Genomic DNA, 114,646 nt, shown 5'->3' with positions numbered 1-114,646 from the left:
GTCCGGCTCGAGCGCCCGGCGCAGTCCCGCGACGTAGGCCTGCAGGGTGCCCGTCACGCCCGGGGGCGGGGCATCGGGCCAGAGCAGGTCGACGATGGCGTCGACCGACACCGGACGCCCGTGGTTCATCGCCAGCGCAGCGACGAGGGCACGCTGCTTGCGCGTGCCCAGGTCCACCGGCTCGTCCCCGACCTGCGCCTGCGCGGCGCCGAGGACACCCACTCTCACGCGGCGTGATCGTACGCGCGGCCCCCACGCGCGAACAGGGCTTTTCGACGCAGGCCGGGGGTCCGGGTGCGGTATGCCGGAAGCGCCCGGAATCGTCTGCCGCACCGTCCGTGGGCGGGGTCCGACGAGGACGCGGAGCGGGCGGTGCGCCGCGGGCCCCCCGGTCCGCGGCACACCGCCCCCTCGGTGCCCCCCGGCACCTCCTTGGGGTGACCGGTCAGTCGGTCACGTGCCCGTTCTCGACGAGCCGCGGGATGCGGTGGTTGCCCACGAAGACACCCCTGGGGTCGACTGCCGTGCGGATCGCCTTGAGCTGCAGCCACGCCCGCTCGTCGTAGGCGGTGCGCGCGTCGACCGGGCTCTCCGCGAAGTTGAGGTAGCTGCGGCCGTTGGCCCAGGGCTGCACCGACGCCATGAGCGCGGCGGCGTCGACCTCGCCCTGCACCGCCATCTCCGGCGTCGCGGCCACGGCGACGCCGAAGGCGAGGAACTGCCCGTCGAGCCGCTTCAGCGCGCCGCCCTGCTCGTCCACGCGACCCAGGGCGCCACCGAGCTGGCGCAGCTCGGCCGCGAGCAGCGAGGACGTCGAGCCCGGGCCCACCTCGGCCAGGAACGCGTCGACGCCGGCATCGGGCAGCGAGCCGAGCATGGTCGCGTCGGAGACACCGGGGGTCGGGCCCTCGGGGTCCATGTGCAGCCGCACCAGGGACCGTGCCGGCACCCGGCCGAACGTGTCGATCTCCGGTCGCAGGTCGCGCAGCCCGGCGATGAGCTCGGCACCCCGCTCGTCACTGCCGAGGACGGCGCCGTTGACCATGACGATGGAGCGACCGCGCAGCATCTCGGGGATCTCCGGGATGGGCGGCAGGTTGAGGACCCGGAACGAGGTGGTGACCTCGTCGGGGGCTTCGGGCGCCCACTGCGCCCACCGGCGCAGCACGGGCTCGGCCTGCTCGCGATCCCAGATGAGCATGCCGGCATGCGCCGACTCGATGGGGAAGAGCCGGAACTCCAGGGCCGTCACGACGCCGAGGCTGCCGCCGCCGCCGCGCAGGGCCCAGAACAGCTCGGTGTTGCGGTTGGCGTCGGCGCGGACCAGCTCACCGTCGGCCGTGACCAGCTCGACGGCGGTGAGGCTGTTGGTCGCCAGGCCGAGCCGGCGGGCGTACCAGCCGATGCCACCACCGAGGGAGTAGCCGGCGACGCCCACGTCGGGGCTGCTGCCGTGCAGGGCGGCCAGGCCGGCGTCGGCGGCCGGCTCGGTGACGTGCTCCCACAGCGCGCCACCCTCGACCCGCGCGACCCGGCGGGCGGGGTCGATGCTCACCCCGGTCATGGCCGAGGTGCGCAGGAGGACGACGTCCGAGAGGCCCTGCGCGGCGAGGGGGCCGGCGTTGTGGCCGGTGCCCTGGGGCGCGACCCGCAGCCCGGCGGCAGCGGCGGCGCGGACGACCCGCTGCACGCCGGCGACGTCCTTCGGGTGGGCGACCGCGGCAGGGCGCTGGTCGACGGCGACGTTCCACGGCATCCGTGCGGCGTGGTAGCCGGGGTCGCCGGGCAGCTGCACCTCCGCGTCGCGCAGGCCCCGGAGGGACTCGGCGCGCAGGTCCGAGGTGGTGAGCTCGATGGTCATGGGTGACTCCTTGTTCCGCGTTCTTGGTGTGTGCGGAACAGGTTGCGCCCGCGCGCTTGGGCCGGACTTGGGACCGACTTGGGGTGGCCCTGCGAGCCGGCCCGGAGGGGTCCAGCCGCCGGCCGGGCGGCCACGCCGGAGCCCTGGCCTCCCGGGTGCCCTCGTGCAGCGAGCCCCCGGCCGTGATGGCCGGGGGCTCGTGTGTGGCGCGGCTCAGACGCGCGTCGGGAGGGCGGTGACCCGCGGTGGCACGGGGGCCTCCTGCACGCGCCGGCGCAGGTCGGCGACCGCCCGCTCGAGCATCCCGATGAGGTGGTCGGCCGGGGAGTCGATGCATGCCACCGCGATGCCCTCGACGGCATACGCCACGATGTGCGGCGCGGTCTGCCGGCGGAAGATGCGCTCCCGCACGCGGGCGTCGCGTGCGTAGCGGACCGCCCAGGCATGGGCGTCGGGGGCGGCGGCGAACGCCGCCTCGCACCGGGCGTGCAGGTCGGGGTGCTCCTCGGGCAGCAGGTCGAGCATCCGCTCGGCGGTCAACAGCCCCACCGCCAGGACGTTCTGCCGCGTCGCCGAGACGAGCGGAAGCGCGGTCGCTGCGGCGTGGACGGCCAGGGAGACGTCGATGGCCAGGTCCTCGCCGACCAGGCCCACGACGTCCGGCACGAGGGTGGCGATGCGCCGGCGCTCCTCGTCGGACAGCGCGTCGTTCACCAGCCGGGCCATGGAGGCCAGGAGGGGATGGGTGCAGCGGGGGTGGTCGCTCCACTTCTCACCGGCGAGGAACGACGCCATCTCCATGAAGCACGCGCCCTTGCGAGGGGTGCGGTGCTTGCCGGCGGACAGCACGGGGACGAGGTCGGGTGTGTTCGAGACAGGCGACATGGTGGCTCCCAGGAACCGGGTCGGCGGGCCCTCCCCACGGTCCCTCGTCCACTATGCGCCGCGACCGCGGCGAGCGCTAGCCCGCTCGCACCGCGAACCTGATCGCACCCCGGCTCGATCGCCCCGACTCCTCCACGACCCACGACCGCAGGCAAACGGAGCCTGCCGCACCCGTGAGGTCGGCCCGGTGATGGAGAGCGTCCGCCCGCCGGCGGCCGATGCCCTCGGAACCGCGGCGAACCACCATGGGAGCTGCCGGGAAGGACCCAGGGGACGGGTCGGGCGTCCGGCTCCGTTCGACAGCAGCGCAGAAGGGAACCGGGGGCATGACCGTCATCGACCGCCTCTACACCAACGCCTGGTACGTCACCCACGCGGCGCCGGAGAAGCGGGAACAGCTGGCGGCCGACGTGACCCGCTGCTGGATGGCGGCGGAGGCCGCGGTCGAGGACGCGAACCGCGCTCGCACCGTGTCGGGCATCTCCCCGGCCCGGTCGGCCCTGGCCCTCTCCCTGGGCAACTCGGCCCAGGCGGAGTACCAGCGGGCCAAGTCCCGCGCCACGGAGGCGTCGCGGTGCACCGACATCATCGCCGGGCACGCGTTCTCGATCAGGCGGTCCGGCGAGCGGGGGGGTCCCGTGCTCATCGAGATCGCCTCGTGCACGCTGCCCCGCACAGTCACCCTCAGCCAGCCCCAGCGCGGTGGCGAGTGGACGGCCACCATGGTGGACCCGCAGTCGCGCCACGCGGAGCGGTTCACCACCCTGCTGGGCACGGACCCCTGGGACGCCATGCACCGCGCCTGCGACTGGATCACCAGCGGCCAGCTCTGAGGCGAGGTCCTAGCCTGTCGGCATGACGCTGACCGAGACGGACCTGGACCACCTGCACCGCTGCGTCGAGCTCGCGGCCGAGGCGCTCGAGGCGGGCGACGAGCCCTTCGGCTCGGTGCTGGTCGCCGGCGGCGAGCGGCTCGCCGAGGACCGCAACCGCGAGACGACGCTCGCCGACCCGACCCGCCACCCCGAGCTGGAGCTGGCCCGGAGGGCGGCCGAGCTGCTGACGCCGCAGCAGCGCGCCGCGGCGAGCGTCTACACCTCTGGAGAGCACTGCGCCATGTGCGCCGCCGCGACGGGCTGGGTCGGCATCGGTCGGGTCGTGTATGCCGTGTCGACCGAGCAGTACCTCGCCTGGCTGGCGGAGTGGGGCGCCGACCCGGCACCGGTGACCGCGCTCCCGGTCAACGCCGTGGCGCCTCGGGTGCTCGTCGAGGGACCGGCCGAGGAGCTCACCGCCACCGTGCGCGAGCTGCACCGGCGGTCACAGGCGGGCCGGCGCGGCATACCCCTGGACTCACTGGCCTGAAGGTCAGGCCTCGGGGACGTTGGCGCGCAGCTCCTCGAGCCAGGCGCGGGCGGTGACGTCGGACGGCATCCGCCAGTCGCCCCGGGGGGAGAGCGAGCCGCCGGCGACGACCTTGGGCCCGTTGGGCAGGGCCGACCGCTTGAACTGGTTGGCGAAGAAGCGGGTCAGGAAGGCCTCCTCCCAGCGCCGGATCGTGGCCAGGTCGTAGGCGACCTGCCGGTCCTGCGGGTAGCCGGCCGGCCACTCGCCGGCCTCGGCGTCGGCCCACGCGTGCAGCGCGAGGAACGCGATCTTGCTCGGCCGGTAGCCCCAGCGGAGCACGTGGTAGAGCGTGAAATCGTTGAGCGCGTACGGCCCGACGGCGTCCTCGGTGGACTGCATCGCCTCGCCCTCGGCGACCGGCACGAGCTCGGGGCTGATCTCCTGGTCGACGATCGTGGTGAGCGTGTCGTTGACCTCGCCCTCGAACTGGCCGCTGGCGACGACCCAGCGGATGAGGTGCTGGATGAGCGTCTTGGGGATGCCGGCGTTGACGCCGTAGTGCGACATCTGGTCCCCGACGCCGTAGGTGCACCAGCCGAGCGCGAGCTCGGACAGGTCGCCGGTGCCGAGGACGATGCCGCCGCGCTGGTTCGCCGCACGGAAGAGGTAGTCGGTGCGCAGGCCGGCCTGGACGTTCTCGAACGTGACGTCGTAGACCTCCTCGCCGTCGCCGGCGGGGTGGCCGAGCCCCTTGAGCATCTGGGTCGCGGCCGGTCGGATGTCCAGCTCCTCCCAGGTGATGCCGAGGCTCTCCATGAGGTGGATCGCGTTCTCCTTGGTGGCCTTGCTCGTCGCGAAGCCGGGGAGGGTGAAGCCGAGGACGTCGGTGCGCGGCCGGCCGAGGCGGTCCATCGCCTTGGCGGCGACGATGAGCGCGTGGGTGGAGTCGAGGCCGCCGCTGACGCCGATGACGACCTTCGGCTGCCAGGTGTCGGTGCCGATCGCGCGCAGCCGCTGCTCGAGGCCCGAGACCTGGATGTTGTACGCCTCGTAGCAGTCCTGCGCGAGCCGCGCCTCGTCGTCGGGGACGAACGGGAAGCGGTCGACCTTGCGCCGCAGGCCGATGTCGCCGCGCGGCGGGTCGAGGGTGAACTCGACTGCCCGGAACAGCTCGCCGTCCTCCTCGCCGATCCACTCGGTGCGCCGGTTGTCCTCGAACGTGCCCTGGCGGAGCCGCTCCTGCCGGATGCCGTCGAGGTCGACGTCCACGACGGTAGCCTGCGCGGTCTCGGGGAACCGCTCGGTCTGGCCGAGCAGGCGCCCCAGCTCGTAGGCCATCGTCATGCCGTCCCACGACAGGTCGGTCGTGGACTCGCCCCGGCTGGCCGCGGCATACAGGTAGGCGGCGCTGCACCGGGCGCTCGCGGAGCGCGCGTGGAGGTGGCGGTCCTCGGCCCGGCCCACCGTGATGGGGGACGCGGAGAGGTTGAGCAGCACACTGGCACCGGCGAGCGCAGCCTTGGCACTGGGCGGCACCGGGACCCACATGTCCTCGCAGACCTCGGCGTGCACCGCGAGGTCGGGCAGGTCGGCGGCCCGGAAGACGAGGTCGACGCCGAAGGGGATGTCGCCGTCCTCGTCCGCGCCCGGCCAGTGCGGGCGGGTGAGGACCGTGCCGCGGATGCCGGCCCCCGAGGCGAACCACCGCGCCTCGTAGAACTCGCGGTAGGTGGGCAGGTGCGCCTTGGGCGCGACGCCAAGGACGTAGCCGCCCTGGATCACGACGGCGCAGTTGTAGAGCCGGCTGCCGCTGCGCAGCGGCGCGCCGACGACGACGAGCGGCCGCAAACCCTTGGTGCTGTTGGCGATACTGACGATCGCACGGTCGACCGCGTCGAGCAGGACGTCCTGCAGGAAGAGGTCGTCGATCGAGTAGCCCGACAGGCTCAGCTCGGGGAACAGCGTCACGGCGACACCGTCGTCGTGGTGGTGACGCACCTGCTCGAGGATCGCCTCGGCGTTGCGCGCCGGGTCGGCGGCGTGGACCGGGAGCGTGCACGCCGCGACCCGGGCGAAGCCGTGGCGGTAGGCCGAGCGGAAGTCCTGGCTGGAGGCTCCGGAGTCCATGCCCCGAGTCTGTCAGAGCGGCGGGCGCCGAGCCGCTGCACCCGATCCCGCCCCACCGGACGGGCCCCCTCGCTACGGTGGCGGGCAGCCGAACACCGGGAGGGGCAGTGGGCTTCAAGACAGCGCTGTACGCCGTGGGGCCGGGAACGCCGCGCGAGGACCTGCGTGCGCATCCCGAGGGTGGACCCGCGGCGGCGCGCGCCGCCGCGGCCCGGTGGTTCCCCGACGACGAGGTGACCCCGCTGGGGGCGAGCACGCTCGCCGACGGCGGCTACCCGGGGAGCGAGGAGGAGCTGTACGTCGCGACGTTCGGTCCGACCACCGTCCTCGGTGGGATGGTTCCCCCAAAGCAGGTGGACCGGCTCGGCCGGGCGGCGGCCGACGCCGCGTTGATGACCTGGCAGCTGATGATCCACAGCGTCGTCGACCTGTGCCAGTTCGAGGTGCACCGGGCCGACGGCACGGTGCTGCGCTCGTTCGAGGCGTACTCGGACAAGGAGCTCGACGACTCGGTGGCCGATGCCGTGGGCGAGCCGCTGCCGTTCGAGGTGCCCTACTGGGCGGGCGAGCACCGCGAGGAGGACTCGCCGTTCCTGTTCCACCCGCTCGAGCTCGGGGACGCCGCCATCGCGTGGATGTTCGGCACTGTCGGGGAGAGCGCGCCGCCGGACAGGGTGCAGGCCGAGCTGGGGGAGCTCGCCGACCCATTCGACCTGCCGATGCACGGCTTCCGACTGCGTCCGGCCCGCAAGGGCCTCCTGCGCCGCCCCCGCGGCTGAGCTGTGCCTCGCGGCGGCCTTGCAGAGGGCTGAGCGTCGTCCGCAGTGCGCCCTACAGGACGTAGTGTGCGATCAGCTTGTTGAGGTAGGCGACGTCCGTGTTGCCCTTGAACTCGAACTTGACCCGCCCGAGGCCGGAAAACCAGAGCTCAAGCTCAGCGTCGAGGTCGAAGGTGCCAGCGGTCTCGAGCGAGAACGCCTGCACCTTCGCGAAGGGCAGGCTCGTGTAGTCCTTCTTCTTCCCGCTGATCCCCTGCACGTTGACCGCGATGATGCGCTTGCTCGTGAAGACGACGTAGTCGCGGATGCCCTTGAACGCCAGGTAGCCCTGCTCGCCCTCGATCAGCAGAGGGTCGATCTGGCCGGCAACCTGCGAGTAGTCGATCTTGCCCAGCTTGATGTAGCTGGCGTTCATTTCGATCCGTTCGGATGACGAGACGCCCGGGGAACATCTGCCGCGGATGCCGACTTGGCACTGGGGAGGGTTGTCGCCCGGTCACGAACCGCGAGCGGTGGCCCCTACCCCCCACGAAGGAGTTGATGACGTGCAGCAGCGTGTGCTCGGAGACCTGAAGGTCAGCGCGATCGGGCTCGGCGGGATGCCGATGTCGATCGAGGGCCGGCCCGACCGTGAGCGGTCCGTCGCCACCATCCATGCCGCCCTCGACGCCGGTGTCACCCTGATCGACACCGCGGACGCGTACCACCGCGACGCCGGTGAGGTCGGCCACAACGAGTCCCTCATCGCCGAGGGCCTGCGGTCCTGGGGCGGTGACACCTCGTCCGTGGTCGTGGCCACCAAGGGCGGCCACCTGCGCCCCGGTGACGGGTCGTGGACGGTGAACGGCGACCCGGCCTACCTCAAGCAGGCGGCCCGCGACTCGGCGAAGCGGCTGGGTGTCGAGGCCATCGGCCTCTACCAGTTCCACCGCCCGGACCCCAAGGTGCCGTATGCCGAGTCCGTCGGCGCGCTCGCGGAGCTGCTCGACGAGGGCGTGATCGCCCGCGCCGGCATCTCCAACGCGACCGTGGCGCAGATCGACGAGGCGAACGAGGTCCTCGGCGGCCGGCTGGTGTCGGTGCAGAACCAGTTCTCCCCGAAGTTCCTCTCCAGCCGCGGCGAGCTCGACCACTGCGCCGAGCTCGGGATCGCGTTCCTGCCATGGAGCCCGCTCGGCGGGATCTCCAACGCCGCCGAGCTCGGGTCACGGCACTCCGCCTTCGCCGACGTCGCACAGGCCCACGACGTGAGCCCGCAACAGGTGGCGCTCGCGTGGGAGCTGTCGCTCTCCGAGGTCGTCCTGCCGATCCCCGGGGCGTCCCGCCCGACCTCCATCCAGGACTCCGTGAAGGCGGCCGACCTCGTGCTCGGCGCCGACGAGCTCGAGCGCCTCAACGCCGCGGGCTGACCCGCCCCGCCTCGGTCCAGGGTGCCCGTGCCGCGGCCGGACCGAACACATTCGCGGCAGCTGCGTCACTGATCGGCCTGGCCGATCAGTGACGCAGCACGGCGAGAACGTCCCGGGCCGTCCGGAAGGGGCACCCGTCACGACGTGGCGGGGTGTCCCAGCCGGGCGGCCTGTCGCGTGAGGTGGTCGCGCTCCGCGGCGTTGCCCGCGGCCCGTGCCGCCGCGGCATACAGGTCGCGGGCCCGCTCGAGGTCCCCGGCCCGTTCGTGCAGATGGGCCGCGACCGCGTCGTGGCGCGGCACGTCGCGGGGCACGGCGGCCAGGGCGCGCAGCCCCGCCAGGGGGCCATCCGCCTCGCCCACCGCCACGGCCCGGTTGAGCGCGACGACGGGGCTGTCGGTGAGCGCGGCGAGCTCGTCGTACCACTCGAGCACCTGGGTCCAGTCGGTCTCCTCCGCGGTGCGGGCGTCGGCGTGCAGGGCCGCGATGGCGGCCTGGGCCTGGTACTCGCCGAGCCGGTCGCGGGCGAGCGCGGCCTGCAGGACGGCGACCCCCTCGCCGATGAGCGCGGTGTCCCAGAGCGTGCGGTCCTGCTCGGCGAGCGGGACGAGCGCGCCGTCGCCGCTGAACCGGGCTGGCCGACGCGCATGGTGCAGCAGCATGAGCGCCAGGAGGCCGGCGACCTCGGGCTCGTCGGAGATGGTCGCGAGCTGGCGGGTGAGCCGGATCGCCTCGGCCGCGAGGTCGACCTCCCCGGAGTACCCCTCGTTGAAGACGAGGTAGAGCACCGTGAGCACCGAGCGCAGGTCGCCGGGCGTGCGCAGCCGCTCCCCGTCGACCGTGCGCTTGGCGCGGCTGATCCGCTGGGCCATCGTCGCCTCCGGGACGAGGTACGCCTCGGCGACCTGGCGCGTCGTCAGGCCGCCGACGGCGCGCAGGGTGAGGGCGACGGCCGAGGACGGTGTGAGGGACGGGTGGCAGCACAGGAAGTACAGGAGCAGGGTGTCGTCGGCCTGCTCGGTCGGGCCGGGCGGCGGCTCGTCCAGCTCGCGCTCCTCCCGCCGGCGGCGGGCGCTCTCGGAGCGCTGGAGGTCGACGAGCTTGCGCTGTGCCACGGTGACGAGCCACGCCTTGGGGTCGCGGGGCAGCCCGTCAGCCGGCCAGCGCCGGTACGCCTCGACCAGCGCCTCCTGCACGGCGTCCTCGGCCGCCGCGAGGTTGCCCCCGCGGCGGACGAGGATGCCGAGCACCTGCGGCCCGAGGAGGCGCAGCCGTTCCTCGGCCCCGGCTTCGACCTCGGGGTCCGGGGCCGGTGCCGGGCCCATCGAGGGGTCCGCCCTCACTCGACCGTCGTGGGCCGGTGCTCGAGGAAGGGACGGACCTCGATCCACTCCCGGATCGGCGACCCGCCGGGCCCCGGCGCGGCCGAGAGGAAGGCCGCAGCCTCGTGGGCCCGCTCCTGGGAGTCGACGTCGATGATCATCCAGCCGGCGATCAGGTCCTTGGTCTCGGCGAAGGGCCCGTCGGTCACCGGGGGCCTGCCCTCCCCGTCGAACCGCACGAAGGTGCCCTCGGGCGACAGGGCCTGCCCGTCGACGAACTCGCCGCGCTCGCGCAGGGTGTCGGCCACGTGGTCCATGAACGCGATGTGGTCGTGCACCTCCTGGGGGGTCCACGTGTCCATGGGCGGGAGCTGCCCGTTGCCGGTCTGCTCGTGCGAGCTGCGGTAGTGCTTGAGCAGCAGGTACTTGGCCATGTCTGGCTGTCTCCTTCGGTCGGGGCGGCCGAGCGGCCGCCGTCAGCCCTGGGACGGAGCGGCCTTCGGCTTCTCGACATCGCGGGACAGGTGTGCGTCGAGCCACCCCACGATCTCGTCCATCACCTCGTCACGGTTGGTCTCGTTGAGGACCTCGTGCCGGGCCTCCGGCCAGAACCGCGTCGTCACGTCCTGCACCCCGAGCCGGGTGAGCTGGTCCGCCACCTGCTGGACGCCCTTGGTGTTCCCGCCCACGGGGTCGAGCGTCCCGGAGACGAGGTGCACGGGCAGGTCGGACGGGATCCGCGCGACGTCCTCGTCACGGTTGACGCGGGCCAGGCCGCCGAGCAGGTCCGCGTAGAACCCCGCGGTGAAGACGGCCCCGCAGCGGATGTCCTCGATGTACTTGTCGACCTCGGCCTCGTCCCGCGACAGCCAGTCGAAGGGCGTGCGGTTCGGCTTGAAGGCGGCGTTGTACTGCCCGAAGGTCAGGGTGTTCATCAGGCCGCTGCGGTGCCGCCGGCCGCGGATGCGGGCCTGGACGGTCGCGATCCGGCGACCGACGGCGCCGAGCAGCCCGGGGTCACCGGCCGTCCCGACCAGCACCAGCCCGTCGAGCTCGGCGCCGTTGCGGATGGCGTACGCCCGGGCCAGGAACGACCCCATGCTGTGGCTCACGAGGAAGAACGGCAGGTCGCCCTGCTCCTCGCGCGCCCGGCGGCCGAGCAGGTGCAGGTCGGCCACCACGGTGTCGAAGCCGTCGCGGTCGGCGAAGTAGCCCTCGTCCTCAGGGGTGCGGGCCGTCCCGCCGTGGCCGCGGTGGTCGCCGGCGTACACGGCATACCCGGCAGCGGTGAGGCGCTCGGCGAACCGGACGTACCGGTCGGAGTGCTCGGCCATGCCGTGGGCGAGCTGGACGACCGCCTTGGGCGGTCCGTCGGGGAGCCACCGGTTCACGTGCACCCGGGTGCCGTCGGGGGTCTCCAGGGAGAAGGTGCTGGCCTGCATGGCCCGACCCTAGTGCGGCACCGGCTCCGGCGTCCCGGGGTCGTCCACCCGGACCGTGCCCGGCACCAGGACCCGGGCGTCGACACCGAAGGTGAGGAGCCCGGCGCTCCGCTCGAGGTGCCGCAGCACGGGGGCGTCCCGGCGGCCGGTCCGGGGGTCCGTGTCGACGACGGCGCACCGGTCGATGCGCCCCACGACCTCCACCACCGCCGTGCCGAGACGCAGGCGGGTGCCCGGCGCGGGGTCGTCGGGCGCCTCCAGGGTGACCGTCGCCCGGAACCGCTCGTCGAGGGCGTCGGGCACCGGGGCGCCCACGGCCGCCAGGCGCGCGGCCAGGCGGTCGAGCGCCCCCGTGGTCACCACCGAGACCGGCGCGCCCCAGACGACCGCGCCCGGCCCGGTGGCGACCAGGGTCGCAGGGCACTGGAGGTATGCCGTGAGCGCGGCGTCGTGCGACCCGTCCAGCGGGTGCAGCGTGGCCGGGCGACCCCAGTAGTCACCGGCCACGGGCGGGCGCCCGGCCCCACCCGGCTCCGCCGGCCCGTCGAGGACCGTGCCGTCGGGCAGCCGCAGCCGGAGGAGGCCGTCCTGCGCCTCCGCCTCGACCCTGGCCAGCGACGGGTGGTCGACGGTGCGCAGGACGCGGCCCGTCGCGGGGTCCGCGACGGCATACCGGCGGTCACCCTCGACCCCAGCGGCAGTGAGCACCACTGCCGGGCGGCCGAGGTGCCGCGTGCCCTTCACGCGGGCATAACCCAGTCGACGGACGCGCACCGGAACAGCCTCGCACGCGCCCGGCCACGGGGGTCCGGTCGCCCCGGCTCCTGCGGCTCGGCACAGCAGTCGTTGAGCCGATCCTCAGGTGGCGCCCAGCCTCGGCGCAGCCCGGACCTGCACGATGAGCTCGTGGCGTGGACCGACCGTGCACCGGCTCTCGACCGCCCGCGGCTGTCGCGGCTCCCGCGACTCCCGGCTCGCGGCGTCGGGGCCCTGCTGGTCGTGGTCGTCGCCCTGGCCACGGCGCTGGCGCTCGCCCGGCTGGACGACCAGCCGCTCTGGTACGACGAGGTCGCCTCGGCGTGGGCGTCGTCCCTCAGCTGGGTCCGGCTCGACGCCCTGCTCGGCGTGACCGACGCGAACATCGGCCCCTACTACGCCGTCCTGCACCTGTGGCGCGATGTGACCGGGGCCGCCGACTGGACGCTGCGGCTGCCGAGCGTCCTGGGCTTCGTGGCGACCGTGGTGCTCACGGCCCGGCTCGGACGCCGCTGGCTGGGCACCGGTGCCGGCCTCCTGGCCGCGCTGCTCGTCGGGGTCCACCCGTTCGCGGTCGCGTACGCCCGCGACGCCCGCCCCTACGCCCTGGTCACCGCGACGGTGCTCGCCTCGACCCTGCTCCTGACCCGACTGCACGACCTGCTCGGCGTCCGCGGGGTCGTCGAGCGGTCGGTGTACCGCCGGACCGCCGCGCTCTACGTGCTGGCCTCGACGGTGTCCATCGCGCTCCACCTGTATGCCGTGCTCGTCCTCGGTCTCGTCGCGCTCGCCCACGTCCCCCCGGCCGGTCCCGGGCGCCGGCGCTGGCTGCTGCTCCAGGCGCCGGTGGGGCTGGTGACGCTCGCGGTGCTCGCGGTGTCGCTGCACCAGCGGGGGCAGCTCGCCTGGGTGCCGCCGGTGACGGTGTCCTCCGTGCTCGGGGGTGCCTCGCTCCTGGCCGGTGGGCCCGTCCTGCTGGTCGCCACGGTCGTCGCGGCGGTGGTGCTGGTCCGCTCGAGGTCCGGCGGTCCCCGCGTGACCCGGCTGCTCGTGGCGGTGCTCACCATCCCTCTGGCCGTGCTCGTGGCGGCGAGCGTGGCCGCGCCCACCTTCGTCCCCCGGTACCTCGAGCCGGTCGTGCCGTTCCAGTGCCTGGTCCTGGCCGGCGCCGTCCTGGCCCTGCGGCGCCCCGTCCTGCGGGTCCTGGCGGCAGGGGCAGTGGTGGTCGCACTGCTCGTGGGCACGGCTTCGGTCGTCGCGGCCGCGTACCAGCACGAGGACTACCGGCTCGCCAGCCACGAGCTGCTCGCCCGCGCGCGCCCGGGTGACGGCGCCGTCTGGGCCGACACCTCGGTGCGGCTGGGCATGGGCTACTACCTGCGCCAGGAGTCCGCGCGCACCGCCGGCCGAACGCCGGTCCCTGCCGACGTGCTCGCCATCCCCGGTGGGCACCTCGCCGGGTTCCGGGTGCCCCAGGCGACGGGCGCGGCAGCCGCGCGGGCCGAGGACCGCTACCGCCGGGTCTGGGTGGTGTCGTATGCCGGGCGGCCGCTCCCGTCGCTCGACGGGCGCTTCCGGTGCGAACCGGGCTCGCCCCACGGCGGGCTGGTCGTGCGGCTGTGCGTCAACACCGGCACCACCGCCTGACGCGGTTCGCGGGGCCGGTCAGTCCTGGTGGCGCCGGCGCGACTGCGCCGCGCGGTCGGCGACGTCCGACGCGGACACCGGGCGGCTGCCCGCGGACCAGTCCTGGGGGTCCGCGGCATACATGAGCCCGTAGGCCGCCGTGTCGGGCTGGGTGCGCCAGCCCTCCGACAGGGGGCCCAGGTCGACGGTGTCGTAGCCGAGCTCGTCCAGCAGCCGGGTCACGGTGGCCTTGGCGTCGCGGTCGTCGCCGGCGACCGCCAGGGCGCTGCGGTCGGGCGACCCGGCCGGCCGGCCCAGGGTCGCGAGGTGCTCGAAGTAGATGTTGTTGAAGGCCTTGACCACGTGCGAGCCCGGCAGGTGCGCCTGGAGCAGCTCGGAGGAGGTGGCCGACTCGTCGTCGAGCTCGGGGAAGTCCCCGTCCCGCTGGGGGTAGTAGTTCATCGTGTCGACCACGAGCTTGCCGCGCAGCGGCTCGACCGGGACGTCGCGGTAGGCGCGCAACGGGATGGTCACGACGACCACGTCCCCGGCCGCAGCGGCGTCCTCCGCGGTCGCGGCACGCGCACCGGGTCCGAGGTCGGCGACGAGGTCCGACAGCGTGTCCGCACCCCGGCTGTTGCTCATCACCACCTCGTGGCCGGCGGCCAGCGCGAGCCGGGCCACGGTGCTGCCGATGTGTCCACTGCCTATGAAGCCCCAGGTGGTCATGCGCGGTGCAACTCCGGCTCGGCTGCCGGCATTCCGTGCACCCCGGCATTCCGTGCACCCCGGCATTCCGTGCACCCCGGCATCCGGGCCGCCGGGTACCACGGGGGCGACCAAGAGCCCTTCGCTTGAGGGTGACCAAAGGCCCTTCGGGCGGGCATGGGCCGGCCCGAGGCTGGAGCCAGCAGGAGGGACCCGGGAGGAGCCACCACCATGAGCACGATCGAGCGAAGGGTCCGCCCGCCGGCCGACCACGACGAGCCGAGCCGCCACCTGGTCACGTGGTCCTGGCTGGTGCTCCTCGCCCTGCCCCTGTCGTTCGCCGCCGGGTTCGTCGCGGCCTACCTGCCGTACGCGTTCACCGACTGGCAGGAAACCGACCCGACGCCGCTGTGGTTCGCGCTGCTGGTGGCCGTGCTGGGCATCGGCGTCACCTGGCTCCCGGTGGGGGTGTCCCTGGTCCTGGCCCGCCGTGCCCTGTTCGCCGGACGGACGGGCGCCTGGGTGCCGCTGCTGGTCGACGTCGTCCTGACGCTTGCCGCGGCCTCGTGGATCGTCATCAGCGTCTGACACCCCCCTGACCCGGGCGGGTGGTCGGCGGGCGGCGGGCGGTCGGGTGGTCAGCGTCCGGAGGCCCGCCGGCATACGCAATCGGTCCTAGTCCGAGGGGCCGTTGACCGCTGCGAGGTAGGCGCGGAGACTCCGATCGGTGCTGTGCTGAGGTGACCTGCGCACAACGGTGCGCCCGAGGAGATGAGCGGCATGCGGCGACGGCTCGTGGTGTTCCTGGCAGTCCTGGCGGCGATGCTCTTCGCGGCCGGTCCCGGATTCGCGGCAGGGAACGGGTCGCCGCCGCACAAGGACACAGGGGAGGAGAGCCAGGCGGCCGCCGACGCCGCCGACTGGTTCATGTCCCAGCGCCTCGCGCCGAACGGCGCCGTCTCCTCGGACGCCTACGCGGCCGGCGCCGCACAGGCGGCCTCGCTGCCCTCCGTGGGGGGTGCGTGGACCGAGCGGACCGCCCGACCGGGTACCGACGGCAACGACTTCACCGACTCGCCGCAGTACGTCGACCCCACGAGTGGCTCCAGCAACTCGGGTGCCGGGGCGCGCTGGGTGGCGGGGCGCATGACGGCGCTGGCTGCCGCTCCCGACGGCGCGCTGTATGCCGGGGCGGCGGACGGTGGTGTGTGGCGGTCCACCGACGGGGGCCAGCACTGGAACCCCGTCACCGACACCCAGCCGACCCTTTCGGTGGGGGCGCTGGCGGTGAGCGGCTCCGCGAGCCGCTACACGGTGTACGTCGGCACGGGTGAGGCCAACACCAGCCAGGACAGCTACGCGGGCGTGGGCGTGCTCGCCTCGGACGACCACGGCGCCAGCTGGCACCGCGTGGGTGGTCCCGAGCTCAACGGAGCCCTCATCTTCCGCCTGGCCCAGGACGGGACCACCCTCTTCGCCGCCACCTCGCACGGCCTCTACCGCATCGACACGGCCACGGCCGGCGCGACGTGGACCGCGGTCCTCCAGCCCGCAGGGCCGCCCACTGCCAGCGCGAACTTCAACCTCGTCGTCGGCAACATGATCAGCGACGTCGCCGTCCGCCCGGGGACCAGTGGTCGCCAGGTGCTGGCCGTGGCGGGCTGGCGCGGTGGCGCGCCGACCAACGGCCTGTACGTCTCGGGCGACGGGGGCGCGCACTTCACCTCCCTGCCCAACCCGCAGGGCTGGGTGACGCCCAAGGCCGAGGGCCGGACCACCCTGGCCTACTCCGCCGCGGGCGACCGCGCCTACGCGATCGTCCAGAGCCCCTACCTGCTCAACGTGGGCACCAACAGCAAGACGTTGCTCCAGGGCGTCTACGAGTCCGCCAACGGCGACCCGAACGGCCCCTGGACCAAGGTGGCGACCTCGAGCAAGCTGGCGTCGAGCGGGTCGGCCCAGACCATCTCCCGGATCGGCAAGGGCTACGGGCCCGGCGTCCAGGCCTGGTACAACCAGTTCCTGGCCGTTGACCCGGCGAACAAGAACCACGTCTACGTAGGTCTCGAGGAGGTGTACGAGACCCGTGACGCCGGCGCGGGGTGGACCACGGTAGGGCCGTACTGGAACTTCGGCTTCAGCTGCTTCTCGTACACGCCGTTCGAGGGGACCTGCAACCACGACCAGTCGCACTCCGACCAGCACGCTGCCGTCATCGCGGACGGCAAGCTCTACGTCGGCAACGACGGCGGCGTCTACGCGCGCTCCCTGACCGACCACGCCGTGGGGGACTGGGCCAACCTCAACGCCCACCTGGACGTCCTGCAGTACTACGGGGCCCAGGGCAGCGGTGACTCGACGATCTACGGCGGCATGCAGGACAACGGCAGCAACAAGGTCTTCCCCACCACCGGCACGGTGCTCGACGACCGCGGCCAGCCGATCGACGTCAGCTCCGTGCAGGTCTTCGGCGGCGACGGCGGGTACACCCTCGTCGATCCCGCCGACTCCAGGAACGTGATCACCGAGTACACGGACCTGACTGCCCTGAAGTCGACGGACGGCGGTGCCAACTGGCACGTCATCACACCGTCCGACCCCGACCCACGCTTCATCGCACCGATCGAGATGGACCACGCCGACCCCAGCCACCTGGTGGCCGGGGGGGCGTACGTGTGGAGCTCGCAGGCCGGAGTCGCCGGCACCACCGCCAACACCGGCGCGGCGACGGACTGGAAGAGCATCTTCGACGTCCGGACGGCCCTGGGCGGGAACGCCGCGTCCCAGGTCACGGCGCTCGACGCCGTCACCGTGGGTGGGGCGCACTACGTCGCCGCCGCCTGGTGCGGCCCCTGCAACCCGAGCCTGCCGGGTGGGACGGGTTTCCGGTCGGGCGTCGTGGTGCTCACCGACAGCGGGGGGAGCTGGCACGCCACCGCGCAGGAGTGCACCGGCAGCTCCGCCTGCCCTGCCGCGGGCCTCCCCAACCGCTACGTCACCGGTATCGCGATCGACCCGGCCAGCCCGACCTCCGCCTACCTGTCCCTGTCCGGTTACTCCCGGCACTGGATCATCGGGCCCGACGACCCCGGGGTCGGACACGTCTACCGGACGACCAACGGCGGTTCGACCTGGGCGGACGTCTCCGGCACCCTGCCGGACCTGCCGGCCAACGACGTCGCCCTCAACCGCGGGGCACTCCTGGCCGCCACCGACATCGGCGTCTACACCTCCAGCGACGGTGGCACCACGTGGGACCGGCTCGGCACCAACCTGCCCAACGTCGTGGTCAGCCAGGTCCTCGTAGACCCGAACGGGACCCTTGTCGCCGCCACCCACGGCCGCGGGATCTGGACGATCACAGCACCGGTGGGCTGACGCGAATAGCGGCTCTGCGCAAGAGGGAGCCGTCGCGGCTCGTTCCTCGCCGGTCCTCCCAGAATCCCGCCGTGTCACCAGGTGAACGAAGAAGGCCCCGACGAAAAATGTCGGGACCTTCTTCGTTCAGTGCGCAAGGGGGGACGTTCCGGCGCAGGGGTGGGGGTTTCCCCTGCAGTCGCACCTTCTTCAGAATGCCTTCCGACCGAGTTCACCGACGACGCGAGCCCGCGCCTGCACGTCCGGTCGACATCCGTGCGCTCATGGCGACAGTCGGCGCCATCCACGGTGACCCTGTCAGCTCAGCAGGCGGCGCTTGGTGAATGCCGCGAATGAACCCAACAGCGTGCCTGCCATGAACAACCCGAGCGGCTGGTAGTAGCGCTCCCCGAGCAGAAGGAACACGATGATTCCGAGCAGCTGTGCACCGACCGCGTAGGACGCGACCGTCCGCCCCTGAGTGGCCTGGGCGTAGCTGAGCAGCGCTGCGACGATGAACGCGGCGACGCCGATGAGCACGATCATTGGGTTCCCCTCTCGCGTACTGTGACGATACGTGCCGCGCTCACTGGCAGTAGCCGCCAGAGTAGTAGTACGGGACCGCCGCGCCAGGAACGAACGTGGTGTTCGTTCCTGTGATGGCCACGCACTTCCCCAGGACGACGGCCCCGGCGGCAACGGCAGTCAGGACACCGGTCACGAGGTTGAGTCCAGGGATGGAGCTCGTCACGAGCCTCGCAAGACCTCCTCCAGCCGCGAGACGACCCGTTTCCGACTTGTTGAAGTACACCGTCTTCTTCGTGTACATCCACGAGTACGTCACCTTCGGGTCCGCAGCGATCGGGAAGACAGCCCCCGCGGTGTCGACGGTCTGCACAAGGTCGCTGCCCTCCACGCTGTAGCTCGTCGGGAGGCTCACGCCCCTGCTGTCCTTTGCCCAGGGCGCATCGAGAACCGCGACGTTGCCAGCAGAGTCGGTCAACACGACGGCACCGGGCGTACCGCCACCCTCAGGAGAAATGGCCACGTCGACACCGGACGGAAGCCCAAACCTCGCCTCCGTCTGACCGGTCTGGAGCACGGCAATCATCGAGTCTGACGTTGTGAACGTCCGGTTGGCTGGCGCTGTGATGGTCGCACCGTTCACGTCGGTGGCAGCATCCGAGGCAACGGGCGCGACGTCGACCCCGGCAACCCTCTCGACGAATGCCTCGTCCCTCATCGCCGGCGTGATGGACGGGCCAACTGGTTCAGCGCCAGCCGCTCCCGCCGTCAGGCCAATGATCGTGGCCGCAACCCCCGGCTGCCAGGAATGGGTAGATCCTCTTCATTCTGTTCCCCCCGATAATCCCCGACCCGTGAACCGAGCCCGGGCGTAGAACAGAACGTAGGGCCCCTATCGGTCATACCGGACCGCGTTGAGGCGCCCTTGACGAGCGCATGACCGGCAACGGCGCATTCTTGACCTCGGCCTTACTGAAGCCGCCTTGTCAGACCGTAGGTCTTGAGGTCGCGGCTTGGTCCGCTGCCGCCCAGTCTTCGGGTCGAGGGCTGCGGGCAGCCGCGGGCGATACCCGGCTGACAACCGCCGCGACATTGCTTCGGTCCTCGACGGGCAACAGGACTCGACGCGTGCAAACCGCCCCCGCACGGGTCAGTGCCCCCACCCAGGGACGGGTAGGGGCACTGCGGTCAGTCACGGGTTGTACCAGTTGATGTCGCCTAGCTCGTCGGCGGCGCTAGCCGGGGTCGGCTCGTCCGCCTCCATCAGGACCGGGCGAAGGCCATCGTCATAGTCGGGTGCCAGCTTGTCGACCAGGCGGTCGTGCCCCGGGCCGGCCTGACCGATCTCCCAGGCCTCAGCCGCGAGCTCGTCGACCTGCGCCAGCAGCAGCTCACGCAGCTCGGCCAAGCTGGACGCCCCCGCTCCGTGGGGGAATCCAACTCCGCCAGGCTGCCCTGTGGGGCGGGCCGGCATCGGGGACCCGAAAGGCGGGGACCCGTGCCTGTGGCACCGATCCCGGCCTCTGGTTCTGGGGCTTTCCCCAGCTCTGTGTGCGCAAGGGGGGAACCGTCTTTCGGTCGCTGAGCGACCTTTCTCCTCCCAATCCCGCCATCCGTCCAGACGCGAGAACGATGGGCCCCAGGAGACGACGATGGGCCCCGACCGAGAGGTCGGGGCCCATCGTTCTCGCGTGCGCAAGGGGGGATTTGAACCCCCACGCCCATAAGGACACTGCCACCTGAAGACAGCGCGTCTGCCGTTCCGCCACTTGCGCGTGGACCGCCCTATTGTGGGGTACGCGCCCACCGATCGCCAAACCGGGTCGACACGGGTCGCTTCGTCCCGCCCGGCGACGCGGCTGCACCCACGGGACCCGGTTACGATCGTGTGCCGGACACACGGAAGGAGAGCGAGCGGTGGGACTGTTCGACCGCGTCGAGCGACGCCTCGAGCGCGCCGTCAACGGTGCCTTCGCGCGAGCCTTCAAGTCCGAGGTGCAGCCGGTCGAGATCGCGAGCGCCATCCGCCGCGCCATGGACGACCGCGCCGCCATCCTCGGCCCGGGGCGCACCATCGTCCCCAACCTCTACACCGTCGAGCTGTCCGACACCGACTACGACCGCCTCGGCGGCTATGACGAGGAGCTCGAGAACGAGCTCATCGCGGCCGCCCAGGAGCACGCCGAGTCCCAGCGCTACCAGCCGGGCGGCCCCATCCAGGTCGCCTTCTCCAGCGCCAACGACCTCGAGACCGGCGTCTTCCGGCTGCGGACCTCCACCGCCCGGCGACCCGGCGCCGCTCCGAGCCGCGCGCCGGCGGCATCGCCCGCACCGGCACCCGCCCCGGCACCCGTGCCGCCGCCGGTGTCGGCCCCGGACGCCGACGGTCTCGAGGCCACCCAACGGCAGGCGCCGGTCCAGCCGGCGGCACCGCGGCGCACCAACCCGGCCGACCGCCCGTGGCTCGACGTCGACGGCGAGCGGTACCCGCTCATGGGGGCCATCACGGTGCTCGGCCGCGACGACAGCGCCGACATCATCCTCGACGACCCCGGCATCTCCCGGCGCCACAGCGAGATCCGGGTGACCCACGACGGTCCGCACCTGGTCGCGAGCATCCGCGACCTCGGCTCGACCAACGGGACGTTCGTCAACAGCGAGAGGATCAGCAGCCAGCGCCTGTCCGACGGGGACCGGATCACGGTGGGCCGCACCTCTGTCGTCTACCGCGCCGGTCGGCGGTGATGTCCCCGCATGAGTGAGCTCACCCTGACGATCATCCGCCTCGGCCTGCTCGTCCTCCTGTGGGTCTTCGTGTTCAGCGTGGTGGGCGTGCTGCGCGGCGACCTGTACGGCACCCGCGTCGTCAGCCGCACGCCGCGCCGGTCGGCCCGCCCCGCCCGCGGTGCGACCCCACCCGCCCGGGAGCAGCCGCGGCCGGCCAAGCGGCAGCCGCACTCCTCGAGCCCGCGCACGCTCGTCGTCACCCAGGGTTCCCTCACCGGGACCTCGCTACCGCTGCGCGAGGCCGGCACCGTCATCGGCCGCAGCCCAGAGTGCGCGCTCGTCCTCGACGACGACTTCGCCAGCGGCCGGCACGCCCGCGTGTACCAGCGTGACGGTGCCTGGTTCGTCGAGGACCTCGGGTCGACCAACGGGACCTGGCTGGGCGCCCAGCGGCTCACCGAGCCCGTCCGGGTCGACGCCGGCACCAGCCTGCGCATCGGCAAGACCGTCCTCGAGCTGCGGCGTTAGGCAGCGACCAGATGCCCTTCGCGTTCAACTACGCTGCCCGCTCCGACGTCGGGATGGTGCGGTCGGAGAACCAGGACTCCGGGTATGCCGGGTCCCGGCTGCTCGCCATGGCCGACGGCATGGGCGGGCACGCGGGCGGGGACATCGCCTCGTCCGTGGTCATCGGCGCGCTGGTCGACCTCGACGACGAGGCGCACGGGTCCGCGGAGGCGGGCAAGGCCCTGCTCGAGCGGATCGAGTCGGCCAACGCCGAGCTCGCCGACATGGTCCGCCAGGACCCGAGCCTGCACGGCATGGGCACGACCCTCATCGCCATCCTCCGCTCGCGCAACAAGCTGGTCCTCGCCCATATCGGCGACTCGCGTGCCTTCCTCGTCCGCGACGGTGAGGTCACCCAGATCACCAAGGACCACTCGTTCGTCCAGAGCCTCGTCGACGAGGGCCGGATCACCGCGGACGAGGCGATCGGCCACCCCCAGCGGTCGCTGGTCACCCGGGTGCTCACCGGCGCCCCGGACGACGAGCCCGACATCGCCGTCCGCGAGGCCCGGATCGGTGACCGCTACCTCATCGCGTCCGACGGCCTCACGGACTACGTCGCCGCCGACACCGTCGCCGAGGTGCTCACCGCCGGCGACTCCCCGGGCCGCACGGCCGACCGCCTCGTCGAGCTCGCCCTCAAGGCCGGTGCCCCCGACAACGTCACCATCGTCATCGGCGACGTCCTCGACGCCGCGCGCACCCAGGACACCCCGACCCAGCCGCAGATCGTCGGCGCCGCGGCGGCGCGCAGCGGCCACACCGGCACCCGTCCCATCCCGCTGACCCCCGCGGGCAAGGCCGCCGCGCTCGCCCGCGAGGCGGCCGGCGACGACGGGGACGACGGCGTGGCGCTGGCCGAGGAGGGTCCGGCCGGCCCCGGGCGCTGGGTGCGCCGCCTGGCCCTGCTGGTCGTGGCGCTGGTCGTGATCGGCGGAGGCGCCTACGCCGCGTACGCCTGGACCCAGCGGCAGTGGTTCGTGGGGGCCAACGACGGTCGCGTAGCGGTCTTCCAGGGAGTCTCGCAGGACATCGGGCCGATCTCCCTGTCCCACGTCGAGCAGCAGACCGACGTCCAGGTCTCGGACCTGCCCGACTTCTACCGCAACAAGGTCCAGTCCACCGTCTCCACCGACAACCTCCCCGCTGCCGAGGACCTGGTCAGCGAGCTGCGCCTCGAGGCGTCGCGGTGCGCCGTGGCCCGCGCCACCGGCGGCGGGTGCGACGGCAGCTCGACCGCGCCGACCACCCCGAGCCCCACGACGTCGACCACGACGGCCCCGACCACGACGACCGGCGCCACGAGCAGCCCGTCGACGCGCGCGACACCATGACGACCGTCTCGAGCCACCCCCCGCGCACCCGCCGCAACGTCGAGCTGGTGCTGCTGCTGCTCGCCGTCGGCATCGTCGTCCTGGCCTACGTCAACGTCTCGCTCGCGGTGAGCGGAAGTGTCCCGCCCGGCCTGACCACCCAGGTGGCCGGGCTCCTCGTGCTGGCCGTCGGGTTCCACCTGCTGCTGCGCTGGAAGGCCGCCTACGCCGACCCGCTCCTGTTGCCCATCGTCACCCTGCTCAACGGGCTCGGCCTCGTGATGATCCACCGGCTCGACCTGGCCCACGGCCGCAGCCTCGGCGAGGGCCTGGCCCTCAAGCAGCTGACCTGGAGCGCGCTGTCGGTCGCCATCGCCGCGGGCGTCATCTGGTTCCTGCGCGACCACCGGGTGCTGCGGCGGTACACCTTCACCGCTGCGGTCGCGGCGTTCGTACTGCTCATCCTGCCGCTCGTGCCGGGCATCGGGCGGTCGGTCTACGGCTCGCGCATCTGGATCGGCCTGGGGCCGTTCACCTTCCAGCCCGGTGAGGTGGCCAAGATCCTGCTGGCCGTCTTCTTCGCCGGCTACCTCGTGCAGACGCGCGACGCGCTGTCGCTGGCGGGGCGCAAGGTCCTCGGGCTCACCCTGCCGCGTGGCAGGGACCTGGGGCCGATCCTCCTGGCGTGGGTCCTGTCGCTCGGCGTGCTCGTCTTCGAGACCGACCTGGGTTCCTCGCTGCTGCTGTTCGGGCTCTTCGTGGCGATGCTCTACGTCGCGACCGAGCGGATCTCGTGGATCGCCATCGGCCTGACGCTCTTCTGCGCCGGCGCCTACGTCGCCTACCTCATCTTCGGCCACGTGCAGGAGCGGGTGCAGCTGTGGCTCGACCCGTTCGCCCCCGGCCAGTCCGACCAAGTGGCCAAGGGGCTCATGGGCATGGCGGCGGGCGGCCTGCTCGGCACCGGCCTGGGCCGCGGGCGCCCCGACCTCACCTACTTCGCCGAGTCCGACTTCATCGTCCCCAGCTTCGGGGAGGAGCTCGGGCTGATCGGCGTCTTCGCCCTGCTGGTCTGCTACGTCCTCATCGTCGAGCGGGGCATGCGCACGGCACTGGGGGTCCGGGACGGCTTCGGCAAGCTGCTCGCCGCGGGCCTGTCCTTCTCGGTGGCCCTGCAGTGCTTCGTGGTCGTCGGCGGCGTCACCCGGGTGATCCCGCTCACCGGCCTGACCATGCCGTTCCTGTCCTACGGTGGCTCCTCCCTGCTCGCCAACTGGTCCCTCGTCGCGCTGCTGCTGCGGATCAGCGACCGCGCCCGCCGGCCGGTGGCCGAGGGGCCCGAGGGGCCCAGCGCGGCCGCCGAGGCACGCACCGAAGTGGTGCCGGTCCGGTGAACGCCCCCATCCGCCGCCTGTCGACCGTCGTCGCGCTGCTGTTCGCCGCGCTGCTCGTGTCCACGACGCTCATCCAGTTCGTGCAGGCCAAGTCGCTCAACGACCGTCCCGACAACCGCCGCACCCTGCTGTCCACGTACGCCCGCGAGCGCGGCCAGATCCTCGTGGACGGCACCCCGATCGCCAAGTCGGTGCCCGCCGACGACGAGCTCAAGTGGTTGCGGACCTACCCCAAGAAGGACCTCTACGCCCACGTCACGGGCTACTACTCGTTCACGTACGGCGCCGGGGGCGGCATCGAGGGCGCCGAGAACTCCCTCCTGTCGGGCTCGTCCGACAAGCTCTTCTACCGGCGCGTGTCGGACATCCTCACCGGCAAGGAGCAGACCGGCGCCAGCCTCGAGCTCACCCTGAACGCCAAGGCGCAGGCTGCCGCCGACAAGGCGCTGGGCAACCAGCGCGGGGCGGTCGTGGCCCTCAACCCCAGCACCGGCGAGGTGCTCGCCCTCGTCAGCCACCCGTCCTACGACCCCTCCGTGCTGAGCAGCCACGACACGGCCAAGGTCGTCGCCGCCTGGAAGAAGCTCAACGCCGACAGCTCCCAGCCCATGGTCGACCGGGCCATCGGCGGCAACCTCTACCCGCCGGGCTCGACCTTCAAGGTGGTGACGACCGCGGCGGCCCTGGAGTCGGGCAAGTTCACCGAGGAGAGCCAGATCCCCGGCCCGGCGTCCCTCGACCTGCCGCAGACCACGGTCAACCTGCCGACCGACGACGGCCAACCCTGCGGGCCGAACGGCAAGACCTCGCTCACCCACGCCCTCGAGATCTCGTGCAACACGGCATACGGCTGGCTGGGCATGCAGCTCGGCGCCGACGCGTTCCGGTCGCAGGCGGCCAAGTTCGGCATCGGCGACCGCATCTCGATCCCCATGCCCGTGACCCCCAGCAGCGTCCCGGCCCAGCTCAACGAGCCGCAGCTGGCCCAGGCCGCGATCGGTCAGTACGACGTCCGCGTCACACCGCTGCAGATGGCCATGGTCGCCGCGGCGATTGCCAACAAGGGCATCGTGATGAAGCCGTACCTCGTCTCCAAGGTCACCTCCTCCGACCTCGAGACCATCGACGAGGCCCAGCCGGAGCAGCTGTCCCAGGCCGTCTCGGCCAACACCGCTGCCGCCCTGACCCGCATGATGGAGACCGTCGTGAAGTCGGGCACGGGCACCGCCGCCCAGATCAGCGGTGTCGAGGTCGCCGGCAAGACGGGCACCGCGCAGCACGCCAAGGGCGAGGCCCCGCACGCGTGGTTCATCTCCTTCGCGCCCGCCCAGGACCCCAAGGTCGCGGTGGCGGTCGTGGTCGAGGACGGCGGCAACGCCGGCAACGAGGCCTACGGCGGCCGGGTCGCGGCCCCCATCGCCAAGGCGGTCATGGAAGCGGTGCTGGGCCGATGAGCTTCGACACCGGGCAGGTCCTGGCCGACCGCTACCGCCTCGTCGAGCGCATCGCCGCCGGGGGGATGGGCGAGGTCTGGCGCGCCCACGACGCCACCCTCGACCGGGACGTCGCGGTCAAGGTGCTGCGGCCGGACGGCTCGGACAACGAGGCCTTCGTCGAGCGGTTCCACGCCGAGGCGCGCCACAGCGGCGGCCTGAGCCACCCCAACATCGGCACGGTCCACGACTTCGGCGACGACGAGGGCACGGCGTACCTCGTGATGGAGCTGCTCGAGGGTGAGCCGCTGTCGACGATCATCAGGGACCGCGCGCCGATGCCGCAGGACGAGGTGCGCGACATCCTGGTGCAGACCGCCCGCGCGCTCGACGCCGCGCACCAGGCCGGCGTCGTCCACCGGGACGTCAAGCCCGCGAACATCGTCGTCAACGCCGACGGGTACGCCAAGCTCACCGACTTCGGCATCGCCCGAGCGCTCAACGAGGCGCCGATGACCCAGACGGGCGAGGTGCTCGGCACCCCGCACTACCTCTCCCCCGAACAGGCCCAGGGGGAGCCGGCCGGCCCGCTGAGCGACGTGTACGCCCTCGCGGTCGTCGGGTACGAGATGCTCACGGGCCGCCGCCCGTTCTCCGGCGACACCATGGTCACGACCGCACTGGCCCACGTCAGCCAGCCCGCACCCCAGCTCTCCGACGAGATCCACGACCCGCTGCGGACCACGGTGATGGCGGCCCTGGCGAAGAACCCCACCCAGCGGCCGGCGAGCGCGGCCGCCTTCGCCGAGGCGCTCTCGCTGCCCGAGGGCGAGGTCCCCGAGCACCTCCTGCCCGGCGCGCGCTCGGCGGTGACCCCGGTGGTCGCCGGTGTCCCCAACCTCGGGCCGGACCAGGCGCTGCCCACGTCGGTGCTCGTGACGACGCCGGCCCAGGCGGCCCTGCGCGTCACGGAGAGCACGGTCGAGCACGACACCCGCCGGCCGGCCTGGCTGCTTCCGCTGACCGGCCTGGTCGCGGTCGTGGTGGTGCTGCTCGTCGTGGTCGCACTGGGGAGCCGCGCCGGTGGGAGCCCCACGCCGGGCCCGTCCGGCCCGGGCACGCCGTCGAGCACCTCGGTCCCGTCCGCGACGACGACGGCGCGCCCCCGCCCGACGACGAGCAGTGCGCGACCCGCCGCCAGCACACCGCAGCCCGCTGGGGGCCACTCGCAGGGCAAGGGTCACGGCAAGGGAGAGAAGAAGAAGTGATCGCACGACAGGTCCTGGGGGGCCGCTACGAGGTCGGTGAGCTGCTCGGCCGTGGTGGCATGGCCGAGGTGCACCTCGGGCACGACACGAGGCTCGGTCGCCCGGTCGCCATCAAGATGCTGCGCTCGGACCTGGCGCGCGACAGCTCCTTTCTCGTCCGCTTCCGCCGCGAGGCGCAGTCCGCGGCCGGCCTCAACCACGCCTCGATCGTCGCGGTGTACGACTCCGGCGAGGACACCGTCACCGAGTCGGGTGGCGCCACCCGGCCCGCGCCGTACATCGTCATGGAGTACGTCGAGGGCCAGACCCTGCGCCAGCTCCTCGAGGAGCGCTCACCGCTCGACCCTGCCGAGGCCGCCCGCATCACCGAGGGCGTGCTCGACGCCCTCGCCTACAGCCACCGCATGGGGATCGTCCACCGCGACATCAAGCCGGCCAACGTGATGATCGGGCGGCACGGCGAGATCAAGGTGATGGACTTCGGCATCGCCCGGGCCATCGCGGACTCCAACGCGACGATGACCCAGACCCAGGCCGTCATCGGCACCGCGCAGTACCTCTCGCCGGAGCAGGCCCAGGGCAGGCACGTCGACGCCCGCTCCGACCTGTACTCCACCGGCTGCCTGCTGTTCGAGCTGCTCACCGGCCGGCCGCCGTTCCAGGCCGAGTCCCCGGTCGCCATCGCCTACCAGCACGTGGAGCAGGCGCCGCTGCGCCCGTCGGCGCTCAACCCCGACGTGCCGCCGGCCCTCGACGCCGTGGTCCTGCACGCGCTGGCCAAGGACCGCGAGGCCCGCTACCAGGACGCGACCGCGTTCCGGGCCGACCTGCAGGCCGCGCGGCTGGGCCGACCCATCAGCGACGGTGCGCGGGGCACCGCGTCGCTCGCCAGCGCCCCCGCGACGGTGGCCCTGGCGCCGCTGACCGGCGCGGCCACCACGGTCATCCCGACCGAGCCCGGGTATGCCGGGACGCCGGCCGCCGAGCGCGGCAACACCGCGTCGCTGCCGGCCATCGGGCACGACCCGGACGAGGAGCCGCGCAGGCGGCGCGGCTTCGCCTACGTGCTGCTGCTGCTCGCCGTGGTCGGCGCGCTCGCGCTGCTCGTGCTCGCCGGCAAGTCGCTGCTCAACCGGGCCCCTGACACCACCGCGACGGTGACGGTGCCCGGCGTCGTGAACCTGCCCGTGGAGACGGCCGAGGCCAGGATCCGGGCCGCGGGCCTGGTGCCCGAGCGGATGGACGTCGCCAGCCCCAAGGACGTCGGCACCGTCGTCGACCAGAACCCCGGCGACGGCGAGAAGGCACCGAAGGGCAGCCAGGTGCAGCTGAGCGTCTCCAAGGGCCCGGACACCGTCCAGGTGCCCGACCTCAAGGGATACGCGGCGGACGAGGCCCGCACCACGCTGGCCAACCTCGACCTCAAGGTGGCCTCGCAGACCAAGTCCGTCGACGACTCCGGGGTGGACAAGGGCAAGGTCGTGGAGACCTCTCCCGGCGCGGGCACCACCGTGGCCGCGGGGAGCGAGGTCGTGCTGACCCTCTCCTCGGGCAAGGTGACCGTGCCGGACGTCGTCGGCCGCACCCGCAACGACGCCTCGGACGCCCTGAGCGAGAAGGGCCTCAACATCAAGACGGTGTTCAAGGAGAGCACCGAGCCCGAGAACACGGTCATCGCGCAGAGCATCAAGGACGGCACCAAGGTCGACGACGGGACGACGATCACCATCACGGTCGCCCAGGCGCCCACCCCCACCCCGACCACGACGGCCACCACGCCGACGGCTCCGCCGACGACCACCGAGACCCCGACGCCCACCCTGCCGACGCTGCCCACCACGCCGCCGCCCTCCTGAGGCGGTCAGTCGCCGGCGGCGACGACCCGCGCCACGCCCTCCGCGTCGCGCACGAGCGGGCTGAGCCCGGTCGACCGCTCGACGGCGTCGGCGAGCCCGCACCGGGCCAGCCAGTTCCCGAGGATCCGGTGACCACCCTCGGTGAGGACGCTCTCGGGGTGGAACTGCACGCCGTGCAGCGGCAGGTCCCGGTGCCGGGCGGCCATGATGATCCCGGACTCGGTGTGCCCGTTCGGCACCAGCACCTCCGGCACCGTGCCGGGCTCGATGGTCAGGGAGTGGTACCTGGTGGCGGTGAACGGTGAGGGCAGCCCCTCCAGCACCCCCGTCCCGTCGTGGAGGACCCTGGAGGTCTTGCCGTGGAGCAGCTCGGGGGCGCGAGCGACCGTGGCCCCCAGGACGACGCCCAGTGCCTGGTGGCCGAGGCAGACGCCGAGCATCGGCTGCGCCCGCTCGGCGCAGGCCTCGATCATCGCCATCGACACCCCCGCCTTCTCCGGCGTCCCGGGGCCCGGCGAGACCAGGACGCCGTCGAACTCGGCGCCTGCCGCCGGGCTGATGGCGTCGTTGCGCACCACCTCGCACTGCGCCCCCAGCTGCTGCAGGTAGCCCACGATGGTGAAGACGAAGGAGTCGTAGTTGTCGACCACCAGCACGCGCGTCACGACGCCACCACCCTCGAGACCGTGGCGAGGGCTGCCGCCGGCCCGCGGTCCACGGTGTTGTCGTTGAAGGGCATCGACGGCGCGATCCGGGGGAAGAGCCACAGGAAGCAGAACGCCACCACCGCGGCGAGGAGGACCAGGGCGAGCAGGACCCGCACCACGAGGGGGCCGGGCAGGGCGCGCCAGATCGCGGCATACAGCACGGGTCAGTCTCCCTTCGGGGCGGCGAGGGTGCCCGTGGGCAGTCCCTGGGACCGCGGGTAGGTCTGGTCGAGCTGCGCGAACACGACGTACCGCTCGGCCGCGCTGTACTTCGGGTGGCAGGCGGTCAGGGTCATCCAGCGCCCGGTCGGGGTGGCCCCCGGCTTGTCGGGCACGGGCGCGATCACGCGGACGGCGGTGGGCGCCACGATCTCGTGCCGCCGCACGACGTACACGCTGTAGGCCTGCTTCGTCTCGACGACGATGCGGTCACCGGCGCGCAGCCGGTCGATGTCGTGGAACGGGCGGCCGTAGGTGGTGCGGTGGCCGGCGACGGCGAAGTTGCCCATGGCGCCCGGCTGCGCCGTGCCCGTGTAGTGGCCGACCCCCTGCTGCAGGATGTCCTGGCTCGTGCCCTCCAGCACGGGTCGCGCGTAGTCGGCGCCGAGCCGCGGGATGCGCAGGATCGCGAACGCCTTGCCGAACGGGACCGCCGACGGCGTCTCGCCGGCCGAACCGCCGGTGCGTGCGCCCGCGAAGTCGCGGGAGAGCGCGTGGACGGTGCCGTCCTGGACCCGGTTCGCCGTGACGTCGGTCCACCACAGCTGCCACGCGACGAAGAGCAGCAGGAGCGCGCCGGCGGTCACGAGCAGGTCCCCGACCACGCCGAGCGACCAGCGCAGCGCCTTCACGTGCCGGCCTTGGCGTACTGCAGGTTGATCGACCCCGCGTACGCCGGGAAGGTCTGCTCGGGCCGGGTCTGGACGTCGTAGCCGAGCCCGACGGCACCGACGTACTGCTGGTAGATCTGGACCTCCGGGCTGGCGCGCAGCGCGGCCCGCAGCGCCATGGGGTCGCCCATGGCGGTGACGACGTAGGGCGGGGAGTAGACCCGGCCCTGGAGGATGAGGGTGTTGCCCACGCACCGCACGGCGCTGGTCGAGACGACCCGCTGGTCCATGAGCATCATCGCCTCGGCGCCGCCCTGCCACAGCGCGTTGACCACCGCCTGGACGTCCTGCTGGTGCACGACGTAGTCGTCGAGGGTGAACCCGTCGGGCAGGGTGTCGGGCACGTTCTTGGCGTCGGTCAGGGCGACCCGGACCACCGGCCCGGTCACGGCCTCCGTCCCGGCGGCGAGCTGGAGCCGGTCGGCCTGCCGGCTGAGCTGGGTGACCCGCAGGTCCCCGGGGGCCTGCTGGGCGGACAGGCGGTCGACCTCCGCACGCAGGGACCCCACCTGCTCGGCCTCGCGCGCGTTGCTGCGGCCGTGCTCGCGGATCACCGCCGGCAGGTCCGAGGCGGAGGAGCGCAGGTCGGTGCCCTTGGCGGTCGTCGCGCTGGTCGCGAAGAGGATGCCGGCACCCAGTGCGACCAGGGGGACGAGCGCCGACCAGGGCGTCGGGCGGCGCGTCAGCCACGTCAGCTTCTGGTCGGGCATGGCACTACGCTATGCCACACGTCACGGCGGTCCGAACGCCGCTCGAACTCGCAAGGAGTGAACCCGTGCCGGAGTCCAAGGGCCGCGAGAAGCGCGCCTACACCCCGCCCAGCAAGCCGGCGAAGCCCAAGGTCGGCAACCCGGCATGGTTCGTCCCCGTGATGCTGACGCTGATGGTCGTCGGCCTGCTCTGGATCGTCGTCTTCTACATCACCTCGCAGCGCTTCCCGGTCGAGTCGCTCGGCCGCTGGAACCTCGGCATCGGCTTCGGCCTCATGCTCGTCGGCTTCGGGATGACGACCCGCTGGCGCTGACCCCCGGTCTGTCCACAGGCCGCCGGTTGTCCACAGGGTTGTTCACAGCTGGGGACAGAATGACAGGCGTGTAATACGGCGCTGGTAGGAGCGGCTCGTCCCGCACCCGGCCGAGGACGAAGAGCCCGAACCGGGACGTATGCGGCGCTCGGCCGAGTCCGGGGCGGGTTCAGCCGCCGAGCAGCTGCGCGAGGTCCGGCGTCACCGCGTACTTGACCACCGCCAGCACGACCAGCAGCGCCAGCACCCCGGCCAGCGCGGGCCACTGCCACCGCCGGCTCTCCCGGCCGTTGAGGCCGACGAGCACCCCGGCACAGGCGGCCCCGGTGAGCAGCCCGCCGAGGTGCGCCTGCCAGGCAATGCCGGGCACGACGAACCCGATCACGGCGTTGATGCCGATGGTCGCCCAGATCCCGCCGTTGGACAGGCCCAGCTTGCGGTTGACCACGACGAGGGCGCCGAAGAGGCCGAAGACGGCACCCGAGGCACCGACCGCGAGGGTGAACCAGTTGGTGCCGCCGACCAGCTGCCCGCCGACGATCTGCGGGGGGCTGCTCAGCAGCAGGTAGCACACCCCGCCACCGATGGCCGAGACGAGGTACACCGCGGCATACCGCACCCCGCCGAGCAGCCGCTCGAGGTACTGCGCGCCGACCACCCACAGGGCGAGCATGTTGAACAGGATGTGGGTGATCTGGCTGGGGCTGTGCGCGAAGGCGGAGGTGAGGAACCGCCACGGCTCGCTGCGCCCGAGGGCCGGCACGAACCCGATGTCGCGGGTCAGCCCGGGCACGGCGAGCTGCAGGACGTAGACGAGCACGCACAGCCCGATGATCGCGTAGGACACCACGGGGGCACCGTGCGGCCGACCGCCGAGGACCGTCCGGGTCGACCGCACCGTCCTGGCCTGCTCGCGCACGCAGTCGACGCACTGCACGCCCACGGCCGCCGGGCGCTGGCACTCGGGGCACACCGGGCGCTGGCACCGCTGGCAGCGCACGTACGAGACCCGGTCGGGGTGGCGCGGACAGACCGGCGGCGCCTCCTGTTGGGGGGAGGCGCCGTGGGGCGGGGGCTGGGTCATGCGTGACCTTCCGGGTCGGGGTGCACCGGCCGGCTCTGGGTCGGGGACACCGGGACCGGTCGGGGCGGCTCAGTCGTTGACGACGACCTGTTCGATGACAACGTCCTCGACCGGCTTGTCGTTCGCGCCGGTGCGCACGGTGGCGATCTTGTCGACCACCTCGCGGCTGGGACCGTCGGCCACCTCGCCGAAGATCGTGTGCTTGCCCTGCAGCCAGGTGGTCGGGCCGACGGTGATGAAGAACTGCGAGCCGTTGGTGCCCTTGCCCATGCGCTTGCCGGCGTTGGCCATCGCGAGCATGTAGGGCTTCGTGAAGTCCTTGTCGGGGCTGATCTCGTCGTCGAAGGTGTAGCCCGGCCCACCGGTGCCCTGGCCGAGGGGGCAGCCGCCCTGGATCATGAAGCCCGGGATGATGCGGTGGAAGACCAGCCCGTCGTAGAACGGCGTGGGGTTGGAGCGGCCCGCGTCGTCGCGGTACTCCTGCTCGCCCTTGGCCAGGCCGACGAAGTTGCGCACCGTCTTCGGCGCGTGGTCGGGGAAGAGGGTGACCTTGATGTCCCCATGGTTGGTCTTGAGGGTGACGTCCATGGTCGCCATCCTGTCACGGCCCCCGGGGCCCGGCCGAGCGAGGCCGCCGGGAGCCGGCGTGCGCCGCCGGCCACGGGGCCCCGGCGAGGGGTCCGTGGCCGGCGGCGGGCTTGCCGACCAGCCGAAACACGGCAGGATGGACGGCGAGACCAATGTCCGCGACAGCCCACGGGAGGCATGGTGTTCCGCACCAGGACGAAGACCGAACAGGCCAGCGAGGCCGTGCAGCAGACGGCCCAGAACGCCGCGGACTACGCGGGCGCGCTGAAGGAGCGCGTGGTTCCGGCCGCCGAGGTCGCGCGTGAGGCGGCCTCCTCGGCCAAGGACTGGGCGGGTCCGCACGTGGAGGCCGCCCGCGACTGGGCCAAGCCCAAGGTGGACCACGGCATCGAGGTGGCGGCCCCGAAGCTGCAGGAGGCCGTGGAGAGCCTGGCCCCCAAGGTGGACAGCGCCCGCGACACCATCGTCGACTCCCTCCTGCCCAAGGTCGCCGAGGCGATCGCCGCCGTCGCCGCGGCCTCGGCGGCGGCCAAGGAGTCCGCGCGCGACGCCGCCGGTGACGCAGCCGAGCGCTCGTCCGCGGCGTACTCCGTCCTCACGGGCGACGCGGTTGCCAAGCCGCGGCGGCGCAAGGGCAGGGTCCTCATCGTCCTCGGCGTCATCGCCGCTGCGGCGGCGGCGTTCGCCGCCTTCCGCAAGTCGGCGCCCCGCGAGGACCCCTGGGCCACGCCGCTGGACGACCCGTACACCGCGCCCTCGGCAGGGCGCAGCTCGTCGGTGAGCACCGGCACCGAGAAGGTCTCCAGCCTCGCCGACGCGGCGAAGGACAAGGCCTCCTCGGCCGCGGACGCCGTGAAGGACAAGGCCTCCGACGCCAAGGACAAGGCCGCCGACGCCGCCTCGAGCGCCAAGGACAAGGCCTCCGGGACGGCCAACCGGACCAAGGGGGCTGCCCAGGGCGCCGCGGAGACCGCCCAGGACGCCGCCGAGGACGCCAAGGGCCCGGACACCTCGGCCTGAGCGCCACCCGCACCACCTCTCAAGCGGGGGTCGCGGGACGACATCGTGGGACGCCCGTCCCCGGTTGCGTCCGGCGGCCCCCGTCGTGACGTAGCGTGGGGTGACATGTGGGGCGTCGTGGCCGGACCGTTCCTCGCCGCGGCGGGACTGCTCGTGGTGGCCGGGGTGCCCAAGGTGCTGGACCCGCTGCCCCTCGTGCGTGCGGTGCGCTCGGTCGGCCTGCCCGTCCACCGTCACCTCGTCCGCGGCTTCGCGGCCACGGAGGTGCTCGTCGGTCTCTGGGCCCTGCTCGCACCCGGCCGGTATGCCGCCGGGCTGGTGGCCGCGGCCTACCTCGTGTTCACCGCGTTCGTCGTCCGGGTCCTGACCCGCGGTGGGGTGCTCGGCTCCTGCGGCTGCTTCGGAACGCCGGACACGCCCGCCACCCGCACCCACGCGGCCCTGACCGGCGCCGCGTTCCTGGTCGCAGCCCTCGTCGCGGCGGCGCCACCCCGCACCCCCTGGGCCGGCGTCGAGGCCCCCACCCTCGCGACCGCCGGCCTCGCCGTCGTCATCGCCTTCCTCGCCTGGCAGGTGATGGTCGTCCTCCCGACGACGACACCCGCCGCCGTCCGCAGCACCACGAAGGGCTGATCCCCATGCTCGCCGCCGTCGTCGCCGAAGGCGTCGCCATCGTCCTGCTCGGCCTGCTCGTCCTGGGCCTGCTGCGCAGCCACGCCCTCATCCTCAAGGCCCTGCACGAGCTCGGCGCGGGTCTGGAGCTCGAGAAGGACGCCGGCACCGGGGTCACCCGCGCCACCAGCGGCGGCGCGCCCGGCCCCGTGCCGGTCGAGCTCGAGAGCGGGGTCGTCCCCGCCACCCGGCACGACTCCGCGCGGGGCCACGACGTGGCCGGCACCGGGCTGGACCGCGCCGAGCGGCGGCACGACGTGACCGCCCCCGGCACCCGGACACTGCTGGCGTTCCTCACCAGCGGGTGCAGCGTGTGCCAGACCTTCTGGGAGGAGTTCCAGCAGGAGGTCGACGTCCCCGGCGACGGGTCGCTCGTGGTCGTCGCCAAGGGTCCGGAGGAGGAGTCGGTCAGCGGCCTCAAGGCCCTCGCCGGCCGCCTCGACGTGGTCCAGTCGAGCCGGGCCTGGGTCGACTACGACATCCCCGGCTCGCCCTACTTCGTCTACGTCGAGGGTGGCACCGTCACCGGTGAGGGCTCGGCCACCACGTGGGCCCAGGTGCGCGACCTCATGGCGCAGGGCGTCACGGACGCCGACGAGGCCCGGGTCGCGGCGGGGCGCACCGGTCCGGGGCCGGTGGGCTCCGCGCCGTCCCTCGACGACGGGGGACGCGACAGCCTGACGCGCATCGACGCAGAGCTGCAGGCGTCCGGCATCACGCCCGGTCACCCCAGCCTGTTCACGTCCCCGGACCCCGAGCCCGTCGACGCGACCGGGCACGCGCACCACCACTCGCACGACCACTCGCACGACCACTCGCACGACCACTCGCACGACCACGACGCCTGACCGCCGTGGACGCGACGACCCTCTCCCTCGTCCTCGGGGTCCCGATGGCGGTCGTCGCCGCCGTCCGGGCCACGTGGTCCCCTTGAGGCGAGTCGATGCTCTCGAGCATCAGCCCGCTCGGGGAGCGGGCACGCAGCTCACGCTGGTGGCTGACCACCACGGCATACCTCCTCGGGTCGCTGGCCGGCGGCCTGGCCCTCGGCGCCCTCGCCGCTGCCCTGGGGGCGCTCGTCCCCGTTGGGGTGCGCTCGTCCTCCTGGGTCCTCGGCCTCGCCGCCGCCCTGCTGCTCGTGGGGCTCGTCCTCGACCTGCGGGGAGCCGCGGCGCTGCCGTCGTGGCGCCGGCAGGTCGACGTCGCCTGGCTCGACGAGTACCGCGGCTGGGTGATGGGGCTGGGGTTCGGTGCGCAGCTCGGGTTCGGCCTGGTCACGATCGTCACGAGCGCCACGACGTATGCCGCGGTGCTGCTGGCGGTGCTCTCCGGCGACCTGCGCGTGGGGCTGCTCGTCGGCGGGGTCTTCGGACTCGTCCGCGCCCTCCCGTCGCTGCTCATGGTCCGCGTGCACCACCGCGAGTCGCTGCACCGGGTCTTCGAAAGGGTCGAACGCTGGGCAAAACCGGCACGCATCGTGGCTACAGTGACGTTGGGCGGTGCGGCGGCGGTGCTGCTGGCCACCTCGATCGGGAGTGGGTGAGGCATGGCTGACCGCTACGGCCTGCGGGCCGATGCGCCGCGGGGGTGGCACGTCGAGGTGACCCGCCGCCCGGGCGCCGAGCCGCTCGCTCCCGGCGCGCGCCTGGCCGCCGGTGCGGAGCAGGACGTGACCCGCCCGGTGCTGCACGCCTGCACCCGACCCCTGCCCGCCGTGCGCGAGGATTTCGGCACCGGCGTCGTGGACCTGCTGGGGCCGGACGACGTGTTCGTCGCGCTCGTCGACTACGGCTCCGAGGTCGCCGACCAGGGGCTGTTCGAGAAGCAGGGACTGCCCCGGCTCGCGCCGTCGCAGTTCGCCCCCAACCGGCTCCAGCGACCGCTGCCGGGGATGAGTGCCTCGCAGCACTTCTTCAGCTCCGGCGGCCGGGGGTTCTGCCTGTTCACCGTGCTCGGCAGCCACGCGCGCAGGATGGCCTCGGTCCGGCGGGCGGCCACCCTCGTCGAGAGCCTGCGCATCACCGACCGCGAGACCCTTCTCCGGCAGGGAGGCCGGCCGTGAGCACCCTCGAGGACCTGACCAGCGGACCGGGCCCCGGCGGCATGGCCGGCGTCGTGAGCCGGCTGGCCCAGCGCCTGCGTCCCGTCTCACGCCGAGGCGTCCTGCTCGGGGCGACCGTCGCCGCCACGGCCCTGGCCACCAGGCCCAAGGAGTACGCGCTGCGGCCCGTCGCGGCATACGCCACCATCTGCGGGCCCGGGAACACCGCCTCGAGCGGCTGGACGGTCTTCTGCGCCACGGTGAACAAGGGGGTGAACACCTGCCCGCCCGGCAGCTTCGCGGCGGGGTGGTGGAAGGCCGCCGACTCCTCGTGGTGCGGCGGGGGGTACCGCTACATCGTCGACTGCAACGCCTCCTGCTCGAAGTGCACGACCGGGTGCAGCGACGGCATCTGCGACAGCCGGTGCTGGTCCTGCTCGTGCGGCACCGGGTCGACCGCCACCTGCGATCAGCGCCGGGTCTGCTGCAACGCGTTCCGGTACGGCCAGTGCAACACCCAGGTGAAGTGCTCCGGCGGCGTGCACTGCCGCGTCGTCAGCTGCGTCGCGCCGTACACGTGGGCGGCCTGCACGACCACCTCGCTGAGCGACAACCGCACGGCGGAGCACAGCTCGCCGCTGCTGCCCCAGTGGGGGGCGATCTCGGCGAAGTACAAGGCGATGGGCGAGCAGCGGTCCTTCCTCAAGGCCTCCACAGGACCGGAAAAGGCCATCGGGGACGGCCGGGGCCGCTACGTCTCCTACCAGGGAGGGTGGATCGTGTGGTCCAGCGCGACCGGCGCCCGGGCGATGAACAGCTGGACCTGGGCCAGCTGGGGTGTGGAACGCCCGGCGCTGGGCTACCCCGTCAGCGACCTCACCTTCGGGCTGAGGGACGGGGGGTGGATCCAGCTCTTCCAGTACGGTGCCGTCACCGACAGCCTCTCCACGGCCAAGCAGTCGGTGACGTCCGTGCGGTGGACGCTCTGGCGCGAGAACGGCCGCGAGAGCGGGCTCCTGGGCTACCCGACCAGCGGTCTTGTCTACGGCCTCGGCGGTTACTACTGGATCCAGACCTTCCAGGGTGGCGCCATCACGGACAGTCGGGAGACGGCGACCCAGGTCGTCGCGGGTGTCATGTGGACGGCATGGCAGGCAGCCGGCCGCGAGACGGGCGTCCTCGGGTACCCCTCGAGTGCTCGGGTCGCGACCAGCAGGGGCGCCTACCAGAAGTTCACGAAGGGCGAGTTGTGGGCGCTCGGCAGTGGGGCTGCCCGGCGCGTGTACGGCGCGGTGCTCACCCAGTGGCAGGCAGCCGGTGGCGCGAGCGGGCCGTACGGGTATCCCGTGACTGACACGACCTCCACGGCCGGTGGCGGCCTGACCTGCACCTTCGAGGGCGGGACCATCACGGCCTGACGCGACAACGCCCGGGAGTGGCCGGGCACCAGTGACCCGCCGTCAGCGCGGCGCGGTCTCGGCTCGCACCGTCAGCGGGGGAGCCGGGCCAGCGCCGCGGCGACCGTGGGGTCGTCCTGCTCGGGGACGCACCGCAGGTCGACGAGGCAGCGGCCGCGCTCGACCCGCGCCAGCACCGGCGGGTCCTGGGCGCGCAGGGCGGCCGCCGCCGACTCCGGCAGCGACACCGCCCACCCGGGCAGCTCCCGGCCCGGGGCGCCGCCCCCACCGACGACTCCCACACTGGGGACGACCGACGCCTCGAGCTGCTCGGGCAGCCGCGCGGCGAGGGCGGTGCACCGCCGGTGCAGGCTGGCCTCATCGGCCTCGAGGTGGTCCCACACCGGGGTGCGCGGTCCGCGCACGGTCGCCTCGAGTGCCGCCAGGGTCGTCTTGTCGGCCCGCACGGCGCGGGCCAGCGGGTGCCGTCGCAGGCGTTCGACCACCTCGGCCCGGCCCAGGATGATCCCCGCCTGGGGGCCACCGAGCAGCTTGTCCCCGGAGCAGGTGACGACGGACGCCCCCGCCCGCAGGGCTGCGGCGGCGTCCGGCTCGGCCGGGAGCAGGGGGGCCGGCGCCAGCAGGCCGCTGCCGATGTCGTGGACGACCGGGACCCCGAGGGTCGCGAGCTCCTCGACGGGGACCGACGAGGTGAAGCCCTCGACCCGGAAGTTGCTGGGGTGCACCTTGAGGACGCACCCGGTGCGCGGCCCAAGCGCCGCCGCGTAGTCGCCGAGGGTGGTGCGGTTGGTCGTCCCCACCTCGCGCAGCCGCCCGCCGGTGCTCTCCACCAGGTCGGGCAGGCGGAACCCGTCGCCGATCTCGACCATCTCGCCGCGGCTCACGAGGACCTCGCCGCCCGCACCGGCCAGGGCCGTGGTGGCCAGCACGAGGGCAGCCGCACCGTTGGTGACGACCAGGGCCGCCTCCGCCCCGGGCACGGCGGCGAGGAGGGCCTCGATCGCCCCACGCCCGCGGCGTGAGCGCCGCCCCGAGGCGAGGTCGAGCTCGACGTCGACGTACCCCGCTGCGGCGACCATGGCCTCGACCGCCGCCGCGGAGAGGGGGGCGCGGCCCAGGTTGGTGTGCACGACCACGCCGGTGGCGTTGACCACGGGGACGAGCGACGTGGCGCGGCGGGGGAGCGCGGCCCTTGCCGTCGCCGCGACCTGCGAAGGGTCGATGGCGCCCTCGCGGGCGAGCTGTTGCGCCGAGCGCACGGCATCCAGGACACGGTCGCGGCCCAGTCGTGAGACCGCCTGCGCGAGCTGCGGATCGGCCAGCACGGTGTCGGTCCGCGGAACCCGACGGCGACTGTCCTCGGGGTCCGGCTGCGGCATGCCTGCGAGGCTAGCGCAGGGGATCCGGGCGAGCCCTTGTGAGTGAGTGCGCGAGCGCGCAGGCTGGACGCCATGGCGACATACGACGTGCACGTGGGGGACGGCCGGGTGGTTCGCGACTTCCGGGCACAGATCAGCGCGGCGAGCCCGTCCGAGGCGGTGCTGGCCGCGCGCCGGGCGATGCCCGCACCCGCCTGGCACGGGGTGGTGACCGTGTACCGGCACCGCCGCCTGCGTGGCCGGGCGCTGGTCGGCACGTATGCCGCCGGCGGGCCGGGCGACGACGGAACCGCCGGGGTGCGCGAGCCCCGCCGCCCGCTCCCGGGACCCCCCGGTATCGCGCACGCGGCCGACCTGCCAGCTCCGCGGGCCGACTGAAGACACCGCCTGCGCGCGGGCAGCCCACCGCTCGCGGTCCGCGTCGAGGACCACCGCCGTCCCGACCCCATCCGGCTGCTTCTCGGTGGATGCCCGCTCCTCCTTCTGACGGGTTGCGGCCGGCCCGCAGTGGGTCAGGATGGGGTCGATGGCGACGTCGCGGTGGAGGCTCTGGGGCGCGCGGGTCGCGGTGGTGCTGGCCCTCGTGACGGTGGGTGCCGCCTTCAGCCGGCTGTGGAGCTTCGCCACCACCGACAACCCGGCGGTCATCGAGAACCCGGACATCACCGCGGTCGCGTCCGTGGCGTGCGCGCAGATGCGGGAGTCGGCGGCCGCAGCGGCCGTCGGACCGGCCGCGACCCTGCGGCAACGCGTCGGTGCCGTCAACGCCCAGGACGACGCAGTGCTCGAGCTGGTCGCCCGGATGCGCGGGCTCGGCGAGGTCCGCCTCGCGGCGGACGTGCCGGCGCCGGAGTGGGTGCAGGACTGGGAGCGGCTCGTGGCGGCGCGGGACGCCTACGCCCGGCAGCTCGCCTCGGGGAAACCGGCCACGCTGGCGTTGCCGAAGGTCGACGGCCGGCCGCTGGTCGACCGGCTCAACGACGTCGGCCTCAACTGCCGGGTTCCCCGGGTGCTGCTCGGTCCCTGACGGGCGGCTGGGACCTTCGCCCCTGCCGCAGGTGCCGGGCCACGGTCACGCTGGTGGGGCAAGGAGGTGGACCCCATGACCACCCACCACCCCAGACGCACGCACGACCCCCGCACCGCGATTCACCGGCCCCGGATCCAGGCGCTGACCTCGCTGTGGATGCTCGCCGTGTTCGCGGCCTGGACGGTGCTCTTCATCGCCTTCACGGGCCCCATCGCCCAGCTCTTCGGCTTCGAGACTGCCAGCGGCGAGATGCCGTACGTCGAGGGCTGGCTCGGATGGACGACGATGACCTTGCTCTGGGCGGCACCCCTGATCGCCGGGGTCGCCCTGGCCTGGCACTCCCTGCACCGTGACCCGGCCCAGCGCCCGGCGCGGGTCGCCCTGTCGGTGAACGGCGTGCTGCTGGTGGCCCTCGTCGTGCCGTCCCTGCTCGACCGGATCCTCCACCTGCGATGACGTCCCGCCGGGCAGGGCGCACCTGGCGGCGACGCGATGAAGGCCCCTCCCGACAACGGCGGGAGGGGCCTCGTGAACTGTGGTGGAGCCAAGGGGACTCGAACCCCTAACCCCCTGCTTGCAAAGCAGGTGCGCTACCAATTGCGCCATGGCCCCCGAGCGGATCCGGCGGCCTGGTGGCCGCGGAACCGCGCTACCTCGGGGAGTCGGTCGCCTCGGCCCAGAGGTCCTTCTCGGCCTGCTGGTCCTTGAGCTTCTTCTGGATCGCCGCGGCGCCGATGGCGGTCGCGACCAGGAGCAGGAGCTTCTTCACGGACTCCGCCTTCCCTCACCGAGGAACCGCGGGGATCGGGATTGGTGGGCCTAACAGGACTTGAACCTGTGGCCTCTTCCTTATCAGGGAAGCGCTCTAACCGTCTGAGCTATAGGCCCGTGAGCCCAATCTCCGCCGCGCCACGGGAGGTGGCGCGAGGCACGAGGTTACCCCACGCCCGCGGCCACTTCCAAAACGGCCCCGCCCGGCGTACGCCCCGCCTCAGGACCCGTGGCCAGCCCGCCCCGGCCGACGCCGCCCCGCACAAAACAACGGTTGCTCGGCATACCTCGGGTTGGTGTCCCGCGGGATGTCGAGCAACCGTTGTCTTGCGGGGAGAGCCTCAGTCGTCGGTGAGGGTCAGCTGGATGCCGCCGACCAGCGAGGAGCAGACGTTGTAGAGGAACGCGCCCAGCGTCGACAGGGCGGTGAGCAGGATGACGTCGATGACACCGATGACGATCGACAGCGACAGCACCCGCCCGAACCCGAGGAAGTCCATGATGTTGAACGGGTTCTGGCTGTCCGAGAAGACCGTGCCCACGAGCCGGTTGATCTCGGAGAACACGCCCATGCCGGACAGGATCATCCACAGCACGGCGACCATGACGACGCCGGCGATGCCGAGTGCGACCGAGATGAGGAACGACATCTTCATCGCCGACCACGGGTCGATCCGGCTGACCGTGAGCTTCACCCGCCGCTGGCGCACACCGGGGACGCCGCCCACCGGGCGGGCCTGGGGGCTACCGGGCTGGGAGATCGGCCGGGTCGCGGTCGACGTGCCCGGACCGGTCGAACCGCCCGCACCCTGGCCCGTCGACTGACCGCCCTGGCCCAGGGCCGACCTGCTCGTCTGGCCTGCCGTGCTCACGCGCTACCTCCGGTGCCCTCGGTGTCGGACCCGTCCGCGGCGTCAGCCCCGGGCGCGACCTCGTCATTCGACTCCGACGGTACGGCATCGGTGGCCCGGGAGTCGCCTTCACCACTCGAGGGCTGGACAGCCGGGGCGGCTGCGCCGGCCCCCCCGCCACCGTCCGCAGACACCTCTCCCTCGGTCACCACGTCCTCGGGCGCCGTCTCCGGCGCGTCGGTCACGGCCACGACGGCGTCGCCCTTGCCGGGTCGGGCGAAGATCACGCCCTGGGTGTTGCGCCCACGGCGGGCCACTGGCGCCACCGGCATACGCACCACGTTGCCCTTGGCGAACACCACCATGACGTCGTCGCTCTCGTGCACCGTGAGCGCGCCCACGAGGTCGCCGTTGCGCTCGGTGATCTTGGCGACGGCGACGCCGAGGCCACCGCGGCCCTTGACGTTCCAGTCCGAGGACGGGGAGCGCTTGGCCATGCCGTTCTCGAAGACCACGAACACGTCCGGGTCCTCGCCGTCGCGGATCACGCTCATCGACAGCAGCGAGTCGTCGCCCCGGAACCGCATGCCGGTCACGCCGCTCGTGGCCCGGCCCATCGGCCGCAGCTGGTCGTCGGCCGCGTGGAACCGCACCGACTGCGCGTGCCGCGACACGAGCAGCAGGTCGTCCTCGGCGCTGAGCAGGTCGACCCCGATCAGCTCGTCGCCATCGCGGAGGTTGACCGCGATGAGGCCACCGGAGCGGGGTGAGTCGTAGTCCGCGAGCCGGGTCTTCTTGACCAGGCCGTTCTTGGTGGCCAGCACGAGGTACGGCGACTGGGTGTAGTCGCGCAGGTCGAGCACCTGGGCGATCTGCTCGTCCGGCTGCAGCGCCAGCAGGTTCGCGACGTGCTGGCCCTTGGCGTCCCGGCCGGCGTCGGGCAGCTCGTACGCCTTGACCCGGTAGACCCGGCCGAGGTTGGTGAAGAAGAGCAGCCAGTGGTGCGAGGACGTCGTGAAGAAGTGCTCCACCAGGTCGTCGCCGCGCAGCGCGGCACCGCGGACGCCGCGGCCGCCGCGGCCCTGGGAGCGGTACGCGTCGACCCGGGTGCGCTTGGCGTAGCCGCCACGGGTGATCGTGACGACCACGTCCTCCTCGGGGATGAGGTCCTCCATCGACATGTCGCCGTCGAAGAGGTCGATCGTGGTGCGCCGGTCGTCGCCGTACTTGTCGACGATCTGGCCGAGCTCCTCGGAGACGATGGACCGCTGGCGCGTCGGCGTGGCGAGGATGTCCTGGTAGTCGAGGATCATCCGCTCGAGCTCGTCGTGCTGGTCGATGATCTTCTGGCGCTCCAGGGCCGCCAGGCGCCGCAGCTGCATGTCGAGGATCGCCCGGGCCTGGACCTCGTCGATCTCCAGCAGCTCGATGAGGCCGTCGCGGGCCTCCTCCACGGTGGGGGAGCGGCGGATGAGGGCGATGACCTCGTCGAGCGCGTCGAGCGCCTTGAGCAGGCCCCGCAAGATGTGGATCTCGGCCTCGGCCTTGCGCAGCCGGAAGGTCGTGCGCCGCTGGATGACCTCGATCTGGTGGTCAACCCAGTGCCGGATGAACGCGTCCAGTGGCAGGGTGCGCGGCACCCCGTCGACCAGGGCGAGCATGTTGGCGCCGAAGTTGGTCTGCAGCTGGGTGTGCTTGTACAGGTTGTTGAGGACGACCTTGGCGACCGCGTCGCGCTTGAGCACGATCACCAGGCGCTGGCCGGTGCGGCCCGAGGTCTCGTCGCGCAGGTCGGCGATGCCGGCGAGCTTGCCGTCCTTGATGAGCTCGGCGATCTTCTGCGCGAGGGTGTCGGGGTTGACCTGGTACGGCAGCTCGGTGACGACCAGGCACTGCCGGCCCTGGATCTCCTCGACCTCGACGACCGACCGCATGATGATCGAGCCGCGGCCCGTCCGGTAGGCGTCCTCGATGCCGCGGCGGCCCATGATGAGCGCGCCGGTCGGGAAGTCCGGGCCCTGGATGATCGTCAGCAGCCGCTCGAGCAGCTCCTCGCGCGGCATGTCCGGGTTGTCGAGGTAGACCTGCGCCCCGGCTGCGACCTCGCGCAGGTTGTGCGGCGGGATCTGCGTGGCCATGCCGACGGCGATGCCGGCCGAGCCGTTGACGAGCAGGTTGGGGAACCGGCTCGGCAGGACCGTCGGCTCCTGGGTCTTGCCGTCGTAGTTCGGCTGGAAGTCGACGGTGTCCTCGTGGATGTCACGGACCATCTCCATGGCGATCTGCGCCATCCGGCACTCGGTGTACCGCGGGGCGGCGGCACCGTCGTTGCCGCGGCTGCCGAAGTTGCCCTGGCCGTCGACGAGCGGGTACCGCAGCGACCAGTCCTGGACGAGCCGGACGAGGGCGTCGTAGATCGCGCTGTCGCCGTGCGGGTGGTACTGACCCATGACGTCACCGACGACGCGGCTGCACTTGTTGTAGCCGCGGTCGGGCCGGTAGCCGCCGTCGTACATGGCGTACAGCACGCGGCGGTGCACCGGCTTGAGCCCGTCCCGCACGTCGGGGAGCGCGCGGCTGACGATGACGCTCATCGCGTACTCGATGTAGCTGCGCTGCATCTCCGTGTTGAGGTCGATCGGCTCGGTCCGATCGCCCGGGGTGATGGTGGGCGGCTGCTCAGTCATGGATTCCCTTGTCCTTCAATGCCATTCGAGGAAGCTTCGTCGGTATGCCGGGCGGCTGGTTCCACGTGAAACCCGCCGGCCCGGCGGCATACCGGCCCTAGATGTCGAGGAAGCGCACGTCGCGGGCGTTGCGCTGGATGAAGCCGCGGCGGGACTCGACGTCCTCGCCCATGAGGATCGCGAAGATCTCGTCGGCCGCGGCCGCGTCGTCGAGCGTCACCTGGAGCAGGACCCGGTGGTCGGGGTCCATCGTGGTGTCCCACAGCTCGTGGTAGTTCATCTCGCCGAGGCCCTTGTACCGCTGCACGCCGTTGTCCTTGGGCAGGCGCCACCCGCGCGACTGTCCCTCGAGGATCATCGCGTCGCGCTCGCGGTCGCTGTACGCGAACTCGTGCTCGTGGTTGCTCCACTTGAGCCGGTACAGCGGCGGCTGGGCCAGGTAGACGTACCCGGCCTCGATGAGCGGGCGCATGAACCGGAACAGCAGGGTCAGCAGCAAGGTCCGGATGTGCATGCCGTCGACGTCGGCGTCGGCCATCAGGATGATCTTGTGGTACCGCGCCTTGGACAGGTCGAAGTCCTCGCCGATGCCGGTGCCGAAGCCCGAGATGAGCGCCTGGACCTCGTTGTTGGCGAGCACCTTGTCGATGCGGGCCTTCTCGACGTTGAGGATCTTTCCGCGGATCGGGAGGATCGCCTGGGTGTGCGGGTTGCGCCCCTGCACCGCCGAGCCGCCGGCCGAGTCGCCCTCGACGATGAAGACCTCGGAGATCGAGGGGTCCTTGCTCTGGCAGTCCTTGAGCTTGCCGGGCAGGCCGCCGGACTCCAGCAGTCCCTTGCGCCGGGTCGCCTCGCGCGCCTTGCGGGCGGCCATCCGCGCGGCCGCGGCCTGGATCGACTTGCGGACGATGTCCTTGCCCTCGTTGGGGTGCGCCTCGAGCCAGTGGCCGAACTCGTCGGTCATGGCCCGCTGCACGAAGCCCTTGACCTCGGAGTTGCCGAGCTTGGTCTTGGTCTGGCCCTCGAACTGCGGCTCGCCGAGCTTGACCGAGATGACCGCCGTGAGGCCCTCGCGGACGTCGTCGCCGGTGAGGTTGTCGTCCTTGTCCTTGAGCAGGTTCTGCTTGCGCGCGAAGTCGTTGATGAGCTTGGTCATCGCCGCGCGGAAGCCCTCCTCGTGGGTGCCGCCCTCGTGGGTGTTGATGGTGTTGGCGTAGGTGTGGACCGACTCGGAGTAGGCGGTCGTCCACTGCATCGCCAGCTCGAGGCTGAGCTGCCGCTCGGTGTCCTCGGATTCGATCGAGATGATCTCGGCGTTGACCGGCTCGGCCTTCTTCGAGCCCACGAGGTGGGTGACGTAGTCGACCAGGCCGTTGTCGTAACGGTAGGAGATCTGGCGCGGCTTCTTCTCGACCTCGTCGACGACGTCGGAGCCCTCCTCGCCGCCGGTGTCGGGCTCGCGCTCGTCGACCAGGTTGATGGTCAGGCCCTTGTTGAGGAAGGCCATCTGCTGGAACCGCGCCCGGATGGTCTCGAAGTCGTAGGTCGTCGACTCGAAGATGCCACCGTCGGCCCAGAACGTGATGGTCGTCCCGGTCTCGTCGGACTCCTCCATCTGCTGCAGGGGTGCGACCGCCTCGCCGTGGTCGAACGAGACCCGGAAGACGTGGCCGAGCTGGCGCACCTCGGCGTCGAGGCGGGTCGAGAGCGCGTTGACCACGGAGGAGCCGACGCCGTGCAGGCCGCCGGACACCTTGTAGCCCCCGCCACCGAACTTGCCGCCCGCGTGCAGCTGGGTGAGCACGAGCTCGACGGTGGACATGCCGTACTGGTCGTTCATGCCCGTGGGGATGCCGCGACCGTTGTCCGCGACCCGCACACCACCGTCGGCGAGCAGCGTGACGTCGATCGTGTCGGCGTAGCCGGCCAGCGCCTCGTCCACGGCGTTGTCGACGATCTCCCAGACGAGGTGGTGCAGGCCCCGCTCGCCGGTCGAGCCGATGTACATGCCCGGGCGCTTGCGGACCGCCTCGAGCCCCTCGAGCACCTGGATCGCGCTGGCGTCGTAGTCCGACCCGGGCTCGACGCCGGCGAGCTGGGCCTCCACGTGCGCGCGGGCGGCCTCGGCCTCGGCGGCCGTGAGGTGCTCGGTCTGGTCGGGGGCATTCTGGTAAGGGCGGTCGTTCTGGTCGGGCGCGGGCACGGTGCTCCTCTGTGCTTGCGGCACGACGGACGGACCGGCTCCCGGACGGCGTCGTACCCTGCTCATGGAACGCGACCAGGCTGGAGACCAGCTGGTCGCGGAACTGTCCTCCAGTCTACCTGTCGCGGGGGACAGAAGGTGCCTCAGGAGGCCCGGGAACACGCATCAGGGCGAAAAAAACCGCGGTTCACGGGTCGGGGGTCACCACCCGGCCCCCCAGTGGGCCACACGCGCGATTTCCCGATCCGGGTCCCGGGCCTCCACCGAACGGGTGGTCCCGTCCCGTTCCCCCCTTTTCACGCACCCGCTCCGGCTAGCGTGCCGAGCGTGGGGGACGGACGCCAGGAGGCCTGGACGCGACGGTCCACTGCGCGCCGTGAAGGGTCCTGGCCCGGCCCTCCGGCGGCCGGGCTGCGCACGCCGGGACCCACGGCTGGGACCCTGCCCGCCCGCCTCGGGGCCGGACTCGGAGCGATCGCCCTGGTGCTGTCCCTCGTCGGCTGCGGGGGCAGCCTGACCGGCTCGCCCGGCACGGTCACCGCCCTGCCACCGGACCCGCATGCCATCACGCCCACGGCGACCGTCACGCCGGGTGCCCCGGACCCGGCCCCCACGCCGAGCACCGAGGCGGACCCGCCGTCGGCCTGGAAGGGCGCCGCCCTGACCGCCGAGGAGCAGCCGGTCGAGGACGGTGACCTGGGCATCGCGTTCGGGGTGCCCCGCACGTTCACCGAGCTCGATGCCGGGAACCTCGCCAACTCCCAGGGCAGCCTGGAGGAGCGGCGCCGGCTTGCCGGCCGGCTCGGGCTGTCCCTCGAGGACTACACCCAGATGCTGCAGGCGCGGATGGGTCGGGTGTTCACCGCCTTCGTCGCCGACCCCGGTGACCCCGTGTCCCTGGTCCTGGCTCGCACCCCGGGTCGGGCGCTGCCACCCGACGCGACGCTGCGCGCCGGCGTGTCCACCGGTCTGGCCGGACCGGTGGACCGGCTCACGCACGTCCGCACCCAGGCCGGCCCCGCGGTACGGCTGACCTTCCACCTCGACGGGACCCGGCGGGTCTACGGGGTCGCGGTCGCGCTCGTGGTCGGCGACCAGGTCGTCACCTTCTCCTCCCTGGGCACGTCGAAGGCCAGGGTCGAGGCCTTCGTCGACCGGGTCGCGGCCACGCTGTGGGCCACCCGCACGCACGGGGTGGTCTGACGCCCGGCCCCGGTCAGGCGTCGAGGGTCCGGCGCAGGAGGTCGCGCACCGACTCGGGCAGGTCGTGCTCAGGGAGGTCGAGCTCGTCGGCCTCGGGCGGGCAGGCCACGTGGTAGGTGTACGCGTCCGGGACGACGCGGCCGCGCCGGGCGGCCAGCGACCGCAACCCGTCCCCGGCGAGCAGCCCGCGCCACTCCCGCGCGTCGTCGTCGGGGAGGTCGCTCAGCGTGACCGTGCGCCGGCGGTGCTGACCGGCGAGGCCGCCGCTGCGCCGCACCTGGACCGCCACGGCACCGGCGGCGGGCTGCCCCTCTCGACCTTGGCCCGCCGTCCCGACCCCGGAAGGGCGGCCGGGCTGCTGCCCGCTCCCGCCGTCGCGGGTGAGGACCCCCACCTGCACCCAGGCGTCCCGCACCGCCGCGGCCTCGGGTGAGTCCGCGGCATACCGCGCCCGGGCGGCGGCCACGGTGAGCCCAGCGAAGGTGGCGAAGTCGCAGTCCGCGGCGAGGGTGCCCCCGGTGAGGACGTCGTACCAGACCTGGCCCGCGCCCTCCCAGGCGTTGCCACCGATCGCGGTGGCGGCGAGGTAGAAGGCGTGGTTGGGGATGCCGGAGTTGAGGTGCACCCCGCCGTTGTCGTCGGTGGTGCGCACGTAGCCGGACATGTCGGCGGGCTGCGGGTCCTTGCCGAGCTGGGGGTCGTCGTAGGCGGTGCCCGGCGCCTTCATCGAGCGCAGGGCGACTCCCTTGACCTGGGGGGTGAACAGGCCCTTGCCGATGAGCCAGTCGGCCTCGGCCGCGCTCTGCCCCTCAGCCCGCTGCCGCACGAGCGACCCGAAGACGTCCGAGATGCTCTCGTTGAGCGCCCCCGACTGTCCCTGGTACGTCAGGCCCGCGGTGAGCTCGGTGACGCCGTGCGTGAGCTCGTGCCCGATGACGTCGACCGCGACGGTGAACCGGGTGAACACCCGGCCGTCGCCGTCGCCGAAGACCATCTGCGTGCCGTCCCAGAACGCGTTGTCGTAGTCCTGGCCGTAGTGGACCGACGCCAGCAACGGCAGGCCCCTGTCGTCGAGGGAGTCACGGCCGTACTGCTCGCGGTACAGCCGCCACGTCGCGCCGAGCCCGTCATAGGCCTCGTCCGCAGCGGCGTCACCGCTCGCGGGGTCGCCCTCGCCCCGCACCGTGGACCCGGGCAGCGTCTCCGACCCGTGGGCGTCGCTCACCACCCGCTGGGGGTGGGTGCCGTCGTCCGGCGGCACCGTCGGGGTCCGGGGTGCCGCGGCCGTCCGACCGGCCCCCGCCCGACCGGCGCCACGGCGGGCCCGCCACTCGCCGTCACGGGTGAGGGTCCGGCTGGCGCAGTCGGCGACGTCGCCGGACCCCTGGGCCGACAGCGCCTCGAGCAGGTAGGGCGGGACGATCGCGCAGCGCGGCGACTCGGACATCTCGGGCATGACCCCATGGTGCTCCCGGACGCCGACAGCGGCGACCGGACGCCCCGCGGCATACCGTCACTGCATGGTCGAGTCCGTCGCGGTCCTGTCCGACGTCCACGGTGCGCTCCCCGTGCTCGAGGCGGTCCTCGCCGAGCCGGACGTCGCGGGCGCCGACCTCGTCGTCGTGTGCGGCGACCACGCGGCGGGCCCCATGCCGGTCGAGACACTGGACGCCCTCACCGCGCTGGGGGAACGGGTCGTCCTCGTGCGCGGCAACGCCGACCGTGAGCTCGTCGAGGTCGCACGCGGTGGCACGAGCGAGCACCCCGAGTCGCAGTGGGCCGGGGCCCAGCTGCGGCCCGACCAGGTGGACCTGCTGGCCGGGCTCCCGCACCCGGTGACCGTCGAGGTCGACGGGTTCGGGCCGGTGCTCGCCTGCCACGGCTCGCCCCGGGACGACGACGAGGTCGTGCTCGTCGACACGCGGCTCGAGCGCTGGGCCGCGGCGTTCGCGGAGCTGCCCCCCGAGGTGCGCACCGTCCTGTGCGGCCACACCCACATGCCGTTCGCGCGCCTGGTCGACCGGCGCTGGGTGGTCAACCCCGGGAGCATCGGTATGCCGTACGGCCGGCCCGGCGGGGCCTGGGCGCTCCTGCGCGGGGCCCAGGTCTCGCTGCGGCACACCGAGGTGGACCTCGACGCCGTGTGCGAGCGGATCGTGGCCGAGTCGGGGTACGAGGACCGCCGGGCGTGGGTGGAGGAGTACGTCCGCGGGCGGAACTCCGACGCCGACGCGCTCACGGTCTTCGCCCCGCGCGACGGCCGTTCCAGCCCGGCCTGACTCCCGCGGCTCGGCTGATGCGTCACGCCGAGCGGCGAGCCGGTGCGTCAACCGGTGCGTCAAAGGGGGGAGACGCGGGGGCAACCGAGGGTGGACACTCGCAATCGGACAATGGTGCAGGGGTCCACGCGCAGAGGTGCCGACTCGTCGAGGGAGGCCGCCGTTGACGACACCTGCCGGCCCGCCGCACCTGGCCGACGAGCTCCGCGAGACGCGGGAGCAGCTCGCCGCCACGAGCGAGATCCTGACCATGCTCGCCGACACCACGACGTCCTCCGAGGACGTCTTCGGGACCATCGTCGAACGGGCTCGTGCGCTGTGCCGCGCTGACGTGGCCCAGATCCACCTCGTCCACGACAGCAAGTTCGTCCTGACCCGGTCCTTCGGCGCCTCCCCCGAGTACCGCGACTACGCGGCCCGGCGGCCGGTACCCCGCGACCGGACCTCGCTCATCGGCCGGGTCAGCCTGGACCGCACCACCCTGCAGATCGCCGACGTCCTGGCGGACCCCGACTACGACCGGCCGGTCTTCCAGCGGCTCGGGCGCATCCGCACCATCATGGGCGCGCCGATGGTGGTGCGCGACCAGGTGGTGGGCGTGCTGTCGGTGTGGCGGACGACCGTCGACCCGTTCGACGACCGGGCCGGAGCGGTGCTCACGAGCTTCGCCACCCAGGGGGCCATGGCGATCCGCACCGTCGAGCTGCTGCGCTCGCTCGAGGCCAGGTCCGCCGAGCTGGGCCGGCGGGTCGACCAACTCGAGGCCCTCGCCGAGGTGGGCGAGGCGGTCAGCTCCAGCCTGGACGCCGACGAGGTCCTCGGCACGATCGTGACCACCGCGGTCCAGCTATCCGGCACCGACGGCGGCTCGCTCATGGAGTTCGACGAGGACTCGCGCCTCTTCCGCGTCCGGACGGCCATCGGCACGCCCGAGGAGGTCGTCGAGGCGCTGCGCGACAGCCGGATCCACATCGACGAGACGCTCGTGGGGCGCGCCTGCCTGGCGCGGACGCCGACGCAGGTCCCCGACCTCGACGCCGTGGAGCGGGACCTTCACCTCGAGGTCCTGTATGCCGCCGGCTGGCGCTCGCTGCTGGCGATCCCCCTGCTGCGGGCCGACCGGGTGGTGGGGGCCCTGGTCGTGCGGCGGCGGCGGGCCGGGGCCTTCGGTGAAGAGACCTGCGAGGTCCTGGAGGCCTTCGCCAGCCAGTCGGCGATCGCCCTGACCAACGCGCGGCTGTACCAGGAGCTCGAGCAGCAGAGTGCCGCGCTGGCCGAGGCCAGCCGGCACAAGTCGGAGTTCCTGGCGAGCATGTCGCACGAGCTGCGCACCCCGCTCAACGCCGTCATCGGCTTCTCCGAGGTGCTGCTCGAGCGGATGTTCGGTGACCTCAACGAGCGCCAGGAGGACTACCTGCGCGACATCCTCGGGTCCGGGCGGCACCTGCTCGCCCTGCTCAACGACGTGCTGGACCTCAGCAAGGTCGAGGCGGGGCAGATGGAGCTCGACCGGACGGACTTCGAGGTCGAGCCGGCCATCGGCTACGTCCTGGCCATGATCCGCGAGCGCGCCTCCGACCACCGGATCACCGTGCGCACCGAGGTGTCCGACGACGTGGGGACCGTGCGGGCGGACGAGCTGCGGTTCAAGCAGGTCCTGCTCAACCTGCTCAGCAACGCCATCAAGTTCACGCCGGACGGCGGGCACGTGGCCGTGACCGCGCGGGTCGTGGGCGGTGAGCTCGAGATGACGGTCGCCGACACCGGGATCGGCATCGCCGTGCAGGACCAGCAGCGGATCTTCGACTCCTTCCAGCAGGGCGCCCGCGCCGCCCGAAGGGTCGAGGGCACGGGTCTCGGGCTCACCCTGACCAAGCGGATCGTCGAGCTGCACGGCGGGCGCATGTGGCTGACCAGCGAGCTCGGCCACGGGAGCACCTTCGGCTTCTCGCTGCCGTTGCACGAGGCGGCACCCGCCCAAGCCACCGACGGCACCACGCTCGCCGCCCGGGACGGCAGGCCGGTGGCGGTGGTCATCGAGGACGACCCGAGCTCGGCGGAGCTGCTGTCCCTGCACCTCGGGACGGCCGGCCTGCACCCGGTGACCCGCGGCAGCGGCCCGGAGGGCCTGGAGGCGGTGCGGGCGCTGCGCCCCGACGTGGTGATCCTCGACATCCGGCTGCCCGGGATGGACGGCTGGGACGTGCTAACCGCCATCAAGGGCGACCCCGCCACCGCCGACGTCCCGGTCGTCGTGGTGTCGGTCCTGCCCGACCGTGGTCGCGGCATCGCCCTGGGGGCGTCGGACTACCTCGTGAAACCGGTCGCGCGGGAGGACCTCATCGCGACCCTCGGACGCCTGCTGCAGCCCGCCGACGACGGGTCCGCCTCCGGGCGGGTGGCCGTGCACGTCGACGACGACCCCACCGCCCTCGAGCTGGTCCGCCAGGCGCTGCAGCCTGCCGGCTGGACCGTGCACGCCTGCCAGCGCGTCGACGACGCCCTGACCCTGGTGCGCGCCCACAACCCGACGGTCGTGCTGGTCGACCTGCTCATGCCCGAGACCGACGGCTTCGCCATGGTCGACCTGCTGCGCTCCGACCCGGTCACGGCGGCCGTCCCGGTCGTCGTCCTGACCACCAAGACGCTCACCTCCGTCGAGCGCCGGCTCCTCGAGGGACGGATCGAGTTCGTCGCCTCCAAGAGCGCCGTGGACCTTCGCCAGCTCGCGCTGCGGCTGGCCGGCATACCGGTCGCGGTCGCCGCTCGGCCCCGTCGCCGGCGGGATCCGTCGTGACGGGGCCGCACGTGGTCCTGCTCGTCGAGGACAACGACCGCAACCTCAAGCTCGCGCGCGACGTGCTCGAGTTCGCCGGGTTCACCGTCCTCGTGGCGGTCACCGGGGAGGACGCGGTGGACCGGGCCACCGCCGCCCGGCCTGACCTCGTGCTCATGGACCTGCAGCTGCCCGGCATCGACGGCCTCGAGGCCCTGGGCCGGCTGCGCCGCGACGAGCGGACCGCCGGCATCCCGGTCGTCGCCCTCACGGCGTTCGCCATGCGTGAGGACCGGGAGCGGGCGCTCGAGGCGGGGTTCGACGGCTACCTGCAGAAGCCCATCGACGTGCGCCGGTTCCCGGACCAGGTGCGCGAGCACCTCAGGGAGGAGCGGCCATGAGCCCCGACGACGCCACGATCCTCGTGGTCGACGACCTGCCCGCCAACCTCAAGCTGCTGGACGCGGTGTTCTCCCCGCGGGGGTTCACAGTGCGCACGGCCACGACCGGCGAGGACGCGCTGGCGATTCTCGCGCAGGAGGTGCCGGACCTCGTGCTCCTCGACGTCCTGATGCCGGGGATCGACGGGTACGAGACATGCCGTCGGATCCGCGCCAACGCGGCCACGGAGTACCTGCCGGTGGTGATGGTCACCGCCAGCGGCGACCACCAGAAGGTCGAGGCGATCGAGGCCGGGGCCGACGACTTCGTGACCAAGCCGTTCGAGCAGGCCGAGCTGCTGGCGCGGGTGCGGTCGCTGGTCCGGGTCAAGCGCTACCACGACACGGTCGTCCGGCAGGCCGACGAGCTGGCCCGGTGGAACACCCAGCTCGAGGCCAAGGTGGCCGAGCAGGTGCAGGAGATCGAGCGGGTCGGCCGGCTCCGGCGGTTCCTGTCCCCCCAGGTGGCGGGCCTGGTCACGGCCGGCGGGGAGGCGTCGTTCCTCGAGAGCCATCGCGGCGAGATCACGGCCGTCTACTGCGACCTGCGCGGCTTCACCGCCTTCGCCGAGACCTCGGAGCCGGAGGAGATCATGTCCGTGCTGCGCGACTACCACGGGGCGCTCGGGGACCTCGTCTTCCGGTTCGAGGGCACGCTCGAGCACTTCGCCGGCGACGGCCTGCTGGTCTTCTTCAACGACCCGATCCCGTGTCCCGACGCCCCTCAGCGGGCGGTGCGAATGGCTGTGGCGATGCGGGGGAGGGTGGCCGAGCTCGCCGAGGGGTGGCGGCGCCGCGGCCACGACCTCGGTTTCGGGGTGGGGATCGCGCAGGGGTACGCCACGCTGGGCCGGGTGGGGTTCGAGGGCAGGTACGACTACGCCGCCATCGGCACCGTCACCAACGTCAGCGCCCGGTTGTCCTCGCTGGCCGCGGCCGGCCAGATCCTCATCACCCAGCGGGTCGAGGCCGGTCTCGGCGACGTCGCGGTCACCCGTCCGCTCGGGCCCGCCGAGCTGCGCGGGATCACCCGGCCGGTCGAGGTGTTCGAGGTGCTCGGCCTCGACGCCGCGGCGGTGCCGTCATGAGCCCGCGCACGCTGGGCGACCTCGACGAGGACGCGCGCTACGCGGCCTACGACCGGCTCCAGGCCCGGCTCCCGGACGTGTGGCGCGCGATGCGGCTCAACGAGCCGGGGGAGTCGGTCGTCGTGGTGCCGTCGGTGTCGATCGACCGGATCACGCCCCGCGCGGGGGCGCTCAACCAAGCGATGGAGGAGCGCTACCTGTTCCTGTTGCTGCTCCTGCGCCAGCCCAGGCTGCGGATGGTCTACGTGACCTCCGGCCCGGTGGACCCGGCCATCGTCGAGTACTACCTGGCCCTGCTCCCCGGAGTCATCCCCAGCCACGCGAGGGCGCGGCTGTCGATGGTCAGCGTGGGGGACGCCTCGCCCCGGCCGCTCACCGAGAAGCTGCTCGAGAGACCCCGGCTGCTCGCGCAGGTCGCGGCCCTGGTCCCGGACCCCGCGCGCTCCCACCTCGTGCCGTACACGACGACCCGGCTCGAACGCGACCTCGCCCTCGAGCTCGGGATCCCCATGTACGGCGCGGACCCCCGCCACTTCCCGCTCGGGACGAAGACGGGCTGCCGCCGGCTGTTCCAGGACGCCGGCGTCGAGCACCCTGCCGGCTTCGAGGACCTGCACACCGTCGACGACGTCGTCGAGGCGCTGGCCCGCCTGCGGGCCCGGCGACCCGGGGCGGACAGCGCCATGGTCAAGCTCAACGAGGGCGTCGCCGGTGCCGGGAACGCGCTGGTCGACCTCCGGGGCCTCCCGGACCCCGGCGAGCCGGATGAGGCAGTGGGGCTCCGCGAGCGGGTCCGCGCCATGCAGCTCGAGGGCGGCACGGTCACCCCGGAGGCCTACTGGGCCAAGTTCGACGAGCGCGGCGGGATCGTCGAGGAGCGGATCACGGGGTCCACCGTGCTGAGCCCGAGCTGCCAGCTCCGCGTGACCCCGCTCGGCGAGCTCGAGGTGCTCTCGACCCACGACCAGGTGCTCGGCGGCCCGACCGGCCAGTCCTACCTCGGCTGCTCGTTCCCGGCGGCACCGGCGTACAGCGCGCTGATCACCCGCCAGGCGCAGGCGATCGGGGCCCGCCTCGCCGAGCTGGGCGTCCTCGGCAGGTTCGCGGTGGACTTCGTGGTGGTGGAGCGCGACGGGGAGTGGGCCAGCTACGCGATCGAGGTGAACCTGCGCAGGGGCGGCACGACGCACCCGTTCCTCACCCTGCAGTTCCTCACGGGCGGCGAGTACCACGCGGACACCGGGCTGTTCACGACGCCGCTGGGCCGCGAGAAGTACCTCGTCGCGACCGACCACCTCGAGGACGAGTCGCTGCGGGGCCTGCGGGTCGAGGACCTGTTCGACATCGTCGCCAGCCGGTCGCTGCACTTCGACCCCTCGACCCAGACCGGGGTGGTCTTCCACATGCTCAGCTCCGTCACCGAGGCCGGACGCCTGGGGCTCACCGCCGTGGCCGACACCGCCCGCGCCGCGCAGGAGGCCTACGACCGGGCCGAGCGGGTCCTCCTCGCGGAGGCCCGCTCGGCCCTCACCCCCCGGCGGGTGCACGCGTGAGCGGAGGACACCCCCGGATCGCCCGCTCACGCGGCGATCGTGGTGGAGTGGCGCAGCGCATCGACCACGACCTCGTGCCAGGTCAGCGGGTCGAACCGCGTGCGGCACGACGCGCTGCCGCAGCCGCAGACCCAGGCCCAGCGGCCACTGACCTTGCGGACCTCGGGGTGGTGGTGGTGCCGGTCGCGCCGGTGTGCGGTGGTGCTCATCGTCCTCGCCTCCTCGTGCACACCAGCGTCGCCGGGGCGGGCTGACCCGTCTGTGCCGCGGGACACCGACGTCGTGTGCCCGTGGTGACACAACCCGTGACGTCGTGCTGCACTGGGCCATGCAGTGGCAGCTGCTCGACGACCTGCCGGAGGACGTCCGCCGGCAGGTGCTGGCGCGGATGCAGCGCCGCACCTTCGCCCGAGGCGACGTGCTCTTCCACGAGGGCGACCCGGCCGACACCCTGCACCTCGTGGCCGAGGGCCGGGTCCTGGCCAGGCGGACCACCCCGCTCGGGGACTCGGCCGCCTTCCGGGTGATCGGGCCGGGGCGAGCGCTCGGGGACGTCAGCCTGGCGGCGGCCCACGCCCGCCGCTCCTCGACCGTCGTGGCGCTGGAGCCCACGGTGACGCTGGTCGTCACGTTCGCGGAGTTCCGGCGGCTCATGGCCGAGCACCCGTCGATCGGCGACCGGCTGGCGTCGCTGCTGTCGGCCCGGGTGCGCCGACTCTCGGAGCAGCTGGTCGAGGCGCTCTACGTCCCCAGCGACCGGAGGGTCGTCAACCGGCTGCTCGACCTCTGCGACCAGTACGCCGACGAGACGCCCGCACCCGTGGTCATCCCGCTCACCCAGACCGATGTGGCCCAGCTCGCCGGCGCTGCCCGGCCGACCACCAACCGGGTGCTCCGGGCGCTCGAGGCCGACGGGCTGGTGCGCTTGCACCGCGGCCGGATCGAGGTGCTGGACCCACAGGGGCTGGCCCGACGCCGGACCGCCGTCTGACCCGTTCTGCACCCCGGGCCCTCAGCATGGGCCGCCAGCGTGGCGCTCTGGGCCCAGTGGCTCCGGGGCGGGCTCAGCCGTAGGTGTCGCGGGGGCCGGGGCCCTGGGAACGGCGGGGGCCGCGGGACCACGACGGTGCGCTCGGCCCGACGATCTTGAGCGCGCTGACGGTGCCCTTGCCGCTCTCGGCCTCGATCCGCTCCATGATGCTCGACTCGAGCAGGGTGAGCTGCACCGTCCAGGCGGTCGAGTCGGCCCGCACGGTGAGCACGCCACCCTCGAACGTCACCGGCGTGCAGTGCTGGGCCACCTCGTCCCCGACGATCTGTGGCCACCGCCCCATGACCGAGCCCACCGCGACGTCGACCTGCCACCCGCGGTCGACGAGCAGCCGGTCCATCTGGTCGCCGAGCAGCAGCGGGTCGCGCCCGTCTCGATTGGCGCGGCTGCCGTCGACCCCGGGCCGCCGACGGCGCATCGGCTTCAGCCCCGGCCGCAGGCCCTTCTCCCGGGCGGCTGCGCGAGCGCGCAGGAGGGCCGCGGCCGCGGCGTCCTCCGCCTCGGGCTCCGCCCCGGTTGCCGGCAGCTCGTCTGCCGCACCCGGGTCGCCGACCGGCCCGTCGCTCGGGAGGCCGCCCGGCGGTCCGTCCGGCAGTCCGGCCGCCGACGCCGCCGACTCGTCCCGCGGTCCCGGCAGCTCAGGCACGCTGGACCACCTCACCCAGCGTCACGGCATACGAGCGGCCGGCCAGGCCGGCCGGCACGTCCGCCTCGACGGCCGCGGTGATGAGCACCTGCTCGCAGTCGGCCACCATCGCGGCCAGCCGCTCGCGGCGGCCCGAGTCGAGCTCGGCGAAGACGTCGTCGAGGATGAGGACCGGGTCCTCCCCGAGGTCGTGCCGCAGCAGCTGGTATGCCGCGAGCTTGAGCCCGAGCGCGAAGGACCAGGACTCGCCGTGGCTGGCGTACCCCTTGGCCGGCAGCTCGCCGAGGGTGAGGACGAGGTCGTCGCGGTGCGGGCCGACCAGGGAGACGCCGCGCTCGACCTCGCGCTCGCGCACCTCCTCCAGCGTGGCGAGCAGCTCCCGGCGCAGCTCCTCGACCTCGGGCACCTCGCCGGCGGCGATGCGCGCCGCCGGCTCCTCGCGCAGCGAGCTCTTGTAGGCGATGCGGGCGTCGGACTGGCCGGCGCTGACCTCGTCGTAGGCCTTGCCCAGGTACGGGCCGAGGTCGCGGACGAGCCGCAGCCGGGCGTACAGCAGCTGGGAGCCGACGGTCGCGAGGTGGTCGTTCCACACGTCGAGGGTGTGCAGCGCCGAGGCGCGGGCGTCGGACTCGGACTCCTCGCCCGGTCGCGGCGGACGGCGGCGACCACCGCGGCGCAGCACCGGTTGGGCCGAGCGCAGCAGGGCCCCGCGCTGCTTGAGGATCTTGTCGTAGTCGCCGCGCACGCCGGCCCACCGCGGCTGCCGCGCGACGAGCAGGTCGTCGAGGAACCGGCGGCGCTCCGCCGGGTCGCCCTTCACCAGGGCCAGGTCCTCCGGCGCGAACAGGACCGTGCGCAGCGTGCCGAGCACCTCGCGCGGTCGCGGGACGGGGGAGCGGCCGAGCCGGGCGCGGTTGGCGCGGCCCGGGTTGAGCTCGAGCTCGAGCATCGTCTCGCGACCCTGGCGCACGACCGCGGCCCGGATCACCGCCTGCTGGGCCCCGAACCGCACGAGCGGCTGGTCGGTCGCGACCCGGTGGCTCGACAGCGTGGCGAGGTAGCCGATCGCCTCGACGAGGTTGGTCTTGCCCTGGCCGTTGAGGCCGACCAGCGTGGTGACCCCCGGCTCGAGCGGCAGCTCGGCCGCGGCGTAGCTGCGGAAGTCGGCGACGGTCAGGTGACGGACGTGCACGGACCCTGCCGATCAGCCGGCAGCGGGCGCAGCGGTCACTTCGCCCGCTTGCGGGTCGACCCCGAGCCCGAGGTCGCGCCCGAGGTCGCGCCGGAGCCACCGGTCGAGCCGGTCCCGGAGGAGGGGCCGGCCGAGGCGGCCTTGCGCCCCTTGGCCGCGGCCTTGGCGGCGCTCCTGGTCGGCTTCTCCTTGGGAGCGACCTTGGCCTGGGCCTCCTTCTCGTGCCTGGGGGCACCCTCGGCGCGCAGCTTCTCGCCCTCGGCGACGCTCATGACCTGGTGGCCGCCGAACCCGCCACGCAGGGCCGCCACGGCCTGCATCGTCGGCGACTCCTGCTGGCGCGAGGCGAACCGCGAGAACAGCGACGCCGAGATGACCGGCATGGGCACCGAGTTGGCGATCGCCTCCTCGACGGTCCACCGGCCCTCGCCGGAGTCGACGGTGTAGCCGGAGACGTCCTCGAGGTGCGGGTTCTTCTCCAGGGCGTCGACCAGCAGGTCGAGCAGCCAGGAGCGGACGACCGTGCCGCGGGTCCAGGCCTTGAAGGCACCGGGCACGTCGGTGACGATGTCCTTGGCCTCGAGCAGCTCGTAGCCCTCGGCGTAGGCGGCCATCAGGCCGTACTCGATGCCGTTGTGGACCATCTTCGTGTAGTGCCCGGCCCCGACCTTGCCCGCGTGGACGAAGCCCTCCTCGCGCGGGCCCTCCGGCCGCAGCGCGTCGAACAGCGGCATCGCCTTCTTCACGTTGGCCGCCGAGCCGCCGACCATGAGGCCGTAGCCGTTCTCCAGGCCCCAGATGCCACCGGAGACGCCGCAGTCGAGGTAGCCGATTCCCTTGCCCTTGAGCAGCTTCTCGTTCTCGAAGTCGTCGGTGAAGCGGCTGTTGCCGCCGTCGATGACCAGGTCGCCCTTCTCGAGCAGGTCGCCGAGCTTGGCCACGGTCTGGCGGGTCGGGTCGCCCGACGGCACCATCACCCAGACCACGCGGGGGGCGTCGAGGGCCTTGACCAGCGCGGCGAGCGACTTCACGTCGGAGACGTCGGGGTTGAAGTCGAACCCGACGACCTCGTGACCGGCGCGGCGCAGCCGCTCGCGCATGTTGCCGCCCATCTTGCCGAGACCGATCAGACCGAGCTGCATGTGTGAAGCCTTTCCGTCCTGTGCAGGGTGGGCGCCGTGTCCGCGGAGCCGGCCTGGCGGCATACCGGCGGCCGGGTCACGCGTGGCTCAGGCTACGCCCGGCGCACCGGGCCCGCGCAGCGAAGGGTGGTCAGCTGGCGAACCGGACGGGCATGAGCACGTAGCGGTAGGAGGTGTCGGCCTCGCCGTCGAGCTCGTCCTGGCCCGAGAGCACCGCCGGCCGCGACGGCTGGGTGAACGACAGCCGGCTGAACGGCGTGCCCACGGCACCGAGGCCGTCGAGCAGGAACTGGGGGTTGAACGCGATCTCGAGCTCGGGACCGGTGAGCGTCGCCTCCACCGCTTCCGAGGCCTGGGCGTCGTCACCGGTGCCGGCCTCGATGGTGACCTGCCCGTCGGTGAAGCGCAGCCGGACGGGGGTGTTCCGCTCGGCGACGAGCGCCACCCGCTTGACCGCCTCGACCAGCTCGCCGGTGGAGACCACGGCCTCGCTGTCGACGCTGGTCGGGAAGATCGAGGTGACCTTGGGGTACTCGCCGTCGAGCAGTCGCGTGGTCGTGCGCCGCTGCCCGGCCTCGAACCCGACCAGGCCGTCGCCGCCGGCGGAGGAGCCGAGCGCGATCTCGATCGACCCGGACGCCCCGAGCGCCTTGGCCGTCTCCGACAGCGTGCGGGCCGGGACGAGGGCGAGGTGGCTGGCGTCGGTGCTGTTGGGGTTCCAGGTCAGCTCGCGCATGGCGAGCCGGTAGCGGTCGGTGGCGAGCAGGGTGACCTTGGAGCCGTCGATCTCGACACGGACGCCCGTGAGGATCGGCAGGGTGTCGCCGCGGTCGGCGGCCACGGACACCTGGGCGACCGCCTTGGTGAAGACGTCGCCGGCGATCGTGCCGCTGGGCTCCGGAGCGGTCGGCAGGGTGGGGTAGTCGTCGGCCGGCATCTGCATGAGGCTGAACCGGCTCGAGCCACACGTCACCGAGACCTTGCTGCCGTCGGTGGTGACGTCCACCGGCTTGGCCGGCAGGTTGCGGGAGATGTCGGCGAGCAGGCGGCCGAGCACCAGGACGGTTCCCCCCTCGGCGACGTCGGCCGGGACGGTGACCTTGGCCGAGACCTCGTAGTCGAACGCCGACAGGGTCAGCGACCCCTCCTCGTCGGCCTCGATCAGCACGCCGGCGAGCACGGGGACGGGCGGGCGGGCCGGGAGGCCGCGGGCCACCCAGGTCACGGCGTCGGCGAGGACCTCACGTTCGACCCGGAACTTCACCGTCATACCGCCCTTCACGCCCGGCCACCGCACGGACCCACTGCCTTGGATGTGACCATCGAGGAGCAGAGGTGCCACCGATGGAATTCGCACCGACCCTAGTGGGCGCTCGCGGTGCGGCCAACCCGGATCGGCGGAATCGGTGCCCACACCGCTCCCGTGGATTTCGTTGTGCCGTCCTCGATCGGGGCGGGTCGGGGTTGGTACTCGGGGCGGGATTGCTGAGTTGAGGGATCTCATCATCGTTGTAGGGGCTGTGGGAACTGTGGACGACGCGCGTCCTCGCAGGTCAGCGCCCCAGTCGGGGTGTGTATGCCGGGTGGACCGGCCGGCGGATGAACCGTGGCGCGGTGTGGACGACCGGAGAGCGCCCACAGGCCGTCCACACCACGGGATGCGCGGGTCCCCAGTGACGCGCCAACCGTGCACGGGTTGTCCACCGGTTGTCCACAGGCTCTGGGGGAAAGGCTGTCCGTTCGGACGATGGTCGTGGGGCCCACCCACATACCCACAGACTTGTCCACAGGTGTGGACCACGGGGGGTTCGTCCCGTTGTGCCGGACTTCGTGCTGCGCGACGAGGCGGCCCCCACCGTCCTGAGCACCGTCCCGGCCGGGTCCGGACCGAGGTTGCCGGGCGGTGAACGGGTGGACACAGGTGTGGACAACGCTGTGGAGAACGGTGGACAGCAGGGGTTTCCGGCCCGGCAGTCGGGTGGAGGAGGTCACTGGCCGGGTGGGTGCGCCCGGGTGTGCGGGCCCGCCGTCCGCGCTCGCCGTCCGACGCGTCCCCGGAGGGCCCGGGGTGGTCAGCGGGACTGCTGCTTGATCCGGTTGGTGAGCTCGGTGACCTGGTTGTAGATCGCGCGACGCTCGGCCATGAGCTGGCGGATCTTCTTGTCCGCGTGCATCACGGTGGTGTGGTCGCGGCCGCCGAACTGCTGGCCGATCTTCGGCAGCGAGAGGTCGGTGAGCTCGCGGCACAGGTACATCGCGATCTGCCGCGCCGTCACCAGGACGCGCGAGCGGGACGTGCCGCAGAGGTCCTCGATGGTCAGGCCGAAGTAGGCGGCGGTCTGGGCCATGATCGTCGCGCTCGTGATCTGGCTGCCCTGCTCGGTGGGGATGAGGTCGCGCAGCACGATCTCGGCCAGGCCCATGTCGACGCTCTGCCGGTTGAGGCTGGCGAACGCGGTGACCCGGATCAGCGCGCCCTCGAGCTCGCGGATGTTGGTCGAGATCCGGCTGGCGATGAACTCGAGCACCTCGTCCGGCGCGCTCATCCGCTCCTGGATGGCCTTCTTGCGCAGGATCGCGATGCGGGTCTCGAGGTCGGGCGGCTGGACGTCGGTGAGCAGGCCCCACTCGAACCGGCTGCGCATCCGCTCCTCGAAGCCGCTGAGCAGCTTGGGCGGCAGGTCGCTGGTGATGACGACCTGCTTGTTCGCGTTGTGCAGCGTGTTGAAGGTGTGGAAGAACTCCTCCTGCGTCTGCACCTTGCCCTGGAGGAACTGGATGTCGTCGATGAGCAGCACGTCGACGTCGCGGTACCGCTTCTGGAAGTTGGCGGCCTTGTCGTCGCGGATGCTGTTGATGAAGTCGTTGGTGAACTCCTCGGAGTTCACGTACCGCACCTTGACGTGCGGGTAGAGGTTGCGCGCGTAGTGCCCGATCGCGTGCAGCAGGTGGGTCTTGCCCAGCCCGGACTCGCCGTAGACGAAGAGCGGGTTGTACGCCTTGGCCGGCGCCTCGGCGACCGCGACGGCGGCCGCGTGGGCGAACCGGTTGCTCGCGCCGATGACGAAGGTGTCGAACGTGTACTTGGGGTTGAGCCGGGTCGCCGCCTCGTCGGGCGTCAGCACCTCCGCGCGCGGCAGGCGCTGGGGCTCGGCCTGGGGCACGGGGAGGCTGGCAGGCAGGGTCGTCGGCGGGGTGAGCGGCTGCCCGGGAGCCTCGAAGCCGTCGGCCGCCGGTGGAAGGTGGTGCTCGACCCCGACGGTGTCGTCGATCGCGGTGTCGAGGGCTGGGTCGACCGTCACCGCCAGCTGGACGGCTGCCCCCAGCTGCTCGGACAGGGCCCGGGTGACCGCGTCGCGGATGCGCTGCTCGAGCACGTCCTTGGTGTAGTCGTTGGGGACCTTGACCAGCGCCGTCCCGTCGAGCAGGCCGGCGAGGCGCGCCAGGCTGAGGAAGGCCCGCTCGCGGACCGGCAGGCCGTCGGCATCGAGCGTGGTGATCGTGTTCTGCCAGATCTGTGCATAGTCCAGACCGGCCTGGTTCACGAGGTCCACATCCCTTTCGACGCCTGTGCGGTGCTGCCCTTGTCGCAGGGTCATGGTGCCTTGTCCACACACTTGTCCACAACCTGTGGGGAACGTGGGACAAGGGGCGACGCTAACAAGTCTCGAGGACGCGGAGCAACCGGATCCGGGAAAATGGGCGGTGGAGTGGGGTCTGCGCGGGCCGCGCGTCGGCGTGTCGCCACCGGGACGAGGTGCGGCGCTGGTAGAGGACGGCCCGGCGGTCGGCCCGAGCTGGTTTGACCCTGTGCCTCGCGCTCGCGTACCGTGAAGGCGGCCTGTCGGCCGTTTTCGCATGCCCGTGACGCCCGCCCCCGGTGGGGACACCACCAGGTCGTCGTGGCGGGTTTCCGATTGCGGCCGACCAGGCGCCCCACCCCGACTCATCAGGCCCGCCGGGCCTGACCAGCAACGGAGAATCTCGTGAGCAAGCGTACTTTCCAGCCGAACAACCGCCGCCGCGCCAAGACCCACGGCTTCCGCCTGCGGATGCGCACCCGCGCCGGGCGCGCCATCCTCTCGGCCCGTCGTCGCAAGGGTCGCTCCGAGCTCTCCGCCTGAGGCTCACCCGGTGCTGCCGGCGGGGCACCGGCTCCGTGCGAGCTCGGACTTCGCCACGGCGCTCCGGGGCCCCAGGGGAGCCCGGGCCGGCTCCACGCTGATGGTGATCCACGCCAACACGACCGACGCGCGCGCGGGACAACCGCCGCGGGTCGGTTTTGTTGTCTCCAAGGCTGTGGGCACGGCCGTGGTTCGCAACCGCACCAAGCGCCGCCTGCGGGCACTCATGGCTGCCCGGGTCGGCACGATCCCTGCCGGTACCGACGTGGTGGTCCGCGCCAATCCCCGTGCGGCACAGGTGACATCGGGTGAGCTCGGCGCCGACCTCGACCGCCTGTTGGGACGCGTCCTCGCCAGGCTCGTAGGCGGTCGGTCATGAGTGACCTCGGCCGGACCGTGCAGCGGGTCGCCGCGGCCCCCCTCATCGGTCTCATCGTCGTCTACCAGCGGGTGATCTCGCCCATGCGGCCGCCGACGTGCCGGTACTACCCCTCGTGCTCGGCCTACGCCCTGACTGCCATCCGGCGGTTCGGGCCGCTCAAGGGAACCTGGCTCGCCCTGAAGCGGTTGCTCAGGTGCCACCCGTGGACGCCCGGTGGGGTGGACCACGTCCCGGAGAAGCCGGCCACCCCGTCCCACGCCCACTAGGGCGACGGACACCAGACCTGCCGGTCCCACCGCCCAGCGCCGGGGACCGGACCACCGGTGGGCCCCACCCGGGACCATCACCAGATTGAGGACACGATGAGTTTCAGCTCCCTGGTCTACCCGTTCGAGTGGATCGTCGCCTGGATCCTGTACGGCTGGCACAGTCTGTTCGACCTGATCGGGATCCCGCCGGCGTCGGGCTTCGCCTGGGTCATGTCGATCATCGGCCTCGTGGTCGTGATGCGTGCGGCGATGATCCCGCTGTTCGTCAAGCAGATCCACGCCTCGCGGCGGATGCAGCTCATCCAGCCCGAGATGCAGAAGATCCAGGCCAAGTACAAGGGCAAGAGCGACCCGGACTCCCGTCAGGCGATGACGCAGGAGACCATGGACCTGTACAAGCGGACCGGGACCAACCCGTTCAGCTCGTGCCTGCCGATCCTGCTCCAGTCGCCGTTCTTCTTCGGCCTCTTCCGGGTCCTCAACGGCCTGTCCGGCATGGCCAACGGCACCAAGGAGACCATCGGCCCGATCACGCGCGACCTGGCCCGCCAGGCCGAGCAGTCGACCCTCTTCGGCGCGCAGCTGTCCGACAAGTTCATGGGTTCGGACACGGTGACGGTCAAGGTCGTGACCATCGTCCTCATCGTGCTGATGTCGCTGTCGACCTTCACCACCCAGCACCAGCTGATGCGCAAGAACATGCCGGCGTCCGCGCTGGACAACCCGTTCGCGCGGCAGCAGAAGGTCCTGCTCTACGTGATGCCGCTGTTCTTCGCGATCTCGGGTGTCAACTTCCCCATCGGTGTCCTGCTCTACTGGCTCACGACCAACGTGTGGTCGATGTGCCAGCAGTTCTACGTGATCCGCCGCATGCCCGCCCCCGGCTCCCCCGCCGAACAGGCGCTGCGCGAGCGCAAGGCCAAGCGCGGCAAGGTGCACGAGGAGTTCACCGTCAAGGGACTCGACAAGGAGGCGGCCGAGGAGGCCAAGCCGGTCTCCGGCCAGCGACAGCAGCCCAGCCGCAAGAAGAAGAAGAAGGCCCCCGCCGCGAAGGGCGCCACCCCCGCCCCCGCCAAGGGCTCTGCCAAGACCACCTCCTCCGGGGCCACCGGCTCCTCGGCCGTCGCCGAGAACAAGCCCCACACCGACAACTGAGAGTGATATCGATGAGCGAGCACGACACCGTCGCCGACCCGACCGTCCCCACGTCCGAGGCGCTCGGCGACACCCTGACCGACGAGACCGCGGCCCCCGGCCAGCCGTCGCCCGCCGATGCCGCAGAGGGTCGCAGCCGTTCGGGTGGCCACGCCGACCTCGAGCGCGAGGGTGAGGTGGCCGCCGACTTCCTCGAGACGCTCCTGGACATCGCCGACCTCGACGGGGACATCGACGTCGACATCGACGGGGACCGCGCCTCGGTCTCCATCGTGGACTCCGAGGACGGCCGGGTGCCGCGGCGCCTCGTCGGACCGGACGGCAAGGTGCTCGACGCGCTGCAGGAGCTGACCCGGCTCGCGGTGCAGTCCGCCACCGGGGAGCGCAGCCGGCTGATGCTCGACGTGGCTGGTCACCGTGCCGAGCGCCGGGCCGCGCTCGTGGCGATCGCGCAGGAGGCCATCGCCGAGGTGAGGAGCAGCAACGAGTCCGTGGCGCTCGACCCCATGAGCGCGTTCGAGCGCAAGGTGGTCCACGACGAGGTCCTGGCCGCCGGCCTGCTCTCGGAGTCCGACGGGGTGGAGCCGCGACGCCACGTCGTCGTCCGCCCCAGTGCCTCCTGAGCCGTTTCACGTGAAACAGCGCGCATGACGACCAGCCACCACGGCGCCGACGACGGGCGCGGCACCGGAGCCCCCGGTGCCGCGCCCGTCGCGCATCCCACACCGGTTGAACCCCCCAGCGGCACCACCGAGGGCCCGCCGGCCACGGCCGGTGCGGATGAGCGTCCGTCCGCTGGCGACGACGGCTCGCCGGTGCCACCCGCCGCACCGCCCGAGCCCCCGCCCGCGGCGGCCCGGCTGTTCGGTGGGCGCCTGGACCTGGCCCGACGCTTCGCGGCGATCCTCGCCGACACCGGTGTCACCCACGGGCTCATCGGTCCTCGCGAGGTCCCCATCCTGTGGGAGCGGCACGTCCTGAACTGCGCCGTCGTCCATGAGGCCTTCCCCGAGGGCGCCGCCATCGCCGATGTCGGCTCCGGGGCCGGGCTCCCCGGCCTGGCACTGGCGATCGTCCGCCCGGACCTGCGCCTGCACCTCGTCGAGCCGCTGCTGCGACGCACCACGTGGCTGGAGGACGCGGTCCGTCAGCTGGGGCTCACCAACGTCACCGTCACCCGTGCGCGCGCCGAGGAGCTGCACGGCATCCTGCGCGTGCCGTGTGCCACGGCGCGCGCCGTGGCGCGGATCGACAAGCTCGCCCGGTGGACCTTCCCGCTCCTCGAGCCCGGGGGCGAACTCGTCGCACTCAAGGGCTCCTCGGCTGCCGACGAGCTGGCAGCCCAGGAGCCGGTGCTGCGCCGGCTCGGCATGACCGCGGGGCGGATCGAGACCTATGGTTCGGGCACGGTCGAGCCCGAGACGGTCGTCATGCGCCTCACGGTGGACTTGGAGGCCACGCAGGGTCGCGGTGCCGCCCCGGGGCGTTCCCGGCATCGCCGACCCTGAGCGAGACCGGGGCGACCGAGGCCTTGCTGGCCGCCGTCCCCGAGGCGCGCGTCACCCTCGCATCGGGGTGGGTGGCCTGGGCGTACCCCTAACCGCCTCCCGCGTTGTGAGGTGTCGCCGCCGTAGGGTTGGATGATGCCCATGGCCAGCGAGGAGACGGTGTGAGCACTGCAGTACGACAACTGGATCGCGGGCTCGGCTGGCCATCCCTGGGCGGGCGCTCCACTGCAGCCCTGGGTTGGCCCGGCGAGGATGGGGTGATCCGACCCACGTCCGCCCCGCAGGGGGTTTCACGTGAAACAGGCTCTCGCGATGGCACCGGGGCGTCGACCTCCCCTACTTCCCTGACCGAGGCTCCGCAGGCGTCCGTTCCGGTGGTGCCGGTCGCGCGGACACCGATCACCCCCCTGACGGCCCAGGGACCGACGGACGAGCCATCCACTGCTCAGACCTCGACGGGGCAGACCTTGGCGGCACAGACCTTGGCGGCACAGACCTCGGCGGCACGGACTCCGCTCACGGAGGAGGCGAACCCCCAGCCGGTCGCCTCGCACGAGGGGCCGGCCGGGCCGTCCGACGCCGTGGGCCACGTGGGCGGTGCCGAGGCGGCCCGTCAGGCGCTGGCCGCCGTCTCTGTTTCACGTGAAACGGACGACCGCGCGGAACTCGTGTCCTCCCTGCCCCAGGTGGACCATGACACCCCACTGGCCCGCGAGGTGGCCGAGGACGCCCGGAAGCGGATCACGCTGACCGGTCGGATCTTCCCCAAGCCGGCTACGACCCGGATCCTCACGGTGGCCAACCAGAAGGGTGGGGTCGGCAAGACGACGACGACGGTGAACATCGCCGCAGCCCTCGCCCAGGCCGGTCTCACCGTGCTCGTCATCGACATCGACCCCCAGGGCAACGCCAGCACCGCCCTTGGCATCGACCACCACTCCGAGGTCATCAGCATCTACGACGTCCTGGTCGAGGGGACCCCGGTAGCCGAGGTGGTGCAGGAGTGCCCCGACATCCCCGGCCTCTGGTGCGCCCCCGCCACGATCGACCTGGCCGGTGCGGAGATCGAGCTCGTCTCGCTCGTCGCCCGCGAGACGCGGCTGCAGAAGGCCATCGCCGCCTACCTCGAGCAGGTCCGTGAGACAGGGGGAGCCGTCCCGGACTACGTCCTCATCGACTGCCCGCCCAGCCTGGGGCTGCTGACCGTCAACGCGTTCGTGGCCGCGCACGAGGTGTTCATCCCCATCCAGTGCGAGTACTACGCGCTGGAGGGGTTGTCCCAGCTGCTCAAGAACATCGAGCTGATCCGCAGCCACCTCAACCCGAGCCTGCACGTGTCCACCATCCTGCTCACGATGTACGACGGCCGGACGCGGCTGTCCGCCCAGGTGGCGGAGGAGGTGCGGGCGCACTTCCCGGAGCAGGTCCTGCGCAACACGGTGCCGCGCAGCGTGCGGATCTCCGAGGCTCCCAGCCACGGCCAGACCGTGATGACCTACGACCCCAACTCCAGCGGCGCCCTGTCCTACCTCGGGGCTGCAGCCGAGCTCGCCGACCGCGGGGCCGGCCAGACCACCAGCGCTCCCGCGCACGACTGAGAGAGAACGAGCTGATGAGTGAGAAGCGCCGCGCGCTCGGCCGGGGCCTCGGTGCCCTGATCCCCAACGCCCCCGCGAGCCCCGCCACGAGCCGCCCTGTCGACGTCTTCTTCCCGGACCAGCGCCCGGCTGCGGAGCCGGGCGACACCTCCGCGCAGGCTTCGGCGGAGGGCGGCGCGGCCGACGGGCACGAGTCGACGACGCCGGCGGGAGACGGACCTGGGACCCCGGACGCCCCACCCGTGACGCAGGCCCCTGCGGACGGCGAGGCCGACGACTCCGTGAGCGGTGCGACCGCCACGGCACAGGACACCTCGGGGCTGGCGCCGGTTCCGGGTGCGTCCTACGGGGAGGTGCCGCTGGACGAGATCCGGCCCAACCCCCGGCAGCCGCGGTCGGTCTTCGACGAGGACGACATGGCCGAGCTGGTCCACTCGATCCGTGAGATCGGCGTGCTCCAGCCGGTGGTGGTCCGCCCCATCGCCCCTGGTCAGGACGGCGACGTCCCCGACGGTGTGCGCTACGAGCTCATCATGGGCGAGCGCCGTTGGCGCGCCTCCCGCGAGGCGGGCAGGGAGACGGTCCCGGCCATCGTCAAGGAGACCGAGGACGACGACCTCCTGCGGGACGCCCTGCTCGAGAACCTCCACCGCAGCCAGCTCAACCCGCTGGAGGAGGCGGCCGCCTACAGCCAGCTGCTCGAGGACTTCGGCTGCACCCACGACGAGCTGGCCGGACGGATCGGCCGGTCCCGGCCGCAGATCTCCAACACCCTCCGGCTGCTCAAGCTGCCGCCCATGGTCGCGCGCAGACTGGCGGCGGGGGTGCTGTCCGCCGGCCACGCCCGCGCGCTGCTCTCGCTCGAGGACGGCGCCGCGATGGAACGGCTCGCCCAGCGGATCGTGGCCGAGGGCCTCAGCGTGCGCAGCGTGGAGGAGATCGTGGCGCTCGGCGGGGACCTCGGCGACAAGGCCAAGCCGCGACGCCCCCGCGCGGGCAGCCGCCACCCGCAGCTCGACGACCTCGCGGCGCGGCTGTCCGACCGGTTCGACACCCGCGTCAACATCGCCCTGGGCCAACGCAAGGGCAAGCTGACGGTGGAGTTCGCGTCGGTCGAGGACCTCAACCGGATCGTCGACCTCCTGGGCGTCGACCCGCGCCGCCAGGCTCGTTGAGCGCGAGCGCACCCGAACGCTCTCTGGCAACAACGAAGCCCGAATTCCCTTGCTGGACAGGGGGATTCGGGCTTCGTCACATCTTGACATCGGCGGCACCGAGGTCGCCGCCAGCCTCTGCACCGGCGCTTCGCGCGTGTCGCGGCCGGTCAGGGACAGCGTTGTCACGGACCTTGCGCGGCAGCCACCGCACGGCCGGGGAGGGGCTGCGGGCCGGGAGGTGTCAGCCCTGGGCGGCGAGGTAGGCGCGCAGGTCGCCGAGCCGCAGGACGCCGGTCGTGGCGGTGTCGTCGTCGCCGAGGTACAGCCGCTGCAGGCTCACCAGCACCGCCTCGGCCAGGACGTCCCGGAAGGCCGGGTCGGCGAGCCGCTCGGCGTCCTCGGGGTGGGAGAGGTAGCCGGCCTCGACCCGAACTGTCGGCATGGTCGTGTGCTTGAGCAGCGTCCACGACCTGCCGTGCGCCCGGCAGTTGGCCAGGCCGGTACGGGCGACCACCTCACGCAGGACCAGGTCGGCCAGCTGCTCGCCCACGGCCGACCAGGCGGTGGTGCGGTCACGGCCGAAGAAGAAGGTCGCCACCCCGCTGGCATCCTGCGCCTCGTGGGAGTCGCAGTGCAGTGACAGGACCACGTCGGCACCCGCGGCGTTGGCGATGGCCGCCCGCTCCTCCTCGGTGGGGCAGGTGTGCTCGGTGCGCGTGAAGACCACCGACACCCCGATGGCGGTGAGCCGGCCCTCGATCCGCCGGGCGAGGTCCATGACGAGGTCCGACTCGACGAGCCCGTTGCCCACGGCGCCGGTGCTGGAGCCGCCGTGGCCCGGGTCGAGCACCACGGTGCGGCCGCTGAGGCTGTGCCCGGAACGGCGGACCCGTTCGCGCTCGCGCAGCACCGTGGCCGAGCCGCCGGAGACGGACCGGCGCAGGTCCTCGAAGGCGCGCAGGGTCTCCGGGCCGACGGACCCGTCACCCGGAAGGCTGTAGGCGCGCTGGAAGGCCCGCACCGCACGCTCGGTGTCGGGGCCGAAGCGGCCGTCGACCCTGCCGGCGGAGAAGCCCAGCGTGTTGAGCCGCTCCTGCAGCGCCGCGACGTCCTCCCCGCGGAGCAGGTGCCCGGGGGTGTGCGTGAGGAGGCGGTCGCCGAGGACCCAGCGGGCGCCGTCGAGGGCGGAGAAGGTCTCGACGCCCACGACGCCGTCGACGATGAGCCCCTTGTGCTGCTGGAAGGCACGGACCGCTCGCTGCAGGCCCTCGTCGAAGACGTCCTCGCCCCGGCTGGGGGGAGCGATGCCCTCGGGCAGGTGCGCCGGCGACAGCGCGGCCAGCCGGGCCCGCACGTCGGCGACGGCAGGGCCGGAGCTGCCGAGGCCCAGGAGGCCCTGCTTGCTGTCGGACACGAGACCTCCGTGCGGCGGGTCGGGGACGGGTGGGGGCGTGCGGGGTGCTCGGGTACGGGCCGGCGTTCGAGCCGCGCCCGGGCCCTCGTGACGTGCTCGTGACGGGACGTTTGCGCTGGTCAGGAGCGTGTCACGACGAACCCTGGCCCAGGTGGTGACGACCAAGAGTAGGTCCGGAGCGGGCCGGGTACCAACCTCGCGCGCGACACGGGCCGCCCCGGGGATGACGATGCCGGCCGGTCCCACAGGGGGACGCGACCGGCATACGTCGTCGTGCACCGGCGCCGGACACCCGCAGGTGCCGGGGGGCGGCTCAGCCCAGGTAGTCGGCGAGCTCGCGGACCAGCTTGGGCTTGGGGAGGGCGCCGACGAGGGTCTTGACGACCTCGCCGCCCACGTAGACGTTGAGCGTCGGGATGCCGGTGATGCCGTAGCGGCTGCTCACCTGGACGTTCTCGTCGGTGTTGAGCTTGACGACCTCGATCTTGTCCTTGTGCTGCTCGGCCAGCTCCTCGAGGATCGGGGCGACGGCGCGACACGGGCCGCACCACGGCGCCCAGAAGTCCACCAGGACCGGCTTGTCGTTCTTGAGGACGTCGGCCTCGAAGGTGGCGTCCGTGGTGTCCTTGATGGCTCCCACTCGGGGGCTCCTTTCGGTGGTGCTGCTGGGGTTGAGGAAGGGGTGGTGCTCGGCGACCGCGCGCGGTTCCAGCGTCGCAGGCCGGGGTGACAGCGCCGGGTCAGCGGACGCCGACGGGGCTGTGCTCGGGGTTCTCCTGCTCGATCAGCGCCTCGGACCGGGCCGGTGAGCCCGCCTCGTGGTGCTCGGCGAGGAACTTCTCGGCGTCCAGGGCCGCCGCACAGCCCGAGCCCGCTGCGGTGATCGCCTGGCGGTAGGTGTGGTCGACGAGGTCGCCGGCGGCGAAGACCCCGGTGAGGTTCGTACGCGTGGTGCGGCCCTCGACGAGGACGTAGCCCTCGTCGTCGAGGCCGACCTTCTCGGAATCCTCGGTGCCGGTGAGCAGCTCGTTGCGCGGGTCGTGGCCGATCGCGACGAACAGTCCGGTGACCGGCAGCTCGCGCGTCTCGCCGCTGACGGTGTCGCGCAGGGTCACACCGGTCAGCTTGGCGTCGCCGTGGATCTCGGCCACCTCGGAGTTCCAGGCGAACTTGATCTTGGGGTTCTCCAGCGCGCGCTGGGCCATGATCTTGCTGGCCCGCAGCTCGTCGCGGCGGTGCACGATCGTCACGGACCGGGCGAACTTGGTCAGGAAGGTGGCCTCCTCGACCGCGGAGTCCCCACCACCGACGACCGCGATGTCCTGGTCGCGGAAGAAGAACCCGTCACAGGTGGCACACCATGAGACGCCGTGGCCGGAGAGTCGCTTCTCGTCGGGGAGCCCGAGCTCGCGGTAGGCCGAGCCCATGGCGAGGATCACGGCGTGCGCCCGCCAGGTGTTGCCCTCGGCGTCGGTGACGACCTTGACGTCGCCCTCCAGCGAGACGGACTCGACGTCGTCGGTGATGATCTCGGCGCCGAAGCGCTCGGCCTGCGCCCGCATGTTCTCCATCAGCTCCGGGCCCATGATGCCGTCACGGAAGCCGGGGAAGTTCTCCACCTCGGTGGTGTTCATCAGCGCGCCGCCGGCGGTGACCGCGCCCTCGAAGAGCACGGGCTGCAGGTTCGCCCGGGCGGCGTAGACCGCGGCCGTGTAGCCCGCGGGGCCGGACCCGATGATGATCAGACTACGGACGTCGGCAGGTGCGGTGGTGCTCACGCGGCTACAGCCCCTTGTGGTCGAGAAGTGGGAGCACCGCTACATGCGGTGTCGAGTACGTCAACCGATCGTAGGGCCTCGGTGTTCCCCGGAGCCCCCCGACGCCCCGGCGGCGCGCGGAGGGGCCCGGTGGGGTGCCACCGGGCGGCCGGAGGGAAGCCAGGCGAGGGGGTCAGGACAGGCGCAGCGGGCCGGTGAGGACGTCGGGGTGCGTGCGGTCGCAGGCGGGTGACACGGCATACACGACCCGGCCGGTGTCGCTGCTCACGACCGCCACGACGGCGTCGTGGCCCTGGTAGGTCGCGGCGTCGGCCCACACGGGCATCCACGCCTCCACCCCGAGGGTGGTGAGGCAGGTGCGCAGGCCGGTCACGCTGTCCGCCGGCCCGGCGGCGCGCGAGGACCCGGCGCCCTTGCCGGGGGAGGGGCCCCGCGCCTGGCTGGCCCGCACCTGCTCGAGGAGCGCCGCGGCGGTGTAGGCCGTGCCCGTGCCCACGATCGTGACCGGCCCGGCCGCGCCGGCTGCACGGTCACCGGTGGCGATGCCCGGGCTCGCGGTTCCGGGGGGCGGGGCCGAGGTGACGGCCTCGCTGGCCGCCGAGCCGGCGGCGGAGTCCGAGGCGGAGCCTCCGGTGAGCGCGGCCATGAGGTTCCCGGGACCGGTGCCCGCCAGGGCCGGGATGCCGATGCCGAGGGCGACCACGGCGGCCGCCGCCACCCCCAGGTGCTTCCAGCCCCAGCCGCGGCGGGCGCGCAGCGGGACGACCGTGTGGTCGGTGCGCGCGGCCTGCTCGGCGGCGATCGAGGCGTGGATCCGCGCCACGAGGTCCTCGGGCATGGGGCCGGGGTCCGGGAGCGAGCCCAGCAGGGCGCGGATGCCGGTGGGGTCCGGGTCGGGGTCGCGCCGGTCGTGCCGGGCGTCGCGGTCCGGTGGCACGGGCGGGGTGCTCACCACGACGACCTCCGGATCGGTGACGGGAACGTGCTGCGGGTGCCGCCGCTCTGCTCCTCGGGGCCCGGACGGTGCCCGGGCGTGCTGCGGGGGCGACATCGGTAGGACGTCACGGCTGCCCCGAAGGTTCCCGCAGCAGCGTGGCCAGGGCCTCCCGACCCCTGCTGCAGCGCGACTTCACGGTCCCCTCGGCGACCCCCAGCACCGCGGCCGCCTCGACCACCGACAGCCCGTGCATGTCGACGAGCACGAGGGCCAGCCGCTGCCCCTCGGGCAGGCGCCGCAGCGCCTCGTGGACGTCCAGCCGCGTCTCCACGGCCCCGTGGTCGTCGTGCCGGTCCGACAGCTCCCGCTCGGGCAGCTCGCGGGTCGGCTTGTCGCGGCGCAGGCGGTCCAGGCAGGCGTTGACCACGATCCGGTGCAGCCACGTCGTCACGGCCGCATCGCCGCGGTAGGACTCGGCGCGGCGGAAGGCCGAGATGAAGGCGTCCTGGACGCAGTCGGAGGCGAGCTCGCGGTTGCCCGTGGTGCGGACGGCGACGGCCCACATCCGGTCGCGGTGGCGCCGGAACAGCTCGCCGAAGGCGTCCGGGTCCCCGGCGACGTGGGCGCGCATCAGGTCGCGGTCGTCGCGCTCGCGCAGGTCGAGGTCGGCCGACCCCGGGGCGCCGTCTGCCATGCCGTGCCGCCGTGCCCGCGTCAGCGGACGGTGACCTCGGCGAGGGTCGCGCGGTACCGGCCGTCCGAGACCCGCGAGACCTGGGTGAACCACACGAACACGTACTGGCCCTGGACGGGCGCACCGTCCTTGGTCAGGGTGATGGTGCCGGACTTGCCGGAGCTGGTGCCGACCTGCTTGGCGTCGTCGCGGTTGCGGTCGGGGCCGACGTCGACGGTCACGTCCGCGGCGTCGGGCAGCACCAGCTCGACCGAGTGGACGGACCGGACCTGGCCGAGGTCGAGGCGGACGCCGACGCCCTTCTTGAGCCCGCCGAGGTTCGCGCTGGCGTACCCCTCCGAGCTCCAGAACGTGCTCGTCTTGCCGTCGTAGACGCGCGGGGCCTCGCCGTTGCGCTCGGAGTTGTCCCCCTCGGGGTCGTACCCGGTCGCGCCCAGGATCGGGTACGGCTCGCCACCGGACTGCGTCGGCTCCCCGGTGGTGGTCTGCCCCGGGGTCACGGTGGCGGTCGGCGCGGTCACCGTCACCGTGCCGCGGGGGGTGGGCCCACTCCCCAGGCCGAGGTCGGTGTTGGCGCCGATCCGCGAGACCCCCACCACGGCGACGACGGTCACGACGACGAGGAACAGAGCGATGATCGCGAGGACGAGCTTGGACTGGTCGCGGGTGGCCGGTGCGGACAGCTCCTGCGGGAGCAGCGGCAGCGGGGGGTCGAGCGGTTCCCCGGTCTCGACCAGGGCGTCGTCCAGGCTGATCCGACGTTGCTCGGCGCGCTCCTGGGCAGCCTGCCGCTCTGCTCGGCGCTCGGCCGCCTTGTCGGCCGCCGCGCGCGCGAAGCCGCCCACCTTGTGCGCCGCGCCGGCCGCGGCGTGGCCGGCGGCCGAGCCGGCGGTGCCCAGGGCCGAGCCGACGGCCCCGGCCGCCGCTGCCGCTCCTGCGGCTGCCGCGGCGCCGCGGGTCGCTCCGGACCCGTCCGCGGCGTCGTCGGCCGGCCCGGCCTCCGGGGTGGAGGTGCCCAGCGGCGAGGTGCCCAGCGGCGAGGCGCCCGGCGCAGCCGGGTCGAAGCGCAGTGGGGCGGTCGGCGTGGCTGCGTGGTCGACGGCCGCCGCGGGGTGGACCGTGCCGGCCGCGACCGGGGCCGGCATGGTCTGGGTGGCGTCGGGGTCGACCCGGTCCGACGGCGAGGTGGTGGCGGGGGACCCGGCCCCGGCGTGCTCGGTGGCCCAGGGCAGGTCGCCCAGGGGGAGCGCGACCGTCGGGCTGGAGTCGTCGCCCCGGGGCGGCGCCGCGAGGCCGGCGACCTGCGCGCTGGCCCAGGGGGCGATCTGGCTGGCGAAGTCGCCGGGGGTGAGCGGGCCCTGGTCCTCGTTGAGGGTGAGCCGGCACAGGGCGTCGAGGTCGCCCGGCACGCCGGCGGCGATCTCGGACGGGGCGGGGACGCCACCCACGACGTGCGGGGCCGCCTCGAGGCCGGCTCCCGGACCGGGCAGCGGCCACCGGCTGGTCAGCGCGGCATACGTGATCGCGACGACGCCCACCGCGTCGATCCGCGCTGCCGCGTCGGGCTCGACGTCCTCGACCTCGGCCATCGCGGCGGCGGTGGCCAGGCCCCGGACCTTGACGGTGCCGTCGGCGGCCCGCAGCACGGCGTGCGGGGTGAGCCGCAGGTGGTGCAGGCCCCGGGCACGGGCGGCCTCGAGCCCGGTGGCGGCCTCCCCGGCGATGCGGCGGGCCTCCTCGGCGGGCAGCCCGCCCTGCTCGAGCACCTGGTCCAGGCCGTGGGCGTCGGGCAGCAGCTCCTCGATGAAGAAGGCGATGCCCTCGGACCGGCCGACGTCCAGCACCCGCACGAGGCGCGCGTTGTCGATGCCGGCGGCACGCCGGGCGGCGTCCAGGGTGGCGTCGGCGTGCGACTCGTCCTCCGCGAAGCAGACCACCACGACGTCCCGGTCCAGGGTCGTGTCGTGCGCCGACCAGCGTTCGGCTCCCGCCAGCTGCTCCAGGCGTCGCTGCACGGCATACCGGCCGCCGAGCACCGTCGAAGGGCCTACCCCGTGCACAGTGCCTCCTTCGGTGTCCTCGTGCGGTGGTCCCTCATCCTAGGGCGAGCAGGTCAGGAGGGACGGTGGCGCAGGCGACGGAGCACGGGGTCGAAGAGCTGGGCGACCTCCTCGACCCGCATGACGTGGGCCAGGCCCAGGGCGAGGACGAAGAAGACACCACCGCCGACCACCACCTCGACGAGCGCAGCGAGGTGGCTGTCGGGGAGGAGGGAGGTGAGGAGACGGTCGAGCGGCCAGGCCACCGCGGCGGCGACGAGCGCGGCCACGGCCAGACGTGCGTACAGCCGCACCGCCGACTGCAGGGCGAGGTTGCCCAGCCGGCGACGGAGCAGGACGAACCCGACCATGGCCGCCACGAGGTTGCTGAGCGTCTGGCCGACGCCGACCACGACCCCGGCCTGGCGCGCGTCGACGGTGAAGGCGAAGAGGTTGACCGCAGTGGCGATCGCCGTGACGACGAGCTGCAGCAGGAACGGCGTCCGCGCGTCCTCGTAGGCGTAATAGACCCGCTGGACGAGGTAGAGCCAGCCGAAGGGCAGGATCCCCAGGATCATCGCGATCATGACGTGGGCGATCGCCTGGGTCGCTGCCGTGGAGTTGCCGGGGAACAGCACCCGTACGGCAGGCTCCCCGAACAGCACGGCGAAGACCATGCCCGGGAGCAGCAGCACCGCCGGCATCCGCACCCCTCGCCCGAGGTCGGCCACCACCTCCCGCGTGCGTCCCGCGGTCGCCGCAGTGGACATCCGGGTGAAGAGCGCGGTCACCAGCGACAGGGTGATGAGCGAGTGCGGGAGCATGAAGAGCAGGAAGGCGTTGCTGTAGGCCGCCTTGCCGGCCCCGACCTGGTGCTCGTGGGAGAGCACCTGGGTGGCGCGGGTCAGCACCCGAGAGGTGACGACGAACCCGAGCTGGCTCACGGCCAGGGCCGCGAACGTCCACAGCGCGACCTTGGAGGCCGATCCCAGGCCGGTACCACGGAAGCCCCACACTGGTGTGAACCGGAAGCCACCGCGGCGCAGCGGGACAATGAGGACGAGGGCCTGGGCGACGATGCCCAGGGTGGTCGTGCCGCTGAGGATCCAGACCATCGTGGGCGTCCACGCGCCTGGCCCCACCTGCGTCGGGAACCCGGTCAGCAGGACCAGGAGACCGGCGATCATGACCACGTTGGCCAGCGCGGGGGCCCACATGTACGCCCCGAACTGGGCACGCGCGTTGAGGACCTGACCGAGCACCGTGTAGAGCCCGTAGAAGAACATCTGGGGCAGGCACAGGAACGCGAAGGCGGTGGCCAGCTCGACCGCCCGGGGATCCGAGAAGTCCGCGAAGGCCCGGACGAGCAGCGGCGCGGCGGCGGTGACGAGGACCGTGCCCGAGGCGATGATCGCGATCGAGATCGTGAGCAGCCGGTTGACGAACTCGTGGCCGCCGTCGTCGTGGGTGGCGGCCTTGGTGATCTGGGGGACGAGCACCGCGTTGAGCACGCCCCCGGCGAGCAGGAGGTAGAACAGGTTGGGCAGCGTGTTCGCGACGTCGAACGCGTCGGCCGCCAGGCCGGTCGCCCCGATCACCGCGGCCAGCATCGACGCCCGGACGAACCCCAGTGCCCGCGAAACCACAGTGCCGCCCGCCATCACGGCGGACGAGCGGGCCAGGCTGGACTCGGTCATCGGGGTTCCTCGGGGGCGGTCGGTGCGGCGGGGGCGGTCGGTGCGGCGGGGGCGACGGGCGGAGCGACGGGTGCGGGGCGGCGCCGGGGCCGGTGGCGGAAGGTGCGCACCAGGCCCGCCAGCAGGATCAGCCCGGCGAGGCCGCCCAGGGCCCAGTAGACCCAGTCTCCCGTCGGGGTGACGCGCACCTCGACGTCGGCCCCCTGCCCGATCACGGTGCCGTCGGGCGCGGTCAGCGTGGTGCGCAGCGGGACCGGGCCGGCGGCCAGGGCGGTGACGCCGACGCTGACGGTCGCCTTGCTCTGCGGCCCGATGCGCAGGGCGGGGGGCTGGCTGTCGATGCGCAGCCGGGGGTTGGACGCCTCGACGGTCAGCCGGACGTTCTCCACGGGCACCGTGAGCTCGTTGGTGACGGTGATCTGCAGCCGCCCGGACTCGGCGAGGAAGTTGATGGTGCCGGCCAGCACCTTGACCGCGGACGTCGTCTGGGCGGCGGCCTGGTCGACCCGCCCCTCCAGGGTGTTCCACGCGGTCGGGGCCGAGCGCCAGCGGGTGGAGGCGAGCTGCTCCGCGGCGCGGCTCCAGGTCCGGGCGAACTCGTCGCCGTCGTCGCGGATGGTGGCCACGCCCTGCACGGTGCGCACGGTCCGCTCGAGCTCGGCCACCCGGGTGGCCGTGAGGACCGGTGGGCCGGCCTGCGGCGGGGCGCTCGGCCGGGTCACCGGCGCGGCGGGGGTGGGGGTCGCGCGTCGGGCCCGGGCGAGCTCGGCGTCCGTCGACGTCGGCACCAGCCACGGGATCGAGGCCGCGGTGGTGAGGAAGGCCCGGGCGGTCGCCGGGTCCGGACCCCAGGTGCGCGGCGCGACGACGAAGACCGTCCGGCCCTGCGTCCCGGGCAGCTCGTTGAGCAGGGCCGCGGTGTCGGCGACGAACTGCTGGGCGCTGAGCACCCCCTCCTGCGGCGAGCGGGTCCGCGCGAGCAGGCCGCTCAGCCGGTCGTCGTAGGCCAGCAGGGGCAGCCCGGCCACCGACCGTTGGGCCGCCACCGGCGTGCTCGTCGCCGTCTCGACCCCGAGCACCGAGGAGGAGACGACCTGACCGGCGAGCGCCGGCACGCGGAACACGCGACGCAGCGAGGTCTCGCGGCTGGCGGTGTACGCGCCGTCGGCGGGCCAGGCGATGTCGGACCGGCCGCCGAGTGCCGAGGCCACCGCGGCGGCACGCCCGACGTACCCGGCCATGAGCGAGTCCCCGGACGGGGTGCCGACCACGGCCGCGAGGTCGGCGTCGGTGTCGGGCAGCACCCACGGACTGTGCCTGGGGGCACCGCCGGTGATCCGGCCCTCGGTCGAGGTGCGCAGGTCGCGCTCGCCGGCCGCGCCGGCCCCGGTGCCCACGTCGTGCTGGCCCTGGAGCAGGCTCGGCGTGAGGGTCGGGTCGACGGCCCACGTCACCGTGGTGTCCTGGGTCGCGTCGAGGACTCGGCTCAGGCGGGACCCGTCCCCGAGCGCGCGCTGCCAGGCGTCCTCACGCTGCTGGCCCTCCCCGACGAAGAGGTCCGGGTCGGGGTCGAGGGTGAGCGGGACCGCCCACGCCACGGCCAGCGGCTGGTACTGCTTGACCCGCTGGTAGCCGGCGAAGGTGCGCACGCTCGTCCCGCCGGACTCGATGCTGAGCGGGAGCGCGCCGTACGTCGCCTCGGTCGCCCGGCTCGCGAGCTTGCGCACCACCACCCGGAAGCTGCCGGTGGCGCCCGGGGCCAGCGTCCCGGACACGCGTGCCTGCCCCACGACGGTGCCGCGGGCGGGTCCGGTCGCGGCCGCCCACTCCTGCACCCGCTCGCGGGACCGCTCGACCGGCGTGGAGCCGAGGACGACTCGCACCAGCGGACGGTCAAGGGGGGCACTGGTCCCGTTGCGCAGGGAGCCGGCGACGACGAGGTCCTGGTCCTTCTGCACGACGGCCGGGCTCACCGACGACAGGGTGAGCTCCGTCGTGCCGCTGGCCGAGGGCACGCTCGCCGGGACCCCCGGGTCGGCAGGGGTCGCCGGTACCGCCGGCGCGCGCCCGGCATACCCGCGCGGCGCGGTGAGCACTGCGGCACCGGACGCCGCCGCGGTGCCGGACGGCGCCCCGGTGAGCCCCACCCCCGGGGACCCGGCGGGCACGGCGGTCACCCCGAGCAACGGCAGGGCGGACAGCACCAGGGCCGCCGCGTGGAGCGCGCGGCGCCGGGGACCGCGGACCATCAGCCGTCCCCGGAGAGGCGGGCCCAGGCCTGCCGCGCGATCCGGCGCTCGTTGGGGAAGGTGAGGTGCTCGTGCGCCTCGCGCAGGGGCAGCCAGGCGACGTCGACGGCTTCGTGGTCCGGGTCGTTCTCGATGGTGAGCTCTCCGCCCGTGGCCTCGAGCAGGTAGTGGTGGACGAACTTGTGCACGCGGCGCTCGCCGGTGGCGAACCAGTAGTCGATGGTGCCGAGCTCGGTGAGCACGCGCCCCTCGATGCCGGTCTCCTCCGCCACCTCGCGGGCGGCCGCCTGGACGAGGGTCTCGCCGTCCTCGCGGTGGCCCTTGGGCAGGCACCACTCGAGCCGGCCGGCCCGGTTGCGCCGGGCGATGACCGCGATCCGCGCGATGCCGTCGTGCACGTCGACCACGATGCCCCCGGCCGAGCGCTCCTCCACCGTGGGCAGCCTGCGGGACAGGCGGTCCGGTTCGGGGGCGGGGGAGGTCACCCCGCCACTCTAACGAGCGCCTAGGCTAGGTCCCCGTGTCCTCCGCCGATCCCCGCGAGCCGCGCGCGGCCGGGTCCCCGCCCGAGCTGGAGCTGCTCCGCCGGGCCACCGCGCACCTCGCGCCCGTGGTCCCGCTCCTGACCGAGCTGGGGAAGAGGTTCGCGGCGGCCGGCCACGAGCTGGCCCTGGTCGGCGGGCCCGTCCGGGACGCGTTCCTGGGGCGCACCAGCCCCGACCTCGACTTCACGACGAGCGCCTCGCCGGACCAGACCCTGGCGGTGCTCGGGCCGTGGGCCGACACGCACTGGGACATCGGGCGGGAGTTCGGCACCATCGGCGCGCGCCGCGGCCGGACGACCGTCGAGGTGACGACCTACCGCGCGGACGCGTACGACGGGCAGACGCGCAAGCCGGTCGTCGCCTTCGGCGACAACCTCTCCGACGACCTGGTCCGCCGCGACTTCACGGTCAACGCGATGGCGCTGCGGTTGCCGGACATGGCCTTCGTCGACCCGTATGCCGGGCTGGCCGACCTCGCTGCCCGCCGGCTGCGGACGCCGGGCACCCCCGAGGTGTCCTTCGGCGACGACCCGCTGCGGATGATGCGGGCGTGCCGGTTCGTCGCCCAGCTCGGCTTCGAGGTGGCACCCGAGGTGCGGGCGGCCATGACCGAGATGGCCGGGTCGATCGGCATCGTGTCGGCCGAGCGGGTCCGCGACGAGCTGTCCAAGCTGCTGCTGGCACCGCGCCCACGCGCCGGCCTGCGGCTGCTCGTCGACACCGGGCTGGCCGAGCACGTGCTGCCCGAGCTGCCCGCCCTGCAGCTGGAGATCGACGAGCACCACCGGCACAAGGACGTCTACGAGCACTCCCTGACCGTCCTGGACCAGGCGATCGCGCTCGAGGGGCCGGCCGACGGCCCCCCGGAGTCGGTGCCCGGCCCGGACCTCGTGCTGCGGCTCGCCGCCCTGCTGCACGACATCGGCAAGCCCGCCACCCGCCGGTTCGAGCCCGGTGGCGGCGTCTCCTTCCACCACCACGAGGTCGTCGGTGCCAAGCTCGCGGCCAAGCGGCTCAGGGCGCTGCGGTTCGACAAGGACACGGTCAAGGCGGTCGCCCGCCTCACCGAGCTGCACCTGCGCTTCCACGGCTACGGCGAGGGCCAGTGGACCGACTCGGCCGTGCGGCGCTACGTCACCGACGCCGGCCCGCTGCTGCCCCGCCTGCACCGGCTGACCCGGTCGGACTCCACGACCCGCAACGCGCGCAAGGCCCAGCGGCTCTCGACCACCTACGACGAGCTCGAGCGGCGGATCGAGCGGCTGCAGGAGCAGGAGGAGCTCGCGGCGGTGCGTCCCGAGCTCGACGGGAACGAGATCGGCGAGGTGCTCGGCATCCGCCCCGGTCCGGTGCTGGGGCGGGCGTACAAGCACCTGCTCGAGGTCCGGCTCGACCAGGGCGTCATCGGCCGGGAGGCCGTGGAGGCTGAGCTGCGGGCCTGGTGGGCCCGGCAGCCCGAGTCCGGGGGCGAGGCCGCGTCAGGGAGCAAGGCGTCCGGGGGCGAGGCCGGATCCGGGAGCGCCGTATCCGGGGGCGAGGCGTCCGGGGGCGAGCCCGGGGCCGGGGTCGTCCCCGACGGGCAGACCGGCCCGGCGGGGGAGTGACCGGCCGGTGAGCGTCTTCGGGGCGCGACCGACTGTCCTGGGCCACCGCGGCCTGGGCCGTGACGAGGTCGACGGGCTGGTCGAGAACTCGGTGGAGTCGATCGTCGCGGCGGCTCGCTGCGGGCTGCGCTGGGTCGAGTTCGACGTGCGCCGCACCGCCGACGACCGGCTCGTCGTGGGCCACTACCCGACGGTCGGCGACGCCGAGTTCGTCGCGGACCTCCCGCTCGAGCGCGCCCGAGAGCTCGGCGCGGTGACCCTCGAGGAGGTCCTGGAGGCGCTCCCGGCGGGCACCGGCGTGAACCTCGACCTCAAGACCTCGATGGAGGATGCGGTCCGGCCACGGGCCCGCACGACCGCCGCCGTGCTCGCGCCGGTGGCCACCGAGGCGGCGCGGGACCGGCCGGTGCTCGTGTCCTCCTTCGACCCCTCGGCGCTGCTCGTCCTCGGCGAGCTCGCCCCCGACCTGCCCCGGTCGTTGCTGACCTGGATCAGCTTCCCGCTGCGCAAGGCGCTGCCGGCGGCCGCCCACCTCGGCGTCGACGCCGTCGCCGCGCACTGGTCCTCGTTCGGCCCGAACCCGGTCGACCGTGCGCCCGCGTTCCGGTCGCCGGAGTATGCCGTGGGCCTGGCCCACGAGGCCGGGCTCGAGGTCGTGGCCTGGTGCCCCAAGGTCCCCGAGGCCCGCTCCCTGCTCACCGCCGGGGTCGACGCCGTGGTCGTGGACGACGTGCCCCGGACCCTCCCGGCGCTCGCCGGCCTCGCCGACTGACGGTGAGCACGCGCCCCACGCGCCGGCACCCGCACCAGGCGCCGGCACCCGGGCGCGCCCACGGCACCCGGGGGCGCCCACGGCATACGGCCGCGGCATCGCACGCGGACCCGCGCACGCTCGCCTGCGCACACACCTCCGTCCCACTGCGCACGGATCCGCTCCCTGCGTACCGACACGCTCGTCTGTGCGCAGAGCTCCGGGCAGGGGGCGGGACGGACGGGTGGGGTGTCGGGAGCGGGTGGGGTGTCGGGACGGCGGGACGGGTAGGTGGAGGGTCGGGCGGGAGGTCCGAAATGGGTGCGGTTTGCGTGTCGCGCCCGGTGTGGGAACCTTGCCCACGTCTGTGCCGGCGGGGTGACGCCGTGGGGTGGCGCCGATGGGGAGTCCTCCCCATCGGCAGGGCTGCTCCCGGCGCCTAGCCTTGCCGGTGCGGTCGCGGTCGCCGCCAGGCCCCCCGAAAGGTCCCGATGCCCACCCTGAAGTACCCGAGCGAGCAGTTCCCCGGCCCGCCCTCGGTCACCGTCGACATCCCCGACGGCTGGTCGCCGGTGCGCGTCCCGGGCACGCTGCTCGCGGCGCGTCGCGCCGAGAAGGGTGGCGCGTTCGCGCCCAACCTGGTCGTGCGCGGGTTCACGCGCTCGGCCGAGTTCACCATCGGGCGCGCGCTCGCCGAGCTCAAGGCGTTCGTGCAGGAGCGGCCCGACGGGGAGATGGACGACCCGTTCGAGGTCGAGATCGCCGACGTGCCGTTCGTCGGCGTCAACGTGTCGTGGACCGACGAGACGGTGGGGGACGTCGTCCAGGCCCACCTGTTCGCAGGGGCGCGGCGCGGCCAGGTCGTCGACCTCATCCAGGTGACCGGGTCGGTCGGCGGGCCCGAGGTGGAGTCGGAGTACGCCACCGTGCAGCAGCTCATGCAGACGGTCCGGGTGGCCCGGTGAGCTCCTCCCCGACGACGGTGCACGGACTGACGCTGCGGGTGGGCGCCGCCACCGACGTCGGCCGCGTGCGCGACCACAACGAGGACTGCCACCTGGCCGCCGGTGCCCTGTACATGGTCGCCGACGGGATGGGTGGCCACGCCGCGGGCGAGGTCGCGAGCCGGATCGCCGTCGAGACGCTCCAGGAGCTGGCGTCCCGGGCGGTCGTGGTCCGCGACGACGTGGTCCGGGCGCTGACCCAGGCCAACGACCGCATCCTGCGCTCCGTCGCCCGTCACCCCGCGCAGACGGGCATGGGGACCACGGCCGCCGGGCTGGCGATCGTGTCGCAGGGCGGGTCGAGCCACTGGGCCGTGTTCAACGTCGGCGACTCGCGGGTCTACCGGCTCGCCGCGGGCCGGATGGAGCCGGTGACGGTCGACCACTCCGAGGTGCGCGAGCTCGTCGACGCCGGTCTCATCACCGAGGCCGAGGCGGCCCGGCACCCGCTGCGCAACGTGGTGACGCGGTCGCTGGGGTCCGAGGCCATGCCCGCCGTGGACCTGTGGGTCTTCCCGCCCCAGCCGGGTGAGCGGTTCCTCATCTGCTCCGACGGCCTCAACGGCGAGCTGGCCGACCCCGAGATTGCCCGGCTGCTGTCCGAGCACGACGACCCGCAGGAGGCGGCCGAGGCGCTGGTGCGCGCGGCGGTCGACGCGGGCGGCCGCGACAACGTCACCGTGGTCGTCGTCGCGCTCGACGACCGCGTCGCCGACGACGACGACCCCGACGCCGACACCGCCCCGCGCAGCGAGGTGACGAGGTCGCCCGCATGAGCGAGGTCAGGTTCTCCGCCCCCGACCAGCCGGGATGGTCCGCCATCTCGGCTGGTGACGTGTCCGCCCTCGTGCGGGGCGTCGAGTCCGACGACGTCGTCAAGCGGGTCGTCGAGGCCGTCCGCAGCGGCGACCTCGACGACGTCCTCGACGCCCTGTCGGCGGAGGGCCTGCGTCGGGCCCCCGACTTCGTCGCCACCCTCGACGGCGACCCCGTGCGCGTGGTCGCCCGCGGCACCGCGTATGCCGTGGTGTCCGGCCCCGACGGCGACGTGGAGGTCCGTGCGGGCCGGGGGCCGTGGACCGACGCGGACGCGCCCGTGGGCGCGCGCGAGGTCGTGCTCCACTCCGGTGAGCCCCTGCCCGAGCCCGAGCCCGAGCCGGAGGGCCTGCCCGACGGCGAGCTCGACCGGCCCGGCGCGGTCAAGGGCTGGCAGCTGCCGGCCCGGCTGCGTCGCGGGGGACCGCCGCGCGAGCAGCAGGCTCCCGATCGCGACCAGCCCGAGGTGCAGGACGTCCCGGGCTACGACTACCTGTTCGGCGCGCCCGGCTCGACCGGCACGCCGCCCTTCCTGGGCAACCACGACACCGGTTCGCTCTCCGAACCGCCGATCGGCCGGGCCCCCATGGAGGAGGCCGGAGGCGCCCAGGCCCCGTCCGACCGCACCCTCCCACCGCCCCACCACACCGAGCAGGGCCGCCCGGCCCCGCAGGCGCCGGCGGCGCCCCCTGCGCAGGGCGGTCAGGGCAGCGGCCTGATCGAGTCGGTCCCGTGGCGTCGCGGCGGCAGCAACGTTCCCCCCGCCGACCCGCCCACCCCACCCGCGCCCGAGGCCCCGGCGGAGGTCGACCACCCGGCCGACCCTGCGCCGCGCCCCCCGGCCGGCTGGGGATCGCCGGTCCCGCACGTGCCCGAGCAGTCCGGTCCCGGCATGCCCCCCAGCCCACCGCGGCCGGATGGCCTGCCACCCCGGCGGGAGCCCGAGCCGCCGACCCGGCAGACGCCACAGGCGCCGGCGCCCCGGCCGCTGCCGGCGCCCGAGGCCACGGCACCCCCGCAGCACACGACGCCCCCGGCGGCCCTCCAGCCGGAGGAGGCGACCGTCGACCGCGCGAGCCTCCCGACCACGACGACGGGCTCGATCCCGCGCGGCCCCATCGTGCTCGCCGTGCTGTGCCCGGCCGGCCACCCGAGCCCGCCGCACGCCGGGACCTGCCGGGTGTGCGACCGCGACATCCCGCCGCAGCAGCCGTTCCAGACGCCCCGCCCGCCGCTCGGCACGATCCGCCTGTCCAGCGGGGACGTCGTGACCCTCGACCGCGGGGTGCTGCTCGGCCGGGCGCCGAAGCTCAACGCCGACCTGCCCGCCGCCGACCGGCCCCACCTCGTACGGGTCGTGAGCGCCGAGAACGACATCTCCCGCAACCACGTCGAGGTCGTCCTCGAGGGGTGGCACGTCCTGGTCCGCGACCTCGGGTCGACCAACGGCACGACCATCACCCTGCCCGGGCAGCAGCCGGTCCGGCTGCGCCCCAGCGACAGCCAGGTGATCGAGCCCGGCACCGTCGTCGGCATGGCCGACGAGGTCACCTTCACCTACGAGGTGCGCCCGTGAGCGCGGTCGTCCCACCCGAGCTGGATGGCTTGGTCTACCGCGAGCGGATCGGCTCCGGCGGGTATGCCGACGTCTACCTCTACGAGCAGCAGGCACCGCGGATGCGGGTCGCGGTGAAGGTGCTCAAGGGCGAGGGCATCACCGACGCGATCCGCCGCCAGTTCCGGGACGAGGCCGACACCATGGCCCAGCTCGCGGACCACCCGTACATCGTCCAGGTCTTCCGCTCCGGCACCTCGACCGACGGCCGGCCGTACCTGGTCATGAAGTACTACCCGCCGCCGAACCTCGCGATGCGCTCGCGCAGCGAGCGGCTCTCCGTCGAGGAGGTGCTGCGCACCGGCATCCAGCTGGCCAGCGCGGTCGAGACGGCGCACCGCGCGGGCATCACGCACCGGGACATCAAGCCGGCCAACGTGCTGGTCAGCCAGTACGGCGCTCCCGGCCTCACCGACTTCGGCATCGCCGGCCAGCTCGGGCACGGCGCCGCCGAGGAGGATGACGACGACGTGGGCGTGAGCGTCCCGTGGGCGCCGCCGGAGGTCCTCTTCGGCCAGTCGAGCGGCGACGTGCGCTCAGACGTCTACTCCCTGGCTGCCACCCTGTGGCAGCTGCTCGTCGGGCGCTCGCCGTTCGAGATCCCCGGCGGCGACAACTCCGCATACGGACTCATGCCCCGCATCCGCACGAGCCCCGTGCCCGCCACGGGCCGCGCGGACGTCCCCGTCTCGCTCGAGCGGCTGCTCGCGCAGGCGATGGCCAAGGACCCCGACGCCCGGCCGCAGTCCGCGATCGCGTTCGCCCGGGCGCTGCAGGCGATCGAGCAGGAGCAGCGGTTCGCGCGCTCGGCGATCGTGGTGCTCGACGAGCAGGGCCAGACCACCCTGGCCGACCAGACCGGCGGCGCCGGCGGTGGCGACGGGGACCGCACCCGGGTCCGCGCGCCGCAGGCGGTCCAGGGCCAGGCGCCGGTCGCGGCACCCCGACCGCCCCGGTCGGTGGGCGGCACCCACGCCGTCACCGGCGCCCAGGGGGTGTCGAGCGCGCCGGGCACGCACGCGGCATACGACCGGCGCCCGGTGCCCGACGACGTCCCCGGGGGCACGGTCAGCCGCGACCGGCTGGGCACCAGCACCGTGGCCACCCCCGAGCCGGCGGCTCCGGCGCCCACCCGGAACCCGGCGGTGACGTTCGCGGCCCTCGCCGTGGGCGCGGTCGCCCTGGTGGCCCTGTTCTCCTTCCTCCTCGGCGGCCGCGGTGGCGAGGACAAGACGACCGACTCCCCCACGACGGCCGCGAGCCAGACCGGCGACGTGGCCCTCGACGTGCCGGACGCGCCCCGCGTGGAGGCCACCGGCGCCGCGGGCGGCGTGCGGCTGACGTGGACCTACCTCGCGCCGCAGAAGCAGGACCGCTTCTTCGTCCGGTCCGGCCCGGACACCTCTGCCCTGGCCCAGGCCCGCGACCGCGGCCCGCTCGACACGGCGACGACGACGATCTCGGCGAAGGCGGGGACCCAGGTGTGCGCCCAGGTCAAGACCAACCGCAACGGCGCGGCCTCCGACTACTCGACGCCGGTCTGCGCGGTGGCGCGGTGAGCCCCGCCGACGGGAGCGCCGACACGGCCGGGACCACGCAGGGGTCCGGCGCGGGGGCCGGCACCGTGACGGTGGAGTTCTGCGGCGAGGAGTTCGTGGCCGTCCCCGGCACCCCGCTCACCATCGGCCGCGCCGGCGACGTCGAGATCGACGACAACCCGTTCCTGCACCGCAGCTTCCTGCAGGTCGTCCAGGACGGCGGCCTGTGGTGGCTGAGCAACGTCGGCACGACCCTGACTGCGACGGTGGCCGACACCAAGGGGCTCTTCCAGGCCTGGCTGAACCCGGGCGCGCGGGTCCCGCTGGCGCTCGAGCGGTTCACCGTGTGGTTCACGGCCGGCCCGACGACCTACGACTTCGACCTCGTCGTCGCCAACCCCGCGTTCACGTCCACGGGCACCGAGGCGGTGGAGGCGGACGTCGAGACCGGCGAGACGACCGTGGGCCGGGTCACCTTCACCCCGGACCAGAAGCTGCTCATGGTGGCGCTCGCGGAGCCCCTCCTGCGCCGGTCGTATGCCGGGCCCGCCCAGATCCCGTCGTCCGCGGACGCAGCGGCCCGGCTGGGGTGGAAGGTCACGAAGTTCAACCGAAAACTGGACAACGTGTGTCAAAAGCTCGCCGATGCTGGTACTCGTGGACTGCACGGGGGCCCGGGGAAGCTCGCGAGCAATCGGAAGTCCAGGCTCGTCGAGCACGCACTGTCGACCCGTCTGGTGACGGAGGCGGACCTCGCGCTCCTCGACGCGATCGACAGTGAAGGACCTGGGGGGAACTGACCATGAGCCCGGTGCTCCACCGGAGAGCAGGGATCGCGTCGGGGGTGGTGGTCGCGCTCGCGGCTGCCAGCCTGACCTTCTTCGCCGTCCAGTCCAAGGGCCAGACGGTCCACGAGGCCGACCTCAACGACGGCGGCGTCTGGGTGTCCGCGAGCAACCACGCCCAGTTCGCGCGGATGAACAAGGCGGTCAAGCAGTTCGACGCCGGCGTCCAGGCCAACGTGACCCCGGGCTCGGGGCTCGACATCCTCCAGGACGGGTCCGCGGTCGTCGGTGTCAGCCTGGCGACCAACCAGCTCATCCCCATCGACCCGCAGACGGGCCGGCTCGACTCCTCCGCCGCGGTGACGTACCCCGCCCGGGCCCAGCGGGTCGCGAACGAGTACGTGCCGTCGACCGTCGACCTGCGCGGCGGCACGCTCGCCATGGTCGACCCCAGGACCGGGAAGGTCTGGGCCCAGCGGGTCGGCAGCTCCCGGCCGCTGCAGGGAGTCTCCCTCTCGACGACCTCGGACCCCCTCGCCACCGTCGGCGGGGTCGCCGCCGTGACCGTCGACGTCACCGGTGGCGTGCACGCCGTGTCCGCCGCGACCGGCAAGGTCGTGACGATCCCGGCGACGGGCGACTCCTTCGGCAAGCCGGTCCCCTCGCGGGTCAAGCTGCGCGCCGGCGCGGTCGACATCACCGCGGTCGGCACCCGCTGGGTGGTCTACGACCCGGTCGACGACCAGCTCTTCGCCCAGGGCCTCGACGCGCCCGTCGCCGGCGGCGTGCGGCGCACGGGCTCCCTGGCGTATGCCGCGCTCCAGCAGGCCGGCCCGGCGTCGGACTCGGTGGCGCTCGAGACGACGAGCGAGGTCCGGCTCGTCGGCCTCGGCGGCGACCCCGACCAGGGCGGCGTCCGGCTGCCCAACCAGGCCGGCACCAGCGAGCCGCCGATGGTGAGCCGCCCGGTCCGCCTCGGGTCCTGCGTGCACGGGGCGTGGGCCCGCACGGCCGTGGCGTACTACGGGGTGAACTGCGGGCAGGACGCCGCGACGTCGGCCGGCACGCTGACCCGACCCGGCGACGTGCCGCTGCGCGACGGCATGGCGCTGCGCACCAACCACGGCCTCATCGTGCTCAACGACCTCGACACCGGGGACGCCTGGGACCTGGACTCCAAGCCGCTCAAGGTCGACAACTGGGACTCTGTGGTCCCGCCGAGCCAGACCGACGACAACTCCAAGAACAAGGACAAGAACGTCGTCGACGACACGACGACGCCGCAGCCGCCGAAGGCCGAGCCCGACACCTACAAGGTCCGGGCCGGCCGCACCTCCAAGCTGCACGTCCTCGACAACGACACCGACAGCGCCGGCTCGATCCTGGCCATCGCCCCGGACGAGGTGACCACGCCGAACGTCCCGGGGGTGGCCACGACGGTCGCCGGTGACGGGCAGAGCATCGACATCACGGTCCCGGCCGACCCGCAGGCGAAGGCCTTCTCGTTCTCCTACAAGGTCAACAACGGCTCCTCCGCCCCCCACGCCCAGGCCACGGTGTCGGTCTCGGTGGTCGACGGCTCGGTGAACTCGCCCCCCACGCTGCGCGACGGGCAGGCCAAGATCGCGACGACGACCTACCCGGTCGTCACCGGCGGCCGGCTGCCGCTGCAGGTGCTCGGCGACTGGCGCGACCCCGAGTGCGACTCGCTCACCGTGTCGCCCGCCGACACCGGCAGCCTGGTCGACGGCCTCGGCCGGCTCGTGGTGCGGGCCGGGCAGAAGGCCGGGTCGGAGGCGGTGGGGTACGCCGTCGAGGACGACCACGGTGGGAGGACCAATGCCAAGCTGACGCTCGCCGTCCTGGGCAAGGACTCCTCCTTCCGGGCGCCGGGGACCCAGCCGGACGTCGTGCGCGGCGTCGTGGGCAAGCCACTGCAGCTCGAGCCGCTCGGCAACGACATCGCGGGTGCCGACCCGCAGGAGCCCGACGCCCGGATGCGCCTGGCGACCGAGGTGCGCTCGCAGGGCTCGCTCACCGTCGACAGCAACCTGGACACCGGCGTCGTCACCGTCACCGGGTCGGCTCCGGGGCACTACGAGCTGACGTACGGCGCGCAGGTGGGTGCCGGTGTCGCCCCGGGGCGGATCCGGGTGGACCTGGTGTCCAACCCGAACCCCGACGCCCCGCCGGTCGCCGTGCCCGACTCGGCCACGGTGCGGGACCAGACACCGGTGCTGGCCGACGTGCTGTCCAACGACTACAGCCCGCGCGCCGACGTGCTCGTGACCCGCAGCGTCACGGTCGACAGCGCGAGCGCCTGGCTGCGGCCCTCGATCTACCAGGGCCGGTGGGTGCGGATCGAGGCGCTCGAACCTGCCGCCCGCGGCGCCAAGCCGCGCACCGGGACGGTGTCGTACACCGTCAGCGACGGCACCAAGACGGCCACCGGCCAGGTGGAGGTGACCCAGCGCCCGGCGCTCGACGACGCCCTGCCCATCGTGCAGGACGACGTGGCGACCGTCCGGGCCCAGGACAGCGTCACCATCCCGGTGATGGACAACGACAGCATGGCCGAGGGCATCCCGCTGGTCCTCGACCCGGGCTCGGTCAAGGTGCTCAACGGCGCCCAGAACGCGTTCGCCTCCGGCAACGTGATCCGCTACGTGCCGGAGGACCGGAACCCGCGGACCGAGGAGGTCCGCGTCATCGAGTACGCGGTGTACCCGATCGGGATGCGCGAGAAGGCGCAGACCGGCCGCGTCACCGTGACGGTGAAGCCGCTGCCCACGCCGACCCAGCAGAACCAGGCCCCGCGGGCGCGCAGCTTCTCGGCAAGCGTGGTGGCCGGGGAGCCCCTGACCATCACCGTCCCCACGTCCGGGGTCGACCCCGACGGCGACAGCGTCACCGTCGACGGGCTCGTCGGCGAGGGCGGGGACAGCGTCAACCTCTCCCTGGGGCGCGTCACCTCGTTCGGCGCCTCGACCATCCAGTACGAGGCCTACCCCCGCTCGGCCGGCACCGAGGTCCTGCACTACCGCGTGCGCGACCGGTTCGGGGCCACCTCCACCGGCTTCGTCCGGATCGGCGTCGTGCAGCCGGGAGACCCGCAGCCGCCGGTGGCCGTCGAGGACGAGGTGCGTGCCGCCCCGGGCAAGCGGGTCACCGTCGACGTCACCGAGAACGACCTCATCGCCCGCGGCGACTCCGTCTCGCTCGACTACAAGGACCTCAACGACAAGGCCGAGCTGGCGAAGTGGAAGGTCGACGAGCGCAACACCTACTTCTCCACGACGGTGCGCGAACCCGGCACGGGGGTGCAGCACCTCACCTACGGCATCAGCAACGGGCTGTTCGACCCGTCGCGGGCCTCGGTCACCGTGGTCCCGGTCCCCGGGTACAAGAACCCACCCATCGCGGTCGACGACGTCGCGAAGCCGAAGTACGGCGAGGACACCGCCCTCGTGGACGTGCTGGCCAACGACCGCGACATCGACGGTGACCGCTCCCAGCTCAAGGTCGTCCGGCTGCTGTCGCCCGAGGGGACGATCGAGGGCAACAGGGTGCGGGTCAAGGTCCTCGACCACCCCCACACCGTCCCCTACGTCATCCAGGACGCCGACGGCGAGACGGCGATGGCCCTCGTCTACGTGCCCACCGGCAGCGACGGCTCGCCGTTCGTGGTGAGCGGCGCGCTGATCCAGATGGGCAAGGACTCCACCCTCGGCGTCAAGCTCGCGGACTACGTGAAGTCCCCGCGGGCGCGCGTCATCGGCATCACCAGCGGCGAGACGATCAGCGCCTCCCCGCGGGAGGACCTCACGGCCGAGGCCGACGGCAGGGACGGGCTGACCCTGCGTTCCCAGAACGGCTACGTCGGCCCGGCTGCGGTCATGCTCGAGGTCAGCGACCAGGAGACCTTGGACCAGAAGGACTTCCGCACGGCCTACGTCTCCATCCCCGTGCAGATCGGTCCGAAGGTGCCGCTGCTGCGCTGTCCCGACTTCGCGGTCACCCTCAACGCCGCAGGACGACCGCGGGACATCGACATCCCCACGCTCTGCCACGCCTGGGTGCCGCCGGGCATGTCGTTCGACGACGTCCAGTTCGAGACCCGGTGGGACCCGGAGTCCCGCGGTGTGGACCTGCGCCGGTCGGGGACGGGCCAGCGCCTGGTCACGATCCAGGCGGGGTCCGACGCCCCGAGCAGCACCAACGGCCGGATCCGGATCCAGGCGCGCGGCGCCGACGAGGTCTCCTACGTCCGGGTCCACGTCGTGGGCCTCGACCGCCAGGGCCAGACCACGGCGGTGGACGCGTCGGGCAAGCCGCAGACGGTCGCGCCGCCGCGGATGCGGCCGTTCACCGTCACCGGGCTCAAGGCGGGCTCGTCCCAGACCGTGAACCTGCGCGGCTACCTCGACAGCCCGCTGCAGAAGCCGGACTGCTCGATCACGTCGGCCTCGGTCACCTCGGGCAAGGGCCTCGCGGTCACCCGCAACGGCTGCGACCTGACCGTGACGGCCTCGGGCGAGGCGAGCGGCCAGGGCACGGTCGACCTCGTGGTGTCCGACGGCCCGGGGCGCGCTGCCCCCGGCCGGGGCACGGTCGAGATGCTCGGCAAGCCCGGGGCGCCGACCGACGTCGTCGCCGTGGCCGACCGGGTCAACGGCGGGACCGCCCGCGTGGGCTGGGTGCCACCGGCCTACGACGGCGGCAGCCCGATCACGAGCTACACGGTCTCGTGGCGGGGTGCGGCCAGCGGCTCCCAGCCGTGCACCGCGTCACCGTGCACGGTGGCCGGCCTCAAGGACGGCCAGGACTACTGGTTCCGGGTCACCGCGGTGAACGCCGTGGGTGAGAGCCCGGCGAGCCCCGAGTACGGCCCGGTCCAGCCGGACACCCTGCCCAACCCGGTCACAGGGGTGCGCCAGGCGGGTCGGGGCGACGGTCGCCTCGACGTCGCGTGGGACGCGCCCCCGCCCAAGGGCAGCGAGGTCGTGCAGTACAACGTGCGCGCCACCGACACGACGACGGGCAAGATCACCCAGGCGACCGTGGCGGCGACGGCCCTGCAGACCACCCTGTCGAACCTGGTGAACAACGACGAGCAGGGTGTCGCCGTGCGGGCCGCCAACCGTCTCGGCTGGGGGCCGTTCGGCCCGGTCGTGACGATGCAGTCGGCCGGCACGCCACCGGCCGTGGGGTCCCCGACGCTGAACCCGCGCGGGCCGGGCGCGGCCGCGTCCTCCGAGGCGCTCAAGATCAGCTGGGAGCCGGTGTCGCCCAACGGCCCCGCCCTCGTGCGCTACACCGTCTACCGCAGGGTCGGGTCCGGCGCCTTCAGCGCGCTCGGGCAGACCTCGCCCGACACCCGCACCTACACCGACACCATCCCGTACGACGGCCAGACCTACACCTATGCCGTCACGGCGACCAACGGGGCCGGCAACGAGTCGCCACGGGCGAACACGGCGAGCTTCAGCTCGGTCGCCCCGCCGGTGCAGCCGAACGCGCCGTCGGTGTCGACCCCGACGGACAACAAGGGGGCGTCCGTCTCGGTCTACCTCAAGGACTCCCGCGGCAGCGGCTACACGCGGCTGCAGTGGCAGACCGACGCCGGGCAGAGCGGCTTCCAGTCGTGCGGGTGCTCCGAGGACGCCACCAGGTCCTTCGGCGTCACCGGGCTGGGCACCTCCTCCCAGCGCATGCAGGTCCGGGTCTACAACGGCGTGAGCTGGTCGCCCTGGTCCGCGTGGAGCAACGGCTACCACCCGTACGGCCAGACGCTCGACCCGACCAACTTGCAGGCGTCGCGCAGCGGCAACACCATCACCTGGAGCTGGGACACCCCCGACAACGGCCGCCAGACCGACCAGGTGCAGGTCCGGGGCGCCGTCGACCAGACCTGGAACTTGGACCGGCAGTCGGTCTCGTTCAACGGCAACCCCGGCAACACCTACCAGCTCGAGGTGCGAGCCCACACCGTGGCCGGCTGGTCCGGCTGGGTCGGCCCCCGGCAGGCCAGCATCCCGGAGCCGGACCCCGTGGTGAAGGTGCAGGACCCGAGCACGCACCGGACCGCCGGCACGTGCAACAACTACGCCACGTGCTACGAGATCGAGTGGACGATCAGCAACGTCAAGCCCGGCACGTACACCTACACCTGCCAGAGCTCCTCGTACGGCGACTTCTACTCGGGGAGCGTGACGGTCACGGGACCGAGCAGCTACCGGAAGACGTCGTGGTGCGTGGTCGACACGCGCAACAACAGCTGGGCCGGGATCACCCTGTCCGGCGGTCCTTCGGGGACCTTCGGCGACAAGAACTACAACTGGTAACCGAGAGAGAGCAGGACATGACCGTCACCCAGGACCAGGCCCAGTGGTTCGAGCAGGCCTTCCGCCAGATGGTGGACAACGTCGAGAAGGCGGTGCTCGGCAAGGAGCACGTCATCCGGCTCGCCCTGACCTGCATGCTGTCCGAGGGGCACATCCTGCTCGAGGACTTCCCGGGCACCGGCAAGACCCAGCTCGCCCGGGCCCTCGCCGGCACCGTGAAGGGCACCAACAACCGGATCCAGTTCACCCCCGACCTGCTGCCCAGCGACGTCACCGGCGTGACGATCTACGACCCGAGCAAGCAGACCTTCGACTTCCACCCCGGCCCGATCTTCGCCAACATCGTGCTCGCCGACGAGATCAACCGGGCCTCGCCGAAGACGCAGTCGGCCCTGCTCGAGGTGATGGAGGAGGCGCACGTCACCGTCGACGGCGTGCGGCACGAGGCCGGCCGGCCGTTCATGGTCATCGCCACCCAGAACCCGATCGAGCAGGCCGGCACCTACCGGCTGCCCGAGGCGCAGCTCGACCGCTTCCTCATGAAGACGAGCCTGGGCTACCCCGATGTCGACGCGACCATCGCCGTGCTGCGCGACGCCAAGGTCCGCGACCGCGCCGGCTCGCTGTCGGCCGTCGTCACCTCCAGTGTCGTCACCGACATGGCGGCGCTGGCCGACGAGATCCACGTCGACCCCGCGATCCTGGCCTACGTGTCGCACCTCGCCGAGGCCTCGCGCCGGCACGTCTCGGTCAAGCTCGGCCTGTCGGTGCGTGGGTGCCTGGCCTTCGTGCGGTGCGCCAAGACCTGGGCCGCCAGCCAGGGCCGGACGCACGTCATCCCCGACGACATCAAGGCCCTGGCCCAGCCCGTGCTGTGCCACCGCCTCCTGCTCACCGCCGAGGCACAGTTCGCCAACGTCAGCGTCGACCAGGTGATCACCCAGGTCCTCGGCGAGGTCGAGCCCCCGGTCGAGCGCGTCGCCTGACATGACCCACCCCGCCGGACCCCCACCCGGACCCCCACCCGGACCGCCACCCGGACCTCCAGCCGGGCCGCCAGCCGACCCCGCTCCCGACGAGCGGACCGTCAGCCGTGCCGAGCTGCGTGCCCGCGGCGGTGCCCGGGGCGGTGCCCGCAGCGGTGCCCGGGTCGGTGACCGCGCCGCTTCGGGCGGTCGCCGGCGTGGAGGCCCGCGGATGCCGTCGGTGCCGTCGCTCTCGCTGCCCTCGGTGTCGCTCCCGGCGGCGTCGTCCTTCACCGTGCCGTCGTCGGTCGGCGCCCGGGTGGGGGAGCTGCGCGAGCGTACGCGCGGGGTGTGGACCCCGGTCGTCGAGGTCGTGCGCTGGGTCGCGCCCCTCGGGTGGGCGGTGCTCGCCCTCGGCGTGGTCGCGTGGGTCGTCGGGGTCCGCGCCGGCTGGACCGAGCTGCTCATGGTCGCCGCGGCGTGCCTCGTGCTCTGGTTCGCCTGCCTGCTGCTGGCCGTCGGCCGCACCCGGGTGCGGATCGCCACCGAGCTCGAGCCGGTGCGGGTGAGCGTGGGTGAGCCGGCCACCGGCCGCATCACCGTCGCCAACGCCAGCAAGCGGCCGATGCTGCCCGTCGTCGTCGAGCTGCCGGTCGGCGTCTCGGCTGCGCGGTTCACCCTGCCGACCCTGGCCGCGGGCAAGGAGCACGAGGAGCTCTTCGTCGTGCCCACCCACCGCCGCGGCGTCATCCCGGTCGGCCCGGCGTCCACCGTCCAGGGCGACCCGCTCGGGCTGGTCCGGCGCACCGAGCAGTGGACCGACGTCACCGACCTCTACGTCCACCCGCGCACCGTCTCCCTGGAGTCCCTCGGCGCCGGCCTGCTGCGCGACCTCGAGGGCGAGACGACCCAGGACCTGTCGATGTCCGACCTGGCCTTCCACGCCCTGCGCGAGTACCAGCCCGGCGACGACCGCCGCTACATCCACTGGCGCTCCTCGGCCAAGGCCGGCCGCCTGCTCGTCCGCCAGTTCCTCGACACCCGGCGATCCCACCTGACCCTGGTCGTCGACGCGGACCCCGAGCACTACGAGGGCGGCGAGGACGAGGTCGAGACCGCCATCTCGGCGGCCGCCTCGCTGGCCCGGCGCTCGATCCTCGACGACAAGGACACGACCGTCGTGTGCCGTGGCGAGAAGGCCTCCCGCACGACGGCGTCCCTCACCCTCGACGCCTTCTCCCGGGTCACGCTCGGGCCCTCGGACCTGTACGCCCAGTGCGGGACGGCGCTCGCCCTCGCCCCCGACACCTCGATCGCCCTGCTCGTCACGGGCCCGCGGCGACCGTTCCTCGAGGCCCAGCGCGCGCTCGACCAGTTCGAGCTCGAGATCACCAAGGTCGTGCTGACCATCGACGCCATGGAGGAGACGGGGGTCCGGCACATCGGTGGTCTGGTGCGGCTCAACATCCGCCGGATCCAGGACCTGCGGGCCGTCCTGGCGAGTGGAGCACTGACGTGAGCGACACGGCATACCCCAGCGGACCGACCGGGCCGCACCGCGACTCGACGTCGCCCGGGCGGACCCGCGCCCGCTCGTGGACGACGACCCGCGCCAGATCGGCGGCGGACGACCGGAGCGGGCTGGTGCCCGGCCGGTACGCCCTCGTCGACGCCGCGTTCACCCTCGTGCTCGTCGGCGTGGCGCTGCTCGGGTTCCGCACCGACTTCGCCGGGTGGGCCTGGGTGCTCGCCTCCGCCGCCGGGCTGGTGCTCGGCGTGCTCATCGCCCACGTCACCGCCGCCCTGCGCCTGCCGTCCGTGGTGACGCTCGCCGGGGTCGTGCTCGCGTACTTTCTCCTCGGCGGCCCCCTCGCCGTCCGCGGCGACCTCGTCGGCGGGGTGCTGCCCAGCCTGCAGACGTTCGCCGACCTCGCGCGCACGGCGGTGCACGGCTGGAAGCGGTTGGTCACCCTGCTGCCGCCGGTCGACGCGACGACCGAGCTGCACGCACTGCCGTGGGCGGTGGGCCTCGTGGGGGGCGCCCTGACCTACGCGGTCGCGCGCCGCTGGCGTTCACCGTATGCCGTGGTGCTGGCCCCGCTCGCGCTGCTCGGGCTCGTCATCGTGCTGGGGACCACCGAGCCGGCCGCCCTCGCCGTGCAGGGTGTCGGCTTCGCGCTCGTCGCCGTCGGCTGGATGGTCGAGCGCTCGGCCCGGACCCGCGCGGCCCTGCAGAACGGCGCCGGGCGCAGCACCCGGCTCGGCGTCGGCACCGGTTTGGTCGCGCTCGCGGCCGTCGCCGGGCTGGTCGTCGGCCCGCACCTGCCCGGCAGCGAGTCGACCCCGCGGCTGGTCGCCCGGGCGCACGTCACGCCGCCGATCGACATCGCCGCCTTTGCGAGCCCGCTCGTCGGGTACCGCCAGTACACCGAGCCCAACAAGGCCGCCCTCTTCGACGCGCCGGTGCTCGAGGTCCGGGGGCTGCCCGCCGGCACGCCGCTGCGGTTCGCGACCCTCGACTCCTACGACGGCTCGGTCTGGGGTGCGGCGACCCGCGCCAACAGCGGCTCGGTGTCGCCCGGAGCGTCCTTCCAGCAGGTGGGGCGCACCATCGCCGCGCGGGGTCCGGGGCAGCTGCGCACGGTCTCGGTCACGGTGCCCGAGGGTGGCTACAGCGACGTGTGGCTGCCGACCTCCGGGACCGTCACGGGCTTCCGCTTCACCGGCGCCCGACAGGAGCCGCTGTCCTCCCAGCTGTGGCTCAACACCGACACCGAGACGGCTCTCGTGCCGGCCCGGCTGGAGGCGGGCGACAGCTACACCTTCTCCGCCTACGTCCCGCCGGTCTCGCCCCGCATGCCCACCTCGCTCACCAACTCCACGGGGTCGCTGACCGAGGGCCTCGACACGTCCTTCCTCGACGCCAAGCTCGACGCGTGGACCGGTGAGGAGCCGGACCCGTGGTCGCAGTTCCGCTCGGTGGCCCGCGTCATGCAGTCCGAGGGCGCCTACACCGACGGCGGCACCGCGAACTCCGTCGAACGCTTCTACCTCCCCGGCCACAGCATCGGGCGGCTGTCCCGGTTCACCTCGATCCCGCAGCTGGCCGGCAACGACGAGCAGTACGCCGCGACGCTGGCCCTCGTGGGCAACAGGCTCGGCATCCCCACCCGGGTGGTCATGGGCGCGATCGTGCCGGCCTCCGGCACGGTGCAGGGCAAGGACGTGCACGCGTGGGTCGAGGTGCGCGACGCGACAGGGTCGTGGGTGCCGGTGCTGCAGGACAACTTCCTGCCCGACCGGGACCGCAAGCCCAAGGAGCTGCAGACCAAGGTGCAGGACCGCAAGGTCGGCGCGCTGGTGCCGCCGCCCCCGGGCAGCAACCCACCCAGCGTGCTGCAGGGCCCGGACCAGGCCCAGAACGCGACCAACCTGAAGAAGCCGCCGAAGAAGCTGCTCGACCCCTCGACCTGGCCGTGGTGGCTGCGGGTGCTCGTGCTCTACGTGCTGCTGCCACTGGTGGCCCTCACGCTGCTCTACTGGCTGCTGCGCGGGCTCAAGGCCTGGCGCCGGCGCCGGCACGCCACCCGCGGGCCCACCCCCGCCCGGGTCGCGTGGGCGTGGAACGACCTCGTCGCCAGCGCCCGGTCCTACGGCCACCACCCGCCGCGTCGGGCCACCCGGCTCGAGCAGGCCGGCGCCATCGCGGGCCCGGTCGACACCAGTACGCTCGCGGCCTCGGCCAACGCCCTCGTCTTCGGCCCGGGCGTCCCGTCCGACGCCGACGCCGCGGCATACTGGGCGGCCACTGACGAGGTGCGCAGGGACCTGCGGGCGAACGCCGACTTCTGGCGCCGGCTGCGCTCCGACGTCGACCCCCGCCCCCTCTTCAGCACCGGCCCGGCCCGCCCGCCGCGAGCGACCAAGCAGCCCGGCCCGGGCGACCCGGGCGACCCGGGCGGCCCGAGCGACGCGACCCGTGCCGCCGACCGCGAGCCCCAGCCCGCCTGACCCCACCCCTTCCCCACTTGTTGCCACCAGATGGTCACGGGAGCCCCGAAAAGGGGGCTGCGTGACCATCTGGTGGCAACAAGTGGGGGTTGCGGGCCCGGCATCCGCGAAAGGGCGCCTCCCGCAACCAGTGCGGGAGGCGCCCTTTCGTATGCCGTGTGCTCAGGCGAGCAGCGTGACCGGGGTCAGCGCGGTCAGCGCGGTCAGCGCTCCTCGGTGCCGGCGATGAAGGCCTCGAGCTTGGCGCGGCCCTCGGTGTCCTCGCGCTGCACGGGCGGGGACTTCATGAGGTAGGACGAGGCGCTGATGAGCGCGCCGCCGATGCCGCGGTCCTTGGCGATCTTCGCCGCGCGGATGGCGTCGATGATGATGCCGGCGGAGTTCGGGGAGTCCCAGACCTCGAGCTTGTACTCGAGGTTCAGCGGGACGTCGCCGAACGCGCGGCCCTCGAGCCGGACGTACGCCCACTTGCGGTCGTCGAGCCACGCGACGTAGTCCGACGGGCCGATGTGGACGTTGCGGTCCTCCTTCTTGTCGGCCAGCGAGCCGGTGAGGTTGGAGGTGACGGCCTGGGTCTTGGAGACCTTCTTGGACTCGAGGCGCTCGCGCTCGAGCATGTTCTTGAAGTCCATGTTGCCGCCGACGTTGAGCTGGTACGTGCGGTCCAGCGTGACGCCGCGGTCCTCGAACAGCTTCGCCATGACGCGGTGGGTGATGGTGGCACCGACCTGGCTCTTGATGTCGTCACCGATGATCGGGACGCCGGCAGCCTCGAACTTGGCCGCCCACTCCGGGTCGGAGGCGATGAAGACGGGCAGGGCGTTGACGAAGGCCACACCGGCGTCGATGGCGCACTGGGCGTAGAACTTGTCGGCGTCCTCGGACCCCACGGGCAGGTAGGACACGAGCACGTCGGCCTGGGTGTCCTTGAGCACCTGGACGACGTCCACGGGCTCGGCGTCGGACTCCTCGATGGTCATGGCGTAGTACTTGCCGATGCCGTCGAGGGTGTGGCCGCGCTGCACCGTGATGCCGGTCGGCGGGACGTCCGCGATCTTGATCGTGTTGTTCTCGGAGTTGCAGATCGCCTCGGAGAGGTCGAAGCCGACCTTCTTGGCGTCCACGTCGAACGCGGCGACGAACTCGACGTCGTTGACGTGGTAGTCACCGAGCTTGACGTGCATGAGGCCAGGCACGGTGCCGGCCGGGTCGGCGTCCTTGTAGTACTCGACACCCTGCACCAGCGAGCTGGCACAGTTGCCGACGCCGACGATGGCGACGCGCACGGATCCCATGGGATTACTCCTTGTTTCGGGTGGGGTGGTGGGTGGCCGCGGGGGTGCCGGCCGGGGTGGATCGCGGTGCGGAGGCAGGGATGTTCCGCTCCGCGGTGATCAGCTCGTTGAGCCAGCGGACCTCGCGCTCGGCGGCCTCCTCGCCGTGCTGCTGGAGCGCGGTGGTGTACGCGTCGAGCCGCTCGCGGTTCTTGGCGGACGCCGACCGGATGGTCGCCAGCCGCTCCTCGAGGCGGCTGCGCCGGCCCTCGAGGATCCGCAGCCGGACCTCGGCCTCGGTGCGGGCGAAGAACGCGAGGTGGACGTCGAACGTGTCGTCCTCCCACGCCGTCGGGCCGGCCTCCTTGGCGAGGTCCTGGAAGTGCTCCTTGCCGTCCGCGGTGAGCTCGTAGACGATCCGGGCCCGCCTGGACCCGGCCGTCCCGGCCGGGGCGCCCCCGGCGACCTCGGTGATGAGACCGCGGTCGAGCAGCCCCCGCAGGCACGGGTAGAGCGTCCCGTACGACAGCGCCCGGAAGACCCCGAGCGCCGCGTTGAGCCGCTTGCGCAGCTCGTAGCCGTGCATGGGGCTCTCGTGCAGCAGGCCGAGGACGGCGAACTCGAGGAGGTCGGAACGACGACTCACGAGGGCTCCTTCCCCTGGACGGCACACGACGGGCTGGTGGACGCCGGACGCCTTGGCGGTGACCGGCTGCGGGGTAGCGTAGCACCGGATATATCGGGGCGATATATCCAACCGAAGGCGCTCCAGGTGCGTCCTCACAGGTTGGGCAGGACATACTGGACCCCGGGTCGCCCCGCGGGCGGCCCCCTCGTATGCCGATCGGGAAGGTCAGATGAGCTCCTCACGTCCCAGTCCGCGAGCCGACGCCACCGCGTCCACTCGTCGGGGGAAGTCCAGCGCACGGCGCCCAGCGGGTCGTGGTGCCCGAGGGGGCCGCGGCAAGGTGTGGGCCAAGCGGCTCGGGCTGGTGGCCCTGGCCGGCATCCTGCTCGCCGTCATCGCCTTCTTCGTCGCCTACGCCATGATCAAGGTCCCCCAGCCGAACGAGCTCGCCGACCGGCAGGCCTCGATCATCTACTTCGCCGACGGCAAGACCGAGATGGACCGGATCAGCCAGGTCAACCGCGAGGACGTCGCGCTCGCGAAGGTGCCGAAGAAGGTCCAGGAGGCGCACCTGGCCGCCGAGGACCGCGACTTCTACACCAACTCGGGCATCAGCCCGACCGGGATCCTGCGCGGTGCGTGGGCCACCCTGCGCGGCGGTGAGGTGCAGTCGGGGTCGACCATCACCCAGCAGTACGTGAAGAACTACTTCCTCAGCCAGGACCAGACCCTTTCCCGCAAGGGGAAGGAGATCGTCATCTCGATCAAGATCGCCAAGCAGGAGTCCAAGGACACGATCCTGCAGAACTACCTCAACACGATCTACTACGGCCGCGGCGCCTACGGCATCCAGACCGCCGCGAAGGCGTACTTCGGCAAGGACGTCTCCCAGCTCACCGTCTCCGAGGGCGCCCTGCTCGCCTCGGTCGTCAAGGGCCCGACCTACTTCGACCCGGGCCTCGGGGCGAAGCAGAAGGCCAACGCCGAGGCGCGCTGGAACTACGTCATGGACGGCATGGTCACCAAGGGCTGGATCACCCAGGCCGAGCGCGACAAGGCGCAGTTCCCGACCAAGTCCCTGGTGAAGTACGAGCCGGCCAAGAGCAAGGGCGGCCCCAACGGCTTCATCACCGCACTGGTCAAGAACGAGCTCAAGGCGAAGCTGAAGCTCACCGACGAGGACATCGACCGCGGTGGCTACCGGATCGTCACGACGATCGACCCCAAGGCGCAGGCCGCCGCGATCAACGCGGTCAAGGACCGGATGCCCAAGGGCAAGGGCACGTCGAGCCTGCGGGTGGGTCTCGTCTCGATCAAGCCGGGCGACGGCGCCGTGGTGGCGATGTACGGCGGCGCCGACTACCGCAAGGAGCAGTTCAACACCGCGACCGACGCGACCATGCAGGCCGGGTCGACCTTCAAGATCTTCACGCTGCTGGCGGCCCTGTCGCAGGACAAGCCGATCTCCACCAAGACCCGGTTCGACGGCCGCAGCCCGCAGTACTTCCCGGAGTTCGCGGACAAGTCGGCCGCGACCGACTTCCTGCGCCGTGGGGGGGTGCGCAACTTCGGCCCCTTCCCTGGCGAGCAGTTCGGCAACATCGACCTGCGGACCGCCACGGCACACTCGGTCAACACCGTGTACGCCCAGCTCAACATCAAGGTCGGTCCCAAGGCCACCCGTGACGCCGCGGTGACGGCGGGTCTGCCGAGCAAGGGCCTGGGCACCAACTACGCCAACGTGCTCGGCACGTCCTCCGTGAGGGTCATCGACATGGCGAACGCCTACGCCACGATCGCCTCGCAGGGCACGCGAGCCACCCCGTACTTCATCCGCACCGTCAGCGGCGGCCAGGGTGGGATCGACTACAAGGCGAAGCCGTCGGTCAAGGCAGCCTTCGACAAGGGGGTCACGGCCGACACCACCGACGCGATGGAGCAGGTCATCAAGGACGGCACCTCGACCTACGCCCAGCGCCTCGGCCGGCCGGCGGCCGGCAAGACCGGCACCACGACCGACAACAAGGCGGCCTGGTTCGACGGGTTCACCCCGCAGCTGGCCACCGCGGTCGGCATCTACTCCTCGGGCAAGAACGGCACCGAGCTGTCGATGAACGACGTCCCGGGCATCTACGGACCGGGGACGAGCGGCGAGCTCACGGGCGCCACGGTGCCACTGCGGATCTGGACCGACTTCATGACCGACGCGCTCAAGGGCCAGAAGGTCATGGACTTCCCCAAGCGTGCCGGCCTGGGCGACGACCAGGTCTACACACCGCCGCCCACCACCACGTCGTCCTCGTCGACGACGACCACCACCACGACGACCACGTCCACCACCACGACCCCCTCGTCGACGAGCACGACGCCGACGCAGACCAAGACGAACGGCACGGGGAAACCGACGGTCACGGTCCCGCCGCCGACGGCGACGACCCTGACGCTGGGGGGACCCGCTCCCCAGCGGACGACGGGCCCGTGACGCTCGCGGCCCCGGACCGGCAGGACCGGGGCAGGCCTGACGACGTCGCGAGCGGCGAGGTCGCGCAGGGTGAGGCCCTGCCCGGCGACGCACTGGCGCTCGCGGGCGGGCCGCTCGGCCGCCATGCCTCCGCCCGGGCCGCGTCGTGGCTCGCCACGGTGGTGCCGCTGCTCGTCGCGGCCTCGGTGACGATGGGCCTGTCGGTCGCGCAGCGGGCGCACTGCATCCAGCAGGGGTGGACCGGGTCGGACCAGTTCTGGCACGGGTGCTTCTCCGACCTGCCGTCGCTCTACCAGCTCGGCCACCTCGACGACGGGCTCGGGTCCTACCTGACCGGCGCGGGCGCGACGTCGGACCACCCGGTCCTGAGCGGGTCGCTGCTCGCCCTGCTGGGGGGTCTGGTCCCGGACGGGGCGTTCCTCGACCAGACCCGGTGGTTCGTCGCGCTCTGGGCGGTGGTCGCCACGGTGTGCGCGCTCGGCGTCGTCTGGCTCACCGCCGCCGCCCGCCCGCGGCATGCCGGCCTGGCGGCGCAGGTGGCCCTGAGCCCGGTGCTGCTGCTCGCCGCGATGGTCTCGGTCGACCTGTTCGGGGTGGTGCTCGTCAGCGCCGGCATCTGGCTGTGGGCCCGCCGCCGCCCCGTGGCCGCCGGGGTCCTGTTGGGCCTGGCCGTCACGGCCCGCACCTACCCCCTGCTCGTGCTGCTGGCCCTGGTCCTGCTGGGCGCCCGCACCGGCCGCTTCGCCGCGGTGCGCCGGGTGCTGCTCGGGGCCGTCGTCGCCGTGGCCGCCGTGCTGCTGCCGTTCCTCCTGGGCAACCCGGGCGCCGTCGTGCGCAGCGTGCAGGTCTGGTGGGACAGCGCGCCGGGGCTCGGCTCGGTGTGGCTGCTGCCGCAGCTCGTCGGCCTCGACCCGCTGCCGACGGGGCTGGCCACGCTGCTGTCGGTCTCGACCACCGTGCTCGCCCTGGTCGCCGGCACCGTGTACGCCCTGCGCCCGGGGCGCCGGCCCTCCCTGGCCGCGGTCTCGCTCGTGCTGGTCGCCCTCACGCTGCTGACCGGGAAGGCGTTCCCGGTCCAGGCCTCGCTGTGGCTCGTGCCGCTCGTCGCCCTGTGCGGCCTGCGCTGGCGCGACCACCTCGTGTGGGCCGGCGCGGAGGCGCTGCACTTCGTCATGGTCTGGCTCTACGTCGCCGGCCTGTCGACGCCGGACCGCGGCCTGCCCCCCGGCTGGTATGCCGTGTTCCTCCTCCTGCGCGTCGCCGGCGTCGTGTGGCTGGTCGTGCGCGTCTGGCGCGGCACCGCCGGGGAGCCGGCTCCCCGAGCACCCGAGCCGACGGCACGCACCGACCGCACGGCGTGGGACGAGGACGAGGTGGACGAGCCGGACGAGGACGAGCTGGCGGGCGACTTCGCCGGCGCCCCCGACCGGTTGCTCGTGCAGGTCACCTGACCGCATTCCCGACCTCGGCGGCGGCCCACCAGGGCCTGTGGACGACGATTCGGTGTTGTCGTCCCCGCCCGGTACCCTTGTCAGGTTCCCCCACGGCACGAGCCGGCGGGGGATCGCACTGCAACCCTCCTGTCACGGAAGGACCGTGACCGCCACAGACCAAAGGAGGCGGGTTACCAGCATGCGTCAGTACGAACTGATGGTCATCCTCGACCCCGAGCTGGACGACCGCACGGTCGCTCCGTCGCTCGACAAGTTCCTCACCGTCGTGACCAAGGACAAGGGCACCGTCGACAACGTCGACGTCTGGGGCCGTCGTCGCCTGGCCTACGACATCAAGAAGAAGTCCGAGGGCATCTACGCCGTCGTCAACTTCACCGCGGAGCCGGCCACGGCCAAGGAGCTGGACCGCCAGCTCGGCCTGAACGAGTCGGTCATGCGCACCAAGCTCCTGCGCCCCGGCGCCTGAGCCGCACCGATCCGAACCAGGGTCCGCACCGCGACCCGACCCACCTGAAACGAACAGGGGACACGCTCCATGGCTGGCGACACCGTCATCACCGTCATCGGCAACATCACCGGCGACCCCGAGCTGCGCTTCACCCCCTCGGGCGCTGCCGTCGCGAACTTCACCGTGGCCTCGACGCCGCGGCAGTTCGACCGGCAGAGCAACGAGTGGAAGGACGGCGAGACGCTGTTCATGCGCTGCTCGGTGTGGCGTGACGCGGCGGAGAACGTCGCCGAGTCGCTCCAGCGTGGCACCCGGGTCATCGTCACCGGCCGCCTGAAGTCTCGCTCGTACGAGACCAAGGAGGGCGAGAAGCGCACCGTCATCGAGATGGAGGTCGACGAGGTCGGCCCCTCGCTGCGGTACGCGACGGCCAAGGTCAACAAGACCCAGCGCTCCGGCGGTGGCGGCGGTGGCTTCGGCGGTGGCGGCGGCCAGCAGGGCGGCGGCTACGCCGGCGGCGGCCAGCAGCAGGACGACCCCTGGGCGACCGGTCCCGCCGGTGGCCAGCAGGGTGGCGGCCAGCAGCAGGGCGGCGGCCAGCAGGGCGGCGGATGGGGCCAGGCCCCGTCCTACGACGAGCCCCCGTTCTGATCGGCGCCTGACCCGACCTGACCGGTCCGGATCATCCGGTAGGCCGGCGACGCACCGCCCGCGGTGAGCACCCGGCATACCTCCAGCAAGACCAGCACCACCACCATCCCTGGGGAACCAGGGCTCATCCTGAAACTCGAAGGAGAGCACCACGATGGCCAAGCCCGTTGTGCGCAAGCCCAAGAAGAAGGCCAACCCGCTGAAGGCGGCGAAGGTCGAGAACATCGACTACAAGGACACCGCGCTGCTGCGCAAGTTCATCTCCGACCGCGGCAAGATCCGCGCTCGCCGGGTGACCGGTGTGTCCGTCCAGGAGCAGCGGCTCATCGCCACCGCGGTCAAGAACGCCCGCGAGATGGCGCTGCTGCCCTACTCCAGCTCGTCCCGCTGAGCCCGGGCGCTAGGAAGGAACTGACATGAAGGTCATCCTGACGCACGAGGTGAGCAGCCTCGGCACCGCCGGTGACGTCGTCGACGTCAAGGACGGCTACGCCCGCAACTTCCTGTTCCGCCGGGGCCTGGCCACCGCGTGGACCAAGGGCGGGCAGAAGCAGGTCGACGCCATCGCCAAGGGCCGTGAGGTCCGCGAGGTGAAGACCCTCGAGGAGGCAAAGTCCATCAAGGGCAACCTCGAGAACGGCACCGTCAAGGTCTTCGCCCACGCCGGCGCCGCCGGCCGCCTGTTCGGTGCGGTCTCGCCCGCCGACGTCGCCGACGCCGTCAAGGCTGCCGGTGGCCCGGAGCTCGACCGCCGCCGGATCGAGATCCCCACCCCGATCAAGTCGGTCGGCTCGCACCAGGCGACCGTCCGGCTGCACCCCGAAGTGCAGGCCACGGTCAAGCTCGACGTCGTCGCGGGCTGAGCGCCGGCTGACGACACCAGGTCGACAAGGGCCCGATCCCCTGAGGGGGGTCGGGCCCTTTCGTCTGCCGCCGTCTGGGCGCACCATGACGGTATGGAAACGTGGGACGCCCTGCGGGCGAGACGCAACGTCCGGCGGTTCAGCAGCCAGCCGGTCCCCGACGACGCACTCGACCGCATCCTCGACGCGGGCAGGCGCGCGCCCTCGGCCGGCAACTGGCAGCCGTGGGACTTCGTGCTCGTGACCGACAGGGCGCAGCTGGCCGAGCTCGCGAAGGTCTGGCAGGGCGCCGGCCACGTGGCGGGCGCGGCGGCCGCCATCGCGCTGGTCGCGCCGCAGCCGGAGGACGAGCGCCAGGCCGCACTGCTCCAGTACGACCTGGGCCAGGCCACCTACGCGATGACCGTCGCAGCGGCGGACCTGGGCATCGGGACGGGGCACGCCGCGGCCACGGACCAGCGCCAGGCGCGGGCGGTGCTCGGGTTCCCGGAGGGCCGGTTCCTCGCCTACGTGCTGTCCGTCGGCTACCCGGCGGACAAGCCGCTGACCGTCCTCGCACGGCTCGACCGGCGTCCCTTCGACGAGGTGGTGCACCGCGGCACCTGGTGACCAGTCGGTCGGCGGCGAACCGAGGTCCGGGCGTCCCGTGCCGTCCCGCGGGCGTCTCGTGTGGTCCCGAGGTCGTGCCGTGGCGCGGACCGGTCGGTCGGGTCAGGATGGTCCGCATGGGCAGGCGGATGGCGGTCGCGGCGACGGGTCCGGTCTCCGCCGACGCGGGGATGGCGGCCGCCGCGGCCGGGGGCAACGCCGTCGACGCGGCGATCGCGGCCATCGTCGCGGCGATGACGACCGAGCCCGGGATCGTGTCGGTCCTGGGCGGTGCCTTCGTCACGGTGTGGCCGGCCGGCGGCGACCCCGAGGTCGTGGACGGCAACGTGGAGATGCCCGGGCGCGGGCTGCCAGTCGAGCGGTTCGGCACCGGCCTGCGGGAGATCACGACCAGCTACGGCGGCGGCCTCACCCTGTACGCCGGGCACGGGAGCGTCGCCACCCCCGGTGCGTTCGCGGCCCTGGGGGTCGCCCACGACCGGCACGGCAGCGCTGCGTGGCGCGACGTGCTGGCCCCGAGCGTCACCGCCGCGCGGGAGGGGTATGCCGTGGGGGCGGCGGCCGCGAGCTACCTCGCGCTGACGGGGGAGAGTGTCTTCGGCTGGGACCCGCACACCCGGCCCCTGGTGCGTCGCGCGGACGGCAGCCCGGTGCAGGCGGGAGACCGGCTCCCGAACCCGGACCTCGCGACCACGCTCGAGCACATCGGTGCCGAGGGCGCGCGCAGCCTCTACACCGGCGACCTCGGTGCCCGGATCGCGGCGGACATGGACGAGCGGGGTGGGCTGGTCACGGCCGCCGACCTCGCGGCCTACCGCGCGCAGGTGCGCACCCCCCTGCGGCTCCGGCTCGGTGACTGGGACCTGGCCACGAACCCACCGCCGTCCGTGGGCGGTCCGATGCTCGCGGTCATGCTGCGCGAGCTGGTGGCCGGCGGGGACGACTGGGACTGGGCGAGGGTGGTCGAGGTGCAGCGCCGGGTCCTGACCTACCGCACCCGCGTGCACGACCTGTCGACCGACCTCGAGGAGGACGGGTACGCCCTGCTCGAGGCGGTCGAGCGGCACGGGCTGGCCGGCCTCCCCACGTCGTCGTCGACCGCCCACGTCTCGGCGGTCGACAGCGATGGGACCGCCTGCGCGATCACCGCGTCGAGCGGGTACGGCTCGGGGGCGACGGTGCCCGGGACGGGCATGATGCTCAACAACTGCCTCGGGGAGCCGGAGCTCAACCGGCTGGGACTGCACGCACTGGCCCCCGGCACCCGGCTCGCCTCGAACATGGCGCCGACCGTCGCGCGCTCCGACACGGGCTCGGTGCTGGCCGCCGGCAGCCCCGGTGCCGACCGGATCACCACTGCGCTGCTGCAGGTGCTCGTGCGGCACTGTGTGCACGGGGACCCGGTGCAGGAGGCGGTCGATGCCCCACGGGTGCACGTACGGGTGCTCGACGGCGAGGCCGTGCAGGTCGACCACGAGGACGACGAGGCGCTCGTGGCGGCGGTCGAGGGCCTGGGGCTGCCGGCGTCCTCGCACGGCCCGAGGTCGATGTTCTTCGGTGGGGTCGGTGCCGCGTGGCGGGACGCCGACGGCACCCTGGCCGCGGCCGGTGACCCGCGCCGCGAGGCTGCCACCCGCGTCTCCTCCTGACGGCGGCCCCCTGTCGAGGACTTGGGGCCGCAGCGCTCGCGAACCCGAGCGCTGCGGCCCCCGTGAGGGGAGAGGCGGAGTCTCAGCGGGAGGCGCCGGTGACGGCCCAGGCGTCTCCGCGCACGCGCCACCAGAAGAACGCCGCCCGGATCGCCATGAACGCCGTGAACACCACCCACAGCACCGTCACGGCATACGGCGCACCGTGGGCGAGCAGGCCGTCACTCGCGAGGTGCACCCACACTGCCAGCGGCGCGTAGAGCACGAGCGTCGCGGCCATCGCCCCCGCCAGCCAGCGGCCGTCGCCGGCGCCGATGAGGACGCCGTCGACCACGAAGACGTACCCGGCCAGCGGCTGCCCCAGGGCGACGACGACCAGGGCCGCGGCGAGGGCGGAGCGAACCGCGGGGTCCGAGGTGAACAGCGCGGGCAGCAGGCGGTGGACGGCGAGCAGCAGCAGGCCGAGCACTGCGCCGCCCCAGACGCCCCAGCGCAGCATCAGGGTGGTGGCCGACCGTGCGGCCACCACGTCGCCGGCCCCGAGGGCCCTGCCGGTGAGCGCCTGGGCCGCGATCGCGAGGGCGTCGAGCGCGAACGCGAGGAAGCTCCACACCGTCGCTGCCACCTGGTGCGACGCGAGCGGCACGTCGCCGAGCCCGGCTGCGACCCAGGTGGTGAGCAGGAGGATCGCCCGCAGCGCGAGGGTGCGGACGAGCAGCGGTATGCCGGTGAGCCCGGCCCGCAGCACCCGCCCGGGGTGCGGGTGCAGGGTCGCCCCGGCGCGGCGGGCGTGGCTGACGAGCACCGTCGCGAGCCCGGCGGCCATGCCGGTCTGGGCGATCACCGTGCCCCAGGCCGAGCCCGCGATGCCCCAGTGGAGGCCGTAGACGAAGAGCAGGTTGAGGGCGATGTTCGACGTGAAACCGACGACCGAGGCGACGAGCGGGGTGCGCGTGTCCTGCAGCCCGCGCAGGACCCCGGTCGCGGCGAGGGCGACGAGCATGGCCGGGATGCCGAGGGCGGAGATCCGCAGGTAGGTGGCGGCGTAGTCGATGGCGGCGTCCGAGGCGCCGAAGAGGCGGCACAGCGGCTCGGCGGCCAGGCCCACCGCAACGGCGGTCAGCGCCCCGAGCCCGACCGCGAGCCAGGTGCCGTCCACCCCAGCGGTCAGGGCACCGCGCTCGCTGCCGGCCCCGACCTGCCGGGCCACGATCGAGGTGGTGCCGTAGGCGAGGAAGACGAAGATGTTCGCCGCGGTGATGAGGGTGGCGCTGGCGACGCCGAGGCCGGCGAGCTGGGCGGTGCCGAGGTGGCCGATGATCGCCGAGTCGGCGAGCAGGAAGAGCGGCTCGGCGACGAGGGCGAGGAAGGCCGGGACCGCCAGCCGCAGGACCTCCCTGGATTGGCTCGTCCCGGGTCGTCCGGGCTCGTCCGGCGCCCGACCGTCAGGGGTTGGACTGTCCGGGCCCGAACCGCCCCCCTCCGCACTGTGCACCGCGCCACGGTACCGGCGGCGCCGGCCGGGACGGGGCCCGGGAGCGGCCGGTCTCAGCCGAGCGGGAGGCGGTGGCGGACGTCGCCGAGCCCGCGGGCCACGAGCAGCTCACCCGCGCCGGACAGCCGGTCCCAGCGGTTGCCTGCGAGGTCCCACCGACGCCACAGGCGGGGCTCGGTGTCGACGTGCACCGTCGCCCGGTCCCCGGCCGGGACGTGCACCCCCGCCCAGCCCACGAGGCGCACGGGCTGGTCGTCCTCGGCCGGCTGGAAGTAGACCTGCACGACCTCGCGCGAGTCGCGACTCCCGGTGTTGCGCACGGTGACCTCCACCGTCGGCGTCGCACTCCCCTCGCCGCCAGCGGTCAGGAGGTGGGCGCCCTCGTACTCCCACGCGGCATACCCCTCGCCGGCGCCGAGCCAAAAGGCGGGGGCGGGCGCCCGTCCGGCGTGGAAGCCGCGGTACCCGACGAAGGTGCCGTCGGTGTACTCGAGCTGCAGGTCGGTGGGCTCGACCTCCCACGCGGGGGCGGCCCCGTCGGCGGCCGGCCACGACGTGACCAGGCGGCCGGCCGGCTCGCGCAGGCCGAGGAGCGCGTCAGCGACGGCGTGCCCACCCTCCTGGCCCGGCAGCCCGGCGACGAGGATCGCGTCGACCGAGTCGGCCCACGGCATGAGGACCGGGGTGGCGGCATTGACGACGACCACGGTGTGACGGGCGGCCGCGGCGACGTCGGCCACGAGGTCGTCCTGGCGGCCGGGCAGCGCGAGCGTGGTCTTGTCCGTGGCCTCGGTCTCCTGCTCGGGGGTGAGGCCGACCACCACGACTGCCACGTCGGCAGCGCGGGCCGCCTCGACGGCCCTGGCGATGACCTCGTCGGCAGTGGCGGGGACGGGCGCGACGACGAGCGACTTGATGCCCATGCCGGAGGCGATGGCGTCCGAGAGGGTGCTCAGCTTCCCGTCGGGGCCGGGCTGCGGCTCGGACCGCACGACGGTGAGGACGGCCTCGACGAGCGTGCCGGCCTGCAGGTCGAGGTCGGTGGTCCAGACCGGCGGCTTGAGCATGGACTCACCGGGGTCCGCGCCCTCGGCGGCGAGGCCGGCGGAGCCCACCTCGGCGCCGTGGACGAGCAGCTGCCAGCGGCCGGTGCCGCTGGCGCCGAGGCGCACCGGACCGCCGGTGACGAGCTCAGCCGAGAGCCGCAGCTGCTCGGTCGGGCGGGGCAGGGTGTCGTCCCAGCCTGTCGTCACCGAGCTGGAGTCGCTGTGCTCGGCGAGCATCACCGTGCCGTCGGCGTCGAGGTGCTCGACGTGCAGGCCCGGCTCACCGGTGCGTGGGTCGCGGATGGCCGCGGTGGGGGCGGGCAGCGGTCGCTCGCGCACCTCGACGCCGTCGACGACGACGAGCCGGTCGCCGAGCGCCGCCCCGAGGCCCTCGGCGACCGAGACCTGGTGGGGAGGGTTGACCTGGGCCGAGCCGCCGCCCATGCAGACGGTGTCGACGGCGTGGCGGCCGACGAGGGCGACGGTGCCGTCGCCGGTGAGGGGCAGCAGGCCGCCCTCGTTCTTGAGCACCACCATCCCGTCGGTGGCGAGCCGGCGCAGCTGGGCCCGCCGCTCGGGCGAGTCCGCGGCGGGGGAGGACCCGGGCCACTCCCGGTGGGCGCCGTCCGAG

The 114,646-nt window shown here is 73.1% G+C and carries 102 protein-coding genes and 3 tRNA genes (2 of these 105 only partly in view); 58 read left to right on the top strand and 47 right to left on the bottom strand.

Annotated elements, in window-relative coordinates; translation table 11 throughout:
• The 3 genes from ACYVDO_RS08970 to ACYVDO_RS08960 form a co-directional block, all read right to left on the bottom strand.
• Positions 1–228: the start of a BTAD domain-containing putative transcriptional regulator gene (locus ACYVDO_RS08970; RefSeq protein ID WP_460934898.1), read on the bottom strand. Its footprint begins 3,168 nt before the window's first position; the window shows 228 of its 3,396 coding nt (coding positions 1–228); its start codon is at positions 226–228; its stop codon lies beyond the left edge, outside the window.
• Positions 229–445: 217 nt separating this feature from the next.
• Positions 446–1,861 carry an FAD-binding oxidoreductase gene (locus ACYVDO_RS08965; protein ID WP_460934896.1) on the bottom strand — a complete coding sequence of 472 codons (1,416 nt, stop codon included), beginning with the start codon at positions 1,859–1,861 and terminating at the stop codon, positions 446–448.
• Positions 1,862–2,074: 213 nt separating this feature from the next.
• Positions 2,075–2,746, bottom strand: a complete 672-nt coding sequence (locus ACYVDO_RS08960; protein ID WP_460934894.1) for a hypothetical protein — start codon at positions 2,744–2,746, stop codon at positions 2,075–2,077.
• A 326-nt stretch (positions 2,747–3,072) separates the two neighbouring features.
• Here ACYVDO_RS08960 and ACYVDO_RS08955 point away from each other — a divergent pair, with 326 nt between their 5' ends.
• Together ACYVDO_RS08955 and ACYVDO_RS08950 are read left to right on the top strand one after the other, a co-directional pair.
• Positions 3,073–3,579: a hypothetical protein gene (locus ACYVDO_RS08955; protein ID WP_460934892.1), complete on the top strand. Its 507-nt coding sequence runs from the start codon at positions 3,073–3,075 to the stop codon at positions 3,577–3,579.
• Between the two features lie 22 nt (positions 3,580–3,601).
• Positions 3,602–4,111, top strand: a complete 510-nt coding sequence (locus tag ACYVDO_RS08950; RefSeq protein ID WP_460934890.1) for a nucleoside deaminase — start codon at positions 3,602–3,604, stop codon at positions 4,109–4,111.
• Positions 4,112–4,114: 3 nt separating this feature from the next.
• Here the strand turns inward: ACYVDO_RS08950 and ACYVDO_RS08945 are convergent, their stop codons facing one another.
• Positions 4,115–6,220, bottom strand: a complete 2,106-nt coding sequence (locus ACYVDO_RS08945) for an NAD(+) synthase (RefSeq protein ID WP_460934888.1) — start codon at positions 6,218–6,220, stop codon at positions 4,115–4,117.
• Between the two features lie 107 nt (positions 6,221–6,327).
• Here ACYVDO_RS08945 and ACYVDO_RS08940 point away from each other — a divergent pair, with 107 nt between their 5' ends.
• Positions 6,328–6,999, top strand: a complete 672-nt coding sequence (locus ACYVDO_RS08940; RefSeq protein WP_460934886.1) for a DUF6928 family protein — start codon at positions 6,328–6,330, stop codon at positions 6,997–6,999.
• Between the two features lie 52 nt (positions 7,000–7,051).
• Here ACYVDO_RS08940 and ACYVDO_RS08935 read toward each other — a convergent pair whose 3' ends face one another.
• Positions 7,052–7,414, bottom strand: coding sequence for a PH domain-containing protein (locus ACYVDO_RS08935; protein ID WP_460934884.1), 363 nt, complete (start codon positions 7,412–7,414; stop codon positions 7,052–7,054).
• A 130-nt stretch (positions 7,415–7,544) separates the two neighbouring features.
• Here ACYVDO_RS08935 and ACYVDO_RS08930 point away from each other — a divergent pair, with 130 nt between their 5' ends.
• Positions 7,545–8,408: an aldo/keto reductase gene (locus ACYVDO_RS08930; RefSeq protein ID WP_460934881.1), complete on the top strand. Its 864-nt coding sequence runs from the start codon at positions 7,545–7,547 to the stop codon at positions 8,406–8,408.
• A 137-nt stretch (positions 8,409–8,545) separates the two neighbouring features.
• On the opposite strand, the gene ACYVDO_RS08925 is transcribed toward ACYVDO_RS08930, so the two are convergent.
• Genes ACYVDO_RS08925 through ACYVDO_RS08910 form a run of 4 tightly spaced genes read right to left on the bottom strand, consistent with a single transcriptional unit; the run spans position 8,546 to position 11,916 of the window.
• Positions 8,546–9,733, bottom strand: a complete 1,188-nt coding sequence (locus ACYVDO_RS08925; protein WP_460935065.1) for an RNA polymerase sigma factor — start codon at positions 9,731–9,733, stop codon at positions 8,546–8,548.
• Between the two features lie 14 nt (positions 9,734–9,747).
• Positions 9,748–10,164, bottom strand: coding sequence for a YciI family protein (locus ACYVDO_RS08920; protein WP_460934879.1), 417 nt, complete (start codon positions 10,162–10,164; stop codon positions 9,748–9,750).
• Positions 10,165–10,206: 42 nt separating this feature from the next.
• Positions 10,207–11,172: a lysophospholipase gene (locus ACYVDO_RS08915; RefSeq protein WP_460934877.1), complete on the bottom strand. Its 966-nt coding sequence runs from the start codon at positions 11,170–11,172 to the stop codon at positions 10,207–10,209.
• A gap of 9 nt (positions 11,173–11,181) precedes the next feature.
• Positions 11,182–11,916: an MOSC domain-containing protein gene (locus ACYVDO_RS08910; protein WP_460934875.1), complete on the bottom strand. Its 735-nt coding sequence runs from the start codon at positions 11,914–11,916 to the stop codon at positions 11,182–11,184.
• A gap of 162 nt (positions 11,917–12,078) precedes the next feature.
• Between ACYVDO_RS08910 and ACYVDO_RS08905 the strand changes: the two genes are divergently transcribed.
• Positions 12,079–13,575 (top strand): glycosyltransferase family 39 protein, encoded by a 1,497-nt coding sequence (locus tag ACYVDO_RS08905; protein WP_460934873.1) that lies wholly within the window; start codon positions 12,079–12,081, stop codon positions 13,573–13,575.
• Between the two features lie 18 nt (positions 13,576–13,593).
• Here the strand turns inward: ACYVDO_RS08905 and ACYVDO_RS08900 are convergent, their stop codons facing one another.
• Positions 13,594–14,349, bottom strand: a complete 756-nt coding sequence (locus ACYVDO_RS08900; protein ID WP_460935063.1) for an NADPH-dependent F420 reductase — start codon at positions 14,347–14,349, stop codon at positions 13,594–13,596.
• A gap of 144 nt (positions 14,350–14,493) precedes the next feature.
• Between ACYVDO_RS08900 and ACYVDO_RS08895 the strand changes: the two genes are divergently transcribed.
• Positions 14,494–14,850 carry a hypothetical protein gene (locus ACYVDO_RS08895; protein WP_460934871.1) on the top strand — a complete coding sequence of 119 codons (357 nt, stop codon included), beginning with the start codon at positions 14,494–14,496 and terminating at the stop codon, positions 14,848–14,850.
• Between the two features lie 183 nt (positions 14,851–15,033).
• On the top strand, positions 15,034–17,640 hold the full coding sequence (locus tag ACYVDO_RS08890) for a WD40/YVTN/BNR-like repeat-containing protein (RefSeq protein WP_460934869.1): 2,607 nt from the start codon (positions 15,034–15,036) through the stop codon (positions 17,638–17,640).
• A gap of 297 nt (positions 17,641–17,937) precedes the next feature.
• Here the strand turns inward: ACYVDO_RS08890 and ACYVDO_RS08885 are convergent, their stop codons facing one another.
• The 4 genes from ACYVDO_RS08885 to ACYVDO_RS08870 form a co-directional block, all read right to left on the bottom strand.
• Positions 17,938–18,165: a hypothetical protein gene (locus ACYVDO_RS08885; protein WP_460934867.1), complete on the bottom strand. Its 228-nt coding sequence runs from the start codon at positions 18,163–18,165 to the stop codon at positions 17,938–17,940.
• A gap of 40 nt (positions 18,166–18,205) precedes the next feature.
• Positions 18,206–18,862, bottom strand: a complete 657-nt coding sequence (locus ACYVDO_RS08880) for a hypothetical protein (RefSeq protein ID WP_460934865.1) — start codon at positions 18,860–18,862, stop codon at positions 18,206–18,208.
• A gap of 474 nt (positions 18,863–19,336) precedes the next feature.
• On the bottom strand, positions 19,337–19,552 hold the full coding sequence (locus ACYVDO_RS08875; protein WP_460934863.1) for a hypothetical protein: 216 nt from the start codon (positions 19,550–19,552) through the stop codon (positions 19,337–19,339).
• Positions 19,553–19,836: 284 nt separating this feature from the next.
• A tRNA-Leu gene (locus tag ACYVDO_RS08870) sits at positions 19,837–19,919 on the bottom strand.
• A gap of 142 nt (positions 19,920–20,061) precedes the next feature.
• Between ACYVDO_RS08870 and ACYVDO_RS08865 the strand changes: the two genes are divergently transcribed.
• Genes ACYVDO_RS08865 through pknB form a run of 7 tightly spaced genes read left to right on the top strand, consistent with a single transcriptional unit; the run spans position 20,062 to position 28,702 of the window.
• Entirely contained in the window at positions 20,062–20,889 is an 828-nt protein-coding gene (locus tag ACYVDO_RS08865) for an FhaA domain-containing protein (protein WP_460934861.1), read from the top strand.
• A gap of 9 nt (positions 20,890–20,898) precedes the next feature.
• On the top strand, positions 20,899–21,399 hold the full coding sequence (locus tag ACYVDO_RS08860) for an FHA domain-containing protein FhaB/FipA (RefSeq protein WP_460934859.1): 501 nt from the start codon (positions 20,899–20,901) through the stop codon (positions 21,397–21,399).
• Between the two features lie 11 nt (positions 21,400–21,410).
• A complete protein-coding gene (locus ACYVDO_RS08855; protein WP_460934857.1) occupies positions 21,411–22,772 on the top strand; it encodes a PP2C family protein-serine/threonine phosphatase in 1,362 nt (453 codons plus the stop codon).
• On the top strand, positions 22,769–24,145 hold the full coding sequence (locus tag ACYVDO_RS08850; RefSeq protein WP_460935061.1) for an FtsW/RodA/SpoVE family cell cycle protein: 1,377 nt from the start codon (positions 22,769–22,771) through the stop codon (positions 24,143–24,145). Before ACYVDO_RS08855 ends, ACYVDO_RS08850 begins: the two co-directional genes overlap by 4 nt.
• Complete coding sequence (locus ACYVDO_RS08845) at positions 24,142–25,599, top strand: peptidoglycan D,D-transpeptidase FtsI family protein (RefSeq protein ID WP_460934854.1); 1,458 nt, start codon at positions 24,142–24,144, stop codon at positions 25,597–25,599. The genes ACYVDO_RS08850 and ACYVDO_RS08845 overlap by 4 nt, the downstream gene beginning before the upstream one ends.
• A complete protein-coding gene (locus tag ACYVDO_RS08840; RefSeq protein WP_460934852.1) occupies positions 25,596–26,846 on the top strand; it encodes a serine/threonine-protein kinase in 1,251 nt (416 codons plus the stop codon). Before ACYVDO_RS08845 ends, ACYVDO_RS08840 begins: the two co-directional genes overlap by 4 nt.
• On the top strand, positions 26,843–28,702 hold the full coding sequence (pknB, locus tag ACYVDO_RS08835) for a Stk1 family PASTA domain-containing Ser/Thr kinase (protein WP_460934850.1): 1,860 nt from the start codon (positions 26,843–26,845) through the stop codon (positions 28,700–28,702). The genes ACYVDO_RS08840 and pknB overlap by 4 nt, the downstream gene beginning before the upstream one ends.
• A gap of 5 nt (positions 28,703–28,707) precedes the next feature.
• Here pknB and ACYVDO_RS08830 read toward each other — a convergent pair whose 3' ends face one another.
• From ACYVDO_RS08830 to ACYVDO_RS08815, 4 genes are read right to left on the bottom strand one after another with little or no spacing between them, the layout of a single operon-like run.
• Positions 28,708–29,367, bottom strand: a complete 660-nt coding sequence (locus tag ACYVDO_RS08830) for an aminodeoxychorismate/anthranilate synthase component II (RefSeq protein WP_460934848.1) — start codon at positions 29,365–29,367, stop codon at positions 28,708–28,710.
• Positions 29,364–29,570 carry a hypothetical protein gene (locus ACYVDO_RS08825; protein ID WP_460934845.1) on the bottom strand — a complete coding sequence of 69 codons (207 nt, stop codon included), beginning with the start codon at positions 29,568–29,570 and terminating at the stop codon, positions 29,364–29,366. Before ACYVDO_RS08825 ends, ACYVDO_RS08830 begins: the two co-directional genes overlap by 4 nt.
• A gap of 3 nt (positions 29,571–29,573) precedes the next feature.
• Complete coding sequence (locus ACYVDO_RS08820; protein ID WP_460934843.1) at positions 29,574–30,260, bottom strand: class E sortase; 687 nt, start codon at positions 30,258–30,260, stop codon at positions 29,574–29,576.
• On the bottom strand, positions 30,257–31,009 hold the full coding sequence (locus ACYVDO_RS08815) for a DUF881 domain-containing protein (RefSeq protein WP_460934841.1): 753 nt from the start codon (positions 31,007–31,009) through the stop codon (positions 30,257–30,259). The genes ACYVDO_RS08820 and ACYVDO_RS08815 overlap by 4 nt, the downstream gene beginning before the upstream one ends.
• A gap of 65 nt (positions 31,010–31,074) precedes the next feature.
• Here ACYVDO_RS08815 and ACYVDO_RS08810 point away from each other — a divergent pair, with 65 nt between their 5' ends.
• Entirely contained in the window at positions 31,075–31,323 is a 249-nt protein-coding gene (locus ACYVDO_RS08810; protein ID WP_310152181.1) for a cell division protein CrgA, read from the top strand.
• A 169-nt stretch (positions 31,324–31,492) separates the two neighbouring features.
• Here ACYVDO_RS08810 and ACYVDO_RS08805 read toward each other — a convergent pair whose 3' ends face one another.
• Positions 31,493–32,407 (bottom strand): rhomboid family intramembrane serine protease, encoded by a 915-nt coding sequence (locus ACYVDO_RS08805; protein WP_460934839.1) that lies wholly within the window; start codon positions 32,405–32,407, stop codon positions 31,493–31,495.
• Positions 32,408–32,476: 69 nt separating this feature from the next.
• Entirely contained in the window at positions 32,477–32,995 is a 519-nt protein-coding gene (locus tag ACYVDO_RS08800) for a peptidylprolyl isomerase (RefSeq protein WP_460934837.1), read from the bottom strand.
• Between the two features lie 180 nt (positions 32,996–33,175).
• On the opposite strand from ACYVDO_RS08800, the gene ACYVDO_RS08795 reads away from it, so the two are divergent.
• From ACYVDO_RS08795 to ACYVDO_RS08770, 6 genes are all read left to right on the top strand, one after another.
• Complete coding sequence (locus ACYVDO_RS08795; protein ID WP_460934835.1) at positions 33,176–34,015, top strand: hypothetical protein; 840 nt, start codon at positions 33,176–33,178, stop codon at positions 34,013–34,015.
• A gap of 105 nt (positions 34,016–34,120) precedes the next feature.
• Positions 34,121–34,648 (top strand): MauE/DoxX family redox-associated membrane protein, encoded by a 528-nt coding sequence (locus ACYVDO_RS08790; protein ID WP_460934833.1) that lies wholly within the window; start codon positions 34,121–34,123, stop codon positions 34,646–34,648.
• A gap of 5 nt (positions 34,649–34,653) precedes the next feature.
• On the top strand, positions 34,654–35,535 hold the full coding sequence (locus tag ACYVDO_RS08785; protein ID WP_460934831.1) for a hypothetical protein: 882 nt from the start codon (positions 34,654–34,656) through the stop codon (positions 35,533–35,535).
• Between the two features lie 95 nt (positions 35,536–35,630).
• The gene (locus ACYVDO_RS08780) at positions 35,631–36,230 is read left to right on the top strand and encodes a hypothetical protein (protein ID WP_460934829.1); all 600 of its coding nucleotides are present in this window, start codon (positions 35,631–35,633) and stop codon (positions 36,228–36,230) included.
• Positions 36,231–36,233: 3 nt separating this feature from the next.
• A complete protein-coding gene (locus ACYVDO_RS08775; RefSeq protein ID WP_460934827.1) occupies positions 36,234–36,749 on the top strand; it encodes a hypothetical protein in 516 nt (171 codons plus the stop codon).
• Positions 36,746–38,146, top strand: coding sequence for an LGFP repeat-containing protein (locus tag ACYVDO_RS08770; RefSeq protein ID WP_460934824.1), 1,401 nt, complete (start codon positions 36,746–36,748; stop codon positions 38,144–38,146). The genes ACYVDO_RS08775 and ACYVDO_RS08770 overlap by 4 nt, the downstream gene beginning before the upstream one ends.
• A gap of 71 nt (positions 38,147–38,217) precedes the next feature.
• Here ACYVDO_RS08770 and selA read toward each other — a convergent pair whose 3' ends face one another.
• Positions 38,218–39,525 carry an L-seryl-tRNA(Sec) selenium transferase gene (gene selA, locus ACYVDO_RS08765; RefSeq protein WP_460934822.1) on the bottom strand — a complete coding sequence of 436 codons (1,308 nt, stop codon included), beginning with the start codon at positions 39,523–39,525 and terminating at the stop codon, positions 38,218–38,220.
• 72 nt (positions 39,526–39,597) lie between these two features.
• On the opposite strand from selA, the gene ACYVDO_RS08760 reads away from it, so the two are divergent.
• From ACYVDO_RS08760 to ACYVDO_RS08750, 3 genes are all read left to right on the top strand, one after another.
• The gene (locus tag ACYVDO_RS08760) at positions 39,598–39,903 is read left to right on the top strand and encodes a hypothetical protein (protein WP_460934820.1); all 306 of its coding nucleotides are present in this window, start codon (positions 39,598–39,600) and stop codon (positions 39,901–39,903) included.
• 148 nt (positions 39,904–40,051) lie between these two features.
• Complete coding sequence (locus tag ACYVDO_RS08755; protein WP_460934818.1) at positions 40,052–40,552, top strand: hypothetical protein; 501 nt, start codon at positions 40,052–40,054, stop codon at positions 40,550–40,552.
• 75 nt (positions 40,553–40,627) lie between these two features.
• Positions 40,628–41,011, top strand: coding sequence for a hypothetical protein (locus tag ACYVDO_RS08750; protein WP_460934816.1), 384 nt, complete (start codon positions 40,628–40,630; stop codon positions 41,009–41,011).
• 80 nt (positions 41,012–41,091) lie between these two features.
• On the opposite strand, the gene ACYVDO_RS08745 is transcribed toward ACYVDO_RS08750, so the two are convergent.
• From ACYVDO_RS08745 to gyrB, 6 genes are all read right to left on the bottom strand, one after another.
• A tRNA-Ala gene (locus ACYVDO_RS08745) sits at positions 41,092–41,167 on the bottom strand.
• A gap of 37 nt (positions 41,168–41,204) precedes the next feature.
• Complete coding sequence (locus ACYVDO_RS08740) at positions 41,205–41,324, bottom strand: DLW-39 family protein (RefSeq protein WP_310152148.1); 120 nt, start codon at positions 41,322–41,324, stop codon at positions 41,205–41,207.
• 42 nt (positions 41,325–41,366) lie between these two features.
• A tRNA-Ile gene (locus ACYVDO_RS08735) sits at positions 41,367–41,443 on the bottom strand.
• Between the two features lie 224 nt (positions 41,444–41,667).
• Positions 41,668–42,198, bottom strand: coding sequence for a DUF3566 domain-containing protein (locus tag ACYVDO_RS08730; protein ID WP_460934814.1), 531 nt, complete (start codon positions 42,196–42,198; stop codon positions 41,668–41,670).
• Positions 42,195–44,864, bottom strand: coding sequence for a DNA gyrase subunit A (gyrA, locus tag ACYVDO_RS08725; RefSeq protein ID WP_460934812.1), 2,670 nt, complete (start codon positions 44,862–44,864; stop codon positions 42,195–42,197). The genes ACYVDO_RS08730 and gyrA overlap by 4 nt, the downstream gene beginning before the upstream one ends.
• 97 nt (positions 44,865–44,961) lie before the next feature.
• The gene (gyrB, locus tag ACYVDO_RS08720; protein ID WP_460934810.1) at positions 44,962–47,067 is read right to left on the bottom strand and encodes a DNA topoisomerase (ATP-hydrolyzing) subunit B; all 2,106 of its coding nucleotides are present in this window, start codon (positions 47,065–47,067) and stop codon (positions 44,962–44,964) included.
• 327 nt (positions 47,068–47,394) lie between these two features.
• Between gyrB and ACYVDO_RS08715 the strand changes: the two genes are divergently transcribed.
• Positions 47,395–48,270: a hypothetical protein gene (locus ACYVDO_RS08715; RefSeq protein ID WP_460934808.1), complete on the top strand. Its 876-nt coding sequence runs from the start codon at positions 47,395–47,397 to the stop codon at positions 48,268–48,270.
• A gap of 13 nt (positions 48,271–48,283) precedes the next feature.
• Here the strand turns inward: ACYVDO_RS08715 and ACYVDO_RS08710 are convergent, their stop codons facing one another.
• Positions 48,284–49,726: a protealysin inhibitor emfourin gene (locus ACYVDO_RS08710; protein ID WP_460934806.1), complete on the bottom strand. Its 1,443-nt coding sequence runs from the start codon at positions 49,724–49,726 to the stop codon at positions 48,284–48,286.
• A gap of 64 nt (positions 49,727–49,790) precedes the next feature.
• Here ACYVDO_RS08710 and ACYVDO_RS08705 point away from each other — a divergent pair, with 64 nt between their 5' ends.
• From ACYVDO_RS08705 to ACYVDO_RS08685, 5 genes are all read left to right on the top strand, one after another.
• Complete coding sequence (locus tag ACYVDO_RS08705) at positions 49,791–50,549, top strand: metallophosphoesterase family protein (protein ID WP_460934804.1); 759 nt, start codon at positions 49,791–49,793, stop codon at positions 50,547–50,549.
• Between the two features lie 163 nt (positions 50,550–50,712).
• Positions 50,713–53,346 carry a hybrid sensor histidine kinase/response regulator gene (locus tag ACYVDO_RS08700; RefSeq protein ID WP_460934802.1) on the top strand — a complete coding sequence of 878 codons (2,634 nt, stop codon included), beginning with the start codon at positions 50,713–50,715 and terminating at the stop codon, positions 53,344–53,346.
• The gene (locus tag ACYVDO_RS08695) at positions 53,343–53,726 is read left to right on the top strand and encodes a response regulator (protein ID WP_460934800.1); all 384 of its coding nucleotides are present in this window, start codon (positions 53,343–53,345) and stop codon (positions 53,724–53,726) included. The genes ACYVDO_RS08700 and ACYVDO_RS08695 overlap by 4 nt, the downstream gene beginning before the upstream one ends.
• Positions 53,723–54,853 carry an adenylate/guanylate cyclase domain-containing protein gene (locus ACYVDO_RS08690; RefSeq protein WP_460934798.1) on the top strand — a complete coding sequence of 377 codons (1,131 nt, stop codon included), beginning with the start codon at positions 53,723–53,725 and terminating at the stop codon, positions 54,851–54,853. Before ACYVDO_RS08695 ends, ACYVDO_RS08690 begins: the two co-directional genes overlap by 4 nt.
• Positions 54,850–56,406: a peptide ligase PGM1-related protein gene (locus tag ACYVDO_RS08685; RefSeq protein ID WP_460934796.1), complete on the top strand. Its 1,557-nt coding sequence runs from the start codon at positions 54,850–54,852 to the stop codon at positions 56,404–56,406. The genes ACYVDO_RS08690 and ACYVDO_RS08685 overlap by 4 nt, the downstream gene beginning before the upstream one ends.
• Positions 56,407–56,432: 26 nt before the next feature.
• On the opposite strand, the gene ACYVDO_RS08680 is transcribed toward ACYVDO_RS08685, so the two are convergent.
• Complete coding sequence (locus ACYVDO_RS08680) at positions 56,433–56,615, bottom strand: hypothetical protein (protein WP_460934794.1); 183 nt, start codon at positions 56,613–56,615, stop codon at positions 56,433–56,435.
• Positions 56,616–56,719: 104 nt separating this feature from the next.
• On the opposite strand from ACYVDO_RS08680, the gene ACYVDO_RS08675 reads away from it, so the two are divergent.
• Positions 56,720–57,397 carry a Crp/Fnr family transcriptional regulator gene (locus ACYVDO_RS08675; RefSeq protein WP_460934792.1) on the top strand — a complete coding sequence of 226 codons (678 nt, stop codon included), beginning with the start codon at positions 56,720–56,722 and terminating at the stop codon, positions 57,395–57,397.
• A 73-nt stretch (positions 57,398–57,470) separates the two neighbouring features.
• Here the strand turns inward: ACYVDO_RS08675 and ACYVDO_RS08670 are convergent, their stop codons facing one another.
• The 5 genes from ACYVDO_RS08670 to dnaA form a co-directional block, all read right to left on the bottom strand.
• The gene (locus ACYVDO_RS08670) at positions 57,471–58,103 is read right to left on the bottom strand and encodes a DciA family protein (RefSeq protein WP_460934790.1); all 633 of its coding nucleotides are present in this window, start codon (positions 58,101–58,103) and stop codon (positions 57,471–57,473) included.
• Positions 58,096–59,295: a DNA replication/repair protein RecF gene (gene recF, locus ACYVDO_RS08665; protein ID WP_460934788.1), complete on the bottom strand. Its 1,200-nt coding sequence runs from the start codon at positions 59,293–59,295 to the stop codon at positions 58,096–58,098. Before recF ends, ACYVDO_RS08670 begins: the two co-directional genes overlap by 8 nt.
• Positions 59,296–59,330: 35 nt before the next feature.
• The gene (gnd, locus tag ACYVDO_RS08660; protein ID WP_460934786.1) at positions 59,331–60,437 is read right to left on the bottom strand and encodes a phosphogluconate dehydrogenase (NAD(+)-dependent, decarboxylating); all 1,107 of its coding nucleotides are present in this window, start codon (positions 60,435–60,437) and stop codon (positions 59,331–59,333) included.
• A 130-nt stretch (positions 60,438–60,567) separates the two neighbouring features.
• Positions 60,568–61,701 carry a DNA polymerase III subunit beta gene (gene dnaN, locus ACYVDO_RS08655; RefSeq protein WP_460935059.1) on the bottom strand — a complete coding sequence of 378 codons (1,134 nt, stop codon included), beginning with the start codon at positions 61,699–61,701 and terminating at the stop codon, positions 60,568–60,570.
• Positions 61,702–62,509: 808 nt separating this feature from the next.
• A complete protein-coding gene (gene dnaA / locus ACYVDO_RS08650; protein WP_460935057.1) occupies positions 62,510–63,982 on the bottom strand; it encodes a chromosomal replication initiator protein DnaA in 1,473 nt (490 codons plus the stop codon).
• A 441-nt stretch (positions 63,983–64,423) separates the two neighbouring features.
• Here dnaA and rpmH point away from each other — a divergent pair, with 441 nt between their 5' ends.
• The 8 genes from rpmH (at position 64,424) to ACYVDO_RS08610 (ending at position 70,648) form a co-directional block, all read left to right on the top strand.
• Positions 64,424–64,561 carry a 50S ribosomal protein L34 gene (gene rpmH / locus ACYVDO_RS08645; protein ID WP_106297453.1) on the top strand — a complete coding sequence of 46 codons (138 nt, stop codon included), beginning with the start codon at positions 64,424–64,426 and terminating at the stop codon, positions 64,559–64,561.
• Between the two features lie 10 nt (positions 64,562–64,571).
• Positions 64,572–64,940: a ribonuclease P protein component gene (gene rnpA, locus ACYVDO_RS08640; RefSeq protein ID WP_460934784.1), complete on the top strand. Its 369-nt coding sequence runs from the start codon at positions 64,572–64,574 to the stop codon at positions 64,938–64,940.
• A complete protein-coding gene (gene yidD / locus ACYVDO_RS08635) occupies positions 64,937–65,209 on the top strand; it encodes a membrane protein insertion efficiency factor YidD (RefSeq protein ID WP_460934782.1) in 273 nt (90 codons plus the stop codon). Before rnpA ends, yidD begins: the two co-directional genes overlap by 4 nt.
• A gap of 96 nt (positions 65,210–65,305) precedes the next feature.
• A complete protein-coding gene (gene yidC, locus ACYVDO_RS08630) occupies positions 65,306–66,367 on the top strand; it encodes a membrane protein insertase YidC (RefSeq protein ID WP_460934780.1) in 1,062 nt (353 codons plus the stop codon).
• Positions 66,368–66,378: 11 nt separating this feature from the next.
• A complete protein-coding gene (locus ACYVDO_RS08625; RefSeq protein WP_460934778.1) occupies positions 66,379–66,990 on the top strand; it encodes a Jag family protein in 612 nt (203 codons plus the stop codon).
• 24 nt (positions 66,991–67,014) lie between these two features.
• Complete coding sequence (gene rsmG, locus ACYVDO_RS08620) at positions 67,015–67,875, top strand: 16S rRNA (guanine(527)-N(7))-methyltransferase RsmG (RefSeq protein ID WP_460934776.1); 861 nt, start codon at positions 67,015–67,017, stop codon at positions 67,873–67,875.
• A 686-nt stretch (positions 67,876–68,561) separates the two neighbouring features.
• Positions 68,562–69,473 carry a ParA family protein gene (locus ACYVDO_RS08615; RefSeq protein WP_460934774.1) on the top strand — a complete coding sequence of 304 codons (912 nt, stop codon included), beginning with the start codon at positions 68,562–68,564 and terminating at the stop codon, positions 69,471–69,473.
• A gap of 14 nt (positions 69,474–69,487) precedes the next feature.
• The gene (locus tag ACYVDO_RS08610) at positions 69,488–70,648 is read left to right on the top strand and encodes a ParB/RepB/Spo0J family partition protein (RefSeq protein ID WP_460934772.1); all 1,161 of its coding nucleotides are present in this window, start codon (positions 69,488–69,490) and stop codon (positions 70,646–70,648) included.
• Positions 70,649–70,871: 223 nt separating this feature from the next.
• On the opposite strand, the gene ACYVDO_RS08605 is transcribed toward ACYVDO_RS08610, so the two are convergent.
• The 9 genes from ACYVDO_RS08605 to ACYVDO_RS08565 all read right to left on the bottom strand — a co-directional run bounded on the left by ACYVDO_RS08605 (position 70,872) and on the right by ACYVDO_RS08565 (position 81,923).
• Complete coding sequence (locus ACYVDO_RS08605; protein ID WP_460934770.1) at positions 70,872–72,044, bottom strand: N-acetylmuramoyl-L-alanine amidase; 1,173 nt, start codon at positions 72,042–72,044, stop codon at positions 70,872–70,874.
• Between the two features lie 313 nt (positions 72,045–72,357).
• On the bottom strand, positions 72,358–72,684 hold the full coding sequence (gene trxA / locus ACYVDO_RS08600) for a thioredoxin (RefSeq protein WP_310152078.1): 327 nt from the start codon (positions 72,682–72,684) through the stop codon (positions 72,358–72,360).
• A 100-nt stretch (positions 72,685–72,784) separates the two neighbouring features.
• A complete protein-coding gene (trxB, locus tag ACYVDO_RS08595; RefSeq protein WP_460934767.1) occupies positions 72,785–73,822 on the bottom strand; it encodes a thioredoxin-disulfide reductase in 1,038 nt (345 codons plus the stop codon).
• 172 nt (positions 73,823–73,994) lie between these two features.
• On the bottom strand, positions 73,995–74,774 hold the full coding sequence (locus ACYVDO_RS08590; protein WP_460934765.1) for a hypothetical protein: 780 nt from the start codon (positions 74,772–74,774) through the stop codon (positions 73,995–73,997).
• Positions 74,775–74,883: 109 nt separating this feature from the next.
• A complete protein-coding gene (gene sigM, locus ACYVDO_RS08585; protein WP_460934763.1) occupies positions 74,884–75,453 on the bottom strand; it encodes an RNA polymerase sigma factor SigM in 570 nt (189 codons plus the stop codon).
• Positions 75,454–75,473: 20 nt separating this feature from the next.
• Complete coding sequence (locus ACYVDO_RS08580; protein ID WP_460934761.1) at positions 75,474–77,513, bottom strand: hypothetical protein; 2,040 nt, start codon at positions 77,511–77,513, stop codon at positions 75,474–75,476.
• A gap of 53 nt (positions 77,514–77,566) precedes the next feature.
• Complete coding sequence (gene murJ / locus ACYVDO_RS08575) at positions 77,567–79,189, bottom strand: murein biosynthesis integral membrane protein MurJ (protein ID WP_460934759.1); 1,623 nt, start codon at positions 79,187–79,189, stop codon at positions 77,567–77,569.
• Positions 79,186–81,438 (bottom strand): DUF6049 family protein, encoded by a 2,253-nt coding sequence (locus ACYVDO_RS08570; RefSeq protein ID WP_460934757.1) that lies wholly within the window; start codon positions 81,436–81,438, stop codon positions 79,186–79,188. The genes murJ and ACYVDO_RS08570 overlap by 4 nt, the downstream gene beginning before the upstream one ends.
• Entirely contained in the window at positions 81,438–81,923 is a 486-nt protein-coding gene (locus ACYVDO_RS08565) for an NUDIX hydrolase (RefSeq protein WP_460934755.1), read from the bottom strand. Before ACYVDO_RS08565 ends, ACYVDO_RS08570 begins: the two co-directional genes overlap by 1 nt.
• 35 nt (positions 81,924–81,958) lie before the next feature.
• Between ACYVDO_RS08565 and ACYVDO_RS08560 the strand changes: the two genes are divergently transcribed.
• From ACYVDO_RS08560 to ACYVDO_RS08510, 11 genes are all read left to right on the top strand, one after another.
• Positions 81,959–83,587, top strand: a complete 1,629-nt coding sequence (locus ACYVDO_RS08560) for a CCA tRNA nucleotidyltransferase (RefSeq protein WP_460934753.1) — start codon at positions 81,959–81,961, stop codon at positions 83,585–83,587.
• Between the two features lie 7 nt (positions 83,588–83,594).
• Positions 83,595–84,359 (top strand): glycerophosphodiester phosphodiesterase, encoded by a 765-nt coding sequence (locus tag ACYVDO_RS08555; RefSeq protein ID WP_460934751.1) that lies wholly within the window; start codon positions 83,595–83,597, stop codon positions 84,357–84,359.
• A gap of 470 nt (positions 84,360–84,829) precedes the next feature.
• Positions 84,830–85,303 carry a hypothetical protein gene (locus ACYVDO_RS08550; RefSeq protein ID WP_460934748.1) on the top strand — a complete coding sequence of 158 codons (474 nt, stop codon included), beginning with the start codon at positions 84,830–84,832 and terminating at the stop codon, positions 85,301–85,303.
• The gene (locus ACYVDO_RS08545) at positions 85,300–86,118 is read left to right on the top strand and encodes a PP2C family protein-serine/threonine phosphatase (RefSeq protein WP_460934746.1); all 819 of its coding nucleotides are present in this window, start codon (positions 85,300–85,302) and stop codon (positions 86,116–86,118) included. The genes ACYVDO_RS08550 and ACYVDO_RS08545 overlap by 4 nt, the downstream gene beginning before the upstream one ends.
• A complete protein-coding gene (locus tag ACYVDO_RS08540) occupies positions 86,115–87,734 on the top strand; it encodes an FHA domain-containing protein (protein WP_460934744.1) in 1,620 nt (539 codons plus the stop codon). The genes ACYVDO_RS08545 and ACYVDO_RS08540 overlap by 4 nt, the downstream gene beginning before the upstream one ends.
• Positions 87,731–89,332, top strand: coding sequence for a serine/threonine-protein kinase (locus ACYVDO_RS08535; protein WP_460934741.1), 1,602 nt, complete (start codon positions 87,731–87,733; stop codon positions 89,330–89,332). The genes ACYVDO_RS08540 and ACYVDO_RS08535 overlap by 4 nt, the downstream gene beginning before the upstream one ends.
• Positions 89,333–89,397: 65 nt before the next feature.
• Positions 89,398–90,111 carry a hypothetical protein gene (locus tag ACYVDO_RS08530; protein ID WP_460935055.1) on the top strand — a complete coding sequence of 238 codons (714 nt, stop codon included), beginning with the start codon at positions 89,398–89,400 and terminating at the stop codon, positions 90,109–90,111.
• A 2-nt stretch (positions 90,112–90,113) separates the two neighbouring features.
• Positions 90,114–96,440, top strand: coding sequence for an Ig-like domain-containing protein (locus ACYVDO_RS08525; RefSeq protein ID WP_460934739.1), 6,327 nt, complete (start codon positions 90,114–90,116; stop codon positions 96,438–96,440).
• Between the two features lie 17 nt (positions 96,441–96,457).
• Positions 96,458–97,426 (top strand): AAA family ATPase, encoded by a 969-nt coding sequence (locus tag ACYVDO_RS08520; protein WP_460934736.1) that lies wholly within the window; start codon positions 96,458–96,460, stop codon positions 97,424–97,426.
• A gap of 211 nt (positions 97,427–97,637) precedes the next feature.
• Complete coding sequence (locus ACYVDO_RS08515) at positions 97,638–98,924, top strand: DUF58 domain-containing protein (RefSeq protein WP_460934734.1); 1,287 nt, start codon at positions 97,638–97,640, stop codon at positions 98,922–98,924.
• Positions 98,921–101,416 carry a DUF3488 and transglutaminase-like domain-containing protein gene (locus tag ACYVDO_RS08510; protein WP_460934732.1) on the top strand — a complete coding sequence of 832 codons (2,496 nt, stop codon included), beginning with the start codon at positions 98,921–98,923 and terminating at the stop codon, positions 101,414–101,416. The genes ACYVDO_RS08515 and ACYVDO_RS08510 overlap by 4 nt, the downstream gene beginning before the upstream one ends.
• 203 nt (positions 101,417–101,619) lie before the next feature.
• Here ACYVDO_RS08510 and ACYVDO_RS08505 read toward each other — a convergent pair whose 3' ends face one another.
• Together ACYVDO_RS08505 and ACYVDO_RS08500 are read right to left on the bottom strand one after the other, a co-directional pair.
• Entirely contained in the window at positions 101,620–102,711 is a 1,092-nt protein-coding gene (locus ACYVDO_RS08505) for an inositol-3-phosphate synthase (protein ID WP_460934730.1), read from the bottom strand.
• Between the two features lie 4 nt (positions 102,712–102,715).
• The gene (locus ACYVDO_RS08500; RefSeq protein WP_460934728.1) at positions 102,716–103,336 is read right to left on the bottom strand and encodes a PadR family transcriptional regulator; all 621 of its coding nucleotides are present in this window, start codon (positions 103,334–103,336) and stop codon (positions 102,716–102,718) included.
• Between the two features lie 322 nt (positions 103,337–103,658).
• Between ACYVDO_RS08500 and ACYVDO_RS08495 the strand changes: the two genes are divergently transcribed.
• The 8 genes from ACYVDO_RS08495 to ACYVDO_RS08460 all read left to right on the top strand — a co-directional run bounded on the left by ACYVDO_RS08495 (position 103,659) and on the right by ACYVDO_RS08460 (position 111,474).
• Complete coding sequence (locus tag ACYVDO_RS08495) at positions 103,659–105,800, top strand: transglycosylase domain-containing protein (protein ID WP_460934726.1); 2,142 nt, start codon at positions 103,659–103,661, stop codon at positions 105,798–105,800.
• Positions 105,797–107,251 (top strand): glycosyltransferase 87 family protein, encoded by a 1,455-nt coding sequence (locus ACYVDO_RS08490; protein WP_460934724.1) that lies wholly within the window; start codon positions 105,797–105,799, stop codon positions 107,249–107,251. Before ACYVDO_RS08495 ends, ACYVDO_RS08490 begins: the two co-directional genes overlap by 4 nt.
• Before the next feature lie 181 nt (positions 107,252–107,432).
• The gene (rpsF, locus tag ACYVDO_RS08485) at positions 107,433–107,720 is read left to right on the top strand and encodes a 30S ribosomal protein S6 (RefSeq protein ID WP_310152019.1); all 288 of its coding nucleotides are present in this window, start codon (positions 107,433–107,435) and stop codon (positions 107,718–107,720) included.
• Positions 107,721–107,789: 69 nt separating this feature from the next.
• Positions 107,790–108,353, top strand: coding sequence for a single-stranded DNA-binding protein (locus tag ACYVDO_RS08480; RefSeq protein WP_460934721.1), 564 nt, complete (start codon positions 107,790–107,792; stop codon positions 108,351–108,353).
• A 154-nt stretch (positions 108,354–108,507) separates the two neighbouring features.
• Positions 108,508–108,744: a 30S ribosomal protein S18 gene (rpsR, locus tag ACYVDO_RS08475; protein ID WP_056884210.1), complete on the top strand. Its 237-nt coding sequence runs from the start codon at positions 108,508–108,510 to the stop codon at positions 108,742–108,744.
• A 25-nt stretch (positions 108,745–108,769) separates the two neighbouring features.
• Positions 108,770–109,216 carry a 50S ribosomal protein L9 gene (gene rplI / locus ACYVDO_RS08470; protein ID WP_460934718.1) on the top strand — a complete coding sequence of 149 codons (447 nt, stop codon included), beginning with the start codon at positions 108,770–108,772 and terminating at the stop codon, positions 109,214–109,216.
• Between the two features lie 93 nt (positions 109,217–109,309).
• Positions 109,310–109,825 (top strand): nitroreductase family protein, encoded by a 516-nt coding sequence (locus ACYVDO_RS08465; protein ID WP_460934716.1) that lies wholly within the window; start codon positions 109,310–109,312, stop codon positions 109,823–109,825.
• Between the two features lie 116 nt (positions 109,826–109,941).
• Entirely contained in the window at positions 109,942–111,474 is a 1,533-nt protein-coding gene (locus tag ACYVDO_RS08460; protein ID WP_460934714.1) for a gamma-glutamyltransferase, read from the top strand.
• A gap of 82 nt (positions 111,475–111,556) precedes the next feature.
• On the opposite strand, the gene ACYVDO_RS08455 is transcribed toward ACYVDO_RS08460, so the two are convergent.
• Positions 111,557–112,969 (bottom strand): MATE family efflux transporter, encoded by a 1,413-nt coding sequence (locus ACYVDO_RS08455; RefSeq protein ID WP_460934712.1) that lies wholly within the window; start codon positions 112,967–112,969, stop codon positions 111,557–111,559.
• 53 nt (positions 112,970–113,022) lie between these two features.
• Positions 113,023–114,646 carry the 3' portion of a beta-glucosidase gene (locus ACYVDO_RS08450; protein ID WP_460934710.1) on the bottom strand. The gene runs 854 nt beyond the window's last position, so only the last 1,624 of its 2,478 coding nucleotides appear in the window; the start codon falls outside the window, past its right edge; it ends in the stop codon at positions 113,023–113,025.

It is taken from the genome of Phycicoccus ginsengisoli, assembly GCF_054779295.1.
Note: the sequence above shows the minus strand (reverse complement) of the source record. Positions and strands in the feature narration are given on the sequence as shown.

Excerpts from the sequence above, each read along its gene's own strand:
- rplI (WP_460934718.1), top strand. The coding sequence starts at position 108,770 with ATGAAGGTCATCCTGACGCACGAGGTGAGCAGCCTCGGCACCGCCGGT.
- ACYVDO_RS08570 (WP_460934757.1), bottom strand. The coding sequence starts at position 81,438 with ATGGTCCGCGGTCCCCGGCGCCGCGCGCTCCACGCGGCGGCCCTGGTG.
- ACYVDO_RS08900 (WP_460935063.1), bottom strand. The coding sequence starts at position 14,349 with ATGCCGGGGTGCACGGAATGCCGGGGTGCACGGAATGCCGGCAGCCGA.
- ACYVDO_RS08540 (WP_460934744.1), top strand. The coding sequence starts at position 86,115 with ATGAGCGAGGTCAGGTTCTCCGCCCCCGACCAGCCGGGATGGTCCGCC.
- ACYVDO_RS08550 (WP_460934748.1), top strand. The coding sequence starts at position 84,830 with ATGCCCACCCTGAAGTACCCGAGCGAGCAGTTCCCCGGCCCGCCCTCG.
- ACYVDO_RS08785 (WP_460934831.1), top strand. The coding sequence starts at position 34,654 with ATGCTCGCCGCCGTCGTCGCCGAAGGCGTCGCCATCGTCCTGCTCGGC.
- ACYVDO_RS08680 (WP_460934794.1), bottom strand. The coding sequence starts at position 56,615 with ATGAGCACCACCGCACACCGGCGCGACCGGCACCACCACCACCCCGAG.
- ACYVDO_RS08935 (WP_460934884.1), bottom strand. The coding sequence starts at position 7,414 with ATGAACGCCAGCTACATCAAGCTGGGCAAGATCGACTACTCGCAGGTT.
- ACYVDO_RS08925 (WP_460935065.1), bottom strand. The coding sequence starts at position 9,733 with ATGGGCCCGGCACCGGCCCCGGACCCCGAGGTCGAAGCCGGGGCCGAG.
- ACYVDO_RS08915 (WP_460934877.1), bottom strand. The coding sequence starts at position 11,172 with ATGCAGGCCAGCACCTTCTCCCTGGAGACCCCCGACGGCACCCGGGTG.
- ACYVDO_RS08855 (WP_460934857.1), top strand. The coding sequence starts at position 21,411 with ATGCCCTTCGCGTTCAACTACGCTGCCCGCTCCGACGTCGGGATGGTG.
- gyrA (WP_460934812.1), bottom strand. The coding sequence starts at position 44,864 with ATGACTGAGCAGCCGCCCACCATCACCCCGGGCGATCGGACCGAGCCG.
- ACYVDO_RS08705 (WP_460934804.1), top strand. The coding sequence starts at position 49,791 with ATGGTCGAGTCCGTCGCGGTCCTGTCCGACGTCCACGGTGCGCTCCCC.
- ACYVDO_RS08610 (WP_460934772.1), top strand. The coding sequence starts at position 69,488 with ATGAGTGAGAAGCGCCGCGCGCTCGGCCGGGGCCTCGGTGCCCTGATC.
- yidD (WP_460934782.1), top strand. The coding sequence starts at position 64,937 with ATGAGTGACCTCGGCCGGACCGTGCAGCGGGTCGCCGCGGCCCCCCTC.
- ACYVDO_RS08895 (WP_460934871.1), top strand. The coding sequence starts at position 14,494 with ATGAGCACGATCGAGCGAAGGGTCCGCCCGCCGGCCGACCACGACGAG.
- ACYVDO_RS08815 (WP_460934841.1), bottom strand. The coding sequence starts at position 31,009 with ATGCCCGACCAGAAGCTGACGTGGCTGACGCGCCGCCCGACGCCCTGG.
- ACYVDO_RS08880 (WP_460934865.1), bottom strand. The coding sequence starts at position 18,862 with ATGAGGGACGAGGCATTCGTCGAGAGGGTTGCCGGGGTCGACGTCGCG.
- ACYVDO_RS08775 (WP_460934827.1), top strand. The coding sequence starts at position 36,234 with ATGGCTGACCGCTACGGCCTGCGGGCCGATGCGCCGCGGGGGTGGCAC.
- ACYVDO_RS08945 (WP_460934888.1), bottom strand. The coding sequence starts at position 6,220 with ATGGACTCCGGAGCCTCCAGCCAGGACTTCCGCTCGGCCTACCGCCAC.
- ACYVDO_RS08920 (WP_460934879.1), bottom strand. The coding sequence starts at position 10,164 with ATGGCCAAGTACCTGCTGCTCAAGCACTACCGCAGCTCGCACGAGCAG.
- ACYVDO_RS08685 (WP_460934796.1), top strand. The coding sequence starts at position 54,850 with ATGAGCCCGCGCACGCTGGGCGACCTCGACGAGGACGCGCGCTACGCG.
- ACYVDO_RS08850 (WP_460935061.1), top strand. The coding sequence starts at position 22,769 with ATGACGACCGTCTCGAGCCACCCCCCGCGCACCCGCCGCAACGTCGAG.
- ACYVDO_RS08890 (WP_460934869.1), top strand. The coding sequence starts at position 15,034 with ATGAGCGGCATGCGGCGACGGCTCGTGGTGTTCCTGGCAGTCCTGGCG.
- rpsF (WP_310152019.1), top strand. The coding sequence starts at position 107,433 with ATGCGTCAGTACGAACTGATGGTCATCCTCGACCCCGAGCTGGACGAC.
- ACYVDO_RS08950 (WP_460934890.1), top strand. The coding sequence starts at position 3,602 with ATGACGCTGACCGAGACGGACCTGGACCACCTGCACCGCTGCGTCGAG.
- ACYVDO_RS08525 (WP_460934739.1), top strand. The coding sequence starts at position 90,114 with ATGAGCCCGGTGCTCCACCGGAGAGCAGGGATCGCGTCGGGGGTGGTG.
- ACYVDO_RS08460 (WP_460934714.1), top strand. The coding sequence starts at position 109,942 with ATGGGCAGGCGGATGGCGGTCGCGGCGACGGGTCCGGTCTCCGCCGAC.
- rpsR (WP_056884210.1), top strand. The coding sequence starts at position 108,508 with ATGGCCAAGCCCGTTGTGCGCAAGCCCAAGAAGAAGGCCAACCCGCTG.
- ACYVDO_RS08625 (WP_460934778.1), top strand. The coding sequence starts at position 66,379 with ATGAGCGAGCACGACACCGTCGCCGACCCGACCGTCCCCACGTCCGAG.
- sigM (WP_460934763.1), bottom strand. The coding sequence starts at position 75,453 with ATGGCAGACGGCGCCCCGGGGTCGGCCGACCTCGACCTGCGCGAGCGC.
- ACYVDO_RS08885 (WP_460934867.1), bottom strand. The coding sequence starts at position 18,165 with ATGATCGTGCTCATCGGCGTCGCCGCGTTCATCGTCGCAGCGCTGCTC.
- ACYVDO_RS08805 (WP_460934839.1), bottom strand. The coding sequence starts at position 32,407 with ATGACCCAGCCCCCGCCCCACGGCGCCTCCCCCCAACAGGAGGCGCCG.
- murJ (WP_460934759.1), bottom strand. The coding sequence starts at position 79,189 with ATGACCGAGTCCAGCCTGGCCCGCTCGTCCGCCGTGATGGCGGGCGGC.
- ACYVDO_RS08790 (WP_460934833.1), top strand. The coding sequence starts at position 34,121 with ATGTGGGGCGTCGTGGCCGGACCGTTCCTCGCCGCGGCGGGACTGCTC.
- ACYVDO_RS08965 (WP_460934896.1), bottom strand. The coding sequence starts at position 1,861 with ATGACCATCGAGCTCACCACCTCGGACCTGCGCGCCGAGTCCCTCCGG.
- ACYVDO_RS08515 (WP_460934734.1), top strand. The coding sequence starts at position 97,638 with ATGCCGTCGGTGCCGTCGCTCTCGCTGCCCTCGGTGTCGCTCCCGGCG.
- ACYVDO_RS08505 (WP_460934730.1), bottom strand. The coding sequence starts at position 102,711 with ATGGGATCCGTGCGCGTCGCCATCGTCGGCGTCGGCAACTGTGCCAGC.
- gnd (WP_460934786.1), bottom strand. The coding sequence starts at position 60,437 with ATGCAGCTCGGTCTGATCGGTCTCGGCAAGATGGGCGGCAACATGCGC.
- ACYVDO_RS08710 (WP_460934806.1), bottom strand. The coding sequence starts at position 49,726 with ATGCCCGAGATGTCCGAGTCGCCGCGCTGCGCGATCGTCCCGCCCTAC.
- rsmG (WP_460934776.1), top strand. The coding sequence starts at position 67,015 with ATGACGACCAGCCACCACGGCGCCGACGACGGGCGCGGCACCGGAGCC.
- ACYVDO_RS08750 (WP_460934816.1), top strand. The coding sequence starts at position 40,628 with ATGACCACCCACCACCCCAGACGCACGCACGACCCCCGCACCGCGATT.
- ACYVDO_RS08465 (WP_460934716.1), top strand. The coding sequence starts at position 109,310 with ATGGAAACGTGGGACGCCCTGCGGGCGAGACGCAACGTCCGGCGGTTC.
- ACYVDO_RS08520 (WP_460934736.1), top strand. The coding sequence starts at position 96,458 with ATGACCGTCACCCAGGACCAGGCCCAGTGGTTCGAGCAGGCCTTCCGC.
- ACYVDO_RS08480 (WP_460934721.1), top strand. The coding sequence starts at position 107,790 with ATGGCTGGCGACACCGTCATCACCGTCATCGGCAACATCACCGGCGAC.
- ACYVDO_RS08955 (WP_460934892.1), top strand. The coding sequence starts at position 3,073 with ATGACCGTCATCGACCGCCTCTACACCAACGCCTGGTACGTCACCCAC.
- ACYVDO_RS08840 (WP_460934852.1), top strand. The coding sequence starts at position 25,596 with ATGAGCTTCGACACCGGGCAGGTCCTGGCCGACCGCTACCGCCTCGTC.
- selA (WP_460934822.1), bottom strand. The coding sequence starts at position 39,525 with ATGCCGCAGCCGGACCCCGAGGACAGTCGCCGTCGGGTTCCGCGGACC.
- ACYVDO_RS08690 (WP_460934798.1), top strand. The coding sequence starts at position 53,723 with ATGAGCCCCGACGACGCCACGATCCTCGTGGTCGACGACCTGCCCGCC.
- ACYVDO_RS08800 (WP_460934837.1), bottom strand. The coding sequence starts at position 32,995 with ATGGACGTCACCCTCAAGACCAACCATGGGGACATCAAGGTCACCCTC.
- ACYVDO_RS08860 (WP_460934859.1), top strand. The coding sequence starts at position 20,899 with ATGAGTGAGCTCACCCTGACGATCATCCGCCTCGGCCTGCTCGTCCTC.
- yidC (WP_460934780.1), top strand. The coding sequence starts at position 65,306 with ATGAGTTTCAGCTCCCTGGTCTACCCGTTCGAGTGGATCGTCGCCTGG.
- ACYVDO_RS08760 (WP_460934820.1), top strand. The coding sequence starts at position 39,598 with ATGGCGACATACGACGTGCACGTGGGGGACGGCCGGGTGGTTCGCGAC.
- ACYVDO_RS08960 (WP_460934894.1), bottom strand. The coding sequence starts at position 2,746 with ATGTCGCCTGTCTCGAACACACCCGACCTCGTCCCCGTGCTGTCCGCC.
- ACYVDO_RS08780 (WP_460934829.1), top strand. The coding sequence starts at position 35,631 with ATGCTCTCGAGCATCAGCCCGCTCGGGGAGCGGGCACGCAGCTCACGC.
- ACYVDO_RS08755 (WP_460934818.1), top strand. The coding sequence starts at position 40,052 with ATGGCGACGTCGCGGTGGAGGCTCTGGGGCGCGCGGGTCGCGGTGGTG.